Source organism: Pigmentiphaga sp. MLSB6-MA01, from assembly GCF_058793475.1.
This window is the reverse complement of the sequence record NZ_JBXAFV010000005.1, coordinates 276,030-372,481: the sequence shown is the minus strand read 5'-3', so window position 1 is coordinate 372,481 and position 96,452 is coordinate 276,030. Positions and strand designations below refer to the sequence as shown.

Annotated in this window: 94 protein-coding genes, 1 tRNA gene, 1 pseudogene and 1 riboswitch (1 of these 97 only partly in view); of the genes and pseudogenes, 57 read left to right on the top strand and 39 right to left on the bottom strand. The window is 67.0% G+C overall.

Annotated elements, in window-relative coordinates:
- The first annotated feature begins 392 nt into the window (after positions 1 to 392).
- From AC1Q6E_RS11560 to AC1Q6E_RS11540, 5 genes are all read left to right on the top strand, one after another.
- A complete protein-coding gene (locus tag AC1Q6E_RS11560) occupies positions 393 to 905 on the top strand; it encodes a MarR family winged helix-turn-helix transcriptional regulator (protein ID WP_152798022.1) in 513 nt (170 codons plus the stop codon).
- A gap of 655 nt (positions 906 to 1,560) precedes the next feature.
- Positions 1,561 to 3,501, top strand: coding sequence for a tRNA uridine-5-carboxymethylaminomethyl(34) synthesis enzyme MnmG (gene mnmG / locus AC1Q6E_RS11555; RefSeq protein WP_152798023.1), 1,941 nt, complete (start codon positions 1,561 to 1,563; stop codon positions 3,499 to 3,501).
- A gap of 184 nt (positions 3,502 to 3,685) precedes the next feature.
- Positions 3,686 to 4,372 (top strand): 16S rRNA (guanine(527)-N(7))-methyltransferase RsmG, encoded by a 687-nt coding sequence (gene rsmG, locus AC1Q6E_RS11550; RefSeq protein WP_492572765.1) that lies wholly within the window; start codon positions 3,686 to 3,688, stop codon positions 4,370 to 4,372.
- Between the two features lie 57 nt (positions 4,373 to 4,429).
- Entirely contained in the window at positions 4,430 to 5,308 is an 879-nt protein-coding gene (locus AC1Q6E_RS11545; protein WP_296555713.1) for a ParA family protein, read from the top strand.
- A 17-nt stretch (positions 5,309 to 5,325) separates the two neighbouring features.
- The gene (locus tag AC1Q6E_RS11540; RefSeq protein WP_152798025.1) at positions 5,326 to 6,267 is read left to right on the top strand and encodes a ParB/RepB/Spo0J family partition protein; all 942 of its coding nucleotides are present in this window, start codon (positions 5,326 to 5,328) and stop codon (positions 6,265 to 6,267) included.
- Between the two features lie 154 nt (positions 6,268 to 6,421).
- Here the strand turns inward: AC1Q6E_RS11540 and AC1Q6E_RS11535 are convergent, their stop codons facing one another.
- The 3 genes from AC1Q6E_RS11535 to AC1Q6E_RS11525 all read right to left on the bottom strand — a co-directional run bounded on the left by AC1Q6E_RS11535 (position 6,422) and on the right by AC1Q6E_RS11525 (position 9,431).
- Positions 6,422 to 7,498, bottom strand: coding sequence for a CobW family GTP-binding protein (locus tag AC1Q6E_RS11535; protein ID WP_492572764.1), 1,077 nt, complete (start codon positions 7,496 to 7,498; stop codon positions 6,422 to 6,424).
- Positions 7,499 to 7,516: 18 nt separating this feature from the next.
- Entirely contained in the window at positions 7,517 to 8,296 is a 780-nt protein-coding gene (locus AC1Q6E_RS11530) for an IclR family transcriptional regulator (protein WP_296555716.1), read from the bottom strand.
- Between the two features lie 157 nt (positions 8,297 to 8,453).
- Positions 8,454 to 9,431 carry a tripartite tricarboxylate transporter substrate binding protein gene (locus tag AC1Q6E_RS11525; RefSeq protein WP_152798028.1) on the bottom strand — a complete coding sequence of 326 codons (978 nt, stop codon included), beginning with the start codon at positions 9,429 to 9,431 and terminating at the stop codon, positions 8,454 to 8,456.
- A gap of 143 nt (positions 9,432 to 9,574) precedes the next feature.
- Between AC1Q6E_RS11525 and AC1Q6E_RS11520 the strand changes: the two genes are divergently transcribed.
- The 4 genes from AC1Q6E_RS11520 to AC1Q6E_RS11505 all read left to right on the top strand — a co-directional run bounded on the left by AC1Q6E_RS11520 (position 9,575) and on the right by AC1Q6E_RS11505 (position 14,502).
- Positions 9,575 to 10,873, top strand: coding sequence for an aromatic ring-hydroxylating dioxygenase subunit alpha (locus tag AC1Q6E_RS11520; protein ID WP_492572763.1), 1,299 nt, complete (start codon positions 9,575 to 9,577; stop codon positions 10,871 to 10,873).
- A 5-nt stretch (positions 10,874 to 10,878) separates the two neighbouring features.
- The gene (locus AC1Q6E_RS11515) at positions 10,879 to 11,988 is read left to right on the top strand and encodes a zinc-dependent alcohol dehydrogenase (RefSeq protein WP_152798030.1); all 1,110 of its coding nucleotides are present in this window, start codon (positions 10,879 to 10,881) and stop codon (positions 11,986 to 11,988) included.
- 231 nt (positions 11,989 to 12,219) lie between these two features.
- Positions 12,220 to 13,479: a Rieske 2Fe-2S domain-containing protein gene (locus AC1Q6E_RS11510; RefSeq protein ID WP_152798031.1), complete on the top strand. Its 1,260-nt coding sequence runs from the start codon at positions 12,220 to 12,222 to the stop codon at positions 13,477 to 13,479.
- Positions 13,480 to 13,500: 21 nt separating this feature from the next.
- Entirely contained in the window at positions 13,501 to 14,502 is a 1,002-nt protein-coding gene (locus tag AC1Q6E_RS11505) for a Bug family tripartite tricarboxylate transporter substrate binding protein (protein WP_152798032.1), read from the top strand.
- Between the two features lie 12 nt (positions 14,503 to 14,514).
- On the opposite strand, the gene AC1Q6E_RS11500 is transcribed toward AC1Q6E_RS11505, so the two are convergent.
- The 3 genes from AC1Q6E_RS11500 to AC1Q6E_RS11490 are packed head-to-tail and all read right to left on the bottom strand — an operon-like array spanning position 14,515 to position 15,664.
- Positions 14,515 to 15,009 (bottom strand): MarR family winged helix-turn-helix transcriptional regulator, encoded by a 495-nt coding sequence (locus AC1Q6E_RS11500; protein ID WP_296555721.1) that lies wholly within the window; start codon positions 15,007 to 15,009, stop codon positions 14,515 to 14,517.
- 8 nt (positions 15,010 to 15,017) lie between these two features.
- Positions 15,018 to 15,326, bottom strand: a complete 309-nt coding sequence (locus tag AC1Q6E_RS11495) for a DUF202 domain-containing protein (protein ID WP_152798034.1) — start codon at positions 15,324 to 15,326, stop codon at positions 15,018 to 15,020.
- Positions 15,323 to 15,664, bottom strand: a complete 342-nt coding sequence (locus AC1Q6E_RS11490) for a YidH family protein (protein WP_152798035.1) — start codon at positions 15,662 to 15,664, stop codon at positions 15,323 to 15,325. The genes AC1Q6E_RS11495 and AC1Q6E_RS11490 overlap by 4 nt, the downstream gene beginning before the upstream one ends.
- 132 nt (positions 15,665 to 15,796) lie before the next feature.
- Between AC1Q6E_RS11490 and AC1Q6E_RS11485 the strand changes: the two genes are divergently transcribed.
- Complete coding sequence (locus AC1Q6E_RS11485; RefSeq protein ID WP_296555722.1) at positions 15,797 to 16,846, top strand: NADP(H)-dependent aldo-keto reductase; 1,050 nt, start codon at positions 15,797 to 15,799, stop codon at positions 16,844 to 16,846.
- Positions 16,847 to 16,861: 15 nt separating this feature from the next.
- Here the strand turns inward: AC1Q6E_RS11485 and AC1Q6E_RS11480 are convergent, their stop codons facing one another.
- Entirely contained in the window at positions 16,862 to 17,767 is a 906-nt protein-coding gene (locus tag AC1Q6E_RS11480; protein WP_152798036.1) for a LysR family transcriptional regulator, read from the bottom strand.
- 190 nt (positions 17,768 to 17,957) lie between these two features.
- Between AC1Q6E_RS11480 and AC1Q6E_RS11475 the strand changes: the two genes are divergently transcribed.
- Genes AC1Q6E_RS11475 through AC1Q6E_RS11465 form a run of 3 tightly spaced genes read left to right on the top strand, consistent with a single transcriptional unit; the run spans position 17,958 to position 21,059 of the window.
- Positions 17,958 to 19,067: a hypothetical protein gene (locus AC1Q6E_RS11475; protein ID WP_492572762.1), complete on the top strand. Its 1,110-nt coding sequence runs from the start codon at positions 17,958 to 17,960 to the stop codon at positions 19,065 to 19,067.
- A gap of 23 nt (positions 19,068 to 19,090) precedes the next feature.
- On the top strand, positions 19,091 to 20,077 hold the full coding sequence (locus AC1Q6E_RS11470; protein ID WP_152798038.1) for an SMP-30/gluconolactonase/LRE family protein: 987 nt from the start codon (positions 19,091 to 19,093) through the stop codon (positions 20,075 to 20,077).
- A gap of 7 nt (positions 20,078 to 20,084) precedes the next feature.
- Positions 20,085 to 21,059, top strand: coding sequence for a Bug family tripartite tricarboxylate transporter substrate binding protein (locus tag AC1Q6E_RS11465; protein WP_152798039.1), 975 nt, complete (start codon positions 20,085 to 20,087; stop codon positions 21,057 to 21,059).
- Positions 21,060 to 21,096: 37 nt separating this feature from the next.
- On the opposite strand, the gene AC1Q6E_RS11460 is transcribed toward AC1Q6E_RS11465, so the two are convergent.
- The 4 genes from AC1Q6E_RS11460 to AC1Q6E_RS11445 form a co-directional block, all read right to left on the bottom strand.
- On the bottom strand, positions 21,097 to 22,089 hold the full coding sequence (locus AC1Q6E_RS11460) for an ABC transporter substrate-binding protein (RefSeq protein WP_492572761.1): 993 nt from the start codon (positions 22,087 to 22,089) through the stop codon (positions 21,097 to 21,099).
- A gap of 31 nt (positions 22,090 to 22,120) precedes the next feature.
- Positions 22,121 to 23,095, bottom strand: a complete 975-nt coding sequence (locus tag AC1Q6E_RS11455; RefSeq protein ID WP_296555724.1) for a Bug family tripartite tricarboxylate transporter substrate binding protein — start codon at positions 23,093 to 23,095, stop codon at positions 22,121 to 22,123.
- 241 nt (positions 23,096 to 23,336) lie between these two features.
- Positions 23,337 to 24,248: a LysR family transcriptional regulator gene (locus tag AC1Q6E_RS11450; protein WP_152798042.1), complete on the bottom strand. Its 912-nt coding sequence runs from the start codon at positions 24,246 to 24,248 to the stop codon at positions 23,337 to 23,339.
- A 66-nt stretch (positions 24,249 to 24,314) separates the two neighbouring features.
- Positions 24,315 to 25,259 carry an alpha/beta hydrolase gene (locus tag AC1Q6E_RS11445; RefSeq protein WP_296555725.1) on the bottom strand — a complete coding sequence of 315 codons (945 nt, stop codon included), beginning with the start codon at positions 25,257 to 25,259 and terminating at the stop codon, positions 24,315 to 24,317.
- 239 nt (positions 25,260 to 25,498) lie between these two features.
- Between AC1Q6E_RS11445 and AC1Q6E_RS11440 the strand changes: the two genes are divergently transcribed.
- The 13 genes from AC1Q6E_RS11440 to AC1Q6E_RS11380 all read left to right on the top strand — a co-directional run bounded on the left by AC1Q6E_RS11440 (position 25,499) and on the right by AC1Q6E_RS11380 (position 37,093).
- On the top strand, positions 25,499 to 26,446 hold the full coding sequence (locus tag AC1Q6E_RS11440) for a LysR family transcriptional regulator (RefSeq protein ID WP_296555727.1): 948 nt from the start codon (positions 25,499 to 25,501) through the stop codon (positions 26,444 to 26,446).
- Positions 26,447 to 26,568: 122 nt separating this feature from the next.
- Positions 26,569 to 27,132 carry a cupin domain-containing protein gene (locus AC1Q6E_RS11435; protein WP_152798045.1) on the top strand — a complete coding sequence of 188 codons (564 nt, stop codon included), beginning with the start codon at positions 26,569 to 26,571 and terminating at the stop codon, positions 27,130 to 27,132.
- Between the two features lie 44 nt (positions 27,133 to 27,176).
- Complete coding sequence (locus AC1Q6E_RS11430) at positions 27,177 to 28,151, top strand: Bug family tripartite tricarboxylate transporter substrate binding protein (RefSeq protein WP_152798046.1); 975 nt, start codon at positions 27,177 to 27,179, stop codon at positions 28,149 to 28,151.
- A gap of 54 nt (positions 28,152 to 28,205) precedes the next feature.
- Positions 28,206 to 28,967, top strand: a complete 762-nt coding sequence (locus AC1Q6E_RS11425) for a class II aldolase/adducin family protein (protein WP_152798047.1) — start codon at positions 28,206 to 28,208, stop codon at positions 28,965 to 28,967.
- A gap of 346 nt (positions 28,968 to 29,313) precedes the next feature.
- On the top strand, positions 29,314 to 29,910 hold the full coding sequence (locus AC1Q6E_RS11420) for an ATP synthase subunit I (protein WP_492572760.1): 597 nt from the start codon (positions 29,314 to 29,316) through the stop codon (positions 29,908 to 29,910).
- 78 nt (positions 29,911 to 29,988) lie between these two features.
- Positions 29,989 to 30,855 carry a F0F1 ATP synthase subunit A gene (atpB, locus tag AC1Q6E_RS11415; protein ID WP_492572759.1) on the top strand — a complete coding sequence of 289 codons (867 nt, stop codon included), beginning with the start codon at positions 29,989 to 29,991 and terminating at the stop codon, positions 30,853 to 30,855.
- A 243-nt stretch (positions 30,856 to 31,098) separates the two neighbouring features.
- Positions 31,099 to 31,341: a F0F1 ATP synthase subunit C gene (gene atpE / locus AC1Q6E_RS11410; RefSeq protein ID WP_087782618.1), complete on the top strand. Its 243-nt coding sequence runs from the start codon at positions 31,099 to 31,101 to the stop codon at positions 31,339 to 31,341.
- Positions 31,342 to 31,423: 82 nt separating this feature from the next.
- Positions 31,424 to 31,894 carry a F0F1 ATP synthase subunit B gene (locus AC1Q6E_RS11405; protein WP_296555730.1) on the top strand — a complete coding sequence of 157 codons (471 nt, stop codon included), beginning with the start codon at positions 31,424 to 31,426 and terminating at the stop codon, positions 31,892 to 31,894.
- Between the two features lie 90 nt (positions 31,895 to 31,984).
- Complete coding sequence (locus AC1Q6E_RS11400) at positions 31,985 to 32,524, top strand: F0F1 ATP synthase subunit delta (RefSeq protein ID WP_152798050.1); 540 nt, start codon at positions 31,985 to 31,987, stop codon at positions 32,522 to 32,524.
- 53 nt (positions 32,525 to 32,577) lie between these two features.
- On the top strand, positions 32,578 to 34,119 hold the full coding sequence (gene atpA, locus AC1Q6E_RS11395; protein ID WP_152798051.1) for a F0F1 ATP synthase subunit alpha: 1,542 nt from the start codon (positions 32,578 to 32,580) through the stop codon (positions 34,117 to 34,119).
- 62 nt (positions 34,120 to 34,181) lie between these two features.
- Positions 34,182 to 35,060 carry a F0F1 ATP synthase subunit gamma gene (gene atpG / locus AC1Q6E_RS11390; protein WP_152798052.1) on the top strand — a complete coding sequence of 293 codons (879 nt, stop codon included), beginning with the start codon at positions 34,182 to 34,184 and terminating at the stop codon, positions 35,058 to 35,060.
- Between the two features lie 42 nt (positions 35,061 to 35,102).
- A complete protein-coding gene (gene atpD / locus AC1Q6E_RS11385; protein ID WP_124692004.1) occupies positions 35,103 to 36,521 on the top strand; it encodes a F0F1 ATP synthase subunit beta in 1,419 nt (472 codons plus the stop codon).
- Between the two features lie 149 nt (positions 36,522 to 36,670).
- On the top strand, positions 36,671 to 37,093 hold the full coding sequence (locus AC1Q6E_RS11380; protein ID WP_152798053.1) for a F0F1 ATP synthase subunit epsilon: 423 nt from the start codon (positions 36,671 to 36,673) through the stop codon (positions 37,091 to 37,093).
- 150 nt (positions 37,094 to 37,243) lie between these two features.
- On the opposite strand, the gene AC1Q6E_RS11375 is transcribed toward AC1Q6E_RS11380, so the two are convergent.
- A complete protein-coding gene (locus AC1Q6E_RS11375; RefSeq protein WP_492572758.1) occupies positions 37,244 to 38,026 on the bottom strand; it encodes an alpha/beta fold hydrolase in 783 nt (260 codons plus the stop codon).
- 24 nt (positions 38,027 to 38,050) lie between these two features.
- Positions 38,051 to 39,211: a Bug family tripartite tricarboxylate transporter substrate binding protein gene (locus AC1Q6E_RS11370; RefSeq protein ID WP_492572757.1), complete on the bottom strand. Its 1,161-nt coding sequence runs from the start codon at positions 39,209 to 39,211 to the stop codon at positions 38,051 to 38,053.
- Between AC1Q6E_RS11370 and AC1Q6E_RS11365 the strand changes: the two genes are divergently transcribed.
- The 4 genes from AC1Q6E_RS11365 to AC1Q6E_RS11350 all read left to right on the top strand — a co-directional run bounded on the left by AC1Q6E_RS11365 (position 39,206) and on the right by AC1Q6E_RS11350 (position 42,999).
- The gene (locus AC1Q6E_RS11365; protein WP_492572756.1) at positions 39,206 to 39,883 is read left to right on the top strand and encodes an IclR family transcriptional regulator; all 678 of its coding nucleotides are present in this window, start codon (positions 39,206 to 39,208) and stop codon (positions 39,881 to 39,883) included. The genes AC1Q6E_RS11370 and AC1Q6E_RS11365 overlap by 6 nt on opposite strands.
- Before the next feature lie 250 nt (positions 39,884 to 40,133).
- Positions 40,134 to 41,468: an aromatic ring-hydroxylating oxygenase subunit alpha gene (locus tag AC1Q6E_RS11360; protein ID WP_492572755.1), complete on the top strand. Its 1,335-nt coding sequence runs from the start codon at positions 40,134 to 40,136 to the stop codon at positions 41,466 to 41,468.
- A gap of 11 nt (positions 41,469 to 41,479) precedes the next feature.
- On the top strand, positions 41,480 to 42,001 hold the full coding sequence (locus AC1Q6E_RS11355; protein ID WP_296555743.1) for an aromatic-ring-hydroxylating dioxygenase subunit beta: 522 nt from the start codon (positions 41,480 to 41,482) through the stop codon (positions 41,999 to 42,001).
- A 74-nt stretch (positions 42,002 to 42,075) separates the two neighbouring features.
- The gene (locus AC1Q6E_RS11350) at positions 42,076 to 42,999 is read left to right on the top strand and encodes a 2-hydroxyacid dehydrogenase (RefSeq protein WP_492572754.1); all 924 of its coding nucleotides are present in this window, start codon (positions 42,076 to 42,078) and stop codon (positions 42,997 to 42,999) included.
- Positions 43,000 to 43,006: 7 nt separating this feature from the next.
- On the opposite strand, the gene AC1Q6E_RS11345 is transcribed toward AC1Q6E_RS11350, so the two are convergent.
- Positions 43,007 to 43,594: a TetR/AcrR family transcriptional regulator gene (locus AC1Q6E_RS11345; protein WP_152798060.1), complete on the bottom strand. Its 588-nt coding sequence runs from the start codon at positions 43,592 to 43,594 to the stop codon at positions 43,007 to 43,009.
- Between the two features lie 86 nt (positions 43,595 to 43,680).
- Between AC1Q6E_RS11345 and AC1Q6E_RS11340 the strand changes: the two genes are divergently transcribed.
- A complete protein-coding gene (locus tag AC1Q6E_RS11340) occupies positions 43,681 to 44,946 on the top strand; it encodes an MFS transporter (protein ID WP_492572753.1) in 1,266 nt (421 codons plus the stop codon).
- A 14-nt stretch (positions 44,947 to 44,960) separates the two neighbouring features.
- On the opposite strand, the gene AC1Q6E_RS11335 is transcribed toward AC1Q6E_RS11340, so the two are convergent.
- Both AC1Q6E_RS11335 and AC1Q6E_RS11330 read right to left on the bottom strand, forming a co-directional pair.
- The gene (locus tag AC1Q6E_RS11335; protein WP_492572752.1) at positions 44,961 to 45,947 is read right to left on the bottom strand and encodes a Bug family tripartite tricarboxylate transporter substrate binding protein; all 987 of its coding nucleotides are present in this window, start codon (positions 45,945 to 45,947) and stop codon (positions 44,961 to 44,963) included.
- Between the two features lie 34 nt (positions 45,948 to 45,981).
- A complete protein-coding gene (locus AC1Q6E_RS11330; protein ID WP_492572751.1) occupies positions 45,982 to 47,046 on the bottom strand; it encodes a DODA-type extradiol aromatic ring-opening family dioxygenase in 1,065 nt (354 codons plus the stop codon).
- A 132-nt stretch (positions 47,047 to 47,178) separates the two neighbouring features.
- Between AC1Q6E_RS11330 and AC1Q6E_RS11325 the strand changes: the two genes are divergently transcribed.
- Entirely contained in the window at positions 47,179 to 48,114 is a 936-nt protein-coding gene (locus AC1Q6E_RS11325) for a LysR family transcriptional regulator (RefSeq protein ID WP_152798064.1), read from the top strand.
- Positions 48,115 to 48,151: 37 nt separating this feature from the next.
- On the opposite strand, the gene AC1Q6E_RS11320 is transcribed toward AC1Q6E_RS11325, so the two are convergent.
- Complete coding sequence (locus tag AC1Q6E_RS11320) at positions 48,152 to 48,934, bottom strand: IclR family transcriptional regulator (protein ID WP_152798065.1); 783 nt, start codon at positions 48,932 to 48,934, stop codon at positions 48,152 to 48,154.
- A 127-nt stretch (positions 48,935 to 49,061) separates the two neighbouring features.
- On the opposite strand from AC1Q6E_RS11320, the gene AC1Q6E_RS11315 reads away from it, so the two are divergent.
- The 3 genes from AC1Q6E_RS11315 to AC1Q6E_RS11305 all read left to right on the top strand — a co-directional run bounded on the left by AC1Q6E_RS11315 (position 49,062) and on the right by AC1Q6E_RS11305 (position 52,383).
- Entirely contained in the window at positions 49,062 to 50,015 is a 954-nt protein-coding gene (locus AC1Q6E_RS11315) for a tripartite tricarboxylate transporter substrate binding protein (protein ID WP_152798066.1), read from the top strand.
- Positions 50,016 to 50,032: 17 nt separating this feature from the next.
- The gene (hmgA, locus tag AC1Q6E_RS11310; protein WP_296555757.1) at positions 50,033 to 51,337 is read left to right on the top strand and encodes a homogentisate 1,2-dioxygenase; all 1,305 of its coding nucleotides are present in this window, start codon (positions 50,033 to 50,035) and stop codon (positions 51,335 to 51,337) included.
- A 65-nt stretch (positions 51,338 to 51,402) separates the two neighbouring features.
- The gene (locus AC1Q6E_RS11305; protein WP_152798068.1) at positions 51,403 to 52,383 is read left to right on the top strand and encodes a fumarylacetoacetate hydrolase family protein; all 981 of its coding nucleotides are present in this window, start codon (positions 51,403 to 51,405) and stop codon (positions 52,381 to 52,383) included.
- A gap of 22 nt (positions 52,384 to 52,405) precedes the next feature.
- On the opposite strand, the gene AC1Q6E_RS11300 is transcribed toward AC1Q6E_RS11305, so the two are convergent.
- Entirely contained in the window at positions 52,406 to 52,726 is a 321-nt protein-coding gene (locus tag AC1Q6E_RS11300) for a hypothetical protein (RefSeq protein WP_152798069.1), read from the bottom strand.
- Between the two features lie 260 nt (positions 52,727 to 52,986).
- Here AC1Q6E_RS11300 and AC1Q6E_RS11295 point away from each other — a divergent pair, with 260 nt between their 5' ends.
- Complete coding sequence (locus tag AC1Q6E_RS11295; protein ID WP_152798070.1) at positions 52,987 to 53,730, top strand: helix-turn-helix domain-containing protein; 744 nt, start codon at positions 52,987 to 52,989, stop codon at positions 53,728 to 53,730.
- 6 nt (positions 53,731 to 53,736) lie between these two features.
- Here the strand turns inward: AC1Q6E_RS11295 and AC1Q6E_RS11290 are convergent, their stop codons facing one another.
- The 8 genes from AC1Q6E_RS11290 to AC1Q6E_RS11255 are packed head-to-tail and all read right to left on the bottom strand — an operon-like array spanning position 53,737 to position 60,016.
- Positions 53,737 to 54,081 (bottom strand): non-heme iron oxygenase ferredoxin subunit, encoded by a 345-nt coding sequence (locus AC1Q6E_RS11290; protein WP_296555760.1) that lies wholly within the window; start codon positions 54,079 to 54,081, stop codon positions 53,737 to 53,739.
- A 21-nt stretch (positions 54,082 to 54,102) separates the two neighbouring features.
- The gene (locus tag AC1Q6E_RS11285; protein WP_492572750.1) at positions 54,103 to 55,350 is read right to left on the bottom strand and encodes a CaiB/BaiF CoA transferase family protein; all 1,248 of its coding nucleotides are present in this window, start codon (positions 55,348 to 55,350) and stop codon (positions 54,103 to 54,105) included.
- Between the two features lie 22 nt (positions 55,351 to 55,372).
- A complete protein-coding gene (locus tag AC1Q6E_RS11280) occupies positions 55,373 to 55,756 on the bottom strand; it encodes a Zn-ribbon domain-containing OB-fold protein (RefSeq protein WP_296555764.1) in 384 nt (127 codons plus the stop codon).
- Positions 55,757 to 55,764: 8 nt separating this feature from the next.
- Positions 55,765 to 56,940 carry a thiolase C-terminal domain-containing protein gene (locus tag AC1Q6E_RS11275; RefSeq protein ID WP_152798074.1) on the bottom strand — a complete coding sequence of 392 codons (1,176 nt, stop codon included), beginning with the start codon at positions 56,938 to 56,940 and terminating at the stop codon, positions 55,765 to 55,767.
- A gap of 2 nt (positions 56,941 to 56,942) precedes the next feature.
- Positions 56,943 to 57,449 (bottom strand): aromatic-ring-hydroxylating dioxygenase subunit beta, encoded by a 507-nt coding sequence (locus AC1Q6E_RS11270; RefSeq protein ID WP_152798075.1) that lies wholly within the window; start codon positions 57,447 to 57,449, stop codon positions 56,943 to 56,945.
- Positions 57,450 to 57,460: 11 nt separating this feature from the next.
- A complete protein-coding gene (locus tag AC1Q6E_RS11265) occupies positions 57,461 to 58,708 on the bottom strand; it encodes an aromatic ring-hydroxylating oxygenase subunit alpha (RefSeq protein WP_492572749.1) in 1,248 nt (415 codons plus the stop codon).
- Between the two features lie 10 nt (positions 58,709 to 58,718).
- Complete coding sequence (locus tag AC1Q6E_RS11260) at positions 58,719 to 59,159, bottom strand: lipocalin-like domain-containing protein (RefSeq protein WP_296555767.1); 441 nt, start codon at positions 59,157 to 59,159, stop codon at positions 58,719 to 58,721.
- An 11-nt stretch (positions 59,160 to 59,170) separates the two neighbouring features.
- The gene (locus AC1Q6E_RS11255; protein WP_152798078.1) at positions 59,171 to 60,016 is read right to left on the bottom strand and encodes an alpha/beta fold hydrolase; all 846 of its coding nucleotides are present in this window, start codon (positions 60,014 to 60,016) and stop codon (positions 59,171 to 59,173) included.
- Between the two features lie 122 nt (positions 60,017 to 60,138).
- Here AC1Q6E_RS11255 and AC1Q6E_RS11250 point away from each other — a divergent pair, with 122 nt between their 5' ends.
- The 3 genes from AC1Q6E_RS11250 (at position 60,139) to AC1Q6E_RS11240 (ending at position 63,036) form a co-directional block, all read left to right on the top strand.
- Positions 60,139 to 61,104 (top strand): VOC family protein, encoded by a 966-nt coding sequence (locus AC1Q6E_RS11250; protein ID WP_152798079.1) that lies wholly within the window; start codon positions 60,139 to 60,141, stop codon positions 61,102 to 61,104.
- Between the two features lie 37 nt (positions 61,105 to 61,141).
- Complete coding sequence (locus AC1Q6E_RS11245; protein WP_296555771.1) at positions 61,142 to 61,885, top strand: IclR family transcriptional regulator; 744 nt, start codon at positions 61,142 to 61,144, stop codon at positions 61,883 to 61,885.
- A gap of 170 nt (positions 61,886 to 62,055) precedes the next feature.
- Positions 62,056 to 63,036: a Bug family tripartite tricarboxylate transporter substrate binding protein gene (locus tag AC1Q6E_RS11240; protein ID WP_296555772.1), complete on the top strand. Its 981-nt coding sequence runs from the start codon at positions 62,056 to 62,058 to the stop codon at positions 63,034 to 63,036.
- Positions 63,037 to 63,055: 19 nt separating this feature from the next.
- On the opposite strand, the gene AC1Q6E_RS11235 is transcribed toward AC1Q6E_RS11240, so the two are convergent.
- Complete coding sequence (locus tag AC1Q6E_RS11235; protein ID WP_152798082.1) at positions 63,056 to 63,955, bottom strand: LysR family transcriptional regulator; 900 nt, start codon at positions 63,953 to 63,955, stop codon at positions 63,056 to 63,058.
- Positions 63,956 to 64,352: 397 nt separating this feature from the next.
- On the opposite strand from AC1Q6E_RS11235, the gene AC1Q6E_RS11230 reads away from it, so the two are divergent.
- From AC1Q6E_RS11230 to AC1Q6E_RS11165, 14 genes and pseudogenes are all read left to right on the top strand, one after another.
- Complete coding sequence (locus AC1Q6E_RS11230; protein WP_296555773.1) at positions 64,353 to 64,508, top strand: hypothetical protein; 156 nt, start codon at positions 64,353 to 64,355, stop codon at positions 64,506 to 64,508.
- A gap of 38 nt (positions 64,509 to 64,546) precedes the next feature.
- Complete coding sequence (locus tag AC1Q6E_RS11225) at positions 64,547 to 64,918, top strand: SMR family transporter (RefSeq protein ID WP_296555774.1); 372 nt, start codon at positions 64,547 to 64,549, stop codon at positions 64,916 to 64,918.
- On the top strand, positions 64,902 to 65,258 hold the full coding sequence (locus AC1Q6E_RS11220) for an SMR family transporter (protein ID WP_492572748.1): 357 nt from the start codon (positions 64,902 to 64,904) through the stop codon (positions 65,256 to 65,258). The genes AC1Q6E_RS11225 and AC1Q6E_RS11220 overlap by 17 nt, the downstream gene beginning before the upstream one ends.
- A gap of 40 nt (positions 65,259 to 65,298) precedes the next feature.
- A complete protein-coding gene (hemE, locus tag AC1Q6E_RS11215) occupies positions 65,299 to 66,372 on the top strand; it encodes a uroporphyrinogen decarboxylase (protein ID WP_296555775.1) in 1,074 nt (357 codons plus the stop codon).
- Between the two features lie 405 nt (positions 66,373 to 66,777).
- A complete protein-coding gene (locus tag AC1Q6E_RS11210) occupies positions 66,778 to 68,991 on the top strand; it encodes a primosomal protein N' (protein WP_296555840.1) in 2,214 nt (737 codons plus the stop codon).
- A 193-nt stretch (positions 68,992 to 69,184) separates the two neighbouring features.
- Positions 69,185 to 71,209, top strand: coding sequence for a UvrD-helicase domain-containing protein (locus AC1Q6E_RS11205; protein ID WP_296555841.1), 2,025 nt, complete (start codon positions 69,185 to 69,187; stop codon positions 71,207 to 71,209).
- Between the two features lie 173 nt (positions 71,210 to 71,382).
- A pseudogene (locus AC1Q6E_RS11200) lies at positions 71,383 to 72,107 on the top strand (PDDEXK nuclease domain-containing protein).
- Positions 72,108 to 72,293: 186 nt separating this feature from the next.
- Entirely contained in the window at positions 72,294 to 74,387 is a 2,094-nt protein-coding gene (locus AC1Q6E_RS11195; protein ID WP_492572747.1) for a hydantoinase/oxoprolinase family protein, read from the top strand.
- A gap of 16 nt (positions 74,388 to 74,403) precedes the next feature.
- On the top strand, positions 74,404 to 76,590 hold the full coding sequence (locus AC1Q6E_RS11190; protein ID WP_152798088.1) for a hydantoinase B/oxoprolinase family protein: 2,187 nt from the start codon (positions 74,404 to 74,406) through the stop codon (positions 76,588 to 76,590).
- A gap of 11 nt (positions 76,591 to 76,601) precedes the next feature.
- Positions 76,602 to 77,360 (top strand): dienelactone hydrolase family protein, encoded by a 759-nt coding sequence (locus AC1Q6E_RS11185; RefSeq protein WP_492572746.1) that lies wholly within the window; start codon positions 76,602 to 76,604, stop codon positions 77,358 to 77,360.
- Between the two features lie 2 nt (positions 77,361 to 77,362).
- On the top strand, positions 77,363 to 78,502 hold the full coding sequence (locus AC1Q6E_RS11180) for a DODA-type extradiol aromatic ring-opening family dioxygenase (RefSeq protein ID WP_492572745.1): 1,140 nt from the start codon (positions 77,363 to 77,365) through the stop codon (positions 78,500 to 78,502).
- A 54-nt stretch (positions 78,503 to 78,556) separates the two neighbouring features.
- Positions 78,557 to 79,420 carry an alpha/beta fold hydrolase gene (locus AC1Q6E_RS11175; RefSeq protein ID WP_492572744.1) on the top strand — a complete coding sequence of 288 codons (864 nt, stop codon included), beginning with the start codon at positions 78,557 to 78,559 and terminating at the stop codon, positions 79,418 to 79,420.
- On the top strand, positions 79,413 to 79,808 hold the full coding sequence (locus AC1Q6E_RS11170; protein ID WP_152798092.1) for a RidA family protein: 396 nt from the start codon (positions 79,413 to 79,415) through the stop codon (positions 79,806 to 79,808). The genes AC1Q6E_RS11175 and AC1Q6E_RS11170 overlap by 8 nt, the downstream gene beginning before the upstream one ends.
- 97 nt (positions 79,809 to 79,905) lie before the next feature.
- Positions 79,906 to 80,679, top strand: a complete 774-nt coding sequence (locus AC1Q6E_RS11165; protein WP_152798093.1) for a GntR family transcriptional regulator — start codon at positions 79,906 to 79,908, stop codon at positions 80,677 to 80,679.
- A gap of 7 nt (positions 80,680 to 80,686) precedes the next feature.
- Here the strand turns inward: AC1Q6E_RS11165 and AC1Q6E_RS11160 are convergent, their stop codons facing one another.
- A complete protein-coding gene (locus AC1Q6E_RS11160; RefSeq protein WP_492572743.1) occupies positions 80,687 to 81,154 on the bottom strand; it encodes a YbaK/EbsC family protein in 468 nt (155 codons plus the stop codon).
- A 118-nt stretch (positions 81,155 to 81,272) separates the two neighbouring features.
- On the opposite strand from AC1Q6E_RS11160, the gene AC1Q6E_RS11155 reads away from it, so the two are divergent.
- A complete protein-coding gene (locus tag AC1Q6E_RS11155) occupies positions 81,273 to 82,046 on the top strand; it encodes a GntR family transcriptional regulator (protein WP_152798095.1) in 774 nt (257 codons plus the stop codon).
- Between the two features lie 37 nt (positions 82,047 to 82,083).
- On the opposite strand, the gene AC1Q6E_RS11150 is transcribed toward AC1Q6E_RS11155, so the two are convergent.
- The 5 genes from AC1Q6E_RS11150 to AC1Q6E_RS11130 form a co-directional block, all read right to left on the bottom strand.
- Positions 82,084 to 83,058: a Bug family tripartite tricarboxylate transporter substrate binding protein gene (locus AC1Q6E_RS11150; RefSeq protein WP_152798096.1), complete on the bottom strand. Its 975-nt coding sequence runs from the start codon at positions 83,056 to 83,058 to the stop codon at positions 82,084 to 82,086.
- A gap of 222 nt (positions 83,059 to 83,280) precedes the next feature.
- Complete coding sequence (locus tag AC1Q6E_RS11145) at positions 83,281 to 84,267, bottom strand: Bug family tripartite tricarboxylate transporter substrate binding protein (protein WP_152798097.1); 987 nt, start codon at positions 84,265 to 84,267, stop codon at positions 83,281 to 83,283.
- On the bottom strand, positions 84,264 to 84,893 hold the full coding sequence (locus tag AC1Q6E_RS11140; protein ID WP_296555786.1) for a VOC family protein: 630 nt from the start codon (positions 84,891 to 84,893) through the stop codon (positions 84,264 to 84,266). Before AC1Q6E_RS11140 ends, AC1Q6E_RS11145 begins: the two co-directional genes overlap by 4 nt.
- The gene (locus AC1Q6E_RS11135) at positions 84,890 to 85,855 is read right to left on the bottom strand and encodes a Bug family tripartite tricarboxylate transporter substrate binding protein (RefSeq protein WP_492572742.1); all 966 of its coding nucleotides are present in this window, start codon (positions 85,853 to 85,855) and stop codon (positions 84,890 to 84,892) included. The genes AC1Q6E_RS11140 and AC1Q6E_RS11135 overlap by 4 nt, the downstream gene beginning before the upstream one ends.
- Positions 85,856 to 85,912: 57 nt before the next feature.
- On the bottom strand, positions 85,913 to 86,878 hold the full coding sequence (locus tag AC1Q6E_RS11130; RefSeq protein WP_152798099.1) for a Gfo/Idh/MocA family protein: 966 nt from the start codon (positions 86,876 to 86,878) through the stop codon (positions 85,913 to 85,915).
- 297 nt (positions 86,879 to 87,175) lie between these two features.
- Here AC1Q6E_RS11130 and AC1Q6E_RS11125 point away from each other — a divergent pair, with 297 nt between their 5' ends.
- Positions 87,176 to 88,174, top strand: coding sequence for a LacI family DNA-binding transcriptional regulator (locus AC1Q6E_RS11125; protein WP_492572741.1), 999 nt, complete (start codon positions 87,176 to 87,178; stop codon positions 88,172 to 88,174).
- Between the two features lie 25 nt (positions 88,175 to 88,199).
- On the opposite strand, the gene AC1Q6E_RS11120 is transcribed toward AC1Q6E_RS11125, so the two are convergent.
- Positions 88,200 to 89,177, bottom strand: coding sequence for a Bug family tripartite tricarboxylate transporter substrate binding protein (locus tag AC1Q6E_RS11120; RefSeq protein WP_152798101.1), 978 nt, complete (start codon positions 89,175 to 89,177; stop codon positions 88,200 to 88,202).
- Positions 89,178 to 89,444: 267 nt separating this feature from the next.
- On the opposite strand from AC1Q6E_RS11120, the gene AC1Q6E_RS11115 reads away from it, so the two are divergent.
- Positions 89,445 to 90,674: a CaiB/BaiF CoA transferase family protein gene (locus AC1Q6E_RS11115; RefSeq protein WP_152798102.1), complete on the top strand. Its 1,230-nt coding sequence runs from the start codon at positions 89,445 to 89,447 to the stop codon at positions 90,672 to 90,674.
- A gap of 82 nt (positions 90,675 to 90,756) precedes the next feature.
- On the opposite strand, the gene AC1Q6E_RS11110 is transcribed toward AC1Q6E_RS11115, so the two are convergent.
- Positions 90,757 to 91,638, bottom strand: a complete 882-nt coding sequence (locus tag AC1Q6E_RS11110; RefSeq protein ID WP_492572740.1) for a c-type cytochrome — start codon at positions 91,636 to 91,638, stop codon at positions 90,757 to 90,759.
- Positions 91,639 to 91,927: 289 nt separating this feature from the next.
- On the opposite strand from AC1Q6E_RS11110, the gene AC1Q6E_RS11105 reads away from it, so the two are divergent.
- Positions 91,928 to 92,003, top strand: a tRNA-Arg gene (locus tag AC1Q6E_RS11105).
- Positions 92,004 to 92,065: 62 nt separating this feature from the next.
- Here the strand turns inward: AC1Q6E_RS11105 and AC1Q6E_RS11100 are convergent.
- The 4 genes from AC1Q6E_RS11100 to AC1Q6E_RS11085 all read right to left on the bottom strand — a co-directional run.
- Complete coding sequence (locus tag AC1Q6E_RS11100; RefSeq protein WP_492572739.1) at positions 92,066 to 93,028, bottom strand: cobalamin-binding protein; 963 nt, start codon at positions 93,026 to 93,028, stop codon at positions 92,066 to 92,068.
- Positions 92,979 to 94,823, bottom strand: coding sequence for a TonB-dependent receptor plug domain-containing protein (locus AC1Q6E_RS11095; protein ID WP_492572738.1), 1,845 nt, complete (start codon positions 94,821 to 94,823; stop codon positions 92,979 to 92,981). The genes AC1Q6E_RS11100 and AC1Q6E_RS11095 overlap by 50 nt, the downstream gene beginning before the upstream one ends.
- A gap of 81 nt (positions 94,824 to 94,904) precedes the next feature.
- A riboswitch (cobalamin riboswitch) is annotated at positions 94,905 to 95,145 on the bottom strand.
- Positions 95,146 to 95,214: 69 nt separating this feature from the next.
- Complete coding sequence (rnk, locus tag AC1Q6E_RS11090) at positions 95,215 to 95,634, bottom strand: nucleoside diphosphate kinase regulator (RefSeq protein ID WP_152798105.1); 420 nt, start codon at positions 95,632 to 95,634, stop codon at positions 95,215 to 95,217.
- Positions 95,635 to 95,906: 272 nt separating this feature from the next.
- Positions 95,907 to 96,452: the 3' portion of an alpha/beta hydrolase gene (locus AC1Q6E_RS11085; RefSeq protein ID WP_492572737.1), read on the bottom strand. Its footprint extends 282 nt past the window's final position; 546 of the gene's 828 nt are visible here — the last part of the coding sequence; its start codon lies beyond the right edge, outside the window — the gene reads right to left on this strand; it ends in the stop codon at positions 95,907 to 95,909.

Sequence of the window (96,452 nt, the reverse complement as noted above, 5' to 3'; positions counted from 1 at the left end):
GGCCGCCCCAAGATGAAAAAGCGCCCCCTCGGGGGGCAGCGCCGCCGCGAAGCGGCAAGCGTGGGGGCTTTTTTTCATTGCCGGGCCGCCCCAAGATGAAAAAGCGCCCCCTCGGGGGGCAGCGCCGCCGCGAAGCGGCAAGCGTGGGGGCTTTTTTTCATGCCGCGCCGGCGTCGCGGTATTCCGTCGCGGGTAGGTGCGGGCGGGTCAGGCAGCAAGGACGATTGTGGTTTCCAGGCAATTAACATACATGACTGAATCTTGTATATTGATTTATTTCATTATTCGCGATTGGGAAATATCAGGATTTGTCATGGAATTGCGGAAAACCCGCCGGGACGAGGATAATGACACGCCGCGTTCACATGACGCCTCGTATGAGGCGCTAGCCGATGACAACCGACCTCCTGCGCGACGGCGCCGATCCTCTTCCTCTCAAAGCAACGCACGCGCATGAGCTGGACGATCTATTGGCTCCCAAAGTGGCGATGCTGACCAGGGCCTTGGCACGGGCTTCGCAGGCGGAGGCTCGTACGCAGTTCGGGTTTTCTCAGACGGAATGGCAGGTCGTCACGCTGCTTGCGAGTTCCCAACCCGCCTCGATACGTAAGCTTGCCGGGTTCGCCATGGTGGATGCCGCGCAGATCAGCCGGGCGGTTGTTTCGTTGTCCAGGCAAGGCCTGGTCGAAAGACGAACGTCGGAACGGGACAATCGCCAGGCCGCATTGAGATTGAGCCCCCCAGGCATGGACATTGCCGTTTCCTTGCGCCAATTGTCCAGGCAGCGCAACACCCGTTTGCTGGGCGGGTTTTCAGCCGAGCAGGTCCGTGAATTGTTCGACATGATGGATGTGCTGATCGCTCGGGCAATGCGGGAAGAAGTGGATGGCGCCCGGGAAGGGTAGAAAGCAGCGATCGTTGTCGGGAAACATGGGTAACGTCTTAAGGTAGCAGGGTGTGCCTGAAAACCTGGAGTACCACAGGGAAGGGACCCGATGTCTTGTGAAGTCGAGTTTTGGCAATTCGGCGTAGCGGCGCGCAAGCACTCCTACTATCGGTAGCGTGGCGGGTACGAGATATCCACCATCCATGGCATCGACACGCGTGCTGGCGGACGTGCCCCTGCGCTACGACCTTCCAATGTTTCACGTGAAACATCCGCGTGCCACGGCATCCCCGGAAGTCGGTTTGTGGCCAACAGGCGGCGGTCTATCCTTGTGTCGCGAATCCCCCATCCCTATGGCAGCGACACATCTTTGAGCCCTGGTCCAACTGCTGTCATGCCATCCGTTGCAACGATTGCCACATAGAACGGATAAGCTGGTCCGTCCGTGACCATCGTGTTGTTCGGTCTCCGCTTTTCGATGGCTGCCCAGAATTTTCCCAAATTGTTCCACGTGAAACACGCTAGAGCAGTCTGACCAGGGTATTGCTCGCCTTGGCGGGGCGAGAATCCTATAATCCCTAGTTACCGTGGCGTTTCTTTCTCCATGCCCGGACATTTTCCTGGCCATGCAGGCCAGGTCGCCAGCTTAGCGCTGGTCTTTTGTGGACCCCACCATGCTGTATCCAACCGAATTTGATGTGATCGTTGTAGGCGGTGGCCATGCCGGTACCGAGGCTGCGCTGGCCGCGGCGCGTGCTGGCTGCAAGACACTGCTGCTCACGCATAACATCGAGACCCTCGGGCAGATGTCCTGCAATCCCTCGATAGGAGGGATAGGCAAAGGCCATCTGGTGAAAGAGGTCGATGCGTTGGGGGGGGCCATGGCCTTGGCTACGGACGAGGCAGGGATCCAGTTCCGCATCCTGAATGCATCGAAGGGCCCCGCGGTACGGGCGACTCGGGCACAAGCCGACCGCGTGCTCTACCGTAAGGCGATCCGGCATCGCCTGGAGAACCAGCCCAACCTCTGGCTGTTCCAGCAGGCCGTGGACGATCTGATGCTGGAAGGGGACAAGGTGGTGGGTGCGATCACCCAGATCGGCCTGCGCTTTCGTGCGCGGGCGGTCGTCTTGACTGCGGGTACCTTCCTGAATGGCCGGGTGCACGTGGGTTTGCAGAACTATTCAGCAGGGCGGGCGGGTGATCCTCCCGCCATCTCGCTAGGCAAGCGGCTACAGGAACTCAACCTGGGCCAGGGACGCCTGAAAACCGGAACGCCGCCTCGCATCGATGGCCGCTCCATCGACTTCAGCGTGCTGGAGGAACAGCCCGGGGATCTGGATCCGGTACCGGTCTTCTCCTATCTGGGCGATGCCGCCATGCACCCGCGCCAGCTTCCGTGCTGGATTACGCATACCAATGCGCGGACGCACGAGATCATCCGCGGCGGCCTGGACCGTTCGCCCATGTACACCGGCGTTATCGAAGGGGTGGGGCCACGTTATTGCCCCTCTATCGAGGACAAGATCCATCGTTTCGCGGACAAATCTTCCCACCAGGTCTTCCTGGAACCAGAAGGGCTGACGACCCACGAGTTCTATCCGAACGGGGTATCGACCAGTCTGCCGTTCGATGTCCAGCTCGATCTGATCCATTCGCTGCCGGGGCTGGAAAATGCCCATATCCTGCGTCCCGGGTATGCCATCGAGTATGACTACTTTGATCCGCGTGGCTTGAAAACGTCGTTGGAGACACGAGCCATCTCCGGACTGTTCTTCGCCGGACAGATCAATGGCACGACGGGATACGAAGAAGCCGCAGCACAGGGGCTGTTGGCCGGGATCAATGCCGCCCTGAAGGTCAAGGGCGAAGAAGCCTGGGTGCCGCGCCGGGACGAAGCCTACCTGGGTGTCCTGGCCGACGACCTGGTCACGCGTGGCGTGACCGAGCCCTATCGCATGTTCACGTCGCGGGCGGAGTACCGCCTGAGCCTGCGCGAAGACAATGCCGATTGGCGCCTGACGGAAGCTGGCCGCCGGCTCGGGCTGGTGGACGACGCGCGCTGGGACGCGTTCAATCGCAAACGGGATGCCGTCGCGGGCGAGGTCGAGCGCCTGCGTTCCACGTGGATCAATCCCCGGATTTTCCCGGCCCACGTCGCCGAGCCGTTATTGGGCAAGGCGATTGAGCGTGAGTACACACTATTCGACTTGCTCAAGCGCCCTGACGTTTCCTATGATGCGCTTATGCAAGCGAAGAATGTGGACGAGGAATTGCTGGCGGGTCCAGGCGTCACGGACCGGATCGTTGCCGAACAGGTGGAGATCCAGGTCAAGTACGCGGGCTACATCGCGCGCCAGCAGAACGAGATCGACAAGCAGGCCGGACACGAGAACCAGCGTATCCCGGACGACATCGACTACGACTCGGTGCGCAGCCTGTCCTTCGAAGTTCGCCAGAAGCTCAAGACCCATCGGCCGCAAACCATCGGCCAGGCTGCCCGCATCTCGGGCATTACGCCTGCCGCCATCTCGCTCCTGCTGATACACCTGAAGCGCCGGCAATACGGACGGCTGGCTGCCGATTCCGCCGCCGACGCCAACCGGGCGGCATGAGCGTGCGGCACGGCCTATCGACAACGACACGCCTTCTCCCGGGAGAAAAGCCGCGCCACGACGAGACGGGAGGCTCGTCGGTATCGACGCGTGGCTTGCGGGGAAGCGTGTCCGCTTCCCCGGCAAGGGAAGCTCCCGACGGCCGGAGGGTCGTCCCATGAACATGTCCCGGAAACCGATCCCGATGCAGGAACCTTTCAATGGCGCCGTATTCGCGGCCCAGCTCGAGTCGGACTGCGCGGTGTTGCGCCTGCCGCTCGATCATGCGCGCATCGATCTGCTGCTGAATTACCTGGCGCAGATGCTGCGCTGGAATCGCACCTACAACCTCACGGCCATACGCGAGCCGGAGCAGATGCTTTTGCATCACATAACAGATAGTCTGTCGGTAGTGCCGGAACTCGCCCAGTGTCTTGCCGGCCAGCCTGCCAGCATCCTGGACGTGGGTTCGGGTGGCGGGCTGCCCGGCGTGGTCCTGGCCATCTGCCGGCCGGAATGGGAAGTGCTCTGCGTGGACGCGGTCGAGAAGAAGACCGCGTTCATCAAGCACGTGGCCGGCGTGCTGCGGTTGCCCAACCTGGATGCGACGCACGCGCGGGTCGAAGAGCTCGAACCCGCCGGGTGCGACATCGTCGTCTCGCGCGCGTTCGCGTCGCTGCACGACTTTGCCGCGCTGGCCGGGCGCCACGTCAAGCCGGGGGGAAGGCTGGTCGCCATGAAGGGCCATCCGCCGGAAGACGAGATGCAGGCGCTGAAGGACCAGGGAGCATGGCAGGTGGAAGGCGTCACGACACTTTATGTGCCAAGATTGTCCGCCCGTCGTTGCCTGGTCTGGATGGACCGTGTCGAAGACGGGGCGAGCGAGAGTTAGCAGAACGCGGCGCCGGCTATAGGCGCGTCAGATTCACCAATAATCAGGTTGTATTCGATGTCTTCCAATTCCAGCATGGTCAACGAGGCGGCGCCGTCCGGAAAAGAAACCGGCGAGCTGGAGGCGATCACCGGCGCCGAGCCGCTGGCCGCCAAACGCGCGCGGGCCACGGCCCGCATCTTCTGCATCGCGAACCAGAAAGGCGGTGTGGGCAAGACCACCACCGCGGTCAACCTGGCGGCGGCCCTCGTGGCCCAGAAGCAGCGCGTGCTGCTGGTCGACCTGGATCCACAGGGCAACGCCACCATGGGCAGCGGCATCGACAAACGCGAGCTGCAGGCCACGCTCTACCAGGTCCTGATCGGCGAAGCCAGCCTTGCCGATGCCGCCAAGGCGACGGAGAGCGGGTATGACGTCCTGCCCTCCAATCGCGAACTGGCCGGTGCCGAGATCGACCTGGTGGAGCTTGAGGAACGCGATCGCCAGTTGAAGCACGCGATCGCTTCCGTGGCCGACCGCTACGACTTCGTGCTGATCGATTGTCCGCCCACCTTGTCGCTGCTGACGCTGAACGGCCTGGCCGCCGCGCACGGCGTGATCATTCCCATGCAGTGCGAATACTTTGCCCTGGAGGGGCTGTCGGACCTGGTCAACACCATCAAGCGGGTCCATGCCAACCTGAATCCCGACCTGCGCGTGATCGGCCTGCTGCGCGTGATGTTCGATCCGCGCGTGACCCTGCAGCAGCAGGTCTCGGCGCAGCTCGAGAGCCACTTCGGCGACAAGGTATTCAAGAGCATCATCCCGCGCAACGTCAGGCTGGCCGAGGCGCCCAGCTATGGGCTGCCGGGGGTGGTGTTCGACCCCGCGTCCAAGGGGGCGCAGGCCTACGTGGCCTTCGGGGCGGAAATGATAGAGCGCGTGAAAACGCTATAGCTTTGGGGAAGCACATCATGGAAGTAAAAGCAGGATCTAAGGGTGTGAAGAAACCCAAAGGATTGGGCCGTGGACTCGACGCGCTGCTGGGGGCCGACATGCCGGCGGTCAGCACGCTGGGTACCCAGGCGGCGGCGCAGCCCGCACAGAAGGAAGGCCCGCCCAGCACGCTGCCGGTATCCAGCATGCAGGCCGGCCGCTACCAGCCGCGCTCGCGCATGGACGAAGGCGCGCTGGCCGAACTGGCCGAGTCGATCCGCACCCAAGGGGTGATGCAGCCCATCCTGGTCCGCGCCATCGAAGGCGGCCGCTACGAGATCATCGCGGGCGAACGGCGGTTTCGCGCCGCGCAGCTGGCCGCGCTGACCGAGGTGCCGGTGCTGGTGCGCGAAGTCAGCGACGAGAACGCCGCGGTCATGGCGCTGATCGAGAACATCCAGCGCGAGGACCTGAATCCGCTGGAAGAGGCCCAGGGCGTGCAGCGCCTGATCGGCGAGTTCGGCATGACGCACGAGCAGGCGGCGCAGGCCATCGGGCGGTCGAGGTCGGCCACGAGCAACCTGCTGCGCCTGTTGAACCTGGCCGCGCCGGTGCAGACCATGCTGCTGGCCGGCGATCTCGACATGGGCCATGCGCGCGCGCTGCTGGCGGTGGATGCCGCCACCCAGATCCAACTGGCCACGCAGATCGTGGCCAGGCGGCTGTCGGTGCGCGAGGCCGAGAAACTCGTCGCGCAGACGCTGCAGGAAGCCGCGCAGAAATCCAGCCGCAAACCGGCGGCCAAGTCGCGCGACGTGCTGCGGCTGGAAGAGGCCTTGTCCGACCGGCTGGGCACGCAGGTGGCGTTCAAGATCGGCGCGAAGGAGCGCGGCCAGATCATCATCGATTTCCACGGCTGGGAACACCTGTCGTCGCTGCTGGAAAAACAGGGCCTGGCCGACGTGCTGGAAAACAGCTGACAGGCATGGGACCCGCCATGCCGGCGGGTCCGCGCCGCGTGCCGATCAGAGCGGCAGGGCCAGCATGTGGTCGATGCTGAACGGATCGACGATGACCAGGCGCCGCCTGAGTTTGAGGCCTTCGCTGGCATTCTCCATCCGGTCTTCCTCGACTTCATCGCGGAGGATTTTCAGAAGAACGAATACGAGAAGCGCTGGGAAGCGGCGCTGACAAGTGTTCGGCCATCCGGCCGGGATCGGCGTGTGTCGCGATGACCGTCAGGCCGGTTTTCTGACGCGGGATATCGGTCGCGGACAGCGGCCGCACATCGAAGCGCCTTTCGTCGGGCGCGAACTGCACCACGCAACGCCGGCCGTCGGCCAGCGCGACGACACCCTTGAGCCGCAGCAGGTCCTGCCCCAGCGCATCGGCGAGCGCATGCAGGCGGACCAGCAGCGCGTCGCGTTCGATGGGATGGGGCAGGGGGAGAAAATGCGCCTGCTCCGCATGATGATGCGCGTGCGGGTGCGCGCCGTGGCCGTGGCCGTGGTCATGCGATGGCGCATGGCCGGCGGCATGATTTTCCATCCCGCCGCGGACGGGCGTCGCGGCCGGGGCCGGCGATGCGCCGCGTGGCGCGAGGGCGAGGGAAACCGTCTCCCATGTCAGATCGGCCTGGTTGGAGCACAGTACCGGCGCGCCGGGATTCAGCGTCGCCAGTCTCGCGGCCAGGGCGCGGGCGGGTGTGTCGCCGGCTTCCCGGGTCTTGGTCATGATCAAGACCCGCGCCGCGCGGACCTGGGCCCGGGCTTCCGGATGACGATCGAGCAGCGCCGCGCCGGCTGGCGCGCCCGCCACGGTGATGATGGTTTGCAGCCGGTAGCGTTCGCGCAGCAGCGGATGGTCGTGGAACGCCTGGACGATGGGCGCGGGATCGGCCATCCCCGTGGTTTCGATCGCCACGGCGGGAAACGCCGGCATGCGGCGCTGCAGCCGCGCCCAGAACAAATCCTCCAGGGCCTGCTCCAGGCCCGGCAGGCCGGTGCAGCACACACACGACCCCGACACCAGCGCCGCCTGCTCGGTCACGCCCAGCAAGGCGCCATCGAGCCCGACCTCGCCCAGTTCATTGACGATCACCGCCGCGCCTCGCAGCGCCGGTTGTCCGAGCCAGGCCGAAAGCAGCGTCGTCTTGCCGCTGCCCAGGAAGCCGGTCAGCAGGTAGACGGGGATACGGGACGCGGCGGCCATGGACGATCGCGCGTCGGGTCAGGGCTGGTAGCCCAGTCGCGCCGACACGCCATCGGCGGCCTGGAGCACGGGCGTGACGAATCCGCGTACCGCTCGCTTGGTCAACCGCTGGATGGGACCCGCGACGCCGATCGCGGCGATGACCTGTCCGGAGTGATCACGCACCGGCGCCGCCAGCCCGCGCATGCCGACCTCGCTTTCCTCGTCGTCTTGCGCATAGCCTTCGCGGCGTACCTGTTCAAGCGTGCCGCGCAGCAGGGCCGGATCGGTCGGCGTGTTCGGCGTGCGCGGCACGAGGCCATCCTTGAGCACGCGCGCCAGCACGTCCGCGCTCTGGAAGGCCAGCAGCGCGCGGCCTTCGCTGGTGCAGAACGCGGGCTTGCGCGCGCCGACGTACGAACGCATGCGTATGGCCTGGTGGCTTTCGAGGTTGAAGAGATAGATGATGTTGCTTTGCTCCAGCGTGGCCAGATGCACGGTCTCGCCGGTGATCTCGCGCAGCTCGTGCAGATAGGGCAGGGCCTGCGTCGAAATATCCATGCGCCGCCGCACCAGCGCGCCCAGCGCGAACAGCCCCAGCCCAAGCCGGTAGCGCCCGTTCTCCGGATTCTGCTCCAGCAGCCCCTCGGCCGTCAGCGTGCTGGCCAGCCGGTGCACCGTGCTCTTGGCCAGCCCCAGCCGTTTGGCAAGCGTACTGATCCCGATCTCGACTTCCGTCTCGGAAAACGCCTTGAGCACACGGATGGCCGAAGCAACCGAAGAAAGCCGCCCCTCGCCCCCGTCCTGAGTGTCTTGCATAGTGATGGACAATGTTTGCGTCAACCCACCTTTATAACAAGTGTTGGCAGCCAGCGAAGCACATGGGTACCACAATCCAAGAAACTGGCGCCAGCCCCAGGAAACCGCGGATCTGGCTTTGCCAGTCCGCCGGTTTCGCCCCCTGGGGGGGCGCGCGTCAGCGCGTAGGAGGGGGCTCTATGTATTGCTTCCAGTGCGCGATTTCTTTCTTCACGAAATCGTTGAACGTGGGCGCGTCCCAGTCGAAGGTCTCCATGTTCTGGGCCCGCAGCTCGGTTTGTCCTTCCGGTGATTGCAGGGCCTTGCGCACCGCGAGGTTGAGCCTGGTGACCAGTTCGGGCGACATGCCGGCGGGACCCGACAGCGAGAACCAGGTGGTGCCGGTCAACTGCGGATAGCCCAGTTCCTTGAAGGTGGGGATGTCGGGAAAGTCGGCGACGCGCTGCGCCGAGGTCACGGCCAGCGGACGCAGCTTGCCGGCCTTGATGTTGCCGGCGGCGGTGCTGAGCGTGATGAAGGCGGCCGGCACCTGGTTGGCGGCCACGTCGGCCACGGCGGGGCCCGCGCCCTTGTAGCTGATGTGCACCAGGTTCAGCTTGGTGATCTGGCGGAAGGCTTCGCCGATCAGGGCGCCGTGCGTGCCCTGTCCGGGCGAGGCCCAGCTCAGGCCTTCGGGCATGGCCTTGACCTGCTTGATGAAGCCGGGCACGTCCTTGATGGGCTGCGCGACGTTGACCGCCAGCACGGTGGGCGGGCCGCCCAGCAGGGCGATGTGGGTGAAGTCCTTGATGGGGTCGAAGCTGGTCGCGTTGGTCAGCGGGGCGACCACATGCGAGCCGATGCCCGACACCACCAGCGTATAGCCGTCGGGTTCGGCGCGCGCCACCATCTGCGAACCGATGACGCCGCCAGCGCCGCCGCGGTTGTCCACCACGAAACTCTGCTTGAACGTTTCGGCAAGATGGCGCGAGATCAGCCGGCCCAGCGTGTCGGCGCTGCCGCCGGGCGCGTAGGGCACCACGATCTTGACCGGGCGGCTGGGCCACGGGTCCTGCGCACAGGCGGGCGCCGCGAGCGCGCCGGCCGCAAGGCTCGCGCACACCAGGCGCGCGAGGAAATGACGATGAATCATCATCGGCTTGTCTCCTTTCTTGAGGTTCTGATGCCCCGCCGCGGTATGGACCGCATTGACATCGGGATCGAGCGAATGATAACTTTGTTTCCTATCAAGGAACAGTGTTCCTGCATACGGAACGATCTCAGACGAGGGGACCAAAGATGTTGAAGAAGGAACAGAACGAGCTGCTTACCCAGACGGGGCCGGGAACGCCCCTGGGCGAGCTGTTCCGCCGCTATTGGCAGCCGGTGATGCTCAGCCGCGAGCTGCCCGGGCCCGGCTGTGAGCCGGTGCGCGTCAAGCTGCTGTCCGAACGGCTGCTGGCGATACGCGACGAAGAAGACAACATCGGGCTGATCGACGAGTTCTGCGCGCATCGCGGGGTGTCGCTGTGGTTCGGCCGCTACGACGAGCAAGGCCAGGGCGGTGGCATCCGGTGTCCGTATCACGGCTGGAAGTACGCCGCCGATGGCCAATGCCTGGACGTGCCGTCGGAAGCGGAAGACAGCGGTTTTCGCAGCCGCATCAAACTCACCTCGTATCCGCTGGTCGAGCGCGGCGGCATCCTGTGGACCTACATGGGTCCCCCCGAACATCAGCCGCCGCTGCCCGAGTACGAGTTCGCCATGGTGCCCGACGCGCAGCGCTTCGTGTCCAAGCGCATCCAGGAAAACAACTGGCTGCAGGCGCTGGAAGGCGGAATCGATTCCAGCCACGTTTCGTGGCTGCACCGCGACAGCCTGAAATCCGATCCCTTGTTCAAGGGCGCGGCCGGCAACCAGTACAACTTGACGGACCTGCGTCCGGTGTTCGACGTGGTGGACACCGACACCGGGCTGCTGGTGGGCGTGCGCCGCAACGCCGGCGACGACTCCTACTACTGGCGCATCACGCCGTGGCTGATGCCTTGCTTCACCATGGTGCCGCCGCGCGGCGACCATCCCGTGCACGGACACTTCTGGGTGCCCATCGACGACGAGACCTGCTGGGCCTGGAGCTTCGACTACCATGCGGGCCGCGCGCTGACCGAAGCCGAGGTCCAGGCGATGGAAGACGGGAAAGGAATACACGTGCGCTACGTGCCGGGCACGTTCCGTCCCTTGCAGAACAAGGAGAACGATTACCTGATGGACCGCGAGGCGCAGAAGTCGGGCAGGACTTTCAGCGGCATCGAGGGCATAGGCATGCAGGATGCGTCGTTGCAGGAAAGCATGGGCCGGATCCAGGATCGCACCAAGGAACACCTGACCTCCACCGACAACGGCATCGTCAAGATGCGCCGCGCGTTGATGAAGGCCGTCAAGGCGCTGGCCGAGGAAGGCGCCGCGCCGCCGGGAACGCATCCGTCGACGCACCATGTCCGCTCGGCCGCGGTGATCCTGCCGCGCGACCAGCACTTCAAGGATGCCGCCGCCGACGCGCTTGCCGCGCAGCCGGGCCGGCCGCACGCGTCGGTGTGACGGCCATGGCACTTACCGTACGAGCCGCGGTCGCGGTCGAGGCTGGCAGGACCGAACTGCGCGAGCTGGCCGCGCCGGCCGCCTCGGCCACCAGCGGCCTGCTCAAGGTCGCCGTCACCGGCGTGTGCGGCAGCGACTGGCCCTACTACCAGCAACTGCCGGCCAGCCGCGGTCCGCTCGTGCTCGGCCACGAGACCGTGGGCCACGTGGCCGAGCTGGGCGAGGTGGCGCGCGCCAAATGGGGGGTGAAGGAAGGAGACCTGGTCGCGCTGGAGGAATACCTGCCCTGCGGCCACTGCGAGTTCTGCCGCAGCGGCGAGTTCCGGCTGTGCGACGCCACCGACTGGCGCCTGGGCGGCCTGCGCTACGGCGCCACCGGGTTGTCGGTGGCGCCGGGCTTGTGGGGCGGGTTCAGCCAGTATCAGTTCCTGCACCTGAACACGGTGTTCCACCGCGTGCCCGCCGGGGTTTCGCCCCGCCACGCGGCGCTCGCGCTGCCGCTGGCCAACGGCGTCGAATGGACCTACCTGCAAGGCGGCGCGGGGCCGGGCCAGACGGTGCTCATACAAGGCCCTGGCCAGCAAGGCCTGGCGTGCGTCGTGGCCGCGCGCGAAGCGGGGGCCGAACGCATCATCATCACGGGGCTTTCGAACGAGACGGACGCGCGCCGCCTGGCGCTGGCGCGTGAGCTCGGCGCGCACCACACCATCGACATCGAGTCCCAGGACCTGCTCGAAACCGTCGCCGACCTGACCGGCGGCCTGATGGCGGACCTCGTCATCGACTGCGCGGCAGGCGGCACGGATTCGGTCGTCACGGCGATCCAGCTCGCGCGCAAACGTGGACGGGTCATCCTGGGCGGGCAGAAGCGCCGGCGCATTCCCGAGTTCGACAGCGACCGCATCATCGCGCGCTTCCTGACCGTGAAGGGCATGCGCGGCCACAGCTACGAGTCGGTCGAGCTGGCCCTGCAATTGATCGCGGGCGATCGCCATGGGGTCAAGAAAATGAGTACGCATGCGTTCGGCCTCGAGGATACCGACCTCGCGCTGCGCAGCCTGGCGGGCCAGGGTGTGCAGGGGGCGATCCACATGACCATCGATCCCTGGAACTGAGCCGGTCCGGCCGGTAGCGTCCGGTTCTTCCATATCAGGCAGCCATGGCCCTTCGACGCGGTAGCGCCGCAGCGAAGGGCCATGGCCGTTGCCGTTTTCTCCTTCTTGACACCCGGGCATGTGAATCTCATACTGGCCAAATACTAGCGAATCGCTAGCATTTGGCCAGTGCGGGGCTGCGCCCATCCGCCAGGGCGGGGCGCAGCCATCGAAAAGGAGACAGGAGGATCGATGCTCAGCCTCGAAATGAATCGCATGCTTACCCGGGTGGAGAAGGGCGCGCCCATGGGGAATCTCATCGGCCGGTTCTGGATGCCGGCGCTGCTGTCGGAGGAAATCGCCGAGCCGGACGGCCCGCCGGTGCGTGTCGGCCTGCTCGGCCACCGGCTGGTGGCGTTCCGCGACTCGGAGGGCCGGGTCGGGCTGCTGGACGCGCGCTGCCCGCATCGTTCGGTCGACCTGTTCTTCGGCCGCAATGAACAGGGCGGATTGCGCTGCGTCTACCACGGCTGGAAGTTCGGCGTGGACGGCGCCTGCGTCGACATGCCCAGCGAGCCCCCATCCAGCCCGATGAAGGCCAAGGTGCGCGCGCGGGCGTATCCCGTGCATGAATCCGGCGGCATCATCTGGGCCTATCTCGGTCCCGGCGAAGCGCCCGCCGTGCCCGACATCGAATTCATGTCGCTGCCGGAAAGCCACGTCTATGCATCGAAACGTTTGATGCGTTGCAACTACATGCAGGCGCTGGAAGGCAGCCTGGATACCTCTCATCTGACTTTCCTGCACCAGATGAACCGCATGTCCAAGGATGTGTTCGGCGTGGGAGACTTCCAGCGCTTCTCCGACGCCGATGGCGCGCCGCGTTTCTTTTGTGCCGATACCTCCTACGGCATGTCCATCTCGGCGCGCCGCGACGGCGACGACGACACCTACTACTGGCGCGTCACGCAGTGGCTGATGCCGGTCGGCGTCCTGGTGCCGACCGCGCCGGGGAATGTATGCCGCGCCAATTTCTTCGTTCCGATCGACGACCGGAACTGCTGGTGGTACCGGATCCGCTACCAGCCGGAACGGCCGCTCGAACAGGGGGAAATCGAGGAGTACGACGCCGGCGACCTCGACTATTCACGCCGCGTGCCGGGCACCTATGAATCGATGGGCAACCAGGAGAACGACTACCTGATCGATCGCGGCAAGCAGCGCACCGAATCCTTCACCGGCATTCCCAGCGCTCAGCTGCAGGACATCGCCGTGCAGGAAAGCCAGGGCGAGATCGCCGACCGCAGCATCGAGCACCTCGGGACGTCCGACACCGCCATTGCCCAGACCCGGCGCAGGTTGATCAATGCCGCCCAGGCGCTCGAGGAAGGGCACTCGCCGCAGGAAGCCCGTGCCGCCTCGCAATACCGCATACGCGCCATCGCCATCGCGCTGAACCGATCCAGGACTTTCGACGAAGCCGCCGCGTTGGCGCATCTGCCGCCGGCATAGAGGCCCCCAGGAGAAGACGAAATGAATCTCACGACGACAAGCGCCATCAGACATCTGGTCCTGGCGGCCGCTCTTGGCACTGCCGGCCTGCTCCCGCAGGGAGTCTGTGCGCAGGAAGCTTCCTGGCCCACCCGTTCCGTCCGGGTGATCGTGCCCTTTCTGGCGGGAGGGTCGATCGACGTCGTGGCCCGCACGCTGGCGGCCGAGCTTTCGGCCCGCTATCACCAGCAGTTCGTGGTGGACAACAAGGCCGGCGCCGGCGGCACCATCGGCACGGACTTCGTGGCCAAGAGCGCGGCGGATGGCTACACGCTGCTGCTTACCGCCCAGGGGCCGCTGGTGATCAACCCGTTCATCATGTCCAAGCTGCCCTACGACGCGCAGCATGCCTTCGCGCCGGTGTCGCGGGTGGTCGATGCGCCCAACGTACTGGTGGCCTCGCCCAAGGCCGGACTGCCGACGTTCGAGGCCTTCCTGCAGCGGGCGCGGTCGGGCGGCGCGCCGCTGACCTACGCTACCCAGGGCGTGGGCACCACGGGCCACGTCACCGGGGCGCTGCTGGACCAGGCGCTGAACATTTCGTTGACGCACGTGCCGTACAACGGCTTTCCTCCCATACTGACCGACGTCATGCAGGGCCGCGTCGATCTGATGATCGCCGACACCGTCAACGTGGGGGAGCGGGTCCGGACGGGCCAGCTGGCCGCCGTTGCCGTGGCCTCGGCCCGGCGCAGTTCGGTGTTGCCCGAGGTGCCGACCTTCGCGGAAAAAGGCTATCCCGAGATCGTGGCGGGTCCGTGGTTCGCCCTGCTGGCCCCAGCGGGCACGTCGAGGGCGGTGCGCGACAAGCTCTCGGCCACGGTCAAGGAAATCCTGGCCAAACCCGACATCGCCGCTCGCTTCCAGGGCATGGGGCTGGACATCGTTGGCTCGACCCCGGACGATCTGCAAAGCTATATGGACAAGGAATACGCCCGCTGGGGCGCGATCATCCGCAAGGCCGGCATACAGGCGGCTTCCTGAACCGCCGCGCGGTCAGTCGGCGAAGTCTTTCCAGGTCCGGGGAGACTTCAGCCGATCCGAGGCCGTGGCCGCCAGCTTGCCCAGCGTTTCCCGGATGCGGCGCTCTTCCCCCTCGCCCATCGCGCCCAACACGTCGTGTTCCAGGGCGCTCATCACACGCTCCACGTCGATGCGCGCCCGCTCGCCCGCCGCGGTCAGCCGCAGCACGGAACGCCGGCGATCGCGCGAGTCGACGCCCTTGGTCATATAGCCTTGCCGGGTGAGTTGCACGATGGCCCGCGAGACGAAGAAGGCGTCCGTGCTCGTGTGTTCCGCTACTTCCTTGGCCGATAGCGGACCGAAGCGTCCAACCACCGCCATCACGCGCCATGTGATGGTCGTCAGGCCGTACTTTTCTTCCCACATGGGAGCCAGGAACTGCGAGATGCGCGTCGCGATCATCAGCGCCTGATAGGCGATGCGGTGCTCGAGGGGGACGGTCGGATCGGGCGGAGTCTTCTTCGGCATGGTCGATCCTAGCTCAGCACCAGCCAGGTCCCGGCCAGGCTCGTGATCGCCACCAGCGCGGTGATGCCCGCCATCCACGCCGACGAGGCGGCGTGGATCTTGTCCAGGGCGAGCGCCGACCGGCGCCATGACGCGGTCGCGAAGAACAGGATGGCGCACAGCATGTCCAGCGCGCCGACGACGAGGAAGACCGGTTGGTGTTCCTGTATGCCCGCCCGCAGTACCAGCAGCGCCACGGCTGTCATCGACAGGCCGGTCCGACCCCAGGACAGCGCGGTGCGTTGGGGCTGCAACCCCGGATCCAGTTGCGAACTCATCGGAACAGCACGAACAGGCCGGCCACCACGGCGACCAGTATCGTCACGCCGGCCGCCAGCGGAATCAGCGCCGAGCGCGGCAGCGGCCGCGAGTGCCGCATGGCCTGCTGGTTGGCTTTCCACTGGAAATAGGCGCCGCAGCAGAAGATCAGGCCGGCGACGGTCATCGCCACGCTCAGCGCCAGCAGCGGCCAATGCGGCTGGACCACGCCGCCGAACTGGTGGAGCAGGATGGCGCCGGCCAGCACGGCAAGCGCGGTGCGTATCCAGGCGAGGAAGGTGCGTTCGTTGGCCAGCGTGAAACGGTAGTCGGGTTCGCGGCCGTCATCCTCTTGCATGCGAGAGTTCTCCTGAGGCGTTTCTTTCAAGGTCGAGCGCTATTTTAGGCTTCCCCGGGCCGGGATTCATGCCGCCGCCGGTGGGCTTGCAGTAACCTTGGACCGGATATCACCCGCAACCGGAGCACAGACGTGGAATACCGCAAACTGGGACGCACCGATCTCGAAGTCAGCGTGATCGGGCTGGGAACCATGACCTGGGGGCAGCAGAACAGCGAAGCCGACGCCCACGAGCAACTGGACTACGCGCTGGCGCAAGGCGTGAACCTGGTGGATGCCGCCGAAATGTATCCGGTGCCGCCCAGGGCCGAGACCCAGGGCCGCACCGAGGCCTGCATCGGCACCTGGCTGGCCCGCACCGGCCGCCGCCAGGACATTGTCCTGACCAGCAAGGTTGCCGGCCCGCTGCGCGATGCCAAGCGTCCCGGCCACATCCGCGATGGCAAGCCCTTCCTGGACCGCAAGAATCTGACCGCCGCGCTGCACGACAGCCTCAAGCGCCTGCAGACGGACTACCTCGATCTCTACCAGTTGCACTGGCCCGACCGCACCACCGCCACCTTCGGCCAGCTTGCCTATCCCTGGGTGAAGGACGACCACACCGTGCCCATCGAGGAAACGCTGTCGGTGCTGCAGGACTTCGTGCGCGAGGGCAAGGTGCGGCACATCGGCGTGTCGAACGAGACGCCGTGGGGCGTGGCGCAATTCCTGAAACTGTCCGAGACCCGCGGCCTGCCGCGCATCGCGTCCATCCAGAATCCCTACAGCCTGCTCAACCGTGTGTACGAGATCGGACTGTCCGAGTTCACGCAGTTCGAACAGGTCAGCCTGCTGGCCTATTCGCCGCTGGGCATGGGCGTGCTGTCGGGCAAGTACCTGGACGGCGCGCGGCCCGAAGGGGCGCGCCTGACGCTGTTCTCGCGCTTCACCCGCTATGACGGGCCCGAGGCTGAGTCGGCCGCGCGCCGGTACGTGGAACTCGCGCGCGACCATGGCCTCGTGCCGGCGCAGATGGCGCTGGCCTGGGTGAACAGCCGGCCCTTCGTGGCCAGCAACCTGATCGGCGCGACGTCGATCGCGCAATTGCAGGAGAACATCGCCAGCGCGCGGGTCACGCTGCCGCCGGCCGTGGTCGAGGGCATCGAGGCCATACACCGGACGCAGCCGAATCCATGCCCGTAGCGAAGCCGGTTCGCCTTATCTCGATTCCTTGAACAGCCGGATGACCAGGTCACGCATCCACTGGTGCGCGGGGTCGAGTTCGAACCGCTTGCTCCAGTGGAGCATGACGGGAAAATCCCCGTGGGCGAACTGGGCCTCGCTTACCGCGTAGCCGCCCGAGTCGGCAAAGTAGTTCGCCAGCCCCATCGGCAGTACCACGGCCAGGTCCGTGGTCTTCACGATGGCTGGCAAGGCCAGGAAGTTCGACGAGGTGATCCGGATCTTCTTGTCGATGCCCATTTCCTGCAGGACCCGCACCGTGTCCCCGTAGGCGCGTATCGCGACGTAGTCCAGGCGGCCCAGTTGTTCCCGCGTCAGCCCCCCGTCGCCTTGCCCGAGCAGGGCCGGGTGTCCCGCCCGCAGAAAGACGGAATACCTGTCGCGCACCAGTTCCAGGCTCTGGGTGCCCACCAGGTCCGGGATGAACCCGAGCGCCAGATCGACGATGCCCGCATCCAGCGACGCGCAGATCGCGTCGTGCGGCAATGCGCAACTGTCCACCGTGACGCCGGGGGCCTCCTTTCTCAGCGTCTCGATCAGCCTGGGCAGGAAGAGCGCCTCGCCGATGTCGTTCAGGTGGAGCCGAAGCCGCATCCGCGATGTCGACGGCTCGAATTGCTCGCCCTCGTTGAGGGCGGCTTCGATCATGGCGATCGCTCCCTGGACGGCGTGCGCCAGGCGGGCGCCGCGCAGCGTCGGCCGCACGCCGCCGGGCGCGCGCACGAACAGGGGGTCTCCCAGGCTGACGCGCAGCCGGGTCAGCCCCTGGCTTGCCGCCGGTTGCGACAGGTTCAGCGCATCGGCCGCGCGGCTCACGCTGCCGGATCGGTAGATGGCGTCGAACAGCCGCAGCAAATTGAGATCGATGTCTCGTATATCCATCTGTGGGTGTATCCCCTCGCGCGCAGGTGTCGGCTAGTTTAGCGGCGGGCGGCGATCCGGGAGAGCCAATATCCATGGGATGGAAGAACACTTAGTTGGCAAAGCTAATGGAGCGCGTGGCGAGCGGGGGGTAACCTTGCGCACTGTCGTCGCCCCGGATCCTCCGGCGCGGGACGGTCATCGTCATGCCATGGATAGCCACATCAGAAAAGACGTCAGTGCCGGGGGTGGAAATCCCTCGATCGAAGCGGGCCTGAGCAATTTGCTGGTCGATTGCGCCGGTATCAAGGACGGGCAGCGCGTGGTGCTGATCCACGAAGAAGGCAATCCCGCCGTCGAGCACGACGTCGTCGCCGCGATCGAGCAGGGGGCGCGCGCGCTCGGCGCGACCGTGACGAGCCTGGGATGCGGCGAGCGGCTCGCGGGCCCCGAGGCCATTCCGCCCCACATCGTGGCGGCGATGGCCCAGGCCGACGTCACCATCCTCAGCCACTACATGGGCGCGATGCTGCGCCTGCGCCCGCCGATCGGCGCGGGGGTCCACGTGCTCAACTACGCCACCAACGGGAATGTGCTCGGTTCACGCTGGGCGACGGTGCCGTATGGCGTATGGCTGGAAGCCGGCGATGCCATCGCGCGCGAACTGCGCGGCGCCACGAGTTGGCGCGTGACTTGTCCGCTGGGCACCGATCTGCGAGGCAGCATCACGCCTCCTCCCGCGTCCGCGCCGTCGCAGCCGTTCACGGTGCTCACGTTTCCGATAGGCACGCACAACCCGATCCGCTCGCATGGGGCTTCCGGGCGGCTGGTGATCCGCTGGCTGGCAAGCTCCGCGAATCATGACATCGGCGACGGTCTGATCCTGCGCAGTCCGGTGACCGCCGAAGTGCGCGACGATCGCATCGTGCGTCTGGAAGGCGGCGCCGCGGAGGTCGCCAAGGCTGAATCGTTGCTGCACGACCTGGGGCGCAGGAACGGCGTCGATCCCATGCTCATCAACTCCTGGCACGCGGGCATCAATCCACAGGCCCGGCCCTGCTGCGATCCGGAAAAGGACCTGAACCACTGGCAGCTTATGTCGCACAACAACCCGCGCCTGATGCATTTCCATGCCGTCGGCCAGGCCATGCCGGGCGAAATCTCGCTGCCGGTCCTGGATCCCGACATCTGGCTGGATGAGCGCCAGCTCTGGCGCCGGGGCGAATTCCTGCTGCTGAAGTCGCCCGCGATCCAGGACATCCTTGGGCGCCATCCGGGATCGGAAGACGCGTACGAGTTGAACCGCGAAGTCGGTGTCTGACATCGCCACATCGGTATCCAGACGTGTCATTTTCCGTTTCTCTTTCCGACGTTGAAACCGTCGGCCATGGCCTGCGACGGCCGGAATGCGTGCTGTGCAACCGCCACGGCGACATGTTCGTCGCGCACCTCGGCCACGGCATCATGCATATCGCTCCGGACGGCACGCAGCGCGCGATCGGCAACCATGCCGAGGTGGACGGCGCGGCGTGGATTCCCAACGGCATTGCGTGGATGCCCGACAATTCCTTTCTGGTCGCGAACATGGGGCCAGCGGGCGGGCTTTGGCGATTGACGCCCGAGGGCGCGCTCGAGCTGGTGCTGGCGGAGCTCGATGGCCTGCCCCTGGGAGCCACCAACTTCGTGATGCTGGACGATCGCGGCCGCACGTGGGTCACCGTCACGACGCGCCAGTGGCCGATCTCGAAGGCGTTCGCCGCGCTCGGCGGCCCGACGATGGACGACGGCTACCTGATCCTGATCGACGCGAAGGGGCCTCGCATCGTCGCCGACGGTTTCGCCTTCGCCAACGAAGTCCGGATCGATGCCGGCGGACGACACGTCTATGTCGTCGAGACGTTCGGCAGACGCGTCACCCGGTTCGCCCTGGAGGGCGATCATCTGGTGGATCGCACGGTTTTCGCCCGCTTCGGCCACGGCACTTTCGCGGACGGCGCCGCCTTCGATGCCGAAGGGCATCTGTGGGCGGCCAGCATCGTCAGCAACCGGCTGCTCCGGATCGCGCCCGACGGCAGCATGCAGACGGTGCTGGAGGAGCTGGATCCGCGACATGTCGACAGGATCGAGCGCCGGCTGGCGGCAGGCACGATCGCGCGCGAGGACGTTCAGCACACGCCCACGCGCGTGCTGAAGAACATCGCCAGCGTGACCTTCGGCGGTCCCGACTTGCGCACCGTGTACCTGGGCTCGCTGGGGGGCGACACCCTCGGCATGTTCCGTTCGCCCGTGGCCGGCGTCCCGCCGGTGCACTGGAACCAAAAATTTCGATAAGGAGACGATGATGAGGCTTGTTCACGGTGCCGCGGCCGCCTTGTTCGCATTCTGCATTTCGGCGCCCGCCATTGCGGCGGACGCCGACTATCCCAACCGTCCCGTGCGCATCGTCGTCACGACCCCGCCTGGCGGTTCCGTCGACGTGCTCGGGCGGCTCATGGCGGGCGAGCTGACCAAGAAGCTTGGCCAGACGGTGTTCGTCGAGAACCGCGGTGGCGCGAACGGCAACATCGCGGGGGAATTCGTGGCACGATCGCCGGCGGACGGCTATACGCTGCTGCAAACTTCCGGGGGCATGCTGACCACCAATCCCCACCTGTACCGGACCATGGCCTTCGATCCCCTGAAGGACTTCACGCCGATTACCCAGGTGGCGCTGAACCCGCTCTGGCTGGTCGTGCGCGCGGGCCTGCCGGTCAATACCGTGCCGGAGTTCGTGGCCTACCTGAAGGCCCATCCCAATACCGTCACCTACAGCACCGCCGGCAACGGCAGCGCCCTGCACATGGCCCAGGCCGAGTTCGCCCGCGCGACCGGCGTCACCGCCCGCCAAATTCCCTACAAGGGCGCCGGGCAGGCGCTGCAGGACGTCATCGCCGGCCAGGTCGATTTCACCTGGGATCCGGGTCCGGCCCTGCAGCACCGTTCGTCCGGCAAGATCAGGATCATCGCGGTGGGCATGCCCAAGCGGTCGAGCGCGGCGCCCGACGTGCCTACGGTCGCGGAGTCGGGATACCCCGGGCTCAATACCGCCTCGGCGCATGCGCTGCTGGCGCCGGCCGGGACACCCCAGGACATCGTGAACCGCCTCAACAAGGCGGCCGTGGAGATCCTGGGCAATCCCGACGTCGCGCAGCGGATCCGCGCCATGGGCATCGAGCCCATCGGCAATACGCCCGAGCGGGCGGCTGCCGATATCCGGCGGGAGTCCGAGCACTACAAGCAACTGATACGCGAGGCCAACATCAGCGTCGAGTAGGCCTGCGCGCGGCAGGCCGTGCCCGGACGGTTCCCGGTCAGATCTTGAACGCCTCGAACGTCTCCGGCGCGAACAGATCTTCCGGCGACAGCAGCTTCTTCGACAGTCCGCCCTGATGGTGGTAGCGCAGGAAGGTCTCCAGCGTCTTGCGGTTGTTCTCGAAGCCGTAGGCCCAGAAGTCCTCGCCCATTTCCTTGACCACCGCTTCCATGTTGCCCAGCAGCCAGGGATGCATGATCTTGAGCGCCGCGGTCTCGCGCAGGTTCTGGTAGGCCACCTGCTGCGCCTGCGCGAAGGCCTTGTACAGCGACTGCGCGACCCAGCGGTTGGCCTCGTAGATCTCGCGGCGGATGACCAGCGTGTGCATGATGGGGAAGATCCCCGTGCTGCGGAAGTACTCGCGCTCGACTGCCTCGAAATCGGGGAACAGCCGCGTGACCTTGCCCTTGCCGGTCAGGAAGGTGGAGGGCATGCGCGCGGTGTGCAGGGCGTCGATCTCGCCGTCCAGCAGCATCTGCGACAGGGTCTGGGTGGGGCCGATCTGCTCGACCTTGATGTTGGGCGGCAGGTCGATCTTGAGCTTCTCGGGGCGGCCGGGCTCTTCCTCGCCGCCGGTGACGTAGGTCACGCTGTCCACGGGCACGCCGTAGTGTTCGTCCAGGATGCCGCGGATCCACACCGGCGCGGTCATCTGGTACTCGGGCGTGCCGATGCGCTTGCCGATCAGGTCCTTGGGTTCGCGGATGCCCGCGTCCGCGTTCACGTAGATGCACGAGTGGCGGAAGAAGCGCGAGGGGAAGATCGGGATCGCGATGAAGGGCCGCTCGGGCTTGAACAGCGACACCGTGTAGGACGACAGCGACATCTCGGCCACGTCGAACTCGCGATGCCGCAGCATGCGGAAGAAGGTTTCCTCGACCGGCATGTTCAGGTAGTTCAGGTCGATGCCGTCGGGAACGACGGTACCGTCCATCAGCGCGCGGGTGCGGTCATAGTCCCAGCAGCCCAGGGAAAGTCTCAGTTTGGACATAAGCGGCCTCGATAGAGTGAAGGTTGGACGGTCATTCGATGCGGATGTTGGCTTTGCGGATGACGGCGCCATAGCGGTCGATGTCGGAGCGGATCTTCTGTCCGAACTGCTCGGGCGTGCCGCCCACCGGCGTGAGGTAGCTGGTGGCCAGCGTCGATTGCACCTCGGGCTTCTTCAGGATGGCGTTCACGGCCGAGTTCAGCCTGGCGACGATCTCGCGCGGCGTGCCCGCCGGGGCCAGCATGCCATACCAGATGTCGATGTTGAAACCGGGGAAGCCTTGCTCGGCGCCGGTGGGCAGGTCGGGCGCATAGGGCGTGCGCTGGTCCGCCGCGACGGCGTAGACGCGCATGCGGCCGTCCTTGAGGTAGCCCGCGATGTTGGTCAGCGTGATGAAGATCAGGTCGACCTGGCCGCCCAGCACGTTGGGCACCGAGTCCGAGCAGCCCTTGTACGGCACGTGGGTGACGTCCACGTCAGCCTGCTGCTTGAACATCTCGCCCGCCAGGTGCAGCGCCGAGCCGGTGTCGCAACCGGCGTAGGACAGCTTGCCCGGGTTGCTCCTGGCGTAGGCCACCAGATCCTTGAGCGACCTGGGCGCGAGATCGGCGCGCGCGCCCAGCACCGCCGGCGTGGTGCCGATCTGGACCACCGGCGCGAAGCTCTTGAGGGTGTCGAAGGGCAGCTTGTTCATCAACGTGTGGTTGATGGTCATGGTGTTGGGGATGATGGCCAGCGTGTAGCCGTCGGCCGGCGCCTTGGCCAGCAGGTCCAGCCCGATGTTGCCGCCTGCCCCGGGTTTGTTCTCCACGACGAAGGTCTGGCCCAGTTCGGCGCGCAGGTGCGTGGCGATCAGGCGAGCGGCCGTGTCCACGCCGCCGCCCGCGGTCACGGGCACGATGACGCGCACGGGCTTGGCGGGATAGTTGTCCGCCATCGCCAGGGGCGAGATGGCGGACGCGGCCACGGACAAGGCGGCGAACAGGGCGCGTGCCGATGATTTCATGCAGGTCTCCATCTGTGCTTCTTCAATGACTCGTACCGACCCCCATGCCACGCCGGGCACGGTCGTTCGCGGGATGGGGGGATGTGCGCGCCGGTGCGTGGGTCACCACGCCCGGTGCGTCCTGGAGGCGCCGGGTGTTGCCAGCGGCCCCGTCGGGGCGGCTGGCGGCGCTGCGGAAATTCTAAGTCGGGAAGGAGGGCGGAAACCGGTTGCGGGCCATGATTAATACTGATCGCAGCGATCACCGATCGGTATCGCCCGCCCGCGGGATACGGTCCGGCAGTCTGCGGATGTGCGTGCGCAGCACATCCAGGAACAGGGCGGACGCCGTGGTGAGCGGCCGGCGCGGATGCGTGACGCAGATGATCTGCCGTGTCATGGCCGGTGCTTCGATGGTGCGCACGCGCAGCGACGAACGGCGCGCATGGCGACGCACCACGGTAAGGGGCAGGATGGCATGGAGTCCCGCATCCTCGGCCAGGCCCAGCAGCGCCGTCATCGAATAGATCTCGAACACGGGCTTGAACACCAGGTTCTCCTGGCGCGCGTAGTCTTCCAGGATCTCGCGCAGATTGTGTTCGCGCGGCGTGAACAGCAGCGGCAGGGCGGCGACGGCCGACAGCGGCAAGGCCGGCGGCACGGTATCGTCGTCCGGGCCGACCAGCACGAGTTCATCGTCGATGATGGGTTCGACGCTGAGCGAGAACGGCCGGCGCGGCTTGTCCACGATGGCGGCGTCGATCTTGCCGGCAGCCACCCAATCGAGCAGCGGCCCGTTGGTGACGGTGACGTTCACCTTGGGATAGGCGCGCGCGAAATCGGTCAGCGCCTCGCTCAGCACGCTTTCGGCCAGCGATGAGATCATGCCGATCGCCACTTCGCCGCCCACCTCGCCGCCGCGCAAGGTCATCTGCTCGCGTGCCTGCGAGAGATCCCGAAGGATGGGCAGGTATAGCTGGTACATGCGCCGCCCCGCTTCGGTCGGCTCCATGCCGCGGGCGCTGCGGATGAACAGTTTCTGGCCCAGTTCCTCTTCCAGCTTGACGATCTGCGCGCTCAGCGCGGGCTGCACGACGTTCACGCGGCGCGCCGCGCCCGTGACGGTGCCTTCCTCGAAAAGGCAGATGAAATACTGGATCTGGCGAAGTTCCAAGGCGGTCGTCTCGGGCAGCGGTATATCCGATTTTATCGGTACCGGCGCCCAAGAAGGGCCGCCGCGTCAGTCCAGCAGGGCGGCCAGCGCCTGCGCGCTCTGGACGGCGACGCGCCGGCTGGCGGCGCTGTCGGCCACCCAGCGCAGGAAACCGTGCGGCATGCCCGCCGCGCGCACCAGTTCGCACGCGGCGCCCGCCGCCCGCAGGCGATCGGCCAGGATCTCGGCGTCGCTGCGCAGCGGGTCCAGTTCGGCGGCGATGGCCACCGCCGGCGGCAGGCCGGTAAAGTCCGGCGCCAGCAGCGGTGCGGCCCGCCTGTCGTCCGGGCCGGGCTCGCGCCCCAGGTAGTCGCGCAGGATCCGCCGGCAGCGCGCACGGGTCAGCAGCGGGGCGTTGGCGTTCTCGCGGTACGAGGGGGTCTCGAAATCGATGCCGATGATGGGATAGGCGAGCCACATCGCCCGCAGCGGCATGCGGCCACGCGTCTCCAGCGCCGCCGCCAGGGCCAGGTTCGCGCCGGAGCTGTCGCCGCCCACGGCCAGGCGCGCGGGGTCGGCGCCCAGCGTCTCGGCCTGGGCGTGCAGCCATCGCAGCGCGCCCACGGTGTCGTCGAACGCGGCCGGGAAGCGATGCTCGGGCAGCACGCGATAGTCTACGCTGGCCACCATCACGCCGGCTTCCATCGCCAGCAGGCAGCAGGTGGCGTCGTGGCTGTCGAGGTCGCCGTTGGTGAAGGCGCCGCCATGCAGGTAGAGCAAGGCGGGCGGGCGCGGCCGGCGCGGGCGGTACAGGCGCAGCGCCAGCGGCGCGCCGTCGACGGTGATGCCGACATCCTCGATGTCCAGCGCCACCGGCGGGCGCCGCAGCGGCTGGCGCGCGCGCAGGAAGGCGGCACGTACCTGGGCGGGGTCCAGCAGATGCGAGGGCGTGGTCTCGGCTTCGACCAGGCGCAGGACGCGCGGCGCGATGTCGGGATCCAGTCGGGCAAGCAGGGCTTCGTCAGGCTTCATGGAACTCCCAAAAGCGCGTCGTTTCTCCCCTTGCACATGATGCGCCGCGTGTCGATCCAGGGTGCCGCGGATCCGGCTCAGCCGGTCCGCCGGCGCCGCCCTCTTGAGGGGGGCATGAAGCGCGCAGGGGGTGGGTTGATTATGATAGGGCCGCTTCCTTGCCGCCGCGCCATATTTCCGCGGTCCAGGGGCCATGCCGCCAGGGTATGGTGGACGATTCGGAGGGAATGGCAAGCGCCATGGATATTCGTCAACTGAAGTACTTCGTGACCGTCGCCGCGCACGAGAATTTTTCCAAGGCGGCGCAGCAGCTCTTCATCGCCCAGCCGGCCTTGAGCCGGCGCATACGCATGCTGGAGGACGAACTGGGCGTGCGGCTGTTCGAGCGCCACCTGCGCGGCGCGACGCTCACGCCCGAGGGGCGCCGCCTGCTGGACCGCGCGCAATACCTGCTGCGCAGTTTCGACCAGCTCAAGAGCGATGTGCACGATACGCAAGGACCGGCGTCCGGCCCGGTCATCATCGGCATGACGCCCAACTACGTATCCGTGATCGGCGCCGCGCTCACGATCGCGATCAAGCAGCGCTTTCCCGACGCGCAGCCCCATATCGTCCAGGCCTTCAGCCCGGCCATGCACGACATGCTGCGCGACAACGCGGTCGACATCGCGCTGCTGAGCGGCGCCACGCCGGCGCCGCCGCCCGCGCACATGCTGGCCGTCGAGCCCCTGTTCGAGGATCGCCTGTGCCTGGTGGGGCGCGCGGGCGATCCGCTGCTCGCGCGCAACGAGATCCCGGTGCGCCAGCTGCGCGGCCTGCCGCTGATCCTGACGGGCGTGTCGCGCGCCGGCATACGCAACGAGATCGAGGCCCTGGCCGCGCGCCAGCGGGTACCCCTGCGCATCGAGGCGGAAGTCGGCGCCTTCGCGCTGGCCGCGCAGCTGGTGCGCCGGGGCATGGGCTACACCGTCTACCTGCCGTCCAGCGTCGCGCTGGAGTCCGGCCTGGCGGCGGTGCCCATCGCCGGGCTGTGGTTGCAGCGCAGCCTGGCCTGGCCGGTATCGCGCCCGCTGTCGCGCGTGGCCAGCGAGGTGTTGCCCATGGTGCGCGAGCTGATCATGGCCCAGGTCGAACAGGGGCAATGGCAGGGCGCCCGGGCCGTGGGCCGCAGACGGCCGCGCGGCTGAGCCGGATCCGCCATGCCGCGCCGGCATGGCGGGCATAGCAAATCGATAATTTATCGCCGCCGCGCACGCGGCCATGATGTGCGCATCGCGGCCTTTCCGGCCACGACCGTGAAGGAGCATCCATGGCCAGTCCATTGCTAGAAACCATCGCCCGCACGCGGGTCGCGCGCTTCTCCGAACTCAAGCCGTTCAGCCTGGCGTTCGTCGATTCGCTGTTGCCCGAAGGGCGCAAGAAGAACCTCAAGGTGATCGGCCGCGGCGTGGTCGAGAACGCCGACATGCAGCCGCCCATCACCGAGGACCATGGCTTCACCATTTCGTACATTGTCGTGCCGCCCGGCGGCGGCGCCGGCCTGCATGCGCACAAGACCGCCGAGGTATTCATACCCATCTCCGGCCCCGTGCACGTGCTGATCGGCGACGACAAGGAAGAGCTGGTGCTGCAGCCGCTGGACGTGATCTCGGTGCCGACCGGCGTGATGCGCGGCTTTCGCAACCATGGCGAGCGCGAACTGACCATGCTCGCGCTGGTGGGCGGGCACACCGGCGGCGGGGCGGTCACCTGGCACGACGAGGTGCTGAACCGGGCCGCGGCCGAGTCGGGCCTGGCGGTGGACGAGAAAGGCAACCTGAAACGGCTGCCCAATTTCAAGATGCCCGGGGACGTGGAAGGATCCGTCCTCTGACATCGCCGCCATGTCCGCCACGAGGCGGGAGAGGGGAGACGATCATGAAAAAGAATGCGCTGTTCGTTGCGGCCGCGACCTGGCCCGCCGCCGTCCTGCTGGCCTGTGCCTCGATGGCCGCGGGCGCGGCGGAAAGCTATCCGTCCAAGCCGGTACGCGTCATCGTGCCGTTCCCGGCCGGGAGCTCGCCCGACATCGTGGCGCGCTACCTGTCGGGCAAGCTGGCCGAACGCATGGGCCAGCCCTTCGTGGTGGACAACCGCGCCGGCGCGGGCGGCATGCTGGGCGCCGAGGCCGTGGCCAAGGCCGCGCCCGACGGCCACACCATCTTCTTCATGGTCAATTCCATCGTGACCATGAACCAGTTCATCTACAAGAAGCTGCCCTACGACCCGGTCAAGGACTTCGCGCCGGTCAGCATCGTCGCGGCCGTGCCCTACGTGCTCATCGCCAACAAGGATTTCCCGCAGCGCACGCTGGCCGACCTGATCGCGACGGCGCGCGCCAAGCCCGCGTCGATCAACTACGCCTCCATGGGCGTGGGCGGCGCCGGCCACGTCATCATGGAACTGATGACGTCGCTGGCGGGCGTGCGGCTGACGCACGTGCCCTACAAAAGCGGCGCCCTGGTCGACGTGATCGGCGGGCAGGTGCCGCTGATCTTCCAGCCCACCACCACCGCCATCGAGCAGGTCAAGGCGGGGACCGTGATCCCGCTGGGCACGACCGGCAAGAAGCGCCTGCCCGCGCTGCCCGACACGCCGGCCATTGCCGAGGTGGTGCCCGGTTTCGAGGCCGACGGCTGGCAGGGCGTGGAGGCGCCGGCGGGCACGCCGCCCGCGGTGATCGACCGATTGAACAAGGAGATCGCCGCCGTGCTGGCGCTGCCCGAGACCTCGGGCAGGTTCGACGCGCTGGGCATCCAGGCCTGGCCCACGTCGCCGGGGGAGATGGGGCGGATCATTGCCACGGACATCGACAAATGGGGCGGCGTCATCCGCCGGGCCGGCATCGATTGATATTGATTGACCCGCCCGCGCGCGCAGGCGGATTTTCACCAGGATGGAGCGGATATGGCGAAGGCGGCGGGACCTGCCGGCATGGGCGAGGCGGAATGGGCGGCGCGGGTGGACCTGGCGGCGTGCTACCGATTGGTGGCGCATTTCAGGATGGACGACCTGATCTACAACCACATCTCGGCCCGCGTGCCCGGCGCGCATGGGCATTTCCTGATCAATCCCTATGGCCTGGCCTACGAGGAGATCACGGCGTCCAGCCTGATCAAGATCGACCTGGACGGCAACGTGGTGGACGACGGCGGCCAGGACTACGGCATCAACCACGCCGGCTTCGTGATCCACTCGGCCGTGCACCGCGCGCGGCCGCAGGTCGATTGCGTGATCCATACCCATACCCCCGCGGGCATGGCCATCTCGGCGCTGGAATGCGGCCTCCTGCCGTTGTCCCAGACGGCGATGTTCTTCGGCAAGGTGGCCATGCACGAGTATGAGGGCGTGGTGGTGGACCTGGGCGAACAGCAGCGCCTGGTCGCCGACCTGGGCGACAGCCAGGCGATGATCCTGCGCAACCATGGCCTCCTGACGGTCGGACCGTCCATCGCCGAAGCCTTCACCGCCATGTACTGGCTGGAACGCGCCTGCCAGGCCCAGGCGATGGCCATGGCTTGCAACACTCCGCTGCACCTGCCGACCCCACCCGTGGTCGAGCTGACCAACCACCTCTACAAGCCCACCACCCGCCGCCCTTTCGGCCTGCTCGAATGGCCGGCCTTACTACGCCTGTTGGACCGCCGCGACAATTCCTATAGGTCATGACCCCCCTAAGCCCTGACGGGCGCCCCCCAGGGGCGGTACTGGCGGACCGGCAAAGCCGGATCCGCGGTGCCCTGGATCAAGGCAAGCATGCGGTGCTCCGCACCGAGATAACCCCACCAGACCCAGGATGCGGTGGATCCGGCTCCCCCGGTCCACCCGCATCGCCCCCTTGAGGGGGCGCCCGAAGGGCGTAGGGGGTGGGTTTCCCTTCCGGTCCACCCGCATCGCCCCCTGGGGGGCGCGTGAGCGCGTAGGGGGAGCCACCTCCATTTGATCGGCTGGGGTAAACCCGCTATACTCGTATGGTTTGTCGGAAAGCAGGTCTTGAAAAGGTGCAAGTCGTCCGATGAAGACGATCGAAGACGATCCGCGCCCTTCAGACGCATACGGAAAAGCGGCCAGCAGAAGCGGAGCCACGGGGACTGCGCAGCAGGAGACATCCAGCGCGCGCGACCGGGAGACCGGCGAACCTGATCCATGGGGTTGGGAGGCTCGCGACGCCGAGCGTCTGCGTTCCAATGAACAGATAGAACCGCTTCGGCTTACCGAAGCAGAACGGATGGTGTTGCGCCGGCAGGCCGTGCGGGACTTGCTGCGTGCGATAATTGTTCAGATTGCTGTCAGCATAGTCGTTGCCGTGCTGGCCTACGCGGTGTCCGGGAGTGCCTCAGGGCTCTCGGCGCTGGCTGGCGCCGCGGCATACGTCATTCCCAACGCCTTGTTCGCATTCAGGCTGATTCTGAGTGTGCAGAAGCCGGGGGGAGCAAACCCCGCAACGTTTTTCTTCGGCGAGTTCTTCAAGATCGCCGTCGCTGTCGTGTTCATCGTCGCAGCGGCGAAGTTCGGTCGTGAATGGCTTGTTTGGCCCGCCTTTCTGGCGGGCTTGGTGTGTGCGCTCAAAAGCCAGTGGCTGGTACTGGCTTTCGGCAAGAAAATGGATTGAAGATGGCGGCGCGTGTGGGACATCCCGGCCGGCATCGCGAGAATTTCAAAATCAGGTCGTAGGATAGAAACCCCCGATATGGCTTCCACCACAGCGCCGACCGCGTCCGAGTACATCGTCCATCACCTGGGACACCTGAACAATACCGGACAGAAGCAGTCCCTTATCGCCGATTTCTCGGTCATCAACTACGACACGCTTTTCTGGTCCATCTCCATGGGCCTGCTGGTCGTGTTCCTGTTGTGGCTGGGCGCCCGCCGCGCCACCGCGGGCGTTCCCGGCAAGATGCAGGCCTTCGTCGAGATCCTGGTCGAGTGGGTGGACGAGGAAGCCAAGGGCATCGTCCACAATGCCACCTCCCGCAAGTTCGTCGCGCCGCTCGCGCTGACGGTGTTCATGTGGATCGTCTTCATGAACGCGCTCGACCTGTTGCCGGTCGACCTGCCCCACTACCTGTTCACCCTGGTCGGCCTGGACGACGTCATCCACTATCACCGCATCGTGCCCACGGCCGACCTGAACGCGCCGATCGGCATGTCCATGGGCGTGCTGCTGCTGATGTTCTACTACGGCATCAAGATCAAGTCGCCCGGCGGCTTCGTCAAAGAGCTGTTCACCGCGCCTTTCCACGCGCATGGTCTCGGCGCCGTCGTCCTGGCCCCCTTCAACTTCCTGCTGAACGTCATCGAATACGCGGCCAAGATGGTTTCGCTGGGCATGCGGCTGTTCGGCAACATGTTCGCCGGCGAGCTGATCTTCATGCTGATCGCCATGCTGGGCGGCGCGTGGGCGGGCCTGAACGCCACCAGCGTGGCCCTGGGCTTCGGCCACATCCTCGCCGGATCGATCTGGGCCATCTTCCACATCCTGATCGTCGTGCTCCAGGCCTTCATCTTCATGATGCTGACCCTGGTGTACATCGGCCAGGCCCACGAAGGGCACTGATCGGGCTCCCCCGTACGCCCTGCGGGCGCCCCCCAGGGGGCGGTGCTGGCGGACCGGCGGAGCCGGATCCGCGGCACCCTGGGTGAAGTTGGAGGCTGGCGGATAGCAGTTGCTCGCCGGTGAGTTGTTTGGAAATGCGGGTCGGGGCGGGTTTCGCCGCGATCCTGTAGCAAGTTAGCAGTATCCGTGGTTTCGATTTTTCAACATAACTAGTCGTTTTACGATTCATATCAAGGAGTTGTCATGACCAACGTCGCTCTCGTCGCTCTCGCTTGCGGTCTGATCATCGGTCTGGGTGCCATCGGCGCTTGCCTGGGAATCGCGATCGTCGGTGGCAAGTACATCGAAGCCTCGGCTCGCCAGCCCGAGCTGATGAACCCCCTGCAAACCAAGCTGTTCCTGCTGGCCGGCCTGATCGACGCCGCCTTCCTGATCGGCGTGGGTATCGCCATGCTGTTCGCTTTCGCGAACCCGTTCGTCGGCTAAGACCTCTATTCGACATGACCGCTCCGTGACGCGGCCCCGGCCCTCGTCACGGATGATGTCCTTTTCCGAATAAGGAAACACCGTGAATCTGAACGCGACACTCGTCTTCCAGATGCTCGTGTTCTTCATTCTGGCGTGGTTCACGATGAAGTTCGTGTGGCCGCCTCTGATGAAGTCCATCGAAGAGCGCCGTCTGAAGATCGCCGAAGGCCTCGCCTCGGCCGAGAAAGGCAAGGCCGAACTGGTGCAGGCCGAGGCCCGTATCGGTCAGATCGAAGCCGCTGCCAAGTCTGACAACCAGGCTCGCCTGGCCCAGGCCGAGAAGCAGGCCGTAGCCCTGATCGAGCAAGCCCGCAAGGACGCCGAGGCCGAACGTGCCCGCATCCTCGAGCAAGCCCGCCAGGAAGCGCAGCAGGAAGCCCAGCGCGCCCGCGAAGGCCTGCGCGATGCCGTGGCGCAACTGGCCGTGAAAGGCGCCGAGGAAATCCTCAAGCGCGAAGTCAACGCCCAGGTGCATGCCGAACTGCTCGGCCAGTTGAAGGCGCAGTTGTAATGAAGAACCCGCGCGGGTGGCACGAGCAACGCGTGCCGCTCACGCGTTTGCGAATCACCTCGCTAACCGTATCAGGCATCGAGAGCCACCATGGCTGAACTGTCCACCATCGCCCGGCCATACGCTGAAGCGCTGTTCGGCGTCGCCCGTGCAGATAGCGCAGGCCTTGCCGCCTGGGCCGAGCTTGTCGCCGAAATGGCCCAGGCAGCCGCGCACCCCGAGGTGCGCAGCGCCATCGCCGATCCCAAGCTCGACGACGCACAGCGAGTCGAATTGTTCACGGCGACGCTGAAGACGCCTCTTTCGCCCGCCGCGCGCAATTTCGTGACGCTGTTGGTCGAGAACGACCGTCTGCTGCTGCTGCCCGAGATCGCATCGCAGTTCCTGTGGCTCAAGAACCGCCACGAGGGCACCGCCGATGCCGAGATCGCCAGCGCCTTCGCGTTGACCGATGCCCAGGTTGCCGACCTGGTCGCCGGGCTGGAAAAGAAATTCGGCGTGAAGATCAAGCCCACCGTCCGGGTCGACGCTTCGCTGATCGGCGGCGTGCGAGTGGCCGTCGGGGATCAGGTGCTCGATACCTCCGTGCGTGCGCAGCTTGATCGCATGCGCGACGCGCTCGTCGCATAGTTCGGTCGCTGCGCACACATCGGCACCGAGAGAAAGGATTCCAGGAGTCAACCATGCAACTCAATCCGTCTGAGATCAGCGAATTGCTCAAGAGCCGCATCGAAGGCCTGAGCAACTCTGCTGACATCCGTACCCAAGGCACGGTCGTGTCCGTGACCGACGGTATTACCCGCATCCACGGCCTGTCGGACGTGATGCAGGGCGAAATGCTCGAGTTCCCCAACAACACCTTCGGCATGGCGCTCAACCTCGAGCGTGATTCCGTCGGCGCCGTGATTCTGGGCGACTACACCCACATCTCGGAAGGCGATACGGTCAAGTCGACCGGCCGCATCCTGGAAGTCCCGGTCGGTCCGGAACTGAAGGGCCGCGTGGTCGACGCGCTGGGCCAGCCGATCGACGGCAAGGGTCCGATCAACGCCAAGGCCACCGACGTCATCGAGAAGGTCGCCCCGGGCGTGATCGCGCGCAAGTCGGTGTCGCAGCCGGTGCAGACCGGTCTGAAGGCCATCGACGCCATGGTGCCTATCGGCCGCGGCCAGCGCGAGCTGATCATCGGCGACCGCCAGACCGGCAAGACCGCCGTCGCCGTCGACACCATCATCAGCCAGAAGGGCAAGGGCCTGACCTGCGTGTACGTGGCGATCGGCCAGAAGGCCTCGACCATCAGCAACGTGGTCCGCAAGCTCGAAGAGCACGGCGCGCTGGAATACACCATCGTCGTGGCCGCTTCGGCCTCGGAATCGGCCGCGATGCAATACATCGCCGCCTACTCCGGCTGCACGATGGGCGAATACTTCCGCGACCGCGGCGAAGACGCCCTGATCATCTATGACGATCTGACCAAGCAGGCCTGGGCCTATCGCCAGGTCTCGCTGCTGCTGCGCCGCCCGCCCGGCCGCGAAGCCTACCCCGGCGACGTGTTCTACCTGCACTCGCGCCTGCTGGAGCGTGCCGCGCGTGTCAATGAAGAGTACGTCGAGAAGTTCACCAACGGCGAGATCAAGGGCAAGACCGGTTCGCTGACCGCGCTGCCCATCATCGAAACGCAGGCCGGCGACGTCTCCGCCTTCGTTCCGACCAACGTGATCTCGATCACCGACGGCCAGATCTTCCTGGAATCGGACCTGTTCAACGCCGGTATCCGCCCCGCCATCAACGCCGGTATCTCGGTGTCGCGCGTGGGCGGCGCCGCCCAGACCAAGGTCATCAAGAAGCTGTCCGGCGGTATCCGTACCGACCTGGCCCAGTACCGTGAACTGGCCGCCTTCGCGCAGTTCGCGTCCGACCTGGACGAATCGACCCGTCGCCAGCTCGAGCGCGGCCGCCGCGTGGTGGAGCTGCTCAAGCAGCCCCAGTACCAGCCGCTGCAGGTCTGGGAACTGGCCGTGTCGCTGTTTGCCGCCAACAACGGCTATATCGACGACGTCGAGGTCAAGGACGTCCTGGCGTTCGAGAAAGCCCTGAAGGAATACCTGAAGTCCAAGTACGACGCGCTGGTCGGCCGTATCGAGGACACCAAGGAATTGTCCAAGGACGACGAAGCCGCGCTGCACGAAGCAGTGAAGGATTTCAAGAAGAACGGAGCCTTCTGAAGCAGGGTACACGGGGCGCCCCAGCTCGGCGCCTCTCTGTGAACACTGACAGGGGAAGATAGATGCCCGGAATCAAGGAAATCCGTACCAAGATCAAGAGCGTGCAAAACACGCGCAAGATCACCAAGGCGATGGAAATGGTCGCCGCGTCCAAGATGCGCAAGGCGCAGGAACGGATGCGCACGGCCCGCCCGTATGCCGACAAGGTGCGCAACATCGCTGCGCACATGGCGCAAGCCAATCCCGACTACGAACACGCCTACCTGGCCAAGCGCGACGACATCAAGGCCGCCGGCCTGATCGTGGTCACGACTGACAAGGGCCTGTGCGGCGCGCTGAACACCAACATTCTGCGCGCGGTGCTCAATCGCCTGAAGGACTCCGAGGCGAAGGGCATCAAGGTCCAGACCACGGCCATCGGCAACAAGGGCCTGGGCTTCCTGACCCGTCTCGACGCCAGCGTCGTGTCCCAGGCGGTGCAACTGGGCGACGCGCCCAACCTCGAACGCCTGATCGGCGCGATCAAGGTGCAGTTGGACGCGTATGCCGAAGGCAAGGTCGACGTGGTGTACCTCGCGTACAACCGCTTCATCAACACGATGAAGCAGGAGCCCGTGATCGAGCAGTTGCTGCCGCTGTCGGCCGAACGCTTCGCGCAGACCGAGGAAGAGAAGAAGGCCTACTCGTGGGACTACATCTACGAACCCGATGCCAAGTCGGTCGTCGATGAACTCCTGCTGCGCTACGTCGAAGCGCTGGTGTACCAAGCCGTTGCCGAAAACATGGCGTCCGAGCAGTCCGCCCGGATGGTGGCCATGAAGGCTGCATCGGACAACGCCAAGAAGGTGATCGGCGATCTGCAACTGGTCTACAACAAGACCCGCCAGGCAGCCATCACCAAGGAAATTTCGGAAATCGTGGGCGGGGCGGCGGCTGTATAAGCCGGCGCGACGTCTTAAAGAATCAGGAATCGAGGAATCGATATGAGCAACGGAACCATCGTTCAGTGCATCGGTGCCGTGGTGGACATCCAGTTCCCCCGCGACAGCATGCCCAAGATCTACGAGGCCCTCACGCTGGCCGACGAGAGCTCGGCCTTTGCCGAGAAGGGCCTGACGTTCGAAGTGCAGCAGCAGCTGGGTGACGGCGTCGTCCGTACCATCGCCATGGGCTCGTCCGACGGCCTGCGTCGCGGCATGGCCGTGGCCGCCAGCGGCGCGCCCATCTCGGTGCCCGTCGGCACCGGCACGCTGGGCCGCATCATGGACGTGCTGGGTCGTCCCATCGACGAAGCCGGCCCCATCGCTTCGGAAGAGCGCCGCGCCATCCACCAGGACGCGCCCAAGTTCGACGAGCTGTCGCCCTCCGTGGAACTGCTCGAAACCGGCATCAAGGTTATCGACCTGGTCTGCCCGTTCGCCAAGGGCGGCAAGGTCGGCCTGTTCGGCGGCGCCGGCGTGGGCAAGACCGTGAACATGCTCGAGCTCATCAACAACATCGCCAAGCAGCACAGCGGTCTGTCGGTGTTCGCCGGCGTGGGCGAGCGTACTCGCGAAGGCAACGACTTCTACCATGAAATGGCGGAAGCGGGCGTCATCAACCTGGACAAGATCGAAGAGTCCAAGGTCGCGATGGTGTTCGGCCAGATGAACGAGCCCCCGGGCAACCGCCTGCGCGTGGCGCTGTCGGGCCTGACGATGGCCGAGAAGTTCCGCGACGAAGGCCGCGACATCCTGTTCTTCGTCGACAACATCTATCGCTACACGCTGGCCGGTACCGAAGTGTCCGCGCTGCTGGGCCGCATGCCCTCCGCCGTGGGCTACCAGCCGACGCTGGCCGAGGAAATGGGCAAGCTGCAAGAGCGCATCACCTCGACCAAGACCGGCTCGATCACGTCGATCCAGGCCGTGTACGTGCCCGCGGATGACTTGACCGACCCGTCGCCCGCCACGACCTTCCTGCACCTGGACTCGACCGTCGTGCTGTCGCGTGACATCGCCGCGCTGGGTATCTACCCCGCCGTCGATCCGCTCGACTCCACCAGCCGCCAGCTCGACCCGCAGGTCGTGGGCGAAGAGCACTACGCCGTGGCCCGTGGCGTGCAGCAGACGCTGCAGCGCTACAAGGAACTGCGCGACATCATCGCGATTCTGGGCATGGACGAACTGTCGCCGGAAGACAAGCAGGCCGTGGGCCGCGCCCGCAAGATCCAGCGCTTCCTGTCGCAGCCCTTCCACGTGGCCGAAGTGTTCACCGGCTCGCCCGGCAAGTACGTGCCGCTGAAGGAAACCATCCGTGGCTTCAAGATGATCGTCGAAGGCGAGTGCGATGCGCTCCCCGAGCAGGCCTTCTACATGGTTGGCACGATCGACGAAGCGTTCGAGAAAGCCAAAAAACTGTAATCCCCCCTACGCCCTGACGGGCGCCCCCCAGGGGGCGGCACTGGCGGACCGGCAAAGCCGGATCCGCGGTGCCCTGGGTCTAGTGCCGCTGTCTTGGGGTGGGGTGCTGGTGCAGGTGCTGCGCAGCGTGCGGCACAGGAGAATTGAGTATGGCAACTATTCATGTAGACGTCGTCAGCGCGGAAGCGTCGATCTTCGCCGGCGAGGCGAAGTTCGTGGCGTTGCCTGGCGAGGCGGGCGAGCTGGGCATTCTGCCCGGCCACACGCCGCTGATCTCGCGTATCCGCCCGGGTACGGTGAAGATCTCGCGCGCGGACAACGGCGAGGAAGAGCACATCTTCGTGGCCGGCGGTCTGCTCGAGATCCAACCGGGTACCGTGACGGTGTTGGCCGACACGGCCATCCGCAGCCACGACCTGGACGAGGCCAAGGCCGAGCAGGCTCGCAAGGCGGCGGAAGAAGCGCTGCGCAATGCCAAGGACAAGGCCGAAGTGGCCGTGGTCGAGGCCGAGCTGGCGATGCTGGCCGCGCAATTGGCCGCCATCCGCAAGTTGCGGGGCGGAAGGAGCTAAACGCCCCGGCGCGCCTGTGCGCGCGGCAGTCGGTGGATCATCATTCGCCCGCCCCGGTTCCCACTGCAACGCGATGAGCGTGGCGGTGGGACCGGGGCGCGGTGTTTTCTGCGGGCCCAACGCAACGTTGCGCCTGGCGGCGCGGCGGCGCTATGCCAGCAACTCTCTGGTTCGAAGATAAGAGACGACTATTTCGTCGAAGCCGGCAGGGTCCTCGATGCAGCAGGCATGGCCGGTGCCGGGCAGAATGCGATGGACGGCATTCGGAATCAGGCTGGCGGTCTTGCGTCCGTCGTCGAGCGAAATGTCGAATTCGCCATTGACCACCAAGGTGGGAATGGCCAGCGATGGCAGGCGGGACGTCATGTCCAAGGCCGCCCGCGCCTGGAAGATCTGCGCGATGGCTGCCCCGGACAGGGACGGGCCCACTTCGGCAAATCTATCCAGCAGGTAGGCGCCAAGCCTGGATCGGGCAAACCGCGGAGCGACCAGTTCGTGCAGGTGCTCGCGCTGGTAGCGGGCCACGCCCAGGTTGCCGTAGCCGTCGATGCGGCGGTCGAAGTTCATGCCGCCGCTGCCGCCGCCAACCAGTACGATGGCCCGGAACAACTCGGGCCGCTCGAGGCCGAGCAGCAGTGCGATGCCCGATCCGACGCTCGCGCCCATCAACACGGCCTCATCGATCCCCAGGTCTTCGCACACGCCCAGTACGTCTTCGGCCATGTCGAGAATGGAGAACCCGCCCGATGGTTTGTCCGATCGTCCATAACCCCGGATATCGACCGAGACCACCTTGAACCAGGTGGAAAAGTGCGCCACCTGATAGAGCCAGAGCCGATGATCGAAAGGATTGGCGTGGATGAGGACCATGGGCATGCCCTCGCCGGAGACTTCGTAGTAGATACTGACGCCGTTGCGGGTGCTGTATGGCATGCGAGGCCTGCGCGTTGGCGGGGTTCAGTCGAGCTTGGTACCGGTATTCCGGATGACTGTGCTCCAGCGCTCGCGCTCTTGCATGATGAACTTCGCCATGTCGGCCGGCGTTCCGCCGATCGGGTCCGCATTCATCTGGGACAGCCGCGTCATCGTGTCGGGTTCCTTGAGAATCTCGTTGACCACCGCGGACAGCTTGTTGACGATGTGCTCGGGCGTCTTGGGCGGGGCGGCCATGCCGAACCAGGTCATCGACACGAATCCCGGGATGACTTCGCCGATCGCGGGCACGTCCGGCAGCCCGACTTTACGCGACTCGCTGCCAACTCCGAGCGCGATCAGCTGGCCTTTGCGCACAAAGGGCAGCACCGAGCCGAGATCCACGAAGGCAATGTCGGTTTCGCCCGAGACCACCGCCGCGAGCGCCGGGCCGCTGCCGGAATAGGGGATCTGGAAAATCTTGACCTTAGCCAGCTGCTTGAACATTTCCGCAGCCAGGTGCGGGGTGGAGCCGGTGCCGCCCGAGGAATAGTTGAGCTTGTCCGGCCTTGCCCGGGCGGTTTTCAACAAGTCCTGGAGGTTTTTGACCCCGGATTTGGGATTGGCCACCAGTGTGCTCGGGCTCGTGGCGATGACCGATATCGGAACGAATTCATCCGGCACGAACGTGAGCTTCGAATACAGGGCTTGGCTGGTCACCAGCGGTCCGGGAGCAGTGAAGAGCAGCGTATAGCCATCGGGAGCCGCGCGAAAAACAGCATCGGCCCCGATGTTGCCCGAGCTGCCGGGGCGGTTGTCGACGAAGACGGTCTGGCCCAGGTGCTTGCCCAATTTGTCGGCGATCAATCTGGCGAAGGTGTCGGAACCGGCACCGGGCGCATAGGGCACGATGAAACGGATCGGATGGTTCGGATAGTCGTCGCCCTGTGCGTGGGCGCCCGTACAGAAGAGGAAGGCAGACAGGGCAAGGGCAGAGATTTTCAGGATCTTCATCGCGGCCTCTGGATGGCATGGTGAAACGATGATGAATTCGCGGAATAGGCGTGTCAACAAAAAATAGAAGTTGATTCTGTTTGGCAGAATCCTTACCATTTCCCCATGAACAATGAAATCGTTGCTTCCGTCGACCGCGCCATCCGCATACTGAATGCCTTTGCGGAAGACGGTACGCCCATGACGTTGCACGACCTGTCCTTGCGGACCGGTTTCTACAAGAGCACCATCCTGCGTCTGCTTTCGACGCTGATCGAGCATGGCTGCGTCCTTCGCCTCGACAACGGGACGTACCAGCCCGGGCCGACGCTCGCGCGCTGGGGCCGGCTGTACCTCGGGTCGGTCAAGAGCGAAACCCATATCACCCCCTTGCTCGAGAAACTCGCCGGGGATACCGGGGAAAGCGCGACGTTCTATGCCAGGCAATCGGACGAAACACGCATTTGCGTCGCGCGGGTGGACAGCAATCGATCCATCAGGGACCACGTGCGTGTGGGCGATATCGCGCCGCTCGGAACGGGCGCCGGCGGCAAGGTCCTGCTCAGGTTCGACCCGGCGATCCGGAAGGCCCGCCCGCAGGAAACAATGGTGATCGTCAGCATAGGCGGCCGCGATTCGGAAATCGCGGGGCTTGGGACGCCGGTGTTCGGCGCGGGCGGCTCGCTGCGCGGCGCCATGACCGTTTCCGGCACCGTGACCCGGTTCACCGAGGCGGCGATTGCCAAATACGCCAAAGCCCTGCTTACGAGCGCCATGGAACTGACCGTGTTGTTCGGCGGGGATCCGCAGGCGCATCGGGCGGCCCTCGGTTCCAACCCCATCCGCCTCGAGTTCAGTCCCAAGGGAAAACTCTGCGCTTCCTAGGGCGACTGGCCGGCGCAGGCGCGCCGGTTCTCCACTTCCCGCTTTTCCCGCCATCCCTGGAACCCTCCTGCCGGCGCGCCTGTGCGTAGTTGACAGGCAAAGCCTCCGGCCGCAGAATGAATTCTGAGAGACGGTACTTGATTCTGTCTAGCAGAATTTAAATAAAAGAGGCCTGGTTCTTTATCGAGGAGGCGCCATGATGGCCGATGTTCGATGTGTAGACGTTGCCGCAGGAACCGTGGACCGTCGGATGTTCGTGGACGATGACCTGTTTGCCCAAGAAGTGCGGCAGATCTTCGGCCGCGCCTGGTTGCTGGTGGGCCACGAGAGCCAGATCCCGGATCCGGAAGACTTCATCCAATCGAAGATGGGGACCGACTCCGTCATCGTCACGCGCACGAGACAGGACAAGATCGTCGTCCTGCTCAACAGCTGCCGGCACCGCGGGATGAAGGTCTGCCGGGTGGACGAAGGCAAGGCGCGCGTCTTCACCTGTCCCTACCACGGCTGGACTTACTCGACGGACGAAGAGCGGGTCTCCCGGTCAGGCGAACTGGCGGGCGTTCCGGGTTTCGACGTCCACTACGAGGGCCGCCTCGACAAGGCGGAGTGGGGGCTCAAGGCGGCGCGCGTCCGGGTCTACAAGGGAACGATCTGGGCCACGTGGGACGAGCATGCGCCCAGCCTCGAAGCGTATCTGGGAGGCATGCTGAAGTGGCTCGATTCCGCGCTCGATCACCGCAACGGTGACAGCGGCGGCAGCACGCTGCTGGTCGGGGTGCAGAAATTCCGGGTGCGATGCAACTGGAAGTTCCCTGCGACCAACTTCGTGGGCGATGCCTCTCATGCGGTGACGCACAACTCGGCAAACATGATCAAACTCAATCCGAGCGGAAAGGATGGCCGCAGGGATGAACGCGCCTCCGGCCACGCGGCGTTCGGATGGATCGACCTGGGTCACGGGGGACTGGGCTTCCTGCCCCGCCCCGAAGAAGAATTTCCCCGTCCCGACACCTTCCAACAATTTCCCGCCGCCAGCAACTACCTGCGGGACATGGCGCGGGAACACCTGCGCAAGCGGGCGGGCGGCATCCACTACCAGGGCAAGGGGACAATTTTCCCGAACATGTCGTTCCACGAGGACCAGCCGCGCACGCTGGTGGTTCACCACCCGATCAGCGCCACCGAAACCGAGATGTGGCGCTATTACCTGATCGATGCCGATGCGCCCGACGAGGTCAAGGATATCTTCCGGCATTACTACATGACCTACTCCGGTCCCGGCGGAATGACGGAGCAGGACGACATCGAGAACTGGGAGTCGGCCACCAGGCAGAGCCTGGGAGGCATGGGCCGCGACCTGCCGTTCAACTATGCGCAGGGCCTGGGGGAATCCGAGCCCTGCGACCTTATGCCTGGAGCGGTCTGGTGCGGACGAACCATTACCGAACAGAACCAGCTGATCTGGCTCAAGCGATGGCAGGAGTTCATGGAGGGCCGGTCCTGGGACCAGCTCATGCATCGTGTCGAAGTCGAGAACGATGCTGTTTTTCCCCTCAAGCGGCATGTCGCGGGAGCGAAGTGATGCACGACTCCATGAACGCCATGCTGCGGCTGTACGAGGTTTCCGAGTTTCTCTACAAAGAGGCGGAGCTCCTGTCGGACAGGAAGTACGAAGAGTGGCTCGATACCTTGGCGGAGGACATCTCCTACCGCATGTTCGTGCTTCGCAACCTGTCGGGCAAAGCGCAGGCGACCGAGTATCTCGACGGTCCGCTGGACATCAGCTGGTTCGATGAAGGCAAGGAAACGATCACCAAACGCGTCCAGCAGATCCGCACGCATCAACATTGGGCGGAGGAGCCGCCTTCGCGAACGACGCGCTACCTTACCAACCTGCGCATACTCGAGGCAGATTCCGGCTCCGAGCCCGCGCGGGTTCGGACACGATGCAATTTCATGGTGAACCGGAATCGCAACGAAGCCGACGACCATTGCCTGTATGGACATCGTATCGACCTTCTGGCCAGGCACCAGGACTCGTGGCGGATCAAAGAGCGAAAGATCTACATCAATCAATCGACGATGTTGATGGGGAACCTCAGCTTCATCGTGTAGCGGTCCTCGCCGCATCGGCGAGCGCCATGATCGGTCCATGAAGCATCCTCCTCCCAACGAAGAAGGCACCATCCATGAGCAAGCCCGTGGTCCTGAACATCGCGAAGATACCGGCCGTTCTCCAGCAGTCGCTGGAAAGCGAGTTCGAGCTGAGAACCCTGCACTCGCCCGGCGATACTTCGGAGATTTCCGGCCTGGTCTCTTCCGCGATACGCGGGGTGGACCTCGCCACGCTCGACCAACTGCCGGGCTTGAAAGCCATGTCGATTTTCGGCGTCGGCATGGACAAGGTCGATCTTGCCGCCGCGCGCCGCAGGGGAATACGCGTCGGCTACACGCCCGATGTCCTGAACGATTGCGTGGCCGACCTGGCCATCGGATTGATGATCGCGGCAAGCCGCAAGATTCCGCAGGCGGATGGCTACGTAAGATCGAATCGATGGGCGGAAACAGGCAATGTGTTCGACTTGGGGGATAGGGTAAGCGGTAAGCGCATGGGCATTGCCGGCATGGGAAGGATAGGCAGGATCATCGCGAAAAGGCTTGTCGGCTTCGACGTGGAGATCCGATATTTCTCCCGCTCCGAGGTTCGGGAGTGCTCCCATGAACGCGTTTCCACCTTGCAGGAGCTCGCCGCATGGTGTGACTATCTCTTCATTGCCGTGTCGGGCAGCGCGCAAACCCGGCACATGGTCGATGCCGGCGTACTAGAGGCGCTCGGGCCGCAAGGCTATCTGATCAATGTTGCGCGGGGTAGCGTGGTCGACGAACAAGCGCTGATTGCCGCGCTGGAGAACGAAGCCATCCGGGGCGCCGCGCTCGACGTGTATGAAGTCGAGCCGCTGAAGTCGTCCAGGCTGGCGGAACTGCGAAACACGGTACTGCTGCCGCACGTTTCCAGCGCGACCAACGAGACCCGGACGGCCATGTCCAACATGGTGGTGGAGAATCTGAAGCGATTCTATGCCGGGGAAAGGATGCTGGCGGAACCGGCGTAGGGGCGATTCAACGCGTCGCCAGTGCCAGCTCGACGAGTTGCTCGGCCGTGGCCCGCGCCGCCGCGGCCGCGCTGGCGTTGCCGTCCATGTGTGCCGACACCGAGGCGCCGTCGTACAGCAGCATCAACTGGCCGGCCAGGGTTTCGGGGTCGGCCGCGCCGGCTTCGCGCGCCAGGCTGGCGAACAGGTCGCGCAGCCAGTTGCGCGCGGTGTCGCAGGCTTCCCGGATGCCCGCGCTGGGCGCGGCCTCGGCGGCCGCGCGGCTGAACGGACAGCCTCGGAAGCGGGGGCCCGAGGCGGTTTCCCGCATGATGTCGAAGACGCCCAGCAGACGTTCGCGCGGCCCGGGGTAGTCGGCCAGGCGGTCGGCAATACGCGCCTTGCGGGCCTCGTGGCGGGCCAGCAGATAGGCCTGGATCAATGCTTCCTTGCTGCCGAAGGTGTCGTACAGCGAGGCCTTGGCCACGCCGGCGCGTTCGATGACCCGGTCTATGCCGACCGTATGGATGCTTCCTTCGTAGAACAGCTCGTCCGCGGCGTCGAGCAGGCGCTGGCGGGCGGAACGGCGTGCTTCGGGGCTTTTTGTCATATTCATGGTCATGCCTTGACATTACCAGACAGGTCTGTACACTTCAAGTTAATCAGACAGACCTGTCTGTTCAATGTTCCCCGGATTCCGCCATGACATGCGTTTCCCCCGCCAAGGCCGTTCCCGCCTCCGCCTGCCCCCAGGCCGCCGGGCGCTTGTCGTCGCGCTTCAGTTTTCATCTGCTGGCATCGATCACCGTAGCGTTCCTGGCGGGGTCGGCGGCGCCGACCCCGCTATACTCGATCTACCAGCAGCAATGGGGCTTCTCGACCACCATGCTGACCGTGGTGTTCGGCAGCTATGCGCTGGCCGTGCTGGTGGCGCTGCTGGTGGCGGGGCGCCTGTCCGATCATATCGGCCGGCGGCCCGTGCTCATGGCCGCGGCGGTCGCGCAGGCCGCGGCCATGGTGGTCTTCGCTACCGCCGGAGGGTTGGCGGACCTCCTGGCGGGCCGCATCATCCAGGGCCTGTCGGCCGGAGCCGCGATTGCGGCCGTGGGCGCCGGGATGCTGGATATCGACAAGACGCGCGGCGCGCTGGCCAATGCACTGGCGCCCATGCTGGGCACCGGCACGGGTGGAATCGTCGCCGGGCTGATGGTGCAGTACCTGCCCGCGCCCACGCACCTGATCTACGTGATCCTGGGAGTGATCTTCGTGCTGCAAGGCGTGGGGGTCTTCTTCATTGCCGAGACCGCGCGGCGGCGGCCGGGCGCCTGGGCCTCGCTCAAGCCCGGCTTCGCGCTGCCGCCGGAAGTGCGGATGCCGCTGCTGTTGGCGGCGCCGGCCGTGGTGGCCGTGTGGGGCCTGGGCGGTTTCTATGCATCGCTTGGCCCGACGCTGCTGCGCAGCCTGGTGGGATCGGGCTCGAGCCTGCTGGGCGGGCTGGCCTTGTTCATCATGGCAGGCGGCGGTGTCGTGGCGGTGGTCCTGTTGCGCGATCGTTCGGCGCGGTTCCTGTCGCGCATGGGCGCGCTCTCCCTGATGTTCGGCATGGCTGTCGTGCTGGCCTCGCTGTCGCTGCATTCGGTGGTGCTGTTCATGGTGGGTACCGCGGTCGCGGGCATGGGATTCGGCACGGGTTTCCAGGGCGCGCTGCGCAACGTGATCGCGCCCCTGCCTCCCGCTGGCCGGGCGGGCGTGTTGTCGGTGCTGTTCGTGGTGTCTTATCTCGCCATGGGCGTGCCCGCCATCCTGGCCGGCTATGACGTGGCGCTGCGCGGCGACATCGTCTCGACTTCGCGCGAATTCGGCGCCGGCGTATTGTTGTTGGCCGCTCTGGCCTGGCTGGGCGTGGCCAAGGCCACGCCCCCGCCCCCGGCCGGCACGCCGGCGGTATCGCCGCGCATCGAACCCTGACGCCGCGGAACGCCTTACCGGTTCGAGGCGCCGGTCGCGCGGATCACGCCGCTCCATAGCCGCGTGTCCTGCTCGATGGTGCGGCGCATGTCTTCCGGGCCGCTTGCGAGCGGCTCCGCGCCCTGGTCCTCGAAGCGCTTGCGCAGCTCGGGCACGCGCATGATCCTGTCCAGCAAATCCTGCCATGTCTGCACGATGGCGTCGGGCGTGCCCGCGGGCGCAGCCAGCCCCATCCATACGGCCGTGACCATGTCGGGGAAGCCGGCTTCGCGCAGCGTCGGCACGTCCGGCAGCGCCGGGCTGCGCCGCTCGCTGGTGACCGCCAGCGCCCGCAGGGCGGTGTTCTGCGCCAGTTGGGGCAGGGCATTGGCCGAGTCGAAGAAGACCATGTCCACGCGGCCCGCCCGGAGGTCCGCCAGGATGGGAGGCGCGCCCTTGTAGGGAACGTGCACCAGTTCGACGCCCGCCTTGATCGAGAACAATTCGCCCAGCAACTGCGTCGTCGTTCCGTATCCCTGCGAGGCATAGGTCAGTTTGCCCGGATGCGCCTTGGCATGGCGGATCAGGTCCTGCAGGTTGTCCGCCTCGACCCGGGGGCCCACCACCAGGACGCTGGGCATGGACGCCACGATGCTGACCGGACGGAACGCCGTGCGCGCATCGTAGGGCATGTTGGGGAAGACGTAGGGATTGATGGCCAGCGGGCCCGGCGGCGTGAACAGCAGCGTGTAGCCGTCGGCCGCCGCGCGCGCGACTTCGTCGGCGCCGATGTTGCCGCCCGCGCCCGCCCGGTTCTCGACCACGACCTGCTGCCCCAGCATGGGCGATGCCCTGGCCGCGATCAGGCGCATCAGCGTGTCGGCCGTGCCGCCAGGCAGGAAGGGCACGACGACCTTGATCGGCTTGGTCGGATACGCATGCTGCTGCGCACGCGCGGCCGGCGCCGCCAGCAGCAGGGCCAGTGTGGCGAGGCACAGCAGGTGATGGGGCTTCAGGCGCATGGCGGGTCTCCTGTGATGGTTCTTTTGTCCGGCACTACGCCGGGTCGAATACCGCGAAGCAACGATTGGCGTTGAATACGTGGGTTTCGATGTAGTCGATGACGCGGGGGCGGTGGCCCAGCTCGGTCATGGCGCCGGCCAGCACGATCCAGTTCAGCAGTTCGTGCTGGCCGGCGGCTTCCAGGCTGGCGGTGGTCAACGCGCCCCATTCGCGAAAGCCGCCGTGGGTGAGTTCGTCCAGGCGGGCCCGGTCGCTGTCGTGATCGGGATACAGCCAGCCATGTCGCGGTGTGAGGAAGGCGTGCGACCAGCTGGATGAGGCCACGATCGCCACGCGCCAGGGCGAAGCGGCCAGGGCGCGCGCGATGGCCTGGCCCAGTTCGAAGCATTGGCGGGGGGAAGGCGAGGCGGGGTCCGGTTCGGCGCCGGCTTCGCTGGGCGGGGCCAGTCCCCCGTGCATGCGGATCAGGTCGCCGCCGTAGCAGTTGACGTGGAAGGGCACGACCGGATGGGGGAATCCCCGGCGATCGGCGTCCAGGTAGAGCAGGGTGTTGATGAAGGCGTGGGGCAGGCCCCGGTCGTACCTGAGCCGGTACGCATACGGCAGCGCCAGGCCCGCTTCGTTCAGGCGGTTGAGCAGATAGCGGCCGCCTTCGGGGTGTCCCGTGTGCCGGAAGGAGGCGGTCCGCGGTTCGTCCCAATGATTGCGCCTGGGAAAGGGCGATGACTCCGGCACGTCGTAGGGCCGCGATACCATGGTGTCCGCCAGGTAGACGCAGAATGGCGGCACGATGTCCTCGGTAAAATTTTCGTACTGGTCGTCGCCGAACATCAGGATGAAATCGGGCTGGAACGCGTCCAGCAGGCGGCGCTGTTCGTCGAACGCTCGAAAGGAGCGCGCGCGATGGCGGCCGGCCGCCGCGGCGCCGTCATCGCTGCCCCATTCTTCGCGCATGGCCTCGGGCCAGTTGCGCGTGTCCCTCAGGCTCGGGTCGAGGCGTTTCCCGTTCAGCGTCCGTTTCAGGATGACCGACATATCGTCGTCGCGCATCCAGAAGCCGGGATAGTGCGTAGCGCCCAGGCCCAGAATTTCCGCCATGGAGTGTCCTCATGCAAAAGTGTCGACCGATGGAGGCGCCCGTCGGGGCGCACCGTCTCATGTCGCCTAGCTTAGGATTGACGCCCTGTTGGAACCAGTGAAAAATCGGGCTCGATTTATGTAAAAAAATATATGAATAACGAAAGGTCGGTACAGTGGGTCCGGCGGTTGAAATTCCGCCACCTCGAAATGCTGGTGATGCTCGGCCGCACCGGCAGCTTCGGCCGCGCAGCGGATCTGTGCGGCCTGTCCCAACCCGCGTTGTCGAAGTGGGTGAAGGATCTGGAGTCGGCGCTGGGCGTGACGCTGTTCGAGCGTTCGACGCGCCGGATGGCATTGACGGACAGCGGCCGGCTGGTGATGCATCACGCAGAACGCGTGCTGACCGACATGGCGCGGCTGCATGGCCAGCTCGAGGCCCAGCGCAGCGGCGGAGCGGGGCGGCTGCACATCGGCGTGCTGGCCGCGTTGGGTCCGGTCCTGCTGCCGGGTACGCTGGCGCGGGTCCAGCAGGCAGGCCTGGACCTGGAGGTGCAGAGCCTGGAAGGCACCATGGACCACCTGTTGCCGCTGCTGGGCGAGCGCAAGCTCGATCTCGTCATCGGCCGTCTTGGAACGACCGGCTACGCCGGGTCCTTGAACCGGCGGCTGCTGTACGAGGACACCTTATGCGTGGCCGCCCCGTCGCCGCATCCGCTGGCGCGGCGACGAAGGCCCGTGAGCTGGCGCGACGCCTGCGCCTACCCGTGGATCATTCCGCCGGCCGAATCGCCGATACGCGGCATGCTGGAGAACACCCTGGCGCAGGAACATCTCCCGCTGCCGCGCGTCGTGCTCGAATCGGCCTCCGTACTGACCAACTACCATGTCGCCCGCCGCCTGGACTGCCTGTTCGCGACGTCGGAAAAAGTCATCGCGCTGTTCGCCGGGCAGGGATTGCTGCGGCGGCTGCCGCTGTCGTTCGCGGGTGTTCCCACGACGATAGGCATGCTGTGGTCGGATACCGCGTCGCCCCTGCTCGAACGTTTCATGGCCCTGCTCGAACAGGAAGCGAAGGCGAGTTTGTAGCGCGCCGGCGGGGCGTCGCCGGCCGTTCGCGCCGGGGTCAGGCCGGACGGCCCCGCATCGAAGCTTCGATCTCCCTGGCGTGTTCATGCAGGCGCCGCGCCAGCGAGGTCACGCGTTCCTCGCGCATGCGGTCGTCGATGGCGGCGACGCTGATTGCGGCGATGGGTTGGCCCAGCGTATCGCGTATGGGCACGCCGGCCGCGGTGACGCCCAGGGTGACGCGGTTGCGGATCAGCGAATGGCCCTGGCGCCGGCAGGCTTCGATGGCGGCGCGCAAGTCGGCCTCGGTCAAACGGCCTTCTTCGCAGATGCGCCGGCCGTCGGTCGCGATGATGTCCTCGCGCTCGGCCTCGGGCAGGTAGGCCAGGATGGCCAGCCCGCCCGCGCCCAGCCCCAGCGGCCGGCGGCTGCCTATGGACAGGGTGTTGACCCGGATCGGCGACGGCCCTTCGTGCCGCGCCTCGCAGACCGATTCGCTGCCGCTGCGCACCGACAGATAGACCGTGTCGCCGACTTCCTCGGCCAGCCTGTCCAGGCTGGCCCGGCAATGTTCGCGCAGGTCGTAGGCGGCCATGGCCGCGAGTCCCAGCTCGAAGGCCAGCGGCCCCAGCGCATACCACTTGTCCGCTTCTTTCTGGATGACCAGGTGCTCGTGCATGAGGCGGCGCAGCAGCCGGTGCACCGTGGAGTGCGGCAGGGCGGTGGCCTCCGCCAGTTGCGTGAGGGCGCGGCCTCGCTTGCCGGCGGTGGCCAGCAGCTTCAATAACTGCACCGCGCGTTCGATGCTGCCCGGCTCCGCCGTGGTGCTGCCGCTAGCCATAAGTCGTGTCCATTCCGTGGAAATGCGGGTGCCTGCTGATCGGACCAATCATATATTGCCCTTCACGGTGCCGCCGGGATTTTCCGGCCAGCGGAAAGCACTGCAAGAATACCGAGGAGACCCCATCATGTACGAGCGCATCATCGGCGCAGTCCTGGCAACCGCGCTGGCCGGCGCGGCGGGCGCGGCCTACCCCGAGCGGCCCATACAACTGATCCACGGCTTCGGCGCCGGCGGCAATGCCGACACCGTGTCGCGGCTGGTGGCCCGCCACCTGCAAGCCGCGCTGGGCCAGCCGGTCGTCGTGGAAATCAAGAGCGGCGCGGGCGGCGTGGTCGCGTCCAGCTACGTGGCCAAGGCCGAGCCCGATGGCTACACGCTGGTGATGCTGACCGGCGGGCATACCGTCTCGGCCGCGGTGAACAAGTCGCTGCCCTACGATCCGGTCGCGGATTTCCAGCCGATTTCCACCGTGACCGCGTTTCCGTTCGTGGTCAGCGTCAAGGCCGACAATCCGGCGCGCACGCTGGCCGACCTGCTGGCCGCGGCACGGGCCAGGCCGGGCACCGTGTCCTTTTCTTCGGTGGGGGTGGGTTCGACCCAGCACCTGACCGGCGAGCTGTTGGCCGCCACGGCGGGCGTGCAGATGCTGCACGTGCCCTACCGGGGTGGCGCGGCGCCCGTGCAGGCCGTGCTGGCCGGCGATGTGAACGTGCTGGTGGATACCGCCACGGTGGCCGCGCCGCAGCTCAAGGCGGGCACCCTGCGCGCGCTGGCCATCACCAGCGCCAAGCCGTGGCCGTTGCTTCCGGGCGTTCCCGTGGCGGCCGATACCGTCTCCGGGTTCCAGGTGTATTCATGGCTGGGCATCGCGGCGCCGGCCAAGACCCCCGGCCCCATCGTCGACCGCCTGCACGCCGCGCTGGCCGCCATGCTCCAGGATCCCGCGTTCCGCAAGGCCGTCAACGACATAGGCAGCGAGCCCAGCGGCAGCAGTCCGGCGCAGATGCGGACCATGATCGAGTCGGAAATCGCGCGCTGGAAGAAGGTTGTCGAGCAGGCCAACATCGTCGCGAATTGAGCAAGGAGCAGGCAAGGATGGACAGGGCAGTCGCGGCGGAGCCGCAGTACCAGAGCGGATTCGGCAATGAGTTCGCGACCGAGGCCAGTCCGGGCGTGCTGCCCGTGGGCCGCAATTCGCCGCAGCGGGTGGCGCATGGCCTGTACGCGGAACTGATCTCGGGCACGGCGTTCACGGCGCCCCGCGCGGTGAACCTGCGTACCTGGACCTACCGTTTGCGGCCCTCCGCGGCTCATGGGAAGGCCCACGCGGTGGCGCATCCGACCTGGTTGACCGCTCCGTTCACCGGGGTGGCGGCGCCGGCCAACCGGTTGCGCTGGAATGCCTGGCCGGCGCCCGCCCAGGGTACGGATTTCGTCGATGGCATCGTGACCGTCGCGGGCAACGGCAGCGCCGAGACGCAGAGCGGCACCGCCGTCCATGTCTATCGCGCCAATGCGTCCATGCGCGGCCGCTATCTGATGAACGCCGATGCCGAAATGCTGGTGGTGCCGCAGTCGGGCGGACTCGACGTCCACACCGAGATGGGCCGCCTGCGAGTCGTGCCGGGCGAGATCCTGCTGTTGCCGCGCGGCGTGCATTTCCGCGTCGATCTGTCCGACGGCGCGGCGCGGGGCTACCTGTGCGAGAACTACGGCGCGCCCTTCAGGCTGCCGGAACTGGGGCCGCTGGGCTCCAACGGACTCGCCAATCCCCGGGATTTCCTGGCGCCGGTCGCGGCCTGCGACCACGCCGCGGGACCGGTGCGCATCCTGCGCAAGTTCCTGGGCGGGTTCTGGGAGCTGGAGCGTTCGTCGTCGCCGCTGGACGTGGTGGCCTGGCACGGCAACCTGACGCCCTGCAAGTACGATCTGGCCCATTTCATGGCCGTGGGCAGCATCACCTTCGACCATCCCGACCCGTCCATCAACACCGTGCTGACCTCGCCGTCGGAAATCGGCGGCACCGCCAATTGCGACTTCGTGATCTTCCCGCCCCGATGGCTGGTGATGGAGGATACGTTCCGCCCGCCCTGGTTCCACCGCAACGTGATGAGCGAGCTGATGGGACTGGTGCGCGGCGTCTATGACGCCAAGGCCGAGGGTTTCGTGCCGGGCGGAATCAGCCTGCACAACTGCATGCTGCCGCACGGTCCCGACGCCACCACCTTCGAGCGGGCCAGCAACGAGGCACTGGCGCCGCGCAGGCTGGAAGACACGATGGCCTTCATGTTCGAGAGCCGCCACGTGTACCGCCCGACGGCGCAGGCGCTGGCGGCGCCCAACCTGCAACCGGACTACGACGAGGTCTGGGACGGGTTCCGCCCGGGCAATTCTGCCTAGGACAGGACCCGCACATCATCGGGCGCCGGCAAGGGGCCGCGCGCCGCACTCTTGGAGAAGCTGGAATGAAATTGGCATCGCAACGCGCGGGGCGCGACGGCGCATTGCTCGTGGTCAGCCGTGATCTCGCCACGGCGGCGAGCGCGGCGGCCATCGCGCCCACGCTGCAGTCGGCGCTGGACGACTGGGAGCGCACCAGCCCCAGGCTGCAGGCACTGTACGAGGACCTGAACGCCGGCCGGGCCGCCGGCGCCTTCGCGCTGGACCTGGCCACGCTGGCCGCGCCGCTGCCCCGCGCCTACCAGTACCTGGACGGCGCGGCGTATCCCAGCCACATCCAGCGCAACCGCCAGGCGCGCGGCGAATCGGTGCCCGACGATTTTTTCCAGAAGCCGCTGATGTACCAGGGCATCTCGCACGGCTTCATGGGCTGGAACGAGGATGTGCGCCTGCCGTCGGAAGACGACGGCATCGACTTCGAGGCGGAGATCGCCGCCATCACCGGCGACGTGCCGCTGGGTGTGGACGCGAAAGGCGCGTGCGAACACATCCGTTTGTTCGTGCTGCTCAACGACGTGTCGCTGCGCGCCATCATTCCGGGCGAGCTCAAGCGCACGTTCGGCTTCCTGGTCGGCAAGCCGGCTTCCAGTCTCGGGCCTATCGCGGTGACTCCGGACGAACTGGGCGAGCTATGGGGCGATGGACTGGTGTCGGGCACCATGAAATGCTGGGTGCGCGGCGAGCCGCTGGGCAGTATCGAGACTGGCACCGACGTCGCGTTCCATTACGGAGATCTGATCGCCCACGTTGCACAGACGCGCGCGTTCGAGGCGGGGACGTTGGTGGGACTGGGTACGGTCTCGAACGAGGACGAATCCGTGGGCGTGGGCTGCCTGGGCGAAGCCCGGGCCCTGGAGACCATCCGGCAGGGGGCGGCCCGGACCCCGTTCCTGCAATTCGGCGATACGGTGCGCATCGAGCATTTCGACCGCTCGGGCAACAGTGTCTTCGGCGCGATCGAGCAGCGCGTCGCGCCGCTGGCCTAGTCCCGCCGCGGACGGGCGCGGATCAGCGCCCGTCTTTCTTTTTCGCGCGGGTGCCCAGGGCGGGCTGCTGCGCGGCGGCCTTGCCGGTGCTGGCTTGGGCGCCGCTCGAAGCCGGGGTATCCAGCGAGGCATGCAGGCCGCTGCCCCCCAGGCCGGTGGACGAGGGCGCTCGCGCGCCCAGGCGCAAGCCGTTGCCGCCGTAGGAGCGGGGGGATGCATCGACGGAATTCTCGCGGCCGCCCGTGGACTCGCGCAGGTCGTCGGCGCGTACCGGCAACCCCCAGGACAGGGCGGTGGTGACAAGGATGAGCGATGCGGTGGAACGTAGGCTAGGCTTGGTCATGCTGGACTCCAACTCCGGACTGCCAATCGTGCAGTGTGCCGCAGAATCGGATCCATCGCCGGGCAAGTCACAACGAATTTGTAGCAGGATATGAGTTGGCGCCCCGGCGGCCGGGAGCCGGGGCCGGACGGGCCCGCCGGATCGATCGTTAACGGCCGGGCCGCGGGTAACTGGATACGCAGATCTGCGCTTGTTGGTTCCTCTGATTGAGATCCTTGCCGCGGGTCCCTAGTCTGGCGGCTCGGACAATCTGAGGCGGGATGATGAAGGGAATGATCGATTGCGGCGTATTGATGGTGCCCGAGCATGCGCGGTGGATGCGCGAGCTGATGGAAGACTGGGCGGCAGCGCGCGAACGCATCGCGCTGCACGGCGTGCACCTGGACAGGCCCGCGGCGGGCACGCCCGCATCCGCCGTGGCGCTCGCGCGCCAGGCGCTGGCGCTCAAGCGCTACGACGTCTGCCTGCTGCCGGTCACGCTGGCCACCCTGGGATGGACGCGCACCGCGCTGGCGGTGGCCGGCGACGCCCTGAGGACGCCCGTCCTGGGGTTGGTGCGTGACATGAGCGCGGCTGGCCTGCAGGATCTGCTGTCGTTCGGGCTGGATGATTTCATGCGCTACCCGATGTGCGCTGAAGAGTTCAAGACGCGCCTGGTACAGCTCGCGGGGGCGGGCCGTCGGCCCGGCGCCGGACAGGCCATCGATGCGCCACAGGACGAGGACGAGAGCGAACCCCCACCCGGATGCGGCGGCGACGAAGCCGACCACCCCGCATCGCGCGAGCCCTTTCAATCGGCCAAGGCCAGGATCGTGACCGAGTTCGAGCGCCATTACATTGCCGACATGCTGCTGCGCCATCACGGCAACATCTCGCAGGCGGCGCGCGCCGCCCACAAGAACCGCCGGGCATTCTGGCAGTTGATGCGCAAGCACGAGATCGCGGCGGATCCATATCGCCGCAGGAATTGTCCCGCCGCCAGCCGGCCGGCGGTGCAGCGATGACCGATCCTAGGATTGATCGGCCACGTCGCGCGGACAGATGTCCAGCCAGACGATGCCGTCCGCTTCCCGGGTCGCGTAGGTCTTGACGGGCCGGTTGCAGGGCAGCGCCGTGGGGGCGCCGGTCCGGATGTCGAAGCAGCCCTGGTGGAACGGGCACTCGATGATGTGGGCTTCCAGGATGCCTTCGGACAGGCTTCCGCGGCCGTGGCTGCAACGGTCGGCGGTGGCGAAGGTGTCGCCTTCGACCCGGTACAGGCAGAAAACCTGTTCGTCCAGGGTGACGGCCAGCGTACCGGCCTCGGGTAGGTCGCGGGAAAGACAGGCCTCGCGCCAGTCGTCCTGTGGGGGCATTCGATACTCCGGGAAAAGGGATCAGCGCGCGCGCCGGGGCGCCGTCGCGCCGGCGCGGTTCAGTTCGTCCATGTCGGTGTCCGCGAAGCCGGCTTCGCGCAATATCTCCCGTGCATGCTCGGCCAGCGCGGGCGGCGTCCTGCGCAGGCCGCCGGGCGTGCGGGAGAGCTTGATGGGCGTGCCCAGGCCTTTGTAGCCGTCGCGCTCATAGACCATGGACCTGGCGTGCGTATGGTCCGCGCCCAACGCGTCGTCCATGCCCAGGATCGGTCCGATGGGCAAGCCTTCCGCCAGCAGGGTCCGGCTCAGGGCCACGCCGTCGTGCCGTGCCAGGGCCTCGGCAAGCAAGGGATAGAGCGCGGCCCGGTTGAGCGACCGGTCGCTGTTCGTGGCAAAGCGCGGATCGGCCGCGAGCGCCGGTATGCCGAGCAGTTCCACCAGGCGCCGGAATTGCCGGTCGGTGCCGATGACCACGAAGATCTCGCCGCTGCGGGTGGCGAACTTGTCGCACGGCGTGACGTTCGGATGCGTGTTGCCTGTCAGGCGCGGTCGGCTGCCGTCCAGGAAGTAGTTGGCCGCGTGCGGATGGAGCAGCGACATCGCGCAGTCGTACAGCGCCATGTCCACATATTGGCCCAGGCCCGAGCGGCGGCGCTCGTGCAGGGCCATCAGGATGCCTATCGTCGCGTAGAGGCCCGTGGCCAGGTCGACGATGGGGGTGCCGATGCGCAGCGGCCCGGTCTCGGGCGTGCCGTTCACGCTCATCAATCCGCTCATGGCCTGCAGCACCGCGTCGTAGCCCGGCAGGTTGCCCAGGGGGCCGTGGCCGCCGAAGCCGGATACCCGGCAATGGATCAGGCGAGGAAAGCGCGGCGCGAGATCGTGCTCATAGCCCAGGCCCCACGCTTCCATGGTGCCGGGCTTGAAGTTCTCGACCAGGACGTCGGCCTCCTCCAGCAGCCGCAACAGCACGGCCCGTCCCGATTCGCGTGACAGGTCCAGCACCATCGACCGTTTGTTGCGGTTGACGCCGATGAAATAGCTGGCGTCCCCGCGTTCGGTGTCCGTGCCGGCGAAGGGCGGGCCCCAGCCGCGCGTGTCATCGCCCTGAGGGGGTTCCACCTTGATGATCTCCGCGCCGTGGTCGCCCAGGATCATCGTGCAATAGGGGCCGCCCAGCACGCGGCTCAGGTCCAGGATCCGGACGCCGTCCAGTGCGCCGGCGGCGCGGGAAGGGGGCGGACAGGTGTTGGGTGAAGGTTCGGTCATGAGCGGGGATTCCGTAGGGGAGTCATGTCGCCGGGGTGGGGTCGGGAACGAACACCAGGCATCCGGCCGGATCGAATCGCGCGCGCAGCGGCATGCCGATGACGATGGCCGCGCCCTCGTCCGGCACGATCCGGCTGATCAGGCGCGGGCCTTCTTCGAGTTCGACGTGCGCCACGTTGTAGGGCGGCGGGAAGTCCGGGTGGTACTGCTGCCGGTAGACGGCATACGAATGGAGCGTCGCCCGGCCGCTGGCGGGAATCCACTCGATGTCATCCGGGTTCGCGCCGTAGCCGTGCGACCCGTAGCCCAGGATCTGGCCGCTGCCGCGCAGGCGCGGCACGCGCAGTTCGCGCATCGCGATGAAGTCCAGGAAGCGGCGTTCGAAATGATCGGAAGGAAGCTGCATGGCGGGTCCTAGGCGAGCGTGCGGTGGGGGCTCAGGATCAGCGCGGCGTGATACTCCAGCCTGCCGCCCGAACCATTCACCAGCACGATGTCGTTGGCCGCGCACTGCCGCTCGCCGCCGTCGCCGCGGCATTGGATGACGGCCTCGCTCAGCGGGGTCATGCCTTGCAGGTAGTAGCCCGACAACTGGCCCCCGCCGGTATTGACAGGCAGCGCGCCGCCGGGCGCGGTGGTGCCGTCCTGCACCATGCCGGCGGCCTCGCCCCGGCCGCACAGTCCGTAGTCCTCGAGCGCGGCCAGGGCGCAGTACGAGAACGCGTCGTAGAACTGGCACATCGAGACGTCCTTCGGCCCCACGCCCGCCATCGCGTAGGCCTTGCGGCCGGCGAGCTGTCCGGCGGTGGCCAGGTCGTGCGGCCCCACCGGCGTGTCCGCGCTGGCATGGCCCTGCCCCATGCCGTGGACGAATACCGGCCGCCGGCCGGCATCGGCGGCGCGGTCGGCGCCGGCCACGATGACGGCCGCCGCGCCGTTGACCGGGTAGGCGCAGTCCAGCACATGGAAGGGTTCGACGATCATGCGGGAAGCGTGGTACTGCGCCAGCGTGAGCGGTGCGCGCTGGAAAGCGAGGGGATTGCCCGCGGCCCACTGGCGGCAGGCCAGGACGTAGGCGCCCAGGTGGTCGGGGCTGGCCCCGTGCAGGGCCATGTACCGGCGCGCGGCCAGCGCGTAGGACCCCACCGGGCCGAACAGGCCGTAGGAGGCGTCCCAGCCCGCGATGCCCGTCAGCGAGCCTTCGTTGCTGAAGGACGCCCCGCCGCCGCGTGCCGGGCCGATGGGCGCATCGGCGAACACGCAGGCGACCATGGATGCCAGGCCGCTGCGGATGGCCGCCGTGGCGACCTGCACCATCTGGACGGCCGACGAGCCTTTCCCTTCGATCGTGGTCAACATCCCCAGTGTGCGCAGGCCCATGTCGTCCTGTACCTTGGGGGGCAGGACGCCGGGATCGGCCAGCGCGCTGGGGTTGAGCAGCAGGCCGTCCACCTGTTCCTGGTCCACCCCGGCGTCCGCCATGGCGGCCCGCACGGCGGCGGCCGCCAGCGCGCGCACGGAGCCGGCGGGTTCGCGGGAGAGGGGGCTGAAGCCCAGGCCGACGATGGCCGAGAGCGGAGCGCGGGCCATGGTCAGATCAGGAAGGAAAGGCTGGGCAGCGGGCCCGAGGCGTGGACCAGGGACACTTTCTTCAGGAACATCCTGAGCTGGCCGTCCACTTGCCGCAGCCCGTACTCGACCCGGCCCGGCCAGACGTTCAACTGGTTGACCGATTGCACCTGATACTCGTAGATGGCGAAGTTGGCCGCGACGCGGTAGTCGCCGTCCTCCTCCTTGTCCGCCGTCAGGTTGGACAGCATCCTGCGCAGGATGGAGCGAGGCGCCTGGCTGTGCCGCGTGCCGGTGCGCAACTGCCGCAGGCGGGTCGCCAGCCGGGAGCGGTTGTCGTTGATGATGGAGACGTCGCGGTCCGGGTCCGGCTCCTGGCCGTCGATGACGACGGGCACCCAGTAGCGGATGCTCTCGTCCCAGAGCGCCTCCCATTCGTCGAAGCGCGATTCGTCCGCCAGCCGGGCTTCCAGGTAGACGAAGCGCTCCAGCATCCGGTGTTCGTCGAGCGGCAACAGGGGGGTCTGCATGGCATGTCCTTCTAGAGCGTCGGCTGGGCGGTGTCCGCCATGATGTCCCGGTAGCATTGCCAGAAGCCCCGGTTGGGAGTCTCGTCGGTGTAGTGGGAGACCACCACGCCGCTCTCGGTCGTCGTTTCGCGGGACTGGCCGCGGCTCAGGTCCAGCCATGCCGGCGAGCCCTTCAGCGCGCGCCACTGGCGTTCGGCGATGATGGCGTCGTCGGCCGTCAGGAACGACGATGGCCCCAGGGCGACCTCGCCCTGGCGCATGATGCGCCGGTTCAGTTCCTCGGGCGCGCCTTTCAGGTAGAGCGGGGTGTGCCAGTTGACGGTCTCGCCCACGCCCAGCGGCTGGATCATGACCAGGCAGGTCTCGGCCAGGAACAGGTTGGGGAAGATGAAGGTATGGGGTGGTCCCGCCCGCATGATTTCCCGCGCGGCCGGTTCGCCGTGCCGGTGGATCATGTCCCGCGTGTAGTCCGGATAGCGCGTCTCGTCCACGCCCAGCCAGGTCATGGGCCGGTCGTAGGTCGGGCCGTAGTCGAGTTCGGTGTGGCCGTTGCCCAGGTAGCGGACCACCGCCGTGATGCGGTCCTCTTCGCCGGACAGGATGTTGCCGTACTTGCCGGGGGTGCCCACGCTCTTGGTGAAGGAGTCGTGCACGAAGCCCACGTGATAGCCGTCGGCCTCGTTCTCGGACAGCATCTTCCAGTTGGCGCGGAACAGGTGCTTGATCCACGGGCCGCGCAGTTCGATCTCGCCCTCGGGCGACAGGTTGATCTGGCGGTCCAGCGCGTGAACGGCGTGGCCGAGATGTTCCAGCAGCGGAATGGGCGACGGGTTGAACGTCGCGAAGACAAAGCCGTTGTAGCTGTCGACGCGGGCGCGCTTCAGGTGCAGCGATGCATCGGGCTCAACGCTGGACAGCGGCATGTCGAGCAGCGCGCCGTCGGGCGAGAAGATCCAGCCGTGGTACTGACAGGCCAGCGTGCGGCGGTTGCCCCGCTCGGGCTGGCACAGCAGGTTGCCGCGATGGGCGCAGCGGTTGGCCACGACGTGGATGCCGTCGGCGCCCCGGATCAGGAGCACGGGTTCGAGCCCCATCGTGCGCCGCACATAGTCGCCGCGCCGGGGAATTTCGGAGGCATGGCCGACATAGACCCATCCCTTGCCAAAGATGGTTGCCATTTCTTGGTCGAAGATGGCGGGGTCGGCGTACAGGCTGCTGTGGACCGATGCGTCGCGGATCAGGCTGGCAATGTCTTGCATGAAGCACCCCTCAGGAAATGATGGCGCGGCCGGCGCGTTCCCACACCAGGCTGGCGGTGCGGGCCTCGGGCGTGCCGTCCTCCAGCCGCGCGGACAGGTGCAGCAGGCCGTCGACGATCGCCGCCTTGCGGCGCTGCACGCCGCCCTCCCAGTTCGGGAACAGGCTCATGTCGACATGCTGCCGGACTTCGTCTCCAGCCAGTTCGTAGGTGCCGGCATAGCTCATGAAGCCTTCGTAGGCCCGCGCCTTTTCCTCGGTGCTGGCGTTCCACTGCCCGCCGGTGGCGAAAGCCTGCCGGTCCGCCCGCTCGATCATGCAGAACATGCGGTCGTCGTCATATTGGATGAAGCCCCGGGGGGCCTGCCCCATGGGGAGGGTCACGCGGCCATCGTCGTAGGCCTGCGTCCATTGCCTGAGGGCCCATCGGCCCAGCAGATCCTGTTTGCGCATGGTGTTTCCTTTCAGCGTGGCGCCAGGAATTCCCCGACCAGTCCGGTAAACGCCGCCGGCTGTTCGATCTGTACCCAGTGGCCGCAGCGGTCGATCTCGGCCAGGCGCGCCCGCGGCATCGTCTGGGCGAGCCGCCGCGAGGCCTCGACCGGGATGACCTTGTCGCCGCGCCCGTGGATGATGAGTGTCTCGTGCGGGATCGTGCGCAGGACGGTTTCGTCCGTCGCCATGTCGTCCAGGATCCGCTGCCGGGGCGGCGGGAACATGCTGCCGAACCGTGCCTGGACATCGTCGCGGATGCTGGCCCGGTAGCGCATGGCGGCCAGGTCGTCGTCGATCAACGATGGATCGTGGACGAAGACGTCGAGCAATTCGCGCATCGCGGCGGCCGAGGGCTGGTACCCCCACACTTTCTCCAGTCCGTCGGTGATGGGAAACCGCAGGCCCACGGGCCCCATCAGGACCAGGCGGTCGACGCGGCCGGGATGCCGGGCCGCCAGTTTGAGCGCCAGGGCGCCGCCGAACGAGTTGCCCACCACCGATACCCGTTCCAGCTTGAGCGCGTCCAGCAGCGCGGTGAGCTGGTCTACCCAGGTGGACCAGTGGTACCGGACACCGGGCGGCGATTCCGTATAGCCGAAGCCGACCATGTCAGGGGCGATGACGCGGGCCTGCCGGGCCAGGACGGGGATGGTCAGGCGCCAGTTGGCCCAGGCCGTCACGCCGGGACCGGAGCCGTGGATCAGCAGGACGCCCGGGCCGTTGCCGGCGTCGTGGTAGTTGGTCCGGAAGCCGCAGGTCGGCAGGCTGCTGCCGATTTCAGGCGGCGGCGCCTCCGGGGCGGAAGGTGTCTCCATCGACTTCTCCTGGTATCGTTTTTTCTCAATATACAGTACAAATGTTTATGTATGCAAAAAATTACTGATTTATTGTTTTGTTTTTCACGTATTATGGGATTTTGAAGATACGGAGCGGCGTGATGCTGCAATCTCTTGGATACGTGGGCCTGGGCACGTCCCGGCTGGCGGAGTGGGAAGATTTCGCCCAACGGCTGCTGGGCATGCAGGTCGCCGACAGGAGCCGCCACACCCTGGCGCTGCGCATGGACGATCGGCGACAGCGCCTGCTGCTCGACGCGGACGCCGCGCAGCCGCATTTCTTCGGCTGGGAGGTCGCCGACGGCGGGGCGCTGGCCACGCTGGCCGCCCGGCTGGACCGCGCGAACGTGCCGTTCGTTCGGGAGCCGGACGCGGTGGCGCGCCGCAGGGAGGTCGCGGAGCTGCTGTCCCTGTCCGATCCCGCTGGCAACCGGTTGGAGGTTTTCCATGGCGCCGCCCAGGGCAGTGAACCGTTTCGCCCCGGCCGCGCGATATCGGGTTTTCGCACGGGCCCGCTGGGCCTGGGCCACGTGGTGTTGAACGCGCGCAACGTCGACGCCCTGGCGCCGTTCTATCGCGACCTGCTGGGATTCCGCCTGAGCGACTACATGCGGGAACCCTTCAAGGCTTTCTTCTTCCATCTGAATTCGCGCCATCACAGCCTGGCGCTGATCGAGGCCGACACCGACGGCATCCATCACCTGATGGTGGAACTGTGTTCGCTCGACGACGTCGGGCAGGGCTACGATATCGCGTCGTGCGAGGCCGACCGCGTGGCGGTGACGCTGGGCCGGCACATCAACGACTTCATGACCTCGTTCTACGTCCGTACCCCGTCTCCGCTGATGATCGAATACGGCTGGGGCGGACGCAGCGTCGGAAGGGACTGGCAGCCCTGCGAACTCATGCACGGGGCCAGCCTGTGGGGGCACGACCGCCAGTGGCTGCCGGCCGACAAACGCGCGCTCGCCCTGGACCTGCGCCTGGCCGCGGCGGCCCAGGGGCAGCGGGCGCCGGTGCAGGTGCTGCCCGGCAATCATCAGCTTGCGGCCGATGGCATGCGGTAGCATTCCGCAATCCTCCCACCGCCCCGGATCCGCGGACATGTCCAGTCTCACACGTATGCTCGCCGTTTTCGACGCCTTCTCGTCGGAACATGCCGTCCTGACCGCCGAGGAGATCATGTCCACGCTCGGCTACAGCCGGGGCACCGCGTACCGCTATGTGAAGGAACTGTGCGACGCGGGCTTTCTGACGCGCGCGGCGGGCGGGTACGCGCTGGGGCCGCGGATCATCCAGCTCGACTACTGCATCCGGCAAAGGGATCCGATCCTGATGGCCAGCCTGCCGGTCATGCAATCCCTGCGCAAGCGGTACGAATGCGACGTGCTGCTGACGGTCTTCTACGAAGACCAGGTCGTGGTCACGCACCGCGAAAGCGGCGACCAGGAACTCGTCATGAGCTATGGCAGGGGACGGGTGATGCCGCTTTTCCGGGGCGCGGGCTCCAAGGTGCTGCTTGCCTGCCTGCCGCCGGTCCGCCAGAAGCGGCTCTATGGCGCGCATGCCGCGGCCATCGCCCAGGCAGGCATGGGCGAGTCTTGGGAAGCGTTCCGGGCGTCGCTGGCCGCCGTCAGGCGGGCCGGCCACGCGGTGTCCTTCAGCGAACTCGACCAGGGCAACGTGGGGGTGGCGGCGCCCATCGAACAGGATCCCCTGAGTATGCCCGCCGGCCTTGTCCTGGTGTTCCGCACCGAGCGCTACGAGGTGCTGGACAAGGACGGACTGCTGCAATCCCTGAAAGCCGGCATACGGCAGATCGCGGACCCGCGGACCGCGCCGGCCTGACCTCTCCGGCAGGCCGGCTTCCCGCGCCAGCGGCGTGGGAGCGTTTCGCCCATCTTTTCAGCAAAATCCCAAAATACGAAAAAATAGATAGAAAAATTCTGGATGTGATGTCAGTATATTCCGTATATTGGGACTAAAAATAAACGACCCGCGTCCGAGAGGAGACAGCTATGGACCACAACAGACGTGCCCTCCTGGCCACGTTGCCCGCGATGGCATGGGGAATGTCGGCAGGCGCCCGGGCGCAGGGCACCGCCTTCCCCGCCAGGCAGCTGCGCTTCATCGTGCCTTTCACGGCGGGAGGGGGTAACGATGTGCTGGCGCGCGACATCGCGCAGCCGCTGGCGGATATCCTTGGCCAGCCGGTCATCGTCGACAACAAGCCAGGGGCTGGCGGCAACATCGGCGCGGACCTGGTGGCCAAGGCGGCGCCGGATGGCCATACGCTGCTGCTTGCCACGAATACGCTGACCATCAATCCGTTCGTGCTGCGCAACATCCCCTTCGACGTGGCCAAGGACCTGGCTCCCGTCATGCGCATCGCCAACCAGCCCATCGTCATCGTGGTCAACAACGCCTTGCCGGTGAAGAACATGCGCGAACTCGCGGCGTATGCAGGCGAACATCCCGATCGCCTGAACTACGCCTCCCCGGGCAGCGGCACGCCCCACCACATGGCGGCCGAACTGTTCAAGCAAGTCTCGGGCATCGGCATGGTGCACGTCCCCTACAAGGGCGCCAGCCAGGCGCTGACGGATCTCATCGCCGGCCAGGTGCAGGTCATGTTCGCGTCGATCATCTCGGCGCTGCCGTTCATCCAGAGCGGGCGCGTGCGTGTCATCGCCACGGCGGAAAGCCGTCGCCTGTCGCTGCTCAAGGACGTGCCGACGGTGCAGGAGTCGGGCTTTCCCACCTACTCGGCCACCATCTGGGGCGGGGTCATGACCACGGCCGGCACGCCGCCGGCCGTGGTCGAGAAACTGGCGGCCTCGATCCGGCGCGCGCTCGACAAGCCGGGCGTGCGCCCGGGCCTGGTGGCGTCCGGTTTCGAGATCCTGCCCGAAGGGCCGGCGGAATTCGGCGCCACCGTGCGCAGCGACCTCGTCCAGTGGCAGGCGGTGGCCCGGAAGATCGGCATGGTGCCGGAGTGACCGGTTTCCCGGGCCCGCCTCAGGCGCGTCCCGACCCGAACACCGATACGAGGAAGTCCACGAAGGCCTTGATGTGCGGGGGCACCGGACGGCGCGCCGTGTACAGCACCGCGATGGGCGGGCCGGGGCGCTTCCAGTCGGGCAGTACCTGCACCAGGCGTTTTTCCGCCAGCGATTGCGCCAGCAGGAAGTCCAGGTCTTCGTAGATGCCCAGTCCCGCCAGCGCGCAGGTCAGCCCCGCGCGGGTGCTGTCCACGATCAGGCGGCCTTCGGCGGCCACGCTCACGGTCTGTTTGCCCTTGACCAGTTGCCAGTCGTAGGGGCGGCCGGTGTCCGGATCCCAGAACTCGATCAGCCGGTGCCGGCGCAGTTCGTCCGGATGCCGTGGCGCGTGGTACAGCTTCAGGTAGGCGGGACTGGCCGCCATGATGTAGTTGCCCCGGCCCAGCAGCTTGAAGCGCAGCGGCGAGTCGCGCAGCGGGCCCACGCGCAGGCCGATATCGGCGCCCGAGACGGTGGGATCGACCACGCCTTCGTTGAGCGAGATGCGCAGCGAGATGTCGGGATACGCCTGGACGAACTCCGGCAGGCGCGGGATGACGCGCGCGTTGGCCACGGATTCGGCCATTTCCACATGCAGGTGGCCTTCGGCGCGGCCGCTGCGCGTCTGTATTTCCGCGTCCAGTTCGGCCAGTCCTTCCAGCAGCATGCCGGCGCGCTCGGCGTAGCGGCGGCCTTCGCGCGTGAGCCAGACGCGCCGGGTGGTGCGATTCAGCAACTGTGTGCCCAGGTGCCGTTCGAGCTCCTGGATGTGGCCGGTGATGGCCGAGCGTGAAACGCCGAGCTTGCGCGCGGCCCCGGTGAAGCTGCCGGTGTCGGCGACGGCCAGGAAAGCGCGTATGGGAGTCAGGCGGTCCATTGTTCAAGTATAGATAACAATGTGGTCAAGGCATCGAAGCAATGGCGCCCTATACTGGTATTCGTAGTCAGTATCCTTTTTCCATAGGGAGCGACCCCATGTTCTGCCCGCTGTTCCGCGGACCGATCGCAAGGCGCCCTGCCACGTTCACCGCAGGATATTCCGGAATCCCCGTCCATGCCACGCATGGCGTCCGGCTGGCATTCCGCAGCCATCCTGCCCGTGTCTTCAGCGCTTCCTCGATCCTGCCCGCACCAGATCGTTAGCGTCGCCCGGACGCTCGCGCCGCCGCGCACGCCTCGCGCTGTCCGGCTGCCGCGACCAGGCCTCGCCACGACTCACGACTGCCGCGCCAGCCGCATGGCTGCGTGCGTCCGTCATTCAAAGGAAGCGCATCATGAATACGCCCATCACGACCCGATTCACCCATCCGACCCCGCCGGCGATGCCGAACCCCGCGTTCGCGTTCCGTCCGGCCGAGGTCATCGTCGCCGCCGCCAAGGTGCTGCTGCCCTTCGTCGTCATGGCCGGGATATTGTTGCTCGCACGGTAACAATTCCGCAATACCGCCATGAAAACGAGGAGCGCATCATGCGACATTGGTTTTTTCTCGCCATCGCCATCGCCGCCGAGGTAGCGGGCACGAGCTTCATGAAGTGGAGCAGTGTCCACGGCCACCTGGGCGGCCTCGCGGCCATGTTCATCCTGCTGGGCGCGTCGTACTACGCGCTCTCGCTGGCCGTGATCCGCGTGCCGGTGGGGCTGGCCTACGCCGTCTGGGAAGGCGTGGGGCTGGTGGCGATCACGCTGGTCAGCCTGGCCTGGTTCGGTGAAAGCCTCGGCCCCATGAAGGCGGCCGGCATCGCCGCCGTCCTGGGCGGCATCCTGTTGATCAAGCGCGGCATGACGCCCGCCGCGGACGACGCCGCCGTCCCCGTCCCCGTGCTTGCCGCCGCGCGGTAGGGGGCAACATGCTGGATTCCTTCGCCTGGTTCCACGGGGTCATGCTGCTGGTCGCGGCGGGCCTGGAAGTGGCGGCCAACATCTTCCTGAAACTGTCGCGGGGCTTCACCCGCAGGATGTACGGCGCGTTGTCCATCGCCTTGGTCTTCGGTGCTTTTGCCTGCCGTACGTGGCGGTGCAGGGCATCGAGCTGTCGGTGGCCTATGCCGCATGGGGCGCGCTGGGCATCCTGGCCACAGCGCTGGCCGGGCGCGCCCTGTTCGGCCAGCGTATCCGCCCGGCCGGCTGGGCCGGCATGGGCCTGCTGCTGGCGGGCCTGTTGCTGATGAAGTTCGCCTAGGGCGGGTAAAATCCCATGCTTCTCTTTGCCGAGGTCCGCCGTGTCCGAGCCCAAACTCCAGAATGACGTCTTTTTGCGGGCTCTCGCACGCCAGGAAACCGAATACACCCCGGTCTGGCTGATGCGACAGGCCGGTCGCTACCTGCCCGAGTACAACGCCACCCGCGCGCGCGCCGGTTCCTTCCTGGGCCTGGCCAAGAATCCCGACTACGCGACCGAGGTCACGCTGCAGCCGCTGGCGCGCTTTCCGCTGGATGCGGCCATCCTGTTTTCCGACATCCTGACCGTGCCCGACGCCATGGGCCTGGGCCTGGACTTCGCCGTGGGCGAGGGACCGCGCTTCGCCCGCCCGCTGCGCAGCGAGGCCGACGTGGCCAGGCTGGCCGTGCCCGACATGGCCGAACTGGACTACGTGTTCGCGGCCGTGAAGCAGATCCGGCGCGACCTGCAAGGCCGCGTGCCGCTGATCGGTTTTTCCGGCAGCCCGTGGACCCTGGCCTGTTACATGGTGGAAGGGGCGGGGTCCAGCGACTACCGCACGGTCAAGACCATGATGTACAGCCGCCCTGATCTCATGCACCGGATCCTGGAGGTGAATGCCCAGGCGGTCGTCGCCTATCTGAACGCCCAGATCGAGGCAGGCGCCCAGGCTGTCATGATTTTCGACAGCTGGGGCGGTGTCCTGGCCGACGGCCTGTTCCAGGAGTTCTCGCTGGCCTATACCCGAAAAGTCCTGGCCGGGCTGGTCCGGCAGCATGAAGGCCGGCAGGTGCCGGCCATCGTGTTCACCAAGGGCGGCGGGCTGTGGCTGGAAGATATCGCCGCGTCCGGCTGCGATGCGGTCGGCCTGGACTGGACCGTCAATCTTGGCAAGGCGCGTGCCGCCGTGGGGGACCGCGTCGCCCTGCAAGGCAACCTGGATCCGATGACGCTGTTCGGCGGCGCGGACCGCATCCGGGCGGAAGTGGCGCGTACGCTGGACAGCTATGGCGCGGTGCCCGGCCACGTCTTCAACCTGGGCCATGGCATCTCGCAGTTCACGCCCCCCGAAGCGGTGGAGGTCCTGGTCGAGGCCGTCCACCAGCACAGCCGCCGGCAGCGCGGCAGCGCCTAGCTCAGTGTGGACAAGCCCCGCCGCGGCGGGGCGGGATGGCAGTGCTAACCCGTATTGTCTGGTATGCGGATTCAACTTATGCACATTCGCGCCACGACCGGGAATGCATCTTGCACGCTAGATGGGACTACGGTTGTAGGCTTTAAGTTGTTGATTTATCTGGGTTTTCGTGGATCTGTATCATTAGATCCCAAAGTAAGCACTTTTCGTCTACGACCTATTACCTTATTTGTGCGCCGGTTGTCCCCAAAGTTATCCACAGCTTTCGGTCCGGAAAAAAATTCCCTGTCGAGCGCTGGGGTTAGCAAAGGTTCAGAGGTTTTACTTTAAGTTCCCGCGGCCATGGCGCCGCGGTCTTTTGCCGGAGTCCGCCAGTTGTCCACATCCCCGTCCGTCCCTCTATCCATCGTCCCGCCGCGCGGGGAGGAAGGGGCGACCTGGGTACGCGTGGCACTGGATGTGCCGTTGGCCGGGCTGTTCGACTACCGCGCTCCGGCAGGCGCGCGGGTGGGGCAGCGAGCGATCGTTCCCTTCGGCCGGCGGGAGATGGTCGGCATCGTGATCGAGACCCCGCCGGCGCCCGCGCTGGCGGTCGAACAGGTCAAGGACGTGGTGCAGATGCTGGACGATCTGCCACCATTCCCCGATGATTGGCTGAAGTTGGCCGCTTTTGCGGCGGATTACTACCAACGGCCGCTGGGCGAGGTCATGTTGCCCGCGCTGCCCGGACCGCTGCGCAAGCCGGCGGCCTACCAGGGACAGCGTGCGGCGGGCGGGCCGGTGGCGCGGCTGGACGCGAAGGCCGCGCGCGCGGCCAAGCCCAGGCGGGAGCGGCGCAAGAAAGGCGTGGCGGCGGATAGTGAGGGAGTGCCCACTTCCGAGCAAAGTGTTCCTCCACCGGAAAGCCTGGAAGCGACACCTGCCACTCCGCTGGTTTCCCTGCCCACGTTGAACGCCGCCCAGCAAGAGGCGGTGGATGCCTTGTCCGGGCTGTCGGGCTTCAAGCCGGTCCTGCTGCATGGCGTGACCGGCAGCGGCAAGACCGAGGTCTATCTGCGCGTGGCCGAGCGGATCCTGCGCGAAGGCCGGCAGGTGATGCTCCTGGTGCCCGAGATCAACCTGACGCCGCAGCTGGAGCAGGTCTTCCGCCGACGGCTGGAGGCCATCGCGGGCACGGGCGGGGTCGCCGTGCTCCATAGCGGACTGGCCGACGGCGAGCGGCTGCTGGCCTGGCTGCGCGCCGTGCGGGGGCAGGCACGCGTACTGCTGGGGACACGGCTGTCGCTGTTCACGCCGCTGCCCGATCTCGGGCTGATCGTGGTGGACGAAGAGCACGACCCGTCCTACAAGCAGCAGGAGGGGCTGCGCTATTCCGCCCGCGACCTGGCGATCTGGCGCGCCCGCGACCGCGGCGTGCCGGTGATCCTGGGTTCGGCCACGCCGTCGCTGGAGACCTGGCACCACGCCCAGACGGGCCGCTACCTGCTGCTGTCCCTGCCGCAGCGCGCCATGGCCGCGGAACCGCCGCGCATCCGGCTGCTCGACACCCGCAACGTGAAGCTCCAGCAAGGCCTGGCGCCCCCGCTGCTGCAAGCCGTGGCGCAGCGGCTGGAGAGCGGCGAGCAATCCCTGATCTTCCTGAACCGGCGCGGCTACGCGCCCGTGCTGCATTGCGACGCCTGTGGCTGGGTCAGCGGCTGCCCGCGCTGCTCGGCCTACATGGTGCTGCATCGCCAGCCGCCGCGCGTGCCGGGCGGCCCGGGGCGCCACGAACTGCGCTGCCACCACTGCGGCTGGCAGCAGCGGGTGCCGATGGCCTGCCCGGACTGTGGCAACCAGGACCTGCAGCCCATGGGCCGCGGCACGCAGCGGCTGGAAGAGCACCTGGGCGAGCTTTTTCCGGGCGCGCGCGTCGCGCGCATCGACGCCGACAGCACGCGCCGCAAGGGCAGCGCCCAGGAACTGTTCGCCCGCATGCATGCCGGCGACATCGACATCCTGGTCGGCACGCAGATGGTGGCCAAGGGACATGATTTCCAGAACCTGGGCTTCGTCGGCGTGCTCAATGCCGACGCCATGCTGTTCTCGCACGACTTTCGCGCCCCCGAGCGCCTGTTCGCGCAATTGATGCAGGTGGCGGGCCGCGCCGGCCGCGCCGGCACGCCCGCCGAGGTCTACATCCAGACCGGCTATCCCGAACAACCGCTGTACCAGGCCCTGGTGCGCCACGACTATGCGGGCTTCGCGCGCTATGCGCTGCGGGAACGCGAGTCGGCGGGGCTGCCGCCGTTCGCCTTCCAGGCGCTGCTGACAGCCGAGGCGCGGGAGCTGGCGCAGGCCCAGGCGTTCCTGGCGCAGGCCCGGGCCTGGACGGAGCAGCCGCGGGCGGATGGGACCGATTCATCCCAGGCCGCGGATATGTCGCGCATTACGCTCTATGATCCTGTACCGCTGCGCGTGGTTCGCGTGGCCAATGTCGAGCGCGCCCAGTTGCTGGTGGAAAGCGACAGCCGTCCCGCGCTGCAGGGCTTCCTGCGCGCCTGGGCCGCCGTGCTGCCCGGTCTGGCGGCGACCGCGCGGGTGCGCTGGCACCTCGAGGTCGATCCGCTGGAGATCTGATGCGCGATCGCCGGCCGCCGCCCACGCTCGCCCCCGCCCACCGCCCGCGCGGCTGCCCGCCGCGCACCATCGATTCCCAAGCTTCCGTATGACTGCCTCTTCCTCTTCCGCCGCGACCCGTGCCATGGACCGCGCCGAATCGCGGCTGAACAAGCCCGACGGGCGCGCCGCGCTGCCGCCGCTCGACGCCGGCATGAATCCGGCGCAGCGCGAGGCCGTGCGCTACCTGGACGGCCCCTGCCTGGTGCTGGCGGGAGCGGGCAGCGGCAAGACCCGCGTCATCACGCAGAAAATCGCCTATCTGCTGCGCGACTGCGGCTATTCGGCGCGCAACGTGGCGGCGCTCACCTTCACCAACAAGGCCGCGCGCGAGATGGCCGAGCGGGTCGGGTCCGTCGCGCCGCCCAATGCCATCAAGGGCCTGACCATCAGCACCTTCCATTCGCTGGGCGTGAAGATGCTGCGCGAGGAAGCCAAGCAGGTCGGGCTCAAGCCGCAGTTCTCCATCCTGGCGGCGGACGATGCCATGGGCATCGTGCAGGAACTGGTCGCCACGACCGACAAGGGCCTGATCCGCGGCGTGCAGACCGCCATCTCGCTCTGGAAGAACGCACTGGTCGAGCCGGATCAGGCCGAGCGCCTCGCCGCCACCGACAGCGAGCGCGACGCCGCGCGCGTCTACCGCAGCTACAACGCGACCCTGCGTTCTTACCAGTCCGTCGATTTCGACGACCTGATCCGCCTGCCGGCCCGGCTGCTGGAGTCCGACCACGAGGCGCGCGAGCGCTGGCAGTCGCGCATCCGTTATCTGCTGGTGGACGAATACCAGGATACCAACGCCTGCCAGTACCGGCTGGTGCAATTGCTGACCGGGCCGCGCGCGATGCTGACCGCGGTGGGCGACGACGACCAGGCCATCTACGCCTGGCGCGGCGCGACCATCGAGAACCTGGCCAAGCTCACCACCGACTATCCCAGCCTGCGCGTCATCAAGCTCGAACAGAACTACCGTTCCATGCAGCGCATCCTGGCGGCGGCCAACAGCGTCATCGGGCACAACCCCAAGCTGTTCGACAAGAAGCTGTGGTCCGACCTGGGCGTGGGCGATCCGATCGGCGTCATTCCCATGGACGACGAAGAGGCCGAGGCCGAATCCGTCGCCATGCGTATCTCCGCCGCGCGCTTCGAGCTGAAGGCGGACTGGCGCGACTTCGCCATCCTCTATCGCAGCAACCACCAGGCCCGCACCCTCGAACAGGCGCTGCGCAACCTGAAGATCCCGTACATGGTGTCGGGCGGGCAGAGCTTCTTCGACAAGGCCGAGGTGCGCGACATCATGGCCTACCTGCGCCTGATCGCCAACGACGAGGACGACCCGGCCTTCATCCGCGCCATCACCACGCCCAAGCGGGGCGTGGGGCAGTCGACCCTGGAAGTCCTGGGCACCTATGCGGGCGAACGCGAGATCCCGCTGTTCACCGCCGTGTTCGAGACGGGCCTGGAGCAACGCCTGCAGCCGCGCCAGCTCGGGCCGCTGCGCGAATTCTGCGAGTTCATCAACCGCATGCAGTGGCGCGCCGGCGCGGCCAAGGGCGATGCCGCCCCGTCGGGCGAGAGCGCCTCCGAGATCCTGGACGACCTGGTGCGCGCCATCCAGTACGAACGCTACCTGTACGATCACTTCGACGAGCGCGGCGCGCAGAACCGCTGGCAGACAGTGCTGGATCTGCTGGGCTGGCTCAAGCGCAAGGCCGAGGAAGACAAGATGAGCCTGATGGACCTGGTCCAGCACATCGCGCTCATCACCATGCTCGAGAAAAACGACGACGAGGATCCCGACCTGGTGCGCCTGTCCACGCTGCACGCCTCCAAGGGGCTGGAGTATCCGCACGTGTTCCTGGTCGGCACCGAGGAAGGGCTGCTGCCTCACCTGGGCAAGGATGACGAGGAAGGCGATCCCGCCAAGGCGGCCGAATCGCTGGAAGCCCGGGTGCAGGAGGAACGCCGCCTGATGTACGTCGGCATCACCCGCGCGCGCCGCACGCTGAACGTCACCTGGTGCAAGAAGCGCAAGCGCGGCCGCGAGGACATCGCGCGCGAGCCTTCGCGCTTCATCAAGGAAATGGGGCTGGAGACCGACGAGGTGGCCGACGCCACGCCCGGGCTCAGCGCCAAGGAAAGGCTGGACCGGCTGAAGTCGTTGCTGAAGAAGGACTGAGCCTCGGGCGAGGTTCTTTTCACGATGGTTTCAGCTTGGTGCTTGACTGGGCCACGCTGCAGCTTGATGCGGCAGGGCTATCAAAAACAACGTAGGGGCATACACGGTGGAGGCGCAGGTATGACAGGGCGCGCAAGGTATCCACATCATCATCAGTAGCGCCGTCTGCGCTATTGGGCGACATTCGAGCACTGATTGAGACGTCGCGCCGCCGCGCCGCCTCGGCAGTCAATGCTGAGCTGACCCTGTTGTTTTGGCGCATCGGCTATTGCATCCAAACAGAAGTGCTGGCGGGCCAGCGGGCCGGGTACGGTGAGGAAATCATGCCGTCCCTGGCCAAGCAGCTTGCCCGCGACTACGGGCGGGGCTTTGGAGAGAAGAACTTGCGCCGCATGGTCAAGTTCGCTGTCACTTTTCCTGATGAGTCAATTCTCGCGACACTGTTGCGAGAATTGAGTTGGTCGCACTTTGTTCTGCTGCTGGTGCTTAAAGAGCCGATGCAGCGGGACTACTACGCGCAGATGGCGGGGGCCGAGCGCTGGAGTGTGCGCGCGCTATGGATCTGTTGTTCTACAACCGCAAGCTGCGTCGGCTAGTGGCCGTCGAATTAAAGATCGGCGAATTCAAGGCCACATACAAAGGGCGGATGGAGCTTTATCTGCGCTGGCTCGATAAGCATGAACGCGAGCCGGAGGAAGCCTCGCCACTCGGAATCATTCTTTGCACTGGCAAGAAACGCGGATAGATCGAATTACTGGAGTTGGACAAATCAAGTATTCACGTTGCCGAGTATCTGACCACCTTGCCACCGCGTGCGGTGTTGGGCGAGCGGTTGCAGCAGGCGATTGAACGGGCACGACTGCAGATCGAGCAGCGGCAGGCGGACGAAGAATCCTGAATTCTTGATTGTGGTGTAACGTGGGCTTCATCCTTAAAAGGGTAATTACCTAGTCCTTTAACATTCTATAGTTCTATACATAGAATGTTTTTCGAGTTCTAATAGCGCCAGATTCGGACGCGGCCGCGTGGCGGCCGTGTGCCGGGGAACGATCGCCCGCTGGGGCGGCATCTGGAGGAAAGACTCGTGTCTTACATAGGTACGGATATCGGAGGGACGTTCACCGACCTCGTTCTTCTGTCCGACGACGGCGACGTGCGCATCTTCAAGGCGCTGACCACGCCCGACGACCGCACGCGCGGCGTGCTGGACGCCATGAAGCTGGCGGCCGAGGCGCTGGGCATCCCGGCCGAGCGGCTGGTGGCCGAACTGAAATACTTCTCGCACGGCACCACCGCCGCGACCAATGCCTTCATCGAGCGCAAGGGCGCGAAGACGGGGCTCCTGACCACGCGCGGCTTCGAGGACACGCTGCGCATCCAGCGCGCCATGGGCGGCTGGATCGGCATGCCCACGCACGAGATCTCGCATTTCTCGAAGCGCCGCGTGCCCGAGCCCATCGTTCCGCTGGACCTGATCAAGGGCGTGGCCGAGCGCGTGGACTACAAGGGCGAGGTCATCGTTCCGCTGGACGAGGCGGCGGCGCGCCAGGCCATACGCGAACTGCGCGACGCGGGTGTCGAGGCCATCGCCATCAGCCTGCTGTGGTCGTTCCGCAATCCGGCGCACGAGCGGCGCCTGGCGGAACTGGTGGAAGAGGAAGCGCCGGGGTTGTTCGTGACGATGTCTTCGCTGCTGGTGCCCATCATCGGCGAATACGAACGCACCTCGACGACGTCGATCAACGCCTACCTGGGGCCGGTCATCCACCGCTACATCAACGGGCTGGAAGGGGCGATCCGGCGCTTCGGCTTCCGGGGACCGATCTCCATCATGGAGTCGGGCGGTGGCGTGCTGCCGGCGGCCGAGGCCGCGTTCCAGGCCGCCAACCTGCTGACCTCGGGGCCGGCCGGCGGCGTGCTGGCGTCGCAGAAGCTGGGCGACCTGCTGGGCTACCGCAACGTGCTGACGGCCGACATGGGCGGCACCAGCTTCGACGTGGGCCTGATCGTGGACGGCCAGCCGTTGCTGGAAACCGTGCGCGAGGTGGGCCGTTTCCACGTGGCGCTGCCGTCGATCAAGGTCACGGCCATCGGCGCGGGCGGCGGCTCCATCGCCCGCGTGCGCGACGGCCACCTGACCGTGGGCCCGGAAAGCGCGGGCTCCACGCCGGGGCCGGCGTGCTATGGCCGCGGCGGGGTCGAGCCGACCATCACCGATGCCGACGTGGTGCTGGGCATCATCGATCCGCGCTACTTCCTGGGCGGCCGCATGGCGCTGGACGTCGAGGCCGCGCGCGAATCGGTGCGCAAGCACGTGGCCGAGCCGCTGGGCATGAGCGTGGAAGAGGCGGCCGCGGGCATCCGCGAAGTGGCCAACAACCAGATGGCGGATTTGCTGCGCCGGGTCACGCTGCGCGCGGGCTACGATCCGCGCGACTTCGTGCTGATGGCCTACGGCGGCGCGGGCGCCACGCACGCGCACCAGTACGCCGAGGTGGCCGGCATCGGCAAGGTGGTCGTGCCCAATACCGGGCCGGCGCATTCGGCCTACGGCACGGTCACGGGCGACCGCCACCGCTCGTTCTCGCTGGCGGTGGGCCAGCACGCGCCGGCACGCTTCAAGCGGGCGTCCGAGCACATCGACATCGCGGCCCTGAACGAAGGCTTCGGCCAGATCGAGGCCCGGGCGCGCGAGGCGCTGGGCGACGACGTCACCATCCACCGCTACATCGGCATGCGTTTCCGCCAGCAGGTGCACGAGATCGGCGTCGAGGTGCCGGCCGGGCAACTCCAGGCCGCCGACGTGGACGCGCTGGTGGATGCCTTCGAGGCGCAGTACGAGCGGATCTACGGCAAGAACACCGCGCTGCGCAGCTCGGGCGTGGAGTTCACCGTGGTGCGGGTCGAGGGCACGTCTCCCGTCATCCAGCCGGCGGCGCGCCAGGTCGACGGCGCCGGCCGCTCGAACCGGCCGGTATCCGACCGCCAGGTCTATTTCTACGGCCACGGCTTCATCCGCGCCGACATCTACCGCAGCGAGGACGTGGGGCCCGGCCACACCATCGAAGGCCCCTGCATCATCGAGCGGCCCGACACCACCATCGTCGTCGGCCCCGGCCAGTCGGTCGACATGGAGCCCTACGGCAACTTCGTGATTTCCATCGCGCGCAACCAATAACGCTATCGAGACGAGCATGCATCAGGTCTACGAATACACGGCCAAGGAGGTCGACCCGATCACCTTCGAGGTGATCCGCCACCGGCTGCTGTCGATCACCGACGAGCAGGCCTCCACGCTGGCCTCGGTGTCGGGGTCGGCGCTGGTGAACGAGGCGACCGATTTCAACACCGGCCTTTATCGCGCTTTCGGCGAAGTGGTCACCATGGGCAAGACGGTCACTTTCCATGCGGCCTCGCTGTCGCTGATGGTCAAGCACGTGATCGAGGATTGCGAGGATACGGTCGGCATCAATCCCGGCGACATGTTCATCGTCAACCACCCGCACAAGGGCGCGCTGCACTGCCCGGACGTGGGGGTGCTGGCACCCATCTTCGTCGACGGCAGGCGCATCGGCTGGACCGGCGCCTGCGCCCACCAGCTGGACGTGGGCGGCATGGTGCCGGGCAGCTTCGCGTCGATGGCCAAGGACATCCGCCAGGAAGGCATGCTGATCCCGCCGGTCAAGATCATCGACCGTGGCGAACTGCGCAGCGACGTGCTGAACTTCATCACCGGCATGTCGCGCCTGCCCACCAACATCAGCCTGGACCTGAAAGGACTGATGGCGGCCAACAACATCGGCGTGAAGAGCCTGCTCGACACCATCGCCAAGTACGGCGTGGACACGGTGCTGACGGTGATGGACGGCATGATGAGCCTGTCCGAGACCAAGATGCGCAAGCGCCTGAAGGAACTGCCCGACGGCGTGTTCCGCGCCCAGGCCTTCCTGGACCACGACGGCTTCGACAACAAGATCTACAAGATCCACGTCGAACTGCGCAAGCAGGGCGACCGCATCGTGTTCGACTACACCGGGTCCGACGCGCAGGCGCCAGGCTTCGTCAACGCCACGCGCACGGGTCTCCTGGCCGGGGTCTACGCCGGCATCCTGCCGGTCATCGCCTACGATCTGTCGTGGAACGAGGGCCTGCTGCGGCCGCTGGAAGTGCTGTCCACCGAAGGCTCCATCGTCTCGTGCAGGTTCCCGGCGCCGTGCAGCCAGGGGCCGCTGGGCGCGATGTGGCTGGTCGAGGTCACCACCACCGAGGTCATCTCCAAGCTGATGGCCACCCACCCGGACTACCTGGCCGAGGCGCAGTCGTCGCCGGCCAGCGGACCGGACCTGTTCCACATCCACGGCCGCAACCAGTACGGCGAACCGGCCACCGCGCCCATCCTGGAAGTGATGCTGTCGGGCGGCGGCGCCTATGCCCACCGCGACGGTGTGAGCGTCTCGGGCCAGCGCAACATTACCGCGGGCCGCGCGCCCAACGTCGAGACCACCGAGCTGAAGCTGCCGGTGCTGTACATGTACCGCCGCATCATCACCGACAGCTCGGGCGCCGGCCGCAACGTGGGTGGCCAGGCCGCTGGCGCGGCATTCGTGCTGCACGGCGTGGACGAGGTCGAATCGCTGGTCGCCTGCCACGGCTACCAGTCGCCCACCTCGCGCGGCCTGTTCGGCGGCTATCCCAGCGGCTGCAACCATCGCCGCTTCCTGCGCCACAGCAACATCCGCCAGTTGCTGGCGGATGGCGTGTTCCCCGACCGCATGGATGGACTGGAAGGCGAGGAAGTCGAGTTCAACGCCAAGCCGCCCGAATTCGAGTTCGGCAAGGACGATGTCTACGAATGCAATCCCACGGCCGGTGGCGGCTGGGGCGACCCGCTGGACCGGCCGGCCGGCAGCGTGGCGGCGGATGTCGCGGCCGGGGCCTTCTCGGCCCGGGTGGCCGAACGCATCTTCGGCGTGCTGATTCAGGGCGGTGGCCTGGACGAGGCGGCCACCACCGCCGCGCGCGCGGCGATCCGCCGGCGCAGGCTGGCGTGGCCCGCCGGCAAGGCACTGGCCGTTCAGCCGCAAACGGACGGGGCCGAGCCCGTGGCCATCGTCGGCGACGTGGCGCGCATCGTGCGCGCGGCCGGCACGCCCTACCTGGTCTGCAACAGCTGCGACACCGCCATCGCGCCGGCGGCGGAGAACTGGAAGGACTACGCGCGCCACCACCTCGCCACCCCCGAGGACCTGGGACCGCGCGTGCGCATCCACCACGATCTCGAGGTCGTCCAGCACGCCTGCCCGCATTGCGCCACGCTGCTCGACGTCGAGGTGCGCCGCAAGGGCGAGGCTTCCCTGTTCGACATCCAGGTCGCGGCCTGAAGGAGGCATCCATGAACAAGCGAACCAGCCATGGCCGCTGGGTGACCTTTCCCAGCGGCGGCGACCAGGTGCGCGGCTACCTGGCCGAGCCCGAGGGCGACGAGGTGCTGGGCGCGGTGGTCTGCGCGCCCGAGAACCTGGGAGTGACCGAGCACCGCCAGGAGGAAACGCGGCGCCTCGCGGCCGAGGGCTTCATCGTCCTGACCGTGGACCCGTACAGCCGCATCGGCGGCCGGCCGCCGCAGGACTACACGACCGCCGAGGAACGGCGCAGCAAGGCCTTCATCGCCGCGCGCGACGAGGTCGTGGTGCCCGACTGCCAGGCGGCGCTGGACTGGCTGCGCACGCAGCCCCGGGTGGGCCGCGTCGGCGCCCTGGGCTACTGCCTGGGCGGCGGCACGGTGCTGGCCTGGGCGGCCGGCACGCGCGAGCTGGCCTGCTCGGTGGTGCTGTACGCGCTGCCGGTGGTGCCCGCCGCCTACGCGCCCGACGGCCGCGACCGTTCGCGCATCGCGCTGGCGCCACGCATCCAGGCGCCCATGCAATTGCATTTCGGCGAGGCCGACGAAGCCATTCCCCTGGCGCAGACCCTGGCGCTGAAGGAGGCGCTGGAAGCGCGGTCGCCCGCGCCCATTTCGTTCCACGTCTATGCCGGCGCGCGCCATGCCTACATGGACAGCACGCTGGAGCGCTATTCGCCCGAGGCGGCCGCGCTGACCTACGAGCGCTTCGTGGACTTCCTGCATCGCCACCTGGACCGGGAGGCTTGACCATGGGCCGCATCGCCTGGGCCGCCGCTACCGCCCATACCGGGGCCATGATGCGCACGCCCAAGGGCGACCCGGACGACCTGGCGCGCGCCGGCCGCGTGTTCCAGGCCTTCTCGGCCCTGTCCGCCTCGCTGCGGGCGGCGCGCCCGGATGTGCTGGTCGTCGTCGCCACCGACCATTTCCTGACCTTCGACCAGGCGGCGCTGCCGGTGTTCGCCATCGGCACCGGCGCCGCGTTTCCGGGGCATGGGGAATTCGGCGTGCCCAAGCGCGACTACGCTGGCGTGGCGGGGCTGGGCGAGGCGGTGCACGCGGGCATGGTGGCGGCCGGCTTCGACGCGGCCGGCGCGCGCGGGCTGCCGCTGGACCACAGCTTCTCGTGTCCGCTGCAATTGCTGCTGGACGGCTGGGACGTGCCGGTGCTGCCGGTGTACGTGAACTGCACCATCGAGCCGCTGCCGCGCCTGGACCGCTGCCTGGACTTCGGCCGCGCGCTGGGCGAGGCGCTGCGCATGCAGGAACTGGCGCCGCGCGTGGCCGTGCTCGGCACCGGCGGCCTGAGCCACTGGGTCGGCATGCCCGAGACCGGACACATCAACCGCGATTTCGACCGCCGCTTCCTGGAAGGCTTCGCCGCCGGCCGGTTCGACGAGATCGCCGGTTGGGACGCGGCCGAAGTGGTGCGCAGCGCCGGCAACGGCGCGGCCGAGATCCGCAACTGGCTGCTGGCGGCGGGCGCGGCCCGGGCCTCCGGCGCGCGGGTGGCGGCCTACGAACCGGTGCAGGCCTGGGTGACCGGGATAGGCGTGACCGAACTGCTGCTGCCTCCGGTGGATGCGCCCGAAGCCGCTTCCGGGCACGCGGGCGTGGCGGGACGCGACCGGCACGCCCTGGAGCGCTACCTGTTCCGCTTCGACAAGGAACAGGTTCTGCAGGAGGCGTTGAAGGCCGAGGCCGCGGACGCCTTCGACGGCCATGCGCTGGACGACGAGGAACGGCGCGTCCTGCGCGAACGCGATCTGGCCACCTTGTACGAGTGGGGCGTGCATCCGCTCCTGATCCGCAATTTCGCCGGCACCCTGGGGCTGCGCTACGTGCAGGCCTACCACGACCGCGGCCTGTTGCCGCGGCACGGCAACTGAGCTAGCGGGCCCCGCGACGGGCGGGGCCCATCTCTTCGACTGGAGACATCGACCATGAATGACACGGCAATTCGATCGCGCTGGGTACTGGCCAACGGCGTGCGCACGCACTACGCGGAAGCGGGCGACCAGGGCCGCACGCTGGTGGCGCTGCACGGCGGTGGCGCGGGCTCGTCCGGCGCCTCGGGCATGGGCCTCGTGCTGCCGCTGCTGGGCAGGGACTTCCGGGTGGTCGCGCCCGATTCCATCGGCGGCTTCGGACTGACGGATACCCAGGCGCCCACGCCCTACGGGCTGATCAGCCGCGCGGCGCACACCGCGGATTTCGTCGACGCGCTGTGCCTGGACAAGTTCTCGGTGCTGGGCAATTCGCAGGGCGCGTGGTCGGGCGTGTACTACGCCATGCTGCATCCGGACCGCGTCGAGAAGCTGGTCATCGTGTCCTCGCTCACCATCGCCGGCTCGCTGGGCCTGAAACAGGCGCCGAACGAGGCCATGCACGCGCTGATGGGCTATGACGGCTCGCGCGCCGGCATGAAGCGCCTGCTGGAAGCCTTGATCATCGACAAGTCGCGCATCACCGACGCGCTGATCGACGATCGCCAGCGCGCCGCCACGCGCCCCGGCGCGTTCGAGGCTTTCCAGCGCATGGCGCAGGGCATAGATTTCGTGCGCAACGACCCGGTGCTCAAGCTCCAGACCCAATGGCAGGAAGCGCTGCCCGCGCTGACGCGGCGCATCCCCACCCTGATCCTGTGGGGCGAGGAAGATACCTTCGCCGTGCCCGCCACCGGCCGCGCCTTGGCCGAAATGTTGCCCGATGCGCGCATCGAATGGGTGCCCGGGGCTGGCCACCAGGTACAGACCGACGCGCCGGACCGCGCCGCCACCATCATCCGGGAGTTCCTGAATGGATAGGCAGAGCATGCCGCAATCGCCGGACTCGCCCGAGCGCATGGCCGGCATGGTGCCCGGCGTGCGGGCGGGGGGCTTCTTGTTCCTGTCGTCCATACGCGGCCGCGATCCGGCCACCGGAGGCATGCCCGACGATCCCTACGAACAGGCCTGCCAGGCGCTGCGCAATGTCGAGGCGGTGCTGGCCGCGTCCGGGGCGACGCTCCAGCACGTGGTGAAGGTCACGCTCTATCTGCATGACCTGGACAAGCGCAAGGGCTTCCATCAAGCGTGGATGGAGTTCTTTCCGAAGGATCCGCCCGCCCGCATCGCCGTGGGCGTCGCGGATGCCAATGGGGCGCCGGGCGGCAACGCGCACTACGCGCTGGACGTGATCGCGCTGGCGCCGTGACGGGGCGGCTCGATTGCCAGCGCCCGCCATGCACCGGCACAATGTGCGTTTGCGCCCCGGGCGCGAGACCGGCCATCCGCCGTAGGTGATTCGCTTCATGGCATCAGCACGACGCACTACCGACGCTTCCGATACTTCCGCGCGCGCCGCCAACAGCGGCCCGCGCGGCGGGCTGCCGATGTACGCGCAGCTCTTCGCGCTGTTCCGGCAGCGTATCGAGAACGGCATCTGGCCGCTGAACGAATGCATTCCGTCGCTGGACGAGCTGATGGAGGAGTTCGACGTGGGCCGGGTCACGGTGCGGCATGCGCTGGGCATGCTGGAAGCCGAGGGGCTGGTGGGCCGCTTCCGTGGCCGCGGCACCTTCGTGATGGCGCGTCCCCAGTCCAACATCTGGTATCGCATCCCGATGAACTGGGACGAACTCACCGGGCCGCAGCCCGACATCGAGGTCGAGTGGCTGGAAAGCCACGAGTGCGCGCAGCCGCCCGCCTCGGTGCACGCCGGGGCCGCGCTGGGCGAGTCCTACCAGGCGCTCAAGCGGCGTCTGCTGCGCCACCACATTCCTTATGGCATCGGCCATACCTACATCGAGAAAAACGTCTATGCCGCATTCGGCGCCGACGTGCTGGCCAAGCCCATCCCGCTGAAGATCCTGGACGCCCGCCTGCCGGGCGGGGTCGGCCATGCCGAGCAGACGGTGCGCGCCAGCGTGGCCGACCTCGACACGGCCCGCCTGCTCGACCTGACCTCGGGCGCCCCGGTCATCCAGGTGACGCGTTCGGTGCTGGATCGCCGGGGCGTGCTGGTCTACGAATCGCTGGGTGTCTTCCGCGGCGATTTCGTCGAGATCCACACCGACCTGAAGTAGGCGCGCCTCAGGCCGTTTCCTGGCTGACGTCCACCCATTGCGCCCCGACCAGCTCGGCCAGGCGCCGCGGCGCGATGCGCACCGCGCTGTGCGTGGAGCCCGCCGCGGGCAGCACTTCGTCGTAGGCTTGCAGCGAAACGTCGCAATACACGGGCAGCGGCGTGGCCAGCCCGAATGGACACACGCCGCCCACCGGGTGCCCGGTCACGGCCACTACCTCGTCGGCCGGCAGCATCTTCACGCGTCCGCCGAACACGGCCCTGGCCTTCTTGTTGTCCAGCCTCGCGTCGCCGCGCGTCACGACCAGCACCTCGCGGTCGCCCGCCCGCAGCGACAGGGTCTTGGCGATCTGGCCGGGCATGACGCCGTGGTGCCGCGCGGCCAGTTCGACGGTGGCGGTGCTGTGTTCGAGTTCGATGATGGCGATGTCGGGCGCGTGGGCGGCCAGGAAATGGCGGACGGATTCTAGACTCATGCGGGAAGATGCGCGGTGCCTGGAGAGCGACGACTATAGCCCACCCTCCGGGCGCCGCCGGTGGCCGGACAGGCCACTGATAGAATGAAAGGCTAGTCAACCAGCACATCCCCCCCTCATGACGTTGCCTCCCCCTCGCGCCACCCGCACGACGCCGTCGACCGCCATCGCGAACCTGGCCCAGGTGGGGACGCCCATCTACGTCAAGCTGGTGATGTCCTTCAGGAGGCGGATCGAGACGGGCGAATGGGCCGTGGGCCAACAGATCCCGTCGCTGGATGAACTGGCCCGCGACGAAGGCGTGGCGCGCGCCACCATCCGCCACGCCATCGGCTTCCTGGAGTCCGAGGGCCTGATCGGTCGCTACCGCGGCCGCGGCACCTTCGTCCTGCGCCGGCCGCAAAGCGGGGTTTTCTACGATATTCCGACCAGTTGGGATACCCTGGTCAATCACGTACCCGACATCCAGATCGAGTGGCTGGAAAGCAGCACGGTGATGCGGCCGCAATCGATCAACCACCACGGCGGCTCGCTGTCGCCCGACGGTTACCAGCACCTGCGCCGGCTGCAGAAGCACAATCAGATCCCGTATTTCGTCGGCGACTCGTATGTGGAGCGCACGATCTTCCGCGCCATCGGCAAGAAGGCGTTCAACTCGCCCGTGCCCATGCAACTGATACAGAATCACGCGGGTGACCGCATCGGCCGTGCCGAGCAGACCATCCAGGCCAGCAACGCCGATTTCGAGGTGGCGCAGTTGCTGGACGTGCCGGTGAACACCGCCATCATGGTGGTGACCCGCTCGGTGTTCGATACGGGCGAAGTCCTGGTGTATGAGTCCCAGGGCCTGTTCCGCAGCGACTTCGTGCGGGTGCACATGCGGCTGAAATAGCGCCGGCGCCTGGTGCGCCGGCGGGCCGGGCGGCGGGCTATTCGATGCTGATGCCCAACCGCTTGATGCGCGTTTCCACCTCGGCCAGTTCGTCGCGCACGCGCGTGGACAGCTCGGCCGGCGTGCTGCTCTGGGGCTCGATGCCCAGCGCCGCGAATTTTTCGATCAGCTCCGGATCCTTCAGCACCTGCGCGATACCGGCGTTGAGCTTCTGCACCACGGCCGCGGGCGTGCCCGCCGGCGCCACCAGGCCGACCCAGGTCTCGATAGCCAGGTCGGGGCCGCCGGATTCCTTGACGGTGGGCACCTGCGGATAGTCGGTCAGCCGCTGCGGCGACGCGGTGGCCAGCATCTTGAGCTTGCCGGCCTTGACCAGCGGCAGGCCCGAGCCGATGGTGGCCACGCTGAAGCTGATGTCGCCATTGGCGACCGCCGTGTAGATCTGCGCGCCTTCCTTGTAGTGGACCGGCATCATCTCGGTGCGCGTGGCCTGGGCCAGGATGGCGCCGCCGAAGTGGGCGGGGCTGCCCACGTAGGGCGTGCCGTAGGTGATCTTCTTCGGATCCTTGCGGGCCGCTTCGATCAGGTCGCGCATCGAGGCATAGGGAGCCGAGGCGGACGTGTAGAACAGGAAGGGCGCGCGGAAGAACATCGACACCGGCGCGAAGTCCTTTTGCGGATCGTAGGGGACCGAGGCCAGCAGCTTGGGATTGGTGGTCATGTGCGCGTCGCCCACGACCAGCAGGGTGTAGCCGTCGGGCGCGGCCTGTTTGGCGGCGCCCAGCGCGAGGAAGCCGTTGGCGCCCGGCTTGGCTTCGATGACGATGGGCTTGCCCCATAGCTTGCCCAGTTTATCGGCCATGATGCGCGTGGCGACGTCCGGCGTCAGGCCGGCCGGGTAGGGGGTGACGAGGCGTATGGGGCGCGCGGGAAAATCGTCGGCGTAGGCGGCCTGGATGCCGGCAAGCGTCAGGCTCGCCGCGACCAGGCGACACGATAGACTGGGGTTCAAGCTTGTCTCCTCGATGCGTCGCTCGACGCGCGGGCGCCAGGGTGCCTGCCCGGACGCTCGGTTTAATGTGATAGTAAACTATACTACTAGCTATTATGAGCCGACTGCGGACCGACGGCAAGCGGGGGATGGCGAGGAGGGAGGGGGCGCCCCGGACGAGACCGGCACCGCTAGTCAGCTAGATCGATGAACGCCACCCTGGGGCGATGGCGGTCCGGCGCCTCAGTCGCCGACGACGTTGGCGGCTCGGATGACGCCGCGCCAGCGGGTGATCTCTTCGGACAACCGCTGCGCCAGCAGGCCGGGCGGGCCGGTTTCGATGTCGATGCTCAGGGCGGCCAGGCGCCGGCGGACCTCGGGTTGCGACAAGGCCCTGGCCAGCGCGGCGTTGAGCGTGGCTGCCACGTCGGCGGGCAGGCCCGCGGGGGCGAACACGCCCCACCATTGCCCCAGGTCCAGGTCGGGCAGAGGCAGTCCGGCTTCGACGAAGGTGGGAATGTCGGGCAGCGAGGCCGACCGGCGCGGCCCCGTCAGCGCCAAAGCCCGCACCTTGCCGGCCTCGATGCTGGGCTTGGCCACCGAGAAGGCCGCGAACATGCCGGTCAGGTGGCCGCCCAGCAGGTCCACCATGGCGGGGCCGCCGCCTTTGTAGGGCACGTGCAGCGCATCGATGCCAGCGGCCAGGCGCAAGGCTTCGAAGCTGAGTTGCGTGGGGGTGCCGTTGCCGGCCGACCCGTACTGGAGCCTGCCTGGTTGCGCGCGCGCCAACGCGACCAGATCCGGCACGCTGCGGGCTTGCACCGAGGGATGCACGATGAGCACGAAAGGCGCGGTACCGATGAAGCCGACCGGCGCGAATGCCTTGCGGGGGTCGAATGCCTGGCTTTCGTATAGCGAGGGCATGATGGCCATGGAGTTTTCGCCCAGCAGCAGCGTGTGGCCATCGGGCGCCGAGCCCGCCACCTGCCGCCACGCCGGATAACCGTTGCCGCCAGCGCGGTTCTCGACGATTACCGTCTGTCCCAGGGCCGCGCCCAGCTCGGTAGAGAGGTGGCGGGCCAGGATGTCGGTGGCGCCGCCTGGCGCGAAGCCCACTACCAGCCTGACCGGGCGTTCGGGATAGGCCGCCGCGCCAGGTCCGGCGAGCGCTGCCATCAGCAGGACCGCGCCCGGGGCCAGGCCGGCGCGGCGGCTGGCGACGGGCCTCATGGCTGTCTCTCCGTCCGCGGGATGGCAGGGTTCGACATGGTCGTTTCCGTGCCGTCGCGGTTGACCAGGGTCACGGGCCAGTCCATGCCCGGCTGCGGCCAGTTCGCCCAGGCCTCGGCGAACGAGTGGCTCAGCACTTCGAATACGTTGCCGAACGGATCTTCCGCATAGGCCAGGCGATAGGGCTTGCCTGGAATCATGGGGAACACGGGGGTGCGCTGTTTGCCGCCGGTGGCCACGATCTTCTCCAGCAAGGCTTCCACGTTCGGGTCGGTATAGCAAAGATGCCAGTAACCCTGGCGCCAATACTCCATGTTCAGGTCCGGGGCATAGGGCACGACGGCGGGATCGACGTACTGGAAAAGCTCCAGGCCGACACCGTTGGCGGTCATCAGCTGTGCCTGATAGGCCTTGCGAAAGCGCGGACCCATGATGACGGCGGCCCGTTTTTCGTTCTGTTCTCCCGCGTCCAGGACGCGCGGTCCCATCAGCAGGGTGAAGCCCAGGACTTCGCTGTACCAGTCGATGGCCGGGTAGATGTCGGGTACGGTCAGGCCGATATGGTTGAGCGCGCGCGGGTAAGTGATCATGTTGCGGTCTGCCTGGGTGGGAAAAGAAGTAGTCATTGGGATTCGATGCCGGCGTCTTTCACCAGCCGCCGATACTTCGCGAGTTCGGATTGCAGGTACGCGGCCGCCTCGGCGGGCGTACTGCCGATCAGTTCGAAACCGTTGCGGGCGAACTGCTCCCTCACATCGGGCTGGGCCAGTACCTTGACGAGGTCGGCATGGATGCGCGCGGTCACCGCGGACGGCAGGCCGGCCGGGCCGAACAGGCCGTACCAGGGCGCCATTTCGAAGCCCGGCAACCCGGATTCGGCGATGGTGGGGATATCGGGGGCGGCGGACGAGCGGCCCAGGCTGGCCAGGCCCAGCGCGCGTACCTTGCCGGTACGAAGGTGCGGCAACGCGGTCGACAGGGTGACGAACATCAACGGCAACTGGCCGCCGATCACGTCCACGATGCCCGGGTTCTCGCCCTTGTAGGGCACATGCTGCATGCGTGTCCCCAACGCCAGGTTCAGCATTTCGCCGGCCAGGTGCTGGGTCGATGCCTGGCCGCCCGAGCCGAAGCTCAGCGTCTGGCCATGCTGTTTCGCATACCGCATGAAGGCGGGGAAGTCGCCGGCGGGCAGGGCGGGGCCGGCGACCAGTACCGTAGGCACCGAAGCCACCACCGAGATCGGCGTGAAATCCTTGACCACGTCATAGGGCAGGCTGCGGGTGGTGGCCGCGGCGATGGCGGTGCTCGTCTGCGGCGACAGCAGCAGGGTATGGCCGTCGGGCGGCGCCTTGGCCACGAGGTCGGCGCCGATCGTGCCGCTGGCGCCGGGCTTGTTCTCGACGATGACGCTCTGGCCCCAGTTCTGCGAAAGTTTCTGCGCAATGAGGCGCGCCGCGATGTCGGTGCCGCCTCCGGGGGCATTGCCGACGACGATGCGGACCGGCCGGTCCGGATACTGCGGCTGGGCGCTTGCGGGACTGGCGAGCAGCATCAGTCCCGCCCAGAGCAAGGCGTGCGTTTTCATGAGGCGTCTCCTCCTGGTGCCTGTCGGCCCGGGGTTGTTGTGGTGGTGGCGCGGGTGCTACGGCCTGATGGCGCCGCGCCGGTCGATCGATTGCAGGATGGCGTCGAGCGCAACCGAGACGGCCACGATCTCGTCCATGCCGATCAGGAACTCGCCGTGGCCCTGCGCGGCTTGGGCAAACGATTCCAGGCAGGCCAGGAGCGATTGGCCCGGTGCCAGTTCGCGATGTTCCGGCGCCTTGCCTGGCCGCCGGATCACGAGCTGGGTCTCGCCCAGCGCTTCGACCGAACCCTGGTCGCCGAAGACATGCACGCGCCAATACAGGGGGGTGGAGCGCACGGCGGCGAACGAGCCGCTGATGCCGCGCTCGAAACCGAGCATGACGGTCAGCGTGTCGCGCGGATCGGCGCCCGCGCGCGTCGTCAGCAACTGGGCGGACACCTCGGACACCGGTCCGGCCACGCTGACCAGCGCGTCCAGGACATGGATGCCGGAGCCGGTCAGCCCGCCTCCGGGCGCTTCGTGGGGAATCTCGCGCCAGGCGGTGAAGTTGCCGGAGTTCTGGTTGCTGGAATGTCCTTCGACGTGCAGGATCTGTCCCAGGCTGCCGCCGGCCACGATCTCGCGCAGGGCGATCATGGAAGCCCAGAAGCGCTTGTTGTGGCCCACGGCCAGCACGCGATCCGCCGCCCGGCATGCCGCGGCGGCGGCCCTGGCTTCGTCTGCCGTGAGCGCCAGCGGTTTTTCGCAGAAGACATGCTTGCCCGCTCGCGCGGCCGCCAACACCTGCGCGGGATGCAGCGAGTGGGGAGTCGCCAGGACCACCGCGTCGATGCGGGGGTCGGCCAGCACCGACTCGTAGTCGGCGGTCAGGGCCAGTCCGTGGCGGGAAGCGAAGTCGCGCTTGGTGTCGATGTCGCGCGCGACACCGGTGGTGAACCGCATGCCCGGGCTCTTGCCTTGCACGGCTTCGACAATGCTCTTGCCCCACCAGCCCAGTCCGACGATCGCGGCCTTGATCATGATTGCCTCTTTCCTGTTCGATGAATGATGCAGCCGCGACAGGGGGGATCGCTACAATGCGGCGCAACGGGCACCTGCCCGATGCGACGGAACCGACGATCCGGGGGGACCCGGCCGATGTTCTGCAAACGTTTGCAGTAATCTAGGTGGAAATTTTCCCGTGCGCTAGTTTTTTCGACTATCTACAGGGATTTCCATAATAATTGGCGCATTGATATCAGTTTTTATCTGACAAAACAGCCGGTTCTGTATGAGAACGATTGCAAAATGAATGCAAAAAAACCCAGGTCATCGGCAGTGACGATCGAGGATGTCGCGCTGGCGGCGGGCGTGCACGTGGCGACCGTGTCGCGCGCGTTGCGCGAGGGGGGCATGGTGGCGCCCGCCACCCGCGAGAAGGTCCAGGCCGCGGCGCGCCGGCTCGGCTACCGGCCCAATGTCGCCGCGGCCACGCTGCGCACTCGCCGCAGCAGCCTGGTGGGCGTCATCGTGACGGACCTTGGCAATCCTTTTTTCGGCCCGATTCTCAAGGGGTTGGAAACCGAGCTTCGCAAGAGCGGATGGATGTCGCTGGTGGTGCAGCCGCCCGAAGACGCCGCCGGCCGGCGCGACGTGGTGCTGGCCCTGGCTGATCGCCAGGTAGGCGGGCTGATCATCGGCGCGGCCGAAATCGACGACCCTTTGCTGGACACCGCCGATGGCCTGCAGTTGCCGGTGGTACTGGTGAACCGTGGCTACGGCGAGCGCCGTTTTCCCAGCATCGTGACCGACGACCGCGAAAGCATGCGGCTGGCGCTGGACCACTTGCTGGCGCTGGGGCACCGCCACATCGCCCACATTGCCGGACCCCGTTCCAGTTCCACTGGCCGCGCCCGTGCGGAGGCCTTCGGCGATCTGTGCCGCCAGCAGGGCATCGGCGATGCCATCATCGTCGAGACGCCGGCGTTCACGCGCGCCGCGGGCAACGAAGCGGCGCTGTCGGTGCTCGACGTGGTGGCTCCGCCGACTGCCGTCGTGGCCGGCAACGACATGCTCGCGCTGGGCGTGCTCGACGCTGCCGGGCACTGCGGGCTATCGGTGCCGGGGGACCTGTCCCTCGTCGGGCACAACGACATGCCCCTGGTGGACCTGATCGATCCGCCGCTTACCACCATCCGCGTGCCGGTGGAGCAACTGAGCCGCCAGGCCGCGCGCCTGTTGATCGAGCAGATGCACAACGCGGACGAGGCCGTGATGATGCGGGTCATGATGCCGAGCCTGGTCGTGCGCGCGTCCACGGGGCCGGCGCGGCGCTGACGCGCCGTCGGCCCGTGAGGCGACGCTACTGCGCGGTGATGTGGCGCTCTTTGATGATCGCGCCCCAGGTGGCCGATTCGTCGGCGATGAACTTGGCGAGTTCTTCGCGGCTCATCGGATCCGGCGTCAGTCCGTGCTTGATCAACTGCGCCGATACATCGGGATCCTTCAGCACCTTCACGATTTCCTCGTTCCAGCGGTCGAGTATCCCGGCGGGCGTCTTGCCTGGCGCGACGAAGGCGTACCAGTTGGTGGCATTGAAGCCGGGGATGCCGGACTCCGCGATGGTCGGAACATCGGGCATGAAGGCCGGGCGCTTCAGGCCGGTCGTGGCGATGGCGACCACCTTGCCGGTCTCGATATGGGGCTGGGCCGAGGAAGGCGTCGAGTAATACGAGGCGACCCGCCCCGACAGCAGGTCCACCATGGCCGGCGCGCCGCCCTTGTAGGGAACGTGGACGACGTTCACGCCGGCGCGCTGGTTGAGCAGCTCGCCCGCCAGGTGCGAGGCCGAGCCGGCGCCGGTCGAGGCGTAGCTCATCTTCTCGGGATGTTTCTTGGCCATCTCGACGTAGTCGTTCAGCGTCTTGATACCCAGGCCGGCGTAGGCCACCAGTACATTCGGAAAGTTGACGCCCATGGTGATGGGCGCCAGGTCCTTGACCGGATCGTAGGGCAGCTTCATCAAGTGGGGCGCGATGGCCAGCGGGCCGATCGAGCCGAGCAGGATGGTGGCGCCGTCGGGTTCGGCGCGCGCGACCAGATCGTGGGCGATGTTGCCACCCGCGCCGGCCTTGTTCTCGACCACCACCGGCCGGCCGAGGTTTTCCGACAGCTTCCTGGCGATCAGGCGGGCCGCGGTGTCCGAGCCGCCGCCGGGCGCGAAGCCGACGACCATGGTGATCGACTTGCGTGGAATGTCCTGGGCCGCGGCCAGCGGCGGCAGGGCACAGGCGAACGCGGCCGCGATCCACGCGGCCGGCATGAGCGGGTAACGATGCATGGCTCCTCCGTTATGGTTGTCAGGGAGACCGGGGCGGCCTCTGTCGTCGGGCCAGCATACGAGGAGCTTTTCGGTGACGTAATCACCTGGCATGAATGGGGGCATCACGACTCGTGACGGGGTGGTGCCGGCCGGGACCGCCGTCGCCGGTGGCCGGGCTCGTGATTTCCCGGGGAAGCCGCCGTGCCCGTGCGGTAAGCTTACGGACTGCCCGGCATTCGCCGGTCCCGCGGTCTTGTTCTTCCTTCACGCGAATTCGAGCCAAGCATGACAGCACGTACTTCTCCCCTGGCCGGTATCCGAGTCCTCGACCTGACCCGCGTCCTGGCCGGACCCTGGTGCACCCAGAACCTGGCCGACCTGGGCGCCGAGGTGATCAAGATCGAACGACCGGGATCGGGAGACGACACGCGCAGCTGGGGGCCGCCGTTCCTGAAGGACAGCGAGGGCCGAGACACCGCCGAGGCCGCCTACTACCTCAGCGTCAACCGCAACAAGCGGTCGGTCGCGCTGGACATCGCCACGCCCGAAGGCGCGCGGCTGGTGCGCGAACTGGCGGCGCAGTGCGACATCCTGATCGAGAACTTCAAGGTCGGCGGACTGGCGAAGTACGGGCTGGACTATGCTTCGATGAAGGAAGTGAATCCGCGCCTGATCTATTGCTCGGTGACCGGGTTCGGCCAGACCGGCCCCTACGCCAGCCGTCCCGGCTACGATTTCATGATCCAGGGGCTGGGCGGCTTCATGAGCATCACCGGCGAGCGGGACGGCCTGCCGGGTGCCGGCCCGCAGAAGGCCGGCGTGGCCGTGGCCGACATCCTGACCGGCATGTACGCGACGGTGGGCATCCTGGCCGCGCTGCAGGAGCGCCAGCGCAGCGGCCAGGGCCAGCACCTGGACATCGCGCTGCTGGATACCGTGGTGGCCATGCTGGGCAACCAGGCACTCAACTACCTGACCTCGGGCGTCGCGCCGCAGCGGGCCGGCAACGCCCATCAGAACATCGTGCCCTACCAGGTGTTCGCCGCGTCGGACGGCCACCTGATCGTCGCCGTGGGCAACGACGGCCAGTTCCGCGCCTACTGCGGCGTGCTGGAAGCGCCGCAACTGGCCGACCATCCCGACTACAGCATCAACAGCAACCGCGTCATCAACCGCGACCGGCTCGTGCCCATCCTGGCCGACCTCATGGAAAAGAAGCCGCGCGACTACTGGCTGGAGCGGCTGGAAGCCGTGGGCGTGCCCTGCGGCCCCATCAACACCATCGACCAGGCCTTCGACGATCCCCAGATCCAGGCCCGCGGCCTGCGCCTGGATCTGCCGCACCCGCTGGCGGGCACGGCGCCTTCCGTCGCCAGTCCGCTGCGCCTGTCCGACACGCCGGTGCAATACCGCCACGCGCCGCCGCTGCTGGGACAGGACACGGAAGCCGTGCTGCGCGACTACCTGGGCCTGAGCGACGAAGCCATCCAGCGCCTCGTGCCACCCGCCGCGTAGCGGCGCCCCGGTTGGTGCAATAAAAAACCCGGCCCCCTTTCGGTGGGCCGGGCATCTTTGGGATCGACGCGGGCGAGGTTGCTTACTTGGCTGCGTCGACCATGTACTGCACCGCGGCGCGGATGTCCGCTTCGGTCGCGTTCGCGGCGCCGCCCTTCGGGGGCATCGCGCCCTTGCCCTGCATCGCGACCGACACCATGGCGTCCACCCCGGTGGCGACGTACTTCGCCCAGGCGGCCTTGTCGCCGAACTTGGGCGCGCCGGCGATGCCGGTGCCGTGGCAGGCGAAACAGGTGGCGTCGTACAGCTTCTTGCCGTCGGCCGTGGAGGCGGCGGCGGGTGCCGCGGCAGGCGCGGCGGCCTGCGGAGCGGGAGCGGCCGGCTCGGCAGCAGCGGGCGCGGCAGGAGCCGAAGGCGCGGCTGCCGGGGCTTCCGCGGTGGCGGCCGGCGCGGGCTCGGCGGGTTCCTTGAGGTTGGCGCCGCTGTTGTTGGCCATGTAGACCACCGCGCGCGCGACTTCGAAGTCGTCCAGGTCGGGGTTGCCGCCCTTGGCCGGCATGGCGCCCTTGCCGTGCAGGGCGACCTGCAACATGGCGTCGAAGCCGGTGGATACGTACTTGGCCCACGAACCGCTGTCGCCGAACTTGGGCGCGCCGGCCACGCCGGCGGCGTGACAGGTGGCGCAGACCGCCTTGTAGACCGCTTCGCCGCTCTGGAACACCCGCGGGGCGTTGGCGTCGCGCAGCTCGAAGCCGGCCACCGGCTTGATGCGGGCCTCGATGGCCTCGGGCGTTTGCGCGTCGGAACCCGCGTTGGACTTATTGCCGCTGGTAACGAAGTTCACGAGCAGCAGGATGGTGATGATGGGGACGAGGAAAGCCAGTATGACCACCGTGATCAGCTGACGAGGCGTCCTGATCGGCGAGGTATGTTCTTCTTCGTGGTTATGCTGCGCGTTGCTCATTGCCAAGTCCTGCAAGTCTATGGGCCGGGCACGCCCGACACGTGACGGTTTATGGGATTTTGATGACTGCTTGCTTTGATACTTGTATTGCGCTGGATGGGCGGCCGCCTATCTCCTCCCGGCCGGCTGCTTTCCCGCACATAAACGCCTGATTATAGCGGCTGGGCCGTCTCTCGGCTCAATCGGTGTTTTTGCCGCCGGGCCGCCCCAAGGCAAAAGCGCCCCCTCGGGGGGCAGCGCCGCCGCGCAAAAGACGAAATCTTCCAGGCAGGGTACAATAAGCGGCTGCGCGCCCGTAGCTCAATGGATAGAGTACTGCTCTCCGAAGGCAGGGGTTGCTGGTTCGATCCCAGCCGGGCGCGCCATTTTCCGCTTTTCCCCGTGCAGCCATCCGCCGCTGCCACGATCCGCTCCCCCTCCATGGTTTTCACTGCCTGGCCGATTGCCGCCGGGCGGCATCGATCATCTCGCACAGACGCTCCGTGGCCTCGATCATGCGCGGTCCCGGCCGATGCATGGCATCGGGGTCGATGGCCCACAGGTTGTCCGGCACCGCGGCCAGGGCCGGTCCGAAGTGCTTCCAGGCCGCCAGCGCCGCTTCGGCGCCGGGGCCGGCCTGGCCCACGATGATGGATTGGGGATTCTCCCGCAGCACGCTTTCCGCGCCCACCATGGGCGCGGCGGCGGGCAGGCCGCCGAAGACGTTGACCGCGCCGCATGTCCGCAGCGCATCGCCGATGATGCCGCGGTCGTTCACCGTGTACATGGGCTGGGAGCCCACCTGGTAGAACACGCGCACGGGGCGCTGGCCCGCGTAGCGCGCGGCCAGTCCGGCCAGGCGCCGCCGCAGGACCGCGGCCGTGGCTTCGGCCTCGGTACGGGTGCCGGTCAACTCGCCGAGCCGCGCGATGGCCTCGGGAATGTCGGCCAGCGTGCGGGGGTTGCTGTAGTACAGCCGGATGCCCAGCCGTTCCAGAACCGCGTGGGGCCGCCCCGCGTGCGCCACCCCGTCGCCATACGCCCAGAGCACGACCAGATCGGGCGCGAGCGCCACGATGCGCTCGGCGTCCGGCTGCAATCCATTGCCCACGCGGGGCAGCTTCATGGCCTCGGGCGGATAGTTGCTGTATCGATCCGCACCGACGAGGTAGGGGCCCACGCCGGCGGCGAACAGCAGTTCGGTGGCATGGGGCGCCAGCGACACCACCCGCCGCGCGGGCGCGGGCAGGGTGATGTCGCGGCCCGCGTCGTCGCGCGCGTGGATGGCCTGGGCGAACGCGGCTGTCGGGCCGAGCGCTGCCGCCAGCGCCAGCGCGACGGCCGCCCGCAGGCGGCGCCGCTCAGGGGCGATAGCTGAGGTTGACGAAGACCGTCGAGCCCGGGGTCGCATAGCCGCCCGCCAGTTCATAGTGCTTGTTGAACGCATTGTTCCAGCGCACCTGCACCTGCGTGCTGTGGTTGATGTCATAGGACGCCATCAGGTTCACGAGGCTGTAGCCGCCCAGGCGTCCCACCGCGCCAGCGTAGTCCACGCGCGGCGTGGCCGCCAGCCATTCGGCGCCCAGCAGCCAGGGGCCCAGTCGATGGTCCGCCGCCAGCTTCAGGCTGCCGCGGGCACGCCGGGCCAGTTGCTCGCCGGTCTTGGCATCGCGCGGGTCTTGCCAGTCGGCGCTGGCGCGCAGCGTGGTCGCGCCCAGTTGCTGGGCAAGGCTGACGTTCACGCCTTTCAGGATGGCCTTGTCGATGTTGGCATTGCTGCCGGTCCAGTTGCCGGTGCCGTCGTCGACCCAGACGATCAGGTTCGAGACGCGGTTGCGGAAGGCCGTGACCGAGGCCGTGGTGCCGCCGTTGCGATAGCGCACCCCCGCTTCGACGTTGCGCGATTTCTCGGCTTTCAGGTCGGGGTTGCCGCCCCAGCCGTACAGGTCGCTGTAGGTGGGGGCGCGGAAGCCGGTTCCCGCGCCGGCCGTGGCCTGCCACCCGGGCGCGAAGTCGTAGGCGTAGGACACCGCGCCCGAGGTATTGCCGCCGTACTGGGAGTTGTTGTCGTGGCGCAGGTTGAGCTGGACGTGGTGCCGGTCGAAGTCGCCCCGATAGATCGCGGCTACCGAGTTGGTACGGCGCCGGGTCGGGAAGTTGCCGGTCAGCGAGGTGCTCAGCACGTCTTCGCGCAGGTGCTCGGCGATCAGCGACAGGTTCTGCCCGGCGGCCAGCGCGAGGTCGTTCTGCCAGGTGAACAGGTCCTGGCGCGTGCGCGACTGCGCGCGGGGGGCCGTGGCGCTGGCGTGGTCGCGGTAGTCGTCCACGGTGCGCCCGAAGCGCAGCGTGCTGGTCCAGGTGTCGGTGATGCGGTCCACGCTGGAGAGCGAATAGGCCTCTACGCGCGTGACGGCGCGCGAGTCGTAGGGGACGCCATTGTCGTACTGGCCGTTGATGCGCGAATGGTAGACGCTGGCCTCGACGCGGTGGCCGGCGGCCCAGGCCAGGCCCAGGCGGGCGGCGGCGTTTTCCTGTTCGTAGCCGTCGCGGTCGCCGTAGTAGGCGAAGCTGCCGGGCAGGGTGGCGTTGAAGCCGCGGCTCTTGGATTTGCCGTACTGCAATCCATAGCTCCACATGCCCTGGGCGCCGTCCAGGTTGACCTGGGCCTTGTAGGTGTCGTGGCTGCCCGCGCCCACCGAGCCGCTGATGGCCAGCGGCCGGTCGGCCTGGCGCTTGGTGATGATGTTGATGACGCCGCCGATGGCGTCGGCGCCATAGATGCTGCTGGCCGCGCCGCGCAGGATCTCGATGCGCTCGACGCTGGCGGGGTCTATGCCGTTCAGGCTCATGGTGCCGGAGGTGGCCGAGCCCACGCGCAGGCCGTCGATCAGCACCAGGGTGTGGCGGCTGTTCGCGCCGCGGATGAAGACGCTGGTCGTGGTCTGCGGACCGCCGTTGGTGCCGATGTCGATGGCGTGTTCGCGCTGCAGCAGCTCGGCCAGGCTGCTCTGCCCGGCGCGCTGGATGGTGTCGGCGTCGATGACGGTGACGTCGCCCAGGGCGCGCGACAGGGGCTGCTCGACGCGCGAGGCCGTGACGGTGACAGGGTCGAGGGTGGTGGTCTGGGTCTGGGCCTGGGCGTTGGCGGCGCACAGCAGCGCGCCGGCGGCGCCGGCCAGGCGCCAGGAGGTGGAGCTGGATGACATGGATGCCTGTGGTTTCGGTGACGCGCATCCCCGCACGTCGGCTTGCGAATCGGGAAGCATGGCGCTTCCCCCTTGCGGTCATGGGAGACCGTTGAGCCGGCCGGTATCCGGGCTGGCATTCGCGGCTGCATCCCCTTCCCATGCGCGTCGACGCCGGAGGATGCGGCGGGACGGGGCACAGTGGGTTCGATGCGGCGTGTCGCGCGCGGCGTGACCACGCGGGACGGAATGCTTACCGTTGCGGGGGCAGCACAGGTTAGGTCCCGAAGGGGCCCTCCTGTTTCCCGTTTAACTGTGAAGCACCGACTCGGCGGCTACTCTAGCACGGCCTGGGGGCGGAAGGCAGGAAACGGGGCGGGGATGTTGTCCGGCCGCCGCGAGGCAGGAGGGGTCAGGCGGTGTAGTCGCCATTGGCTTCGGGCTGGTAGTCGATGCGCACGATGTTCATCTGCCGAGGTTCGCCGTCGGGCGGGGTCCAGCCGATCCTGCCGGGCACCCGGACGCCCAGCAGGGCGGCGCCCATGGGCGAAAACACCGACACCATGCCCTTGGCGGCATCGGCCTCCTTGGGGTAGCACAGCGTGATCAGCCGCGTGCCGCCGTCGTCTTCGACTTCCACGCGGGTATGCATGGTGACGATGTCGGCGGGGATTTCGCGCGGTTCGGCCTGGTCGGCCTGGTCCAGGGCCTCGGCCAGGACGGCCTGGGCGGTGCCCGCCGCGGGCTCGCGGTCGAGCTGGCCCAGAAGATTGGTAAGGCGAACGTAGTCGAGTTCGTTGACGGTAATGTAGTGAGGGCTGCCGGTTTGCATGCCTGTCTCCTGAAAAACGGTGCCGGGAAAACGGCGTTCAAGACGTTTGTTCGGGAAGCCCGGCGATCGATTGCGAGAAAGCGGTAGAGGGGAGGGGGATCGCCGGGCTCAGGAGTGGAAGGCCGGGATGAGCTGAAACAGGATGGACGGGCGCGACGACGCGCGACGCGCTAGGGCGCGCGTCGACCGGGATCGGAGCGAGGAGGCGGGTGCCGGGGTGGCACGCCGGATGGGTTCCATGAGACTAGGATAGCCCATTCTTGCCGATCGGTTCAAACCGGGTCGGCCAGCGTGGCCAGCCAGGTCTCCATATCGGCGTAGACCGGGGCGGCCAGCGCGGGGGTTTCGTTCAGGACTTCGTGGTAGGCCTGGTGGTACCAGCGCAGCGCCAGCTTGCCGGGCGCGCCCGAGTCGGCGAAGCGCCGGCTGCCCGACGGCGAGACGATGGCATCGTCCCCCGCGACCATCAGCAGCGTGCGCGGCTTCAGGGTGGACGCCTCGGCGATCGACTGCGCGCCGGCCTCGGCGATGAAGCGCATCAGCCGCGCGCTGATCCTGTCATGCACCAGCGGATCCTGGGCATAGGCGTCGATCACCGCCTGCTCGTGCGACAGCCTGGAGATCTTCAGGCCGCTGCCCAACCGCAGGTCGGGGGCGATGCCGCCCAGCATGTCCAGCAGCCAGCGCTGGCGGGCGGACAGCTCCACGCTGAAAGCGGGCGACGACAGCACCAGGCCCGCCAGCGGCACGTTGCCGCGCAGCGCCACGCGCGCGGCAACCAGGCCGCCCAGGCTATGGCCGACCAGCAGCGGCGGGGC

Excerpts from the sequence above, each read along its gene's own strand:
- AC1Q6E_RS11280 (WP_296555764.1), bottom strand. The coding sequence starts at position 55,756 with ATGCAGCTTCCTTCCGATCATTTCGAACGCCGCTTCCTGGACTTCATC.
- AC1Q6E_RS11175 (WP_492572744.1), top strand. The coding sequence starts at position 78,557 with ATGAATGACACGGCAATTCGATCGCGCTGGGTACTGGCCAACGGCGTG.
- AC1Q6E_RS11530 (WP_296555716.1), bottom strand. The coding sequence starts at position 8,296 with ATGCAAGACACTCAGGACGGGGGCGAGGGGCGGCTTTCTTCGGTTGCT.
- AC1Q6E_RS11490 (WP_152798035.1), bottom strand. The coding sequence starts at position 15,664 with ATGCAAGAGGATGACGGCCGCGAACCCGACTACCGTTTCACGCTGGCC.
- AC1Q6E_RS11525 (WP_152798028.1), bottom strand. The coding sequence starts at position 9,431 with ATGATGATTCATCGTCATTTCCTCGCGCGCCTGGTGTGCGCGAGCCTT.
- mnmG (WP_152798023.1), top strand. The coding sequence starts at position 1,561 with ATGCTGTATCCAACCGAATTTGATGTGATCGTTGTAGGCGGTGGCCAT.
- hmgA (WP_296555757.1), top strand. The coding sequence starts at position 50,033 with ATGGACAGGGCAGTCGCGGCGGAGCCGCAGTACCAGAGCGGATTCGGC.
- AC1Q6E_RS11420 (WP_492572760.1), top strand. The coding sequence starts at position 29,314 with ATGAAGACGATCGAAGACGATCCGCGCCCTTCAGACGCATACGGAAAA.
- AC1Q6E_RS11170 (WP_152798092.1), top strand. The coding sequence starts at position 79,413 with ATGGATAGGCAGAGCATGCCGCAATCGCCGGACTCGCCCGAGCGCATG.
- AC1Q6E_RS11265 (WP_492572749.1), bottom strand. The coding sequence starts at position 58,708 with ATGCAAGACATTGCCAGCCTGATCCGCGACGCATCGGTCCACAGCAGC.
- AC1Q6E_RS11360 (WP_492572755.1), top strand. The coding sequence starts at position 40,134 with ATGTTCGTGGACGATGACCTGTTTGCCCAAGAAGTGCGGCAGATCTTC.
- AC1Q6E_RS11430 (WP_152798046.1), top strand. The coding sequence starts at position 27,177 with ATGAAAAAGAATGCGCTGTTCGTTGCGGCCGCGACCTGGCCCGCCGCC.
- AC1Q6E_RS11510 (WP_152798031.1), top strand. The coding sequence starts at position 12,220 with ATGCTCAGCCTCGAAATGAATCGCATGCTTACCCGGGTGGAGAAGGGC.
- AC1Q6E_RS11535 (WP_492572764.1), bottom strand. The coding sequence starts at position 7,498 with ATGGCCGCCGCGTCCCGTATCCCCGTCTACCTGCTGACCGGCTTCCTG.
- AC1Q6E_RS11240 (WP_296555772.1), top strand. The coding sequence starts at position 62,056 with ATGGACCACAACAGACGTGCCCTCCTGGCCACGTTGCCCGCGATGGCA.
- atpD (WP_124692004.1), top strand. The coding sequence starts at position 35,103 with ATGAGCAACGGAACCATCGTTCAGTGCATCGGTGCCGTGGTGGACATC.
- AC1Q6E_RS11145 (WP_152798097.1), bottom strand. The coding sequence starts at position 84,267 with ATGAGGCCCGTCGCCAGCCGCCGCGCCGGCCTGGCCCCGGGCGCGGTC.
- AC1Q6E_RS11225 (WP_296555774.1), top strand. The coding sequence starts at position 64,547 with ATGCGACATTGGTTTTTTCTCGCCATCGCCATCGCCGCCGAGGTAGCG.
- AC1Q6E_RS11480 (WP_152798036.1), bottom strand. The coding sequence starts at position 17,767 with ATGGATATACGAGACATCGATCTCAATTTGCTGCGGCTGTTCGACGCC.
- AC1Q6E_RS11290 (WP_296555760.1), bottom strand. The coding sequence starts at position 54,081 with ATGCCCCCACAGGACGACTGGCGCGAGGCCTGTCTTTCCCGCGACCTA.
- AC1Q6E_RS11180 (WP_492572745.1), top strand. The coding sequence starts at position 77,363 with ATGGGCCGCATCGCCTGGGCCGCCGCTACCGCCCATACCGGGGCCATG.
- AC1Q6E_RS11500 (WP_296555721.1), bottom strand. The coding sequence starts at position 15,009 with ATGCCGAAGAAGACTCCGCCCGATCCGACCGTCCCCCTCGAGCACCGC.
- AC1Q6E_RS11375 (WP_492572758.1), bottom strand. The coding sequence starts at position 38,026 with ATGCCATACAGCACCCGCAACGGCGTCAGTATCTACTACGAAGTCTCC.
- AC1Q6E_RS11465 (WP_152798039.1), top strand. The coding sequence starts at position 20,085 with ATGATGAGGCTTGTTCACGGTGCCGCGGCCGCCTTGTTCGCATTCTGC.
- AC1Q6E_RS11315 (WP_152798066.1), top strand. The coding sequence starts at position 49,062 with ATGTACGAGCGCATCATCGGCGCAGTCCTGGCAACCGCGCTGGCCGGC.
- AC1Q6E_RS11140 (WP_296555786.1), bottom strand. The coding sequence starts at position 84,893 with ATGACTACTTCTTTTCCCACCCAGGCAGACCGCAACATGATCACTTAC.
- AC1Q6E_RS11185 (WP_492572746.1), top strand. The coding sequence starts at position 76,602 with ATGAACAAGCGAACCAGCCATGGCCGCTGGGTGACCTTTCCCAGCGGC.
- AC1Q6E_RS11100 (WP_492572739.1), bottom strand. The coding sequence starts at position 93,028 with ATGCGACCCCGGGCTCGACGGTCTTCGTCAACCTCAGCTATCGCCCCT.
- AC1Q6E_RS11425 (WP_152798047.1), top strand. The coding sequence starts at position 28,206 with ATGGCGAAGGCGGCGGGACCTGCCGGCATGGGCGAGGCGGAATGGGCG.
- AC1Q6E_RS11235 (WP_152798082.1), bottom strand. The coding sequence starts at position 63,955 with ATGGACCGCCTGACTCCCATACGCGCTTTCCTGGCCGTCGCCGACACC.
- rnk (WP_152798105.1), bottom strand. The coding sequence starts at position 95,634 with ATGCAAACCGGCAGCCCTCACTACATTACCGTCAACGAACTCGACTAC.
- AC1Q6E_RS11460 (WP_492572761.1), bottom strand. The coding sequence starts at position 22,089 with ATGTCCAAACTGAGACTTTCCCTGGGCTGCTGGGACTATGACCGCACC.
- AC1Q6E_RS11325 (WP_152798064.1), top strand. The coding sequence starts at position 47,179 with ATGAATAACGAAAGGTCGGTACAGTGGGTCCGGCGGTTGAAATTCCGC.
- AC1Q6E_RS11250 (WP_152798079.1), top strand. The coding sequence starts at position 60,139 with ATGCTGCAATCTCTTGGATACGTGGGCCTGGGCACGTCCCGGCTGGCG.
- AC1Q6E_RS11285 (WP_492572750.1), bottom strand. The coding sequence starts at position 55,350 with ATGACCGAACCTTCACCCAACACCTGTCCGCCCCCTTCCCGCGCCGCC.
- AC1Q6E_RS11120 (WP_152798101.1), bottom strand. The coding sequence starts at position 89,177 with ATGCATCGTTACCCGCTCATGCCGGCCGCGTGGATCGCGGCCGCGTTC.
- AC1Q6E_RS11165 (WP_152798093.1), top strand. The coding sequence starts at position 79,906 with ATGGCATCAGCACGACGCACTACCGACGCTTCCGATACTTCCGCGCGC.
- AC1Q6E_RS11380 (WP_152798053.1), top strand. The coding sequence starts at position 36,671 with ATGGCAACTATTCATGTAGACGTCGTCAGCGCGGAAGCGTCGATCTTC.
- AC1Q6E_RS11505 (WP_152798032.1), top strand. The coding sequence starts at position 13,501 with ATGAATCTCACGACGACAAGCGCCATCAGACATCTGGTCCTGGCGGCC.
- AC1Q6E_RS11515 (WP_152798030.1), top strand. The coding sequence starts at position 10,879 with ATGGCACTTACCGTACGAGCCGCGGTCGCGGTCGAGGCTGGCAGGACC.
- atpE (WP_087782618.1), top strand. The coding sequence starts at position 31,099 with ATGACCAACGTCGCTCTCGTCGCTCTCGCTTGCGGTCTGATCATCGGT.
- AC1Q6E_RS11300 (WP_152798069.1), bottom strand. The coding sequence starts at position 52,726 with ATGACCAAGCCTAGCCTACGTTCCACCGCATCGCTCATCCTTGTCACC.
- AC1Q6E_RS11230 (WP_296555773.1), top strand. The coding sequence starts at position 64,353 with ATGAATACGCCCATCACGACCCGATTCACCCATCCGACCCCGCCGGCG.
- AC1Q6E_RS11245 (WP_296555771.1), top strand. The coding sequence starts at position 61,142 with ATGTCCAGTCTCACACGTATGCTCGCCGTTTTCGACGCCTTCTCGTCG.
- AC1Q6E_RS11445 (WP_296555725.1), bottom strand. The coding sequence starts at position 25,259 with ATGAAGCCTGACGAAGCCCTGCTTGCCCGACTGGATCCCGACATCGCG.
- AC1Q6E_RS11435 (WP_152798045.1), top strand. The coding sequence starts at position 26,569 with ATGGCCAGTCCATTGCTAGAAACCATCGCCCGCACGCGGGTCGCGCGC.
- AC1Q6E_RS11205 (WP_296555841.1), top strand. The coding sequence starts at position 69,185 with ATGAATCCGGCGCAGCGCGAGGCCGTGCGCTACCTGGACGGCCCCTGC.
- AC1Q6E_RS11110 (WP_492572740.1), bottom strand. The coding sequence starts at position 91,638 with ATGAGCAACGCGCAGCATAACCACGAAGAAGAACATACCTCGCCGATC.
- AC1Q6E_RS11155 (WP_152798095.1), top strand. The coding sequence starts at position 81,273 with ATGACGTTGCCTCCCCCTCGCGCCACCCGCACGACGCCGTCGACCGCC.
- AC1Q6E_RS11560 (WP_152798022.1), top strand. The coding sequence starts at position 393 with ATGACAACCGACCTCCTGCGCGACGGCGCCGATCCTCTTCCTCTCAAA.
- AC1Q6E_RS11330 (WP_492572751.1), bottom strand. The coding sequence starts at position 47,046 with ATGGCGGAAATTCTGGGCCTGGGCGCTACGCACTATCCCGGCTTCTGG.
- AC1Q6E_RS11540 (WP_152798025.1), top strand. The coding sequence starts at position 5,326 with ATGGAAGTAAAAGCAGGATCTAAGGGTGTGAAGAAACCCAAAGGATTG.
- AC1Q6E_RS11350 (WP_492572754.1), top strand. The coding sequence starts at position 42,076 with ATGAGCAAGCCCGTGGTCCTGAACATCGCGAAGATACCGGCCGTTCTC.
- AC1Q6E_RS11160 (WP_492572743.1), bottom strand. The coding sequence starts at position 81,154 with ATGAGTCTAGAATCCGTCCGCCATTTCCTGGCCGCCCACGCGCCCGAC.
- AC1Q6E_RS11520 (WP_492572763.1), top strand. The coding sequence starts at position 9,575 with ATGTTGAAGAAGGAACAGAACGAGCTGCTTACCCAGACGGGGCCGGGA.
- AC1Q6E_RS11190 (WP_152798088.1), top strand. The coding sequence starts at position 74,404 with ATGCATCAGGTCTACGAATACACGGCCAAGGAGGTCGACCCGATCACC.
- AC1Q6E_RS11495 (WP_152798034.1), bottom strand. The coding sequence starts at position 15,326 with ATGAGTTCGCAACTGGATCCGGGGTTGCAGCCCCAACGCACCGCGCTG.
- atpG (WP_152798052.1), top strand. The coding sequence starts at position 34,182 with ATGCCCGGAATCAAGGAAATCCGTACCAAGATCAAGAGCGTGCAAAAC.
- AC1Q6E_RS11130 (WP_152798099.1), bottom strand. The coding sequence starts at position 86,878 with ATGATCAAGGCCGCGATCGTCGGACTGGGCTGGTGGGGCAAGAGCATT.
- rsmG (WP_492572765.1), top strand. The coding sequence starts at position 3,686 with ATGCAGGAACCTTTCAATGGCGCCGTATTCGCGGCCCAGCTCGAGTCG.
- AC1Q6E_RS11545 (WP_296555713.1), top strand. The coding sequence starts at position 4,430 with ATGTCTTCCAATTCCAGCATGGTCAACGAGGCGGCGCCGTCCGGAAAA.
- atpA (WP_152798051.1), top strand. The coding sequence starts at position 32,578 with ATGCAACTCAATCCGTCTGAGATCAGCGAATTGCTCAAGAGCCGCATC.
- AC1Q6E_RS11115 (WP_152798102.1), top strand. The coding sequence starts at position 89,445 with ATGACAGCACGTACTTCTCCCCTGGCCGGTATCCGAGTCCTCGACCTG.
- AC1Q6E_RS11270 (WP_152798075.1), bottom strand. The coding sequence starts at position 57,449 with ATGCAGACCCCCCTGTTGCCGCTCGACGAACACCGGATGCTGGAGCGC.
- AC1Q6E_RS11335 (WP_492572752.1), bottom strand. The coding sequence starts at position 45,947 with ATGCGCCTGAAGCCCCATCACCTGCTGTGCCTCGCCACACTGGCCCTG.
- AC1Q6E_RS11320 (WP_152798065.1), bottom strand. The coding sequence starts at position 48,934 with ATGGCTAGCGGCAGCACCACGGCGGAGCCGGGCAGCATCGAACGCGCG.
- AC1Q6E_RS11135 (WP_492572742.1), bottom strand. The coding sequence starts at position 85,855 with ATGAAAACGCACGCCTTGCTCTGGGCGGGACTGATGCTGCTCGCCAGT.
- AC1Q6E_RS11355 (WP_296555743.1), top strand. The coding sequence starts at position 41,480 with ATGAACGCCATGCTGCGGCTGTACGAGGTTTCCGAGTTTCTCTACAAA.
- AC1Q6E_RS11440 (WP_296555727.1), top strand. The coding sequence starts at position 25,499 with ATGGATATTCGTCAACTGAAGTACTTCGTGACCGTCGCCGCGCACGAG.
- AC1Q6E_RS11400 (WP_152798050.1), top strand. The coding sequence starts at position 31,985 with ATGGCTGAACTGTCCACCATCGCCCGGCCATACGCTGAAGCGCTGTTC.
- AC1Q6E_RS11295 (WP_152798070.1), top strand. The coding sequence starts at position 52,987 with ATGATGAAGGGAATGATCGATTGCGGCGTATTGATGGTGCCCGAGCAT.
- atpB (WP_492572759.1), top strand. The coding sequence starts at position 29,989 with ATGGCTTCCACCACAGCGCCGACCGCGTCCGAGTACATCGTCCATCAC.
- AC1Q6E_RS11260 (WP_296555767.1), bottom strand. The coding sequence starts at position 59,159 with ATGCGCAAACAGGATCTGCTGGGCCGATGGGCCCTCAGGCAATGGACG.
- AC1Q6E_RS11275 (WP_152798074.1), bottom strand. The coding sequence starts at position 56,940 with ATGGCCCGCGCTCCGCTCTCGGCCATCGTCGGCCTGGGCTTCAGCCCC.
- AC1Q6E_RS11255 (WP_152798078.1), bottom strand. The coding sequence starts at position 60,016 with ATGGAGACACCTTCCGCCCCGGAGGCGCCGCCGCCTGAAATCGGCAGC.
- AC1Q6E_RS11345 (WP_152798060.1), bottom strand. The coding sequence starts at position 43,594 with ATGAATATGACAAAAAGCCCCGAAGCACGCCGTTCCGCCCGCCAGCGC.
- AC1Q6E_RS11340 (WP_492572753.1), top strand. The coding sequence starts at position 43,681 with ATGACATGCGTTTCCCCCGCCAAGGCCGTTCCCGCCTCCGCCTGCCCC.
- AC1Q6E_RS11095 (WP_492572738.1), bottom strand. The coding sequence starts at position 94,823 with ATGTCATCCAGCTCCACCTCCTGGCGCCTGGCCGGCGCCGCCGGCGCG.
- AC1Q6E_RS11305 (WP_152798068.1), top strand. The coding sequence starts at position 51,403 with ATGAAATTGGCATCGCAACGCGCGGGGCGCGACGGCGCATTGCTCGTG.
- AC1Q6E_RS11475 (WP_492572762.1), top strand. The coding sequence starts at position 17,958 with ATGGATAGCCACATCAGAAAAGACGTCAGTGCCGGGGGTGGAAATCCC.
- AC1Q6E_RS11455 (WP_296555724.1), bottom strand. The coding sequence starts at position 23,095 with ATGAAATCATCGGCACGCGCCCTGTTCGCCGCCTTGTCCGTGGCCGCG.